Annotated in this window: 98 protein-coding genes, 3 tRNA genes and 2 pseudogenes; 72 read left to right on the top strand and 31 right to left on the bottom strand. The window is 60.8% G+C overall.

Features of this window, described 5'->3' with window-relative positions; translation table 11 throughout:
* Positions 1 to 604: PAS domain-containing protein (locus tag DVDV_RS02295; RefSeq protein ID WP_139311485.1), on the bottom strand; the 604-nt coding region annotated here is incomplete at its 3' end.
* Between the two features lie 166 nt (positions 605 to 770).
* On the opposite strand from DVDV_RS02295, the gene DVDV_RS02290 reads away from it, so the two are divergent.
* Entirely contained in the window at positions 771 to 1106 is a 336-nt protein-coding gene (locus DVDV_RS02290; RefSeq protein ID WP_075353111.1) for a hypothetical protein, read from the top strand.
* A 30-nt stretch (positions 1107 to 1136) separates the two neighbouring features.
* Here the strand turns inward: DVDV_RS02290 and DVDV_RS02285 are convergent, their stop codons facing one another.
* From DVDV_RS02285 to DVDV_RS02265, 5 genes and pseudogenes are all read right to left on the bottom strand, one after another.
* Positions 1137 to 3251: an ATP-grasp domain-containing protein gene (locus tag DVDV_RS02285; RefSeq protein ID WP_075353110.1), complete on the bottom strand. Its 2115-nt coding sequence runs from the start codon at positions 3249 to 3251 to the stop codon at positions 1137 to 1139.
* A gap of 99 nt (positions 3252 to 3350) precedes the next feature.
* The gene (locus DVDV_RS02280) at positions 3351 to 4055 is read right to left on the bottom strand and encodes a 2-oxoacid:acceptor oxidoreductase family protein (RefSeq protein ID WP_083634560.1); all 705 of its coding nucleotides are present in this window, start codon (positions 4053 to 4055) and stop codon (positions 3351 to 3353) included.
* Entirely contained in the window at positions 4052 to 4888 is an 837-nt protein-coding gene (locus DVDV_RS02275; protein ID WP_075353109.1) for a 2-oxoacid:ferredoxin oxidoreductase subunit beta, read from the bottom strand. The genes DVDV_RS02280 and DVDV_RS02275 overlap by 4 nt, the downstream gene beginning before the upstream one ends.
* A gap of 1 nt (position 4889) precedes the next feature.
* Positions 4890 to 6033 (bottom strand): annotated as a pseudogene (locus tag DVDV_RS02270) (2-oxoacid:acceptor oxidoreductase subunit alpha).
* On the bottom strand, positions 6030 to 6281 hold the full coding sequence (locus DVDV_RS02265; protein WP_075353108.1) for a 4Fe-4S binding protein: 252 nt from the start codon (positions 6279 to 6281) through the stop codon (positions 6030 to 6032). Before DVDV_RS02265 ends, DVDV_RS02270 begins: the two are co-directional and overlap by 4 nt.
* A gap of 162 nt (positions 6282 to 6443) precedes the next feature.
* On the opposite strand from DVDV_RS02265, the gene DVDV_RS02260 reads away from it, so the two are divergent.
* The 10 genes from DVDV_RS02260 to DVDV_RS22640 all read left to right on the top strand — a co-directional run bounded on the left by DVDV_RS02260 (position 6444) and on the right by DVDV_RS22640 (position 15100).
* A complete protein-coding gene (locus DVDV_RS02260) occupies positions 6444 to 7052 on the top strand; it encodes a peptidylprolyl isomerase (RefSeq protein ID WP_075353107.1) in 609 nt (202 codons plus the stop codon).
* Between the two features lie 228 nt (positions 7053 to 7280).
* A tRNA-Arg gene (locus tag DVDV_RS02255) sits at positions 7281 to 7357 on the top strand.
* A 475-nt stretch (positions 7358 to 7832) separates the two neighbouring features.
* On the top strand, positions 7833 to 9947 hold the full coding sequence (locus DVDV_RS02250; RefSeq protein WP_075353106.1) for a CHASE4 domain-containing protein: 2115 nt from the start codon (positions 7833 to 7835) through the stop codon (positions 9945 to 9947).
* Positions 9919 to 10578, top strand: a complete 660-nt coding sequence (locus tag DVDV_RS02245) for a response regulator transcription factor (protein ID WP_075353105.1) — start codon at positions 9919 to 9921, stop codon at positions 10576 to 10578. The genes DVDV_RS02250 and DVDV_RS02245 overlap by 29 nt, the downstream gene beginning before the upstream one ends.
* Positions 10579 to 10788: 210 nt before the next feature.
* Positions 10789 to 11202, top strand: coding sequence for a TadE/TadG family type IV pilus assembly protein (locus DVDV_RS02240; RefSeq protein ID WP_075353104.1), 414 nt, complete (start codon positions 10789 to 10791; stop codon positions 11200 to 11202).
* Positions 11199 to 11600: a TadE/TadG family type IV pilus assembly protein gene (locus tag DVDV_RS02235; RefSeq protein WP_075353103.1), complete on the top strand. Its 402-nt coding sequence runs from the start codon at positions 11199 to 11201 to the stop codon at positions 11598 to 11600. Before DVDV_RS02240 ends, DVDV_RS02235 begins: the two co-directional genes overlap by 4 nt.
* A gap of 11 nt (positions 11601 to 11611) precedes the next feature.
* The gene (locus tag DVDV_RS02230) at positions 11612 to 12787 is read left to right on the top strand and encodes a pilus assembly protein TadG-related protein (RefSeq protein WP_075353102.1); all 1176 of its coding nucleotides are present in this window, start codon (positions 11612 to 11614) and stop codon (positions 12785 to 12787) included.
* Between the two features lie 36 nt (positions 12788 to 12823).
* On the top strand, positions 12824 to 13258 hold the full coding sequence (locus DVDV_RS02225; protein ID WP_075353101.1) for a PilZ domain-containing protein: 435 nt from the start codon (positions 12824 to 12826) through the stop codon (positions 13256 to 13258).
* A 795-nt stretch (positions 13259 to 14053) separates the two neighbouring features.
* Positions 14054 to 14902 carry a GGDEF domain-containing protein gene (locus DVDV_RS02220; protein WP_075353100.1) on the top strand — a complete coding sequence of 283 codons (849 nt, stop codon included), beginning with the start codon at positions 14054 to 14056 and terminating at the stop codon, positions 14900 to 14902.
* Positions 14903 to 14929: 27 nt separating this feature from the next.
* Positions 14930 to 15100, top strand: coding sequence for a hypothetical protein (locus DVDV_RS22640; RefSeq protein WP_175577049.1), 171 nt, complete (start codon positions 14930 to 14932; stop codon positions 15098 to 15100).
* Between the two features lie 150 nt (positions 15101 to 15250).
* Here the strand turns inward: DVDV_RS22640 and DVDV_RS02215 are convergent, their stop codons facing one another.
* The 3 genes from DVDV_RS02215 to DVDV_RS02200 all read right to left on the bottom strand — a co-directional run bounded on the left by DVDV_RS02215 (position 15251) and on the right by DVDV_RS02200 (position 18854).
* Positions 15251 to 15391 carry a hypothetical protein gene (locus DVDV_RS02215; RefSeq protein WP_254845195.1) on the bottom strand — a complete coding sequence of 47 codons (141 nt, stop codon included), beginning with the start codon at positions 15389 to 15391 and terminating at the stop codon, positions 15251 to 15253.
* A gap of 69 nt (positions 15392 to 15460) precedes the next feature.
* Positions 15461 to 16792 carry a hypothetical protein gene (locus tag DVDV_RS02210; RefSeq protein ID WP_075353099.1) on the bottom strand — a complete coding sequence of 444 codons (1332 nt, stop codon included), beginning with the start codon at positions 16790 to 16792 and terminating at the stop codon, positions 15461 to 15463.
* Between the two features lie 823 nt (positions 16793 to 17615).
* A complete protein-coding gene (locus DVDV_RS02200; protein WP_075353097.1) occupies positions 17616 to 18854 on the bottom strand; it encodes an O-antigen ligase family protein in 1239 nt (412 codons plus the stop codon).
* Between the two features lie 1274 nt (positions 18855 to 20128).
* Here DVDV_RS02200 and kdpA point away from each other — a divergent pair.
* From kdpA to DVDV_RS02165, 5 genes are read left to right on the top strand one after another with little or no spacing between them, the layout of a single operon-like run.
* The gene (kdpA, locus tag DVDV_RS02185) at positions 20129 to 21883 is read left to right on the top strand and encodes a potassium-transporting ATPase subunit KdpA (RefSeq protein WP_075353094.1); all 1755 of its coding nucleotides are present in this window, start codon (positions 20129 to 20131) and stop codon (positions 21881 to 21883) included.
* 12 nt (positions 21884 to 21895) lie between these two features.
* On the top strand, positions 21896 to 23968 hold the full coding sequence (gene kdpB / locus DVDV_RS02180) for a potassium-transporting ATPase subunit KdpB (RefSeq protein WP_075353093.1): 2073 nt from the start codon (positions 21896 to 21898) through the stop codon (positions 23966 to 23968).
* A 14-nt stretch (positions 23969 to 23982) separates the two neighbouring features.
* Positions 23983 to 24570 (top strand): potassium-transporting ATPase subunit KdpC, encoded by a 588-nt coding sequence (gene kdpC / locus DVDV_RS02175; RefSeq protein ID WP_075353092.1) that lies wholly within the window; start codon positions 23983 to 23985, stop codon positions 24568 to 24570.
* Positions 24571 to 24580: 10 nt separating this feature from the next.
* Positions 24581 to 27271, top strand: a complete 2691-nt coding sequence (locus tag DVDV_RS02170; protein ID WP_075353091.1) for a sensor histidine kinase KdpD — start codon at positions 24581 to 24583, stop codon at positions 27269 to 27271.
* Positions 27237 to 27929, top strand: a complete 693-nt coding sequence (locus DVDV_RS02165; protein ID WP_075353090.1) for a response regulator — start codon at positions 27237 to 27239, stop codon at positions 27927 to 27929. Before DVDV_RS02170 ends, DVDV_RS02165 begins: the two co-directional genes overlap by 35 nt.
* Before the next feature lie 191 nt (positions 27930 to 28120).
* Here the strand turns inward: DVDV_RS02165 and DVDV_RS02160 are convergent, their stop codons facing one another.
* The 3 genes from DVDV_RS02160 to DVDV_RS22010 form a co-directional block, all read right to left on the bottom strand.
* A complete protein-coding gene (locus DVDV_RS02160; protein WP_075353089.1) occupies positions 28121 to 28708 on the bottom strand; it encodes a hypothetical protein in 588 nt (195 codons plus the stop codon).
* A gap of 169 nt (positions 28709 to 28877) precedes the next feature.
* Positions 28878 to 29303: a hypothetical protein gene (locus DVDV_RS02155; protein WP_075353088.1), complete on the bottom strand. Its 426-nt coding sequence runs from the start codon at positions 29301 to 29303 to the stop codon at positions 28878 to 28880.
* A gap of 141 nt (positions 29304 to 29444) precedes the next feature.
* Positions 29445 to 29741 carry a DUF883 family protein gene (locus DVDV_RS22010; protein WP_075353087.1) on the bottom strand — a complete coding sequence of 99 codons (297 nt, stop codon included), beginning with the start codon at positions 29739 to 29741 and terminating at the stop codon, positions 29445 to 29447.
* Positions 29742 to 30513: 772 nt separating this feature from the next.
* On the opposite strand from DVDV_RS22010, the gene DVDV_RS22925 reads away from it, so the two are divergent.
* From DVDV_RS22925 to DVDV_RS02100, 12 genes are all read left to right on the top strand, one after another.
* Positions 30514 to 31155: a PAS domain-containing protein gene (locus DVDV_RS22925; RefSeq protein ID WP_217694113.1), complete on the top strand. Its 642-nt coding sequence runs from the start codon at positions 30514 to 30516 to the stop codon at positions 31153 to 31155.
* Positions 31082 to 32128 carry a sigma-54-dependent Fis family transcriptional regulator gene (locus DVDV_RS02145; RefSeq protein ID WP_217694112.1) on the top strand — a complete coding sequence of 349 codons (1047 nt, stop codon included), beginning with the start codon at positions 31082 to 31084 and terminating at the stop codon, positions 32126 to 32128. Before DVDV_RS22925 ends, DVDV_RS02145 begins: the two co-directional genes overlap by 74 nt.
* Positions 32129 to 32302, top strand: coding sequence for a hypothetical protein (locus DVDV_RS22635; RefSeq protein ID WP_175577048.1), 174 nt, complete (start codon positions 32129 to 32131; stop codon positions 32300 to 32302).
* 88 nt (positions 32303 to 32390) lie between these two features.
* Positions 32391 to 35411: a chemotaxis protein CheB gene (locus tag DVDV_RS02140; RefSeq protein ID WP_075353086.1), complete on the top strand. Its 3021-nt coding sequence runs from the start codon at positions 32391 to 32393 to the stop codon at positions 35409 to 35411.
* Entirely contained in the window at positions 35408 to 36625 is a 1218-nt protein-coding gene (locus tag DVDV_RS02135) for an ATP-binding protein (RefSeq protein WP_075353085.1), read from the top strand. Before DVDV_RS02140 ends, DVDV_RS02135 begins: the two co-directional genes overlap by 4 nt.
* A gap of 572 nt (positions 36626 to 37197) precedes the next feature.
* The gene (locus DVDV_RS02130) at positions 37198 to 38034 is read left to right on the top strand and encodes a BON domain-containing protein (RefSeq protein WP_075353084.1); all 837 of its coding nucleotides are present in this window, start codon (positions 37198 to 37200) and stop codon (positions 38032 to 38034) included.
* A gap of 267 nt (positions 38035 to 38301) precedes the next feature.
* Positions 38302 to 38454 carry a DUF3309 family protein gene (locus DVDV_RS02125; protein ID WP_368482903.1) on the top strand — a complete coding sequence of 51 codons (153 nt, stop codon included), beginning with the start codon at positions 38302 to 38304 and terminating at the stop codon, positions 38452 to 38454.
* A gap of 116 nt (positions 38455 to 38570) precedes the next feature.
* A complete protein-coding gene (locus DVDV_RS02120; RefSeq protein ID WP_075353082.1) occupies positions 38571 to 38750 on the top strand; it encodes a CsbD family protein in 180 nt (59 codons plus the stop codon).
* A 116-nt stretch (positions 38751 to 38866) separates the two neighbouring features.
* On the top strand, positions 38867 to 39787 hold the full coding sequence (locus DVDV_RS02115) for a glycoside hydrolase family 75 protein (protein ID WP_083634555.1): 921 nt from the start codon (positions 38867 to 38869) through the stop codon (positions 39785 to 39787).
* A 107-nt stretch (positions 39788 to 39894) separates the two neighbouring features.
* Positions 39895 to 40278: a hypothetical protein gene (locus DVDV_RS02110; RefSeq protein ID WP_075353080.1), complete on the top strand. Its 384-nt coding sequence runs from the start codon at positions 39895 to 39897 to the stop codon at positions 40276 to 40278.
* A 10-nt stretch (positions 40279 to 40288) separates the two neighbouring features.
* Entirely contained in the window at positions 40289 to 40534 is a 246-nt protein-coding gene (locus DVDV_RS02105) for a glycine zipper domain-containing protein (protein ID WP_075353079.1), read from the top strand.
* A 294-nt stretch (positions 40535 to 40828) separates the two neighbouring features.
* Positions 40829 to 41110 (top strand): hypothetical protein, encoded by a 282-nt coding sequence (locus tag DVDV_RS02100; protein WP_075353078.1) that lies wholly within the window; start codon positions 40829 to 40831, stop codon positions 41108 to 41110.
* A gap of 234 nt (positions 41111 to 41344) precedes the next feature.
* Here DVDV_RS02100 and DVDV_RS02095 read toward each other — a convergent pair whose 3' ends face one another.
* The gene (locus DVDV_RS02095; RefSeq protein ID WP_075353077.1) at positions 41345 to 43774 is read right to left on the bottom strand and encodes a DUF3536 domain-containing protein; all 2430 of its coding nucleotides are present in this window, start codon (positions 43772 to 43774) and stop codon (positions 41345 to 41347) included.
* Between the two features lie 61 nt (positions 43775 to 43835).
* Positions 43836 to 46652, bottom strand: coding sequence for a malto-oligosyltrehalose synthase (gene treY, locus DVDV_RS02090; protein WP_075353076.1), 2817 nt, complete (start codon positions 46650 to 46652; stop codon positions 43836 to 43838).
* 196 nt (positions 46653 to 46848) lie between these two features.
* On the opposite strand from treY, the gene treS reads away from it, so the two are divergent.
* Positions 46849 to 50136 carry a maltose alpha-D-glucosyltransferase gene (gene treS, locus DVDV_RS02085; RefSeq protein ID WP_075353075.1) on the top strand — a complete coding sequence of 1096 codons (3288 nt, stop codon included), beginning with the start codon at positions 46849 to 46851 and terminating at the stop codon, positions 50134 to 50136.
* Positions 50137 to 50257: 121 nt separating this feature from the next.
* Here treS and DVDV_RS02080 read toward each other — a convergent pair whose 3' ends face one another.
* On the bottom strand, positions 50258 to 52318 hold the full coding sequence (locus tag DVDV_RS02080) for an amylo-alpha-1,6-glucosidase (protein ID WP_075353074.1): 2061 nt from the start codon (positions 52316 to 52318) through the stop codon (positions 50258 to 50260).
* Between the two features lie 113 nt (positions 52319 to 52431).
* On the bottom strand, positions 52432 to 54198 hold the full coding sequence (gene treZ / locus DVDV_RS02075; protein WP_254845196.1) for a malto-oligosyltrehalose trehalohydrolase: 1767 nt from the start codon (positions 54196 to 54198) through the stop codon (positions 52432 to 52434).
* 603 nt (positions 54199 to 54801) lie between these two features.
* Here treZ and DVDV_RS02070 point away from each other — a divergent pair.
* From DVDV_RS02070 to DVDV_RS02060, 3 genes are all read left to right on the top strand, one after another.
* Positions 54802 to 55203: a PRC-barrel domain-containing protein gene (locus DVDV_RS02070; protein WP_075353073.1), complete on the top strand. Its 402-nt coding sequence runs from the start codon at positions 54802 to 54804 to the stop codon at positions 55201 to 55203.
* A 285-nt stretch (positions 55204 to 55488) separates the two neighbouring features.
* Complete coding sequence (locus DVDV_RS02065; RefSeq protein ID WP_075353072.1) at positions 55489 to 55977, top strand: collagen-like protein; 489 nt, start codon at positions 55489 to 55491, stop codon at positions 55975 to 55977.
* 144 nt (positions 55978 to 56121) lie between these two features.
* Positions 56122 to 56685, top strand: coding sequence for a hypothetical protein (locus tag DVDV_RS02060; RefSeq protein ID WP_139311483.1), 564 nt, complete (start codon positions 56122 to 56124; stop codon positions 56683 to 56685).
* Between the two features lie 160 nt (positions 56686 to 56845).
* Here DVDV_RS02060 and DVDV_RS02055 read toward each other — a convergent pair whose 3' ends face one another.
* Positions 56846 to 57343 (bottom strand): hypothetical protein, encoded by a 498-nt coding sequence (locus DVDV_RS02055; RefSeq protein ID WP_175577047.1) that lies wholly within the window; start codon positions 57341 to 57343, stop codon positions 56846 to 56848.
* A 190-nt stretch (positions 57344 to 57533) separates the two neighbouring features.
* Between DVDV_RS02055 and DVDV_RS02050 the strand changes: the two genes are divergently transcribed.
* The 10 genes from DVDV_RS02050 to DVDV_RS02005 all read left to right on the top strand — a co-directional run bounded on the left by DVDV_RS02050 (position 57534) and on the right by DVDV_RS02005 (position 64852).
* Positions 57534 to 57881: a helix-turn-helix transcriptional regulator gene (locus DVDV_RS02050; protein ID WP_075353070.1), complete on the top strand. Its 348-nt coding sequence runs from the start codon at positions 57534 to 57536 to the stop codon at positions 57879 to 57881.
* Positions 57882 to 57902: 21 nt separating this feature from the next.
* Complete coding sequence (gene arsB, locus DVDV_RS02045) at positions 57903 to 59000, top strand: ACR3 family arsenite efflux transporter (protein WP_075353069.1); 1098 nt, start codon at positions 57903 to 57905, stop codon at positions 58998 to 59000.
* A gap of 142 nt (positions 59001 to 59142) precedes the next feature.
* Positions 59143 to 59442: a nitrile hydratase subunit alpha gene (locus DVDV_RS02040; RefSeq protein ID WP_075353113.1), complete on the top strand. Its 300-nt coding sequence runs from the start codon at positions 59143 to 59145 to the stop codon at positions 59440 to 59442.
* Positions 59443 to 59526: 84 nt separating this feature from the next.
* Complete coding sequence (locus DVDV_RS02035; RefSeq protein ID WP_075353068.1) at positions 59527 to 60936, top strand: radical SAM/SPASM family putative metalloenzyme maturase; 1410 nt, start codon at positions 59527 to 59529, stop codon at positions 60934 to 60936.
* A gap of 185 nt (positions 60937 to 61121) precedes the next feature.
* A complete protein-coding gene (locus DVDV_RS02030) occupies positions 61122 to 61436 on the top strand; it encodes a metalloregulator ArsR/SmtB family transcription factor (protein WP_075353067.1) in 315 nt (104 codons plus the stop codon).
* Positions 61437 to 61511: 75 nt separating this feature from the next.
* A complete protein-coding gene (locus tag DVDV_RS02025; RefSeq protein ID WP_075353066.1) occupies positions 61512 to 61919 on the top strand; it encodes a putative zinc-binding protein in 408 nt (135 codons plus the stop codon).
* An 85-nt stretch (positions 61920 to 62004) separates the two neighbouring features.
* Entirely contained in the window at positions 62005 to 63093 is a 1089-nt protein-coding gene (locus DVDV_RS02020) for a permease (RefSeq protein WP_075353065.1), read from the top strand.
* 37 nt (positions 63094 to 63130) lie between these two features.
* Positions 63131 to 63361, top strand: coding sequence for a thioredoxin family protein (locus tag DVDV_RS02015; RefSeq protein WP_075353064.1), 231 nt, complete (start codon positions 63131 to 63133; stop codon positions 63359 to 63361).
* Positions 63362 to 63763: 402 nt separating this feature from the next.
* On the top strand, positions 63764 to 64132 hold the full coding sequence (locus DVDV_RS02010; RefSeq protein WP_075353063.1) for a co-chaperone YbbN: 369 nt from the start codon (positions 63764 to 63766) through the stop codon (positions 64130 to 64132).
* Between the two features lie 12 nt (positions 64133 to 64144).
* Positions 64145 to 64852, top strand: a complete 708-nt coding sequence (locus DVDV_RS02005; protein ID WP_075353062.1) for a cytochrome c biogenesis CcdA family protein — start codon at positions 64145 to 64147, stop codon at positions 64850 to 64852.
* Between the two features lie 278 nt (positions 64853 to 65130).
* Here the strand turns inward: DVDV_RS02005 and epsC are convergent, their stop codons facing one another.
* From epsC to hydE, 8 genes are all read right to left on the bottom strand, one after another.
* Positions 65131 to 66069: a serine O-acetyltransferase EpsC gene (gene epsC, locus DVDV_RS02000; RefSeq protein WP_075353061.1), complete on the bottom strand. Its 939-nt coding sequence runs from the start codon at positions 66067 to 66069 to the stop codon at positions 65131 to 65133.
* 84 nt (positions 66070 to 66153) lie between these two features.
* Positions 66154 to 67206 carry an XdhC family protein gene (locus tag DVDV_RS01995; protein WP_075353060.1) on the bottom strand — a complete coding sequence of 351 codons (1053 nt, stop codon included), beginning with the start codon at positions 67204 to 67206 and terminating at the stop codon, positions 66154 to 66156.
* A gap of 20 nt (positions 67207 to 67226) precedes the next feature.
* Positions 67227 to 68390 (bottom strand): cysteine desulfurase family protein, encoded by a 1164-nt coding sequence (locus tag DVDV_RS01990; RefSeq protein WP_075353059.1) that lies wholly within the window; start codon positions 68388 to 68390, stop codon positions 67227 to 67229.
* A 14-nt stretch (positions 68391 to 68404) separates the two neighbouring features.
* Positions 68405 to 69490 carry a quinolinate synthase NadA gene (gene nadA, locus DVDV_RS01985; protein ID WP_075353058.1) on the bottom strand — a complete coding sequence of 362 codons (1086 nt, stop codon included), beginning with the start codon at positions 69488 to 69490 and terminating at the stop codon, positions 68405 to 68407.
* A gap of 132 nt (positions 69491 to 69622) precedes the next feature.
* Positions 69623 to 69847 carry a sulfurtransferase TusA family protein gene (locus tag DVDV_RS01980; RefSeq protein WP_075353057.1) on the bottom strand — a complete coding sequence of 75 codons (225 nt, stop codon included), beginning with the start codon at positions 69845 to 69847 and terminating at the stop codon, positions 69623 to 69625.
* A gap of 84 nt (positions 69848 to 69931) precedes the next feature.
* Positions 69932 to 70789 carry a HesA/MoeB/ThiF family protein gene (locus tag DVDV_RS01975; protein ID WP_083634553.1) on the bottom strand — a complete coding sequence of 286 codons (858 nt, stop codon included), beginning with the start codon at positions 70787 to 70789 and terminating at the stop codon, positions 69932 to 69934.
* Between the two features lie 81 nt (positions 70790 to 70870).
* The gene (gene cysK / locus DVDV_RS01970; RefSeq protein WP_075353055.1) at positions 70871 to 71833 is read right to left on the bottom strand and encodes a cysteine synthase A; all 963 of its coding nucleotides are present in this window, start codon (positions 71831 to 71833) and stop codon (positions 70871 to 70873) included.
* Positions 71834 to 72045: 212 nt separating this feature from the next.
* Positions 72046 to 73152 carry a [FeFe] hydrogenase H-cluster radical SAM maturase HydE gene (gene hydE / locus DVDV_RS01965; protein WP_075353054.1) on the bottom strand — a complete coding sequence of 369 codons (1107 nt, stop codon included), beginning with the start codon at positions 73150 to 73152 and terminating at the stop codon, positions 72046 to 72048.
* Between the two features lie 344 nt (positions 73153 to 73496).
* On the opposite strand from hydE, the gene DVDV_RS01960 reads away from it, so the two are divergent.
* The 20 genes from DVDV_RS01960 (at position 73497) to DVDV_RS01880 (ending at position 88862) form a co-directional block, all read left to right on the top strand.
* Complete coding sequence (locus DVDV_RS01960) at positions 73497 to 74291, top strand: ABC transporter ATP-binding protein (RefSeq protein ID WP_175577046.1); 795 nt, start codon at positions 73497 to 73499, stop codon at positions 74289 to 74291.
* A gap of 16 nt (positions 74292 to 74307) precedes the next feature.
* Complete coding sequence (locus DVDV_RS01955) at positions 74308 to 75438, top strand: PLP-dependent aspartate aminotransferase family protein (protein WP_075353052.1); 1131 nt, start codon at positions 74308 to 74310, stop codon at positions 75436 to 75438.
* 37 nt (positions 75439 to 75475) lie between these two features.
* Positions 75476 to 76636: a PLP-dependent aspartate aminotransferase family protein gene (locus tag DVDV_RS01950; RefSeq protein WP_075353051.1), complete on the top strand. Its 1161-nt coding sequence runs from the start codon at positions 75476 to 75478 to the stop codon at positions 76634 to 76636.
* 148 nt (positions 76637 to 76784) lie between these two features.
* The gene (locus tag DVDV_RS01945) at positions 76785 to 77216 is read left to right on the top strand and encodes an MOSC domain-containing protein (RefSeq protein WP_075353050.1); all 432 of its coding nucleotides are present in this window, start codon (positions 76785 to 76787) and stop codon (positions 77214 to 77216) included.
* A gap of 174 nt (positions 77217 to 77390) precedes the next feature.
* On the top strand, positions 77391 to 77840 hold the full coding sequence (locus DVDV_RS01940) for an Rrf2 family transcriptional regulator (RefSeq protein WP_075353049.1): 450 nt from the start codon (positions 77391 to 77393) through the stop codon (positions 77838 to 77840).
* 183 nt (positions 77841 to 78023) lie between these two features.
* The gene (locus tag DVDV_RS22630; protein ID WP_175577045.1) at positions 78024 to 78164 is read left to right on the top strand and encodes a hypothetical protein; all 141 of its coding nucleotides are present in this window, start codon (positions 78024 to 78026) and stop codon (positions 78162 to 78164) included.
* 451 nt (positions 78165 to 78615) lie between these two features.
* The gene (locus DVDV_RS01935; RefSeq protein WP_075353048.1) at positions 78616 to 79839 is read left to right on the top strand and encodes a site-specific integrase; all 1224 of its coding nucleotides are present in this window, start codon (positions 78616 to 78618) and stop codon (positions 79837 to 79839) included.
* 79 nt (positions 79840 to 79918) lie between these two features.
* Complete coding sequence (locus DVDV_RS01930) at positions 79919 to 80116, top strand: type II toxin-antitoxin system HicA family toxin (protein ID WP_075353047.1); 198 nt, start codon at positions 79919 to 79921, stop codon at positions 80114 to 80116.
* Between the two features lies 1 nt (position 80117).
* Positions 80118 to 80594 carry a type II toxin-antitoxin system HicB family antitoxin gene (locus tag DVDV_RS01925; protein ID WP_075353046.1) on the top strand — a complete coding sequence of 159 codons (477 nt, stop codon included), beginning with the start codon at positions 80118 to 80120 and terminating at the stop codon, positions 80592 to 80594.
* 395 nt (positions 80595 to 80989) lie between these two features.
* A complete protein-coding gene (locus tag DVDV_RS01915) occupies positions 80990 to 81199 on the top strand; it encodes a hypothetical protein (protein ID WP_075353044.1) in 210 nt (69 codons plus the stop codon).
* An 18-nt stretch (positions 81200 to 81217) separates the two neighbouring features.
* Complete coding sequence (locus tag DVDV_RS22625; protein ID WP_175577044.1) at positions 81218 to 81358, top strand: hypothetical protein; 141 nt, start codon at positions 81218 to 81220, stop codon at positions 81356 to 81358.
* Positions 81359 to 81468: 110 nt separating this feature from the next.
* Positions 81469 to 81864, top strand: coding sequence for a hypothetical protein (locus tag DVDV_RS22005; protein ID WP_139311480.1), 396 nt, complete (start codon positions 81469 to 81471; stop codon positions 81862 to 81864).
* A gap of 112 nt (positions 81865 to 81976) precedes the next feature.
* Entirely contained in the window at positions 81977 to 82321 is a 345-nt protein-coding gene (locus DVDV_RS22000; RefSeq protein WP_139311479.1) for a hypothetical protein, read from the top strand.
* A gap of 180 nt (positions 82322 to 82501) precedes the next feature.
* Entirely contained in the window at positions 82502 to 82732 is a 231-nt protein-coding gene (locus DVDV_RS01910) for a hypothetical protein (protein WP_075353043.1), read from the top strand.
* A 260-nt stretch (positions 82733 to 82992) separates the two neighbouring features.
* The gene (locus tag DVDV_RS01900; protein WP_075353041.1) at positions 82993 to 83361 is read left to right on the top strand and encodes a hypothetical protein; all 369 of its coding nucleotides are present in this window, start codon (positions 82993 to 82995) and stop codon (positions 83359 to 83361) included.
* The gene (locus tag DVDV_RS01895) at positions 83346 to 86114 is read left to right on the top strand and encodes a hypothetical protein (RefSeq protein ID WP_075353040.1); all 2769 of its coding nucleotides are present in this window, start codon (positions 83346 to 83348) and stop codon (positions 86112 to 86114) included. The genes DVDV_RS01900 and DVDV_RS01895 overlap by 16 nt, the downstream gene beginning before the upstream one ends.
* 273 nt (positions 86115 to 86387) lie before the next feature.
* Complete coding sequence (locus DVDV_RS01890; protein ID WP_254845193.1) at positions 86388 to 87041, top strand: ERCC4 domain-containing protein; 654 nt, start codon at positions 86388 to 86390, stop codon at positions 87039 to 87041.
* 27 nt (positions 87042 to 87068) lie between these two features.
* Positions 87069 to 87881, top strand: coding sequence for a terminase small subunit (locus DVDV_RS01885; protein ID WP_075353039.1), 813 nt, complete (start codon positions 87069 to 87071; stop codon positions 87879 to 87881).
* A gap of 57 nt (positions 87882 to 87938) precedes the next feature.
* Entirely contained in the window at positions 87939 to 88355 is a 417-nt protein-coding gene (locus DVDV_RS21995; RefSeq protein ID WP_139311478.1) for a hypothetical protein, read from the top strand.
* Positions 88356 to 88364: 9 nt separating this feature from the next.
* Complete coding sequence (locus tag DVDV_RS01880; protein WP_075353038.1) at positions 88365 to 88862, top strand: hypothetical protein; 498 nt, start codon at positions 88365 to 88367, stop codon at positions 88860 to 88862.
* 383 nt (positions 88863 to 89245) lie between these two features.
* Here the strand turns inward: DVDV_RS01880 and DVDV_RS01875 are convergent.
* Both DVDV_RS01875 and DVDV_RS22620 read right to left on the bottom strand, forming a co-directional pair.
* Positions 89246 to 89617: pseudogene (locus tag DVDV_RS01875) on the bottom strand (Bro-N domain-containing protein); the annotation flags it as partial.
* Between the two features lie 482 nt (positions 89618 to 90099).
* Positions 90100 to 90270, bottom strand: a complete 171-nt coding sequence (locus DVDV_RS22620) for a hypothetical protein (RefSeq protein WP_175577043.1) — start codon at positions 90268 to 90270, stop codon at positions 90100 to 90102.
* Between the two features lie 42 nt (positions 90271 to 90312).
* Here DVDV_RS22620 and DVDV_RS01870 point away from each other — a divergent pair, with 42 nt between their 5' ends.
* Both DVDV_RS01870 and DVDV_RS01865 read left to right on the top strand, forming a co-directional pair.
* Positions 90313 to 90627, top strand: a complete 315-nt coding sequence (locus tag DVDV_RS01870; RefSeq protein WP_075353036.1) for a hypothetical protein — start codon at positions 90313 to 90315, stop codon at positions 90625 to 90627.
* Positions 90624 to 91100 (top strand): hypothetical protein, encoded by a 477-nt coding sequence (locus DVDV_RS01865; protein WP_075353035.1) that lies wholly within the window; start codon positions 90624 to 90626, stop codon positions 91098 to 91100. The genes DVDV_RS01870 and DVDV_RS01865 overlap by 4 nt, the downstream gene beginning before the upstream one ends.
* A 74-nt stretch (positions 91101 to 91174) precedes the next feature.
* Here DVDV_RS01865 and DVDV_RS21990 read toward each other — a convergent pair whose 3' ends face one another.
* The 4 genes from DVDV_RS21990 to DVDV_RS01850 all read right to left on the bottom strand — a co-directional run bounded on the left by DVDV_RS21990 (position 91175) and on the right by DVDV_RS01850 (position 98426).
* On the bottom strand, positions 91175 to 92263 hold the full coding sequence (locus tag DVDV_RS21990) for a DUF6236 family protein (RefSeq protein WP_139311477.1): 1089 nt from the start codon (positions 92261 to 92263) through the stop codon (positions 91175 to 91177).
* Positions 92264 to 92318: 55 nt separating this feature from the next.
* Positions 92319 to 94946 (bottom strand): site-specific DNA-methyltransferase, encoded by a 2628-nt coding sequence (locus DVDV_RS01860; protein ID WP_075353034.1) that lies wholly within the window; start codon positions 94944 to 94946, stop codon positions 92319 to 92321.
* Position 94947: 1 nt separating this feature from the next.
* The gene (locus DVDV_RS01855) at positions 94948 to 97941 is read right to left on the bottom strand and encodes a BPTD_3080 family restriction endonuclease (RefSeq protein ID WP_075353033.1); all 2994 of its coding nucleotides are present in this window, start codon (positions 97939 to 97941) and stop codon (positions 94948 to 94950) included.
* 408 nt (positions 97942 to 98349) lie between these two features.
* Positions 98350 to 98426: transfer RNA gene (locus DVDV_RS01850), tRNA-Arg, on the bottom strand.
* A 404-nt stretch (positions 98427 to 98830) separates the two neighbouring features.
* On the opposite strand from DVDV_RS01850, the gene DVDV_RS01845 reads away from it, so the two are divergent.
* The 8 genes from DVDV_RS01845 (at position 98831) to rho (ending at position 106028) form a co-directional block, all read left to right on the top strand.
* The gene (locus DVDV_RS01845) at positions 98831 to 100291 is read left to right on the top strand and encodes a DegQ family serine endoprotease (RefSeq protein ID WP_075353032.1); all 1461 of its coding nucleotides are present in this window, start codon (positions 98831 to 98833) and stop codon (positions 100289 to 100291) included.
* Positions 100292 to 100351: 60 nt separating this feature from the next.
* Positions 100352 to 101242, top strand: a complete 891-nt coding sequence (ispE, locus tag DVDV_RS01840) for a 4-(cytidine 5'-diphospho)-2-C-methyl-D-erythritol kinase (RefSeq protein ID WP_075353031.1) — start codon at positions 100352 to 100354, stop codon at positions 101240 to 101242.
* 40 nt (positions 101243 to 101282) lie between these two features.
* A tRNA-Gln gene (locus tag DVDV_RS01835) sits at positions 101283 to 101358 on the top strand.
* Positions 101359 to 101420: 62 nt separating this feature from the next.
* Positions 101421 to 102365: a ribose-phosphate pyrophosphokinase gene (locus DVDV_RS01830; protein ID WP_075353030.1), complete on the top strand. Its 945-nt coding sequence runs from the start codon at positions 101421 to 101423 to the stop codon at positions 102363 to 102365.
* A gap of 66 nt (positions 102366 to 102431) precedes the next feature.
* Positions 102432 to 103022, top strand: a complete 591-nt coding sequence (locus tag DVDV_RS01825) for a 50S ribosomal protein L25/general stress protein Ctc (protein WP_075353029.1) — start codon at positions 102432 to 102434, stop codon at positions 103020 to 103022.
* Between the two features lie 101 nt (positions 103023 to 103123).
* Positions 103124 to 103747: an aminoacyl-tRNA hydrolase gene (pth, locus tag DVDV_RS01820; protein WP_075353028.1), complete on the top strand. Its 624-nt coding sequence runs from the start codon at positions 103124 to 103126 to the stop codon at positions 103745 to 103747.
* Positions 103748 to 103908: 161 nt separating this feature from the next.
* Positions 103909 to 104421 carry a CarD family transcriptional regulator gene (locus DVDV_RS01815; RefSeq protein WP_075353027.1) on the top strand — a complete coding sequence of 171 codons (513 nt, stop codon included), beginning with the start codon at positions 103909 to 103911 and terminating at the stop codon, positions 104419 to 104421.
* Positions 104422 to 104780: 359 nt separating this feature from the next.
* Positions 104781 to 106028, top strand: coding sequence for a transcription termination factor Rho (rho, locus tag DVDV_RS01810; RefSeq protein ID WP_075353026.1), 1248 nt, complete (start codon positions 104781 to 104783; stop codon positions 106026 to 106028).
* Positions 106029 to 106162 lie beyond the last annotated feature (134 nt).

The raw sequence follows: 106162 nt of genomic DNA, 5'->3' as shown, positions 1-106162 counted from the left end.
ATTGGTCCCGTCGGACGACCCGGTCAGTGACAAAGGCGATGCCAATGGGGCTGTTTTCGAAAATGCAGTTGAGGCTGCGATGGGATTCCTCCAGGGCCTTCTCGGCCTTGAGGCGTTCTTCCGCCTCGTGGCGCAATTCCTGGTTGGTCCGGCGCAGGTCTTCGGCCCGTTGCGCAACGTCGCGTTCAAGTTCGGCCAGGGTGTGGCGATTACGGTCATCGACCGATTTTCGGGCCGTGATGTTGCGGGCAACGCAAAAAATCCCGATTCCCTGGCCTGCGTTGTCCAGGACCGGCGTTTTGAGCACCTGCAGCCAGACGGAACGGTCCGGGCGTTCGACCAGATATTCAAAGAGCTGGGACCGGCCCGAGGCCAGGACCGTCTGGTCAGCCTGGCGATGGCGGCTGGCGCTGGCTCCAGGGAAGATTTCGAAATCGTTGCACCCGACAACCGTCTGGGCCGGCAGGTCGAAAAGGTCGCAAAACGCCCGGTTGACGTACCGATAGAGGAAGCTGGCATCCTTGAAAAAAAAGAGGTCGGATGAAGCGTCCAGCATGGTCCAGCACAAGGTCGGGTCGAGAAGAGGGGTACAGGCGTCAGGCATGGGAGCAACCTTAGCCCAGACCGCTTTGCTGCGGCAACGGATTTCCACTGGCCGCAAGCTGCGGGCAAACCCCTCGGCAGGCCGTCCCCGCCATTGCCGGGCCGGGGAAATTATGGTTAGGTCAGGCCCACATAACGCGGCCCTCGTCGGCTGCATGGGAGCATTCATGCGCAAATCTGCTTTGCCGGTTCTGTTGGCCACCAGCCTGCTTGTCGCCTCTTCCACGGTTTGTGCCGGCCAGGACCCCCAGGCGACCGCCCCGCCTGCGCAGCCGGCGGCACAACAGCCGGCGGCCCAGCCAGCCAAGGCCGGGGGAGCCTCCACGCCCCGCTCGGATGCGGCCGAAGCCCGCTACCGCGACTGGGTGGAAAAAGAGCACGCCAAGGATGCCGTGGAATTCGCCAAGGAAAAATCCAAGATCGAGGACAAATACAAGGGCTACGTGCGCCCCAAGCGGGAGAAAAAGGACGGTAAGGCCGAGTCCGCCCCGGCTAAACCCTAGCACCTTCTTGTTCGCCGGCTCTCGGCCGCCTCACCCACGACACAATGCCTCGGCCATGACGCCGGCCACCTCGCCAAGCTCACCGCAGACCGTAATCCCGGCTCGCTTCAAGCAGGCCAGTTTCTCAGCCACGCCGCCCGGCCGCTCCAAAAGCGCCCCGGCGTGGCCGAGCGTGCGCCCGGGCGGTGCGGTCAGGCCGGCCACAAAGCCCAGCACCGGCTTGGGATAGGCCGTCGCCGCCACGTATGCAGCCAGTTCCTCTTCGGCCGTGCCCCCCACTTCGCCGATGACCATGACCGCCTTCACCCGGCTATCGTCGCGCACCATCTCGCACAGTTCGACAAACCCCGCCCCGCCAAACGGATCACCACCAATCCCGGCGGCCAGGGCCTGGCCGATGCCGGCTGCCGTCAGCCTGGAGGCGACTTCGTAGGTCAGGGTGCCACTGCGCGAAAAAATCGCCACCGGTCCCGGCGAAAACGGTTCCACCGGCATGATGCCGGCCAGGAATTGCTGTCCCGGCACGATCAACCCCGGCGAGTTGGGCCCGATGAGCAGCGTTCCCCGACCGGCCAACGCGCTTTGCACCACCAGCATGTCGCGCTGGGGGATGCCGTCGGTGATGCAGACAATGCGCACGACACCCGCAGCCGCCGCCTCCAGCACGGCATCGGCCGCACCGGAGGCCGGCACGAAGATGACGGACAAGTCAATGTCGTGCCCGGCCATGGCCTGGGCCACGGTGTCGTATACAGGCACCCCGTCCACCTCGTCCCCACCCCGAAACGGGGTGACACCGGCCACGACAGGCACGCCGTAAGCCCGCATCCGTCGGGCATGGGCCCGGCCGGCCCGACCGGTCAGCCCCTGGACCAGCACCCCGGAGTCCGCCCCCAGATCGAGCAAACCCGGCAGCGCCGGCCGGGCCGGACCACACCCAGCCCAGTGGATCACGGCTCGGTCCGGCGGCGGCGGACAGGCCACCACCCCGGCCACAGCCAAGGCCAGCCCGAGGGCAGTCGGCACCACTTCAGACAGCATGGCCACGGCCTGGTCCATGTCCTCGGCCACCTGCACCCGCCCCCCGGACATGGCCCGCAACCGGGCCATGCCATCCTTGGCCGCATTGCCGGCAAAACGCACCACCACCGGCCGCCCCGGCTCGTCGCCAAGGGCCGTGGCCAGGGCCTCGGCCACATCGGCGCAGGACAGAATGCCGCCATACATGTTGACGCAGCACGCCTCCACGGCCGGATCGGCAAACAGCAGGTCAAAGGCCGCCCGCAACCGGGCCGCATCGGCCGTGCCGCCGAAATCGAGGAAATTGGCTGCCGGCAATCCAGCCGCGCCCAGGGCGTCCATGGTGGCCATGGCCAGCCCCGCGCCGTTGGCCACCAACGCCACCCGGCCAGGCAGACTTACAAACGACAGCCGATGGCCGGCGGCCTGGCGTTCGGACGGCGTGGCAAACCGGTCGTCGGCAAACCGGGCCAGTTCCGGTCGCAGGGCCGCGACGTTGTCATCAATGATGCACTTGGCATCCAGGGCCACGAAACGGCCCTCGGCCGTGACTGCCAGGGGATTGATCTCGGCCAGGAGCAGTCCATAGTTGGCCACGGCTCCAAAGAGCCGGCCAAGGAGGCTCTCGAAGGCGGCCCAGGTCTCCGGCTCAAGGCCAAGGTGGAAAAATGCGGCCCGGGCCAGCCAGGCTGGACACAGAAGCGACGGCGGCACATTGAGGACCAGCAATTCCGGCGTGCCGGCCAGCGTTTCGACGTCCACCCCGCCCTGGCGGCCAAGGGTCAGGCAAAACCCCTTGCGCTGCCGGGAGACGCCAAGCGAGAGGTAAAAGGCGCGCTCATGGGCGACGGCCGCCTCCAGACGCAAAAAAGGCGGCACCATGCCGCCAAATCGCTGGGCAAAAAGCGCGTCTGCAGCCGGGGCGAGGTCGGCGGCGGCAGCCACGCGGACCACGCCCCCGGCCTTGCCGCGACCACCGCCAAGGGTCTGGGCCTTGAGATAATAGGGTCCGGCAAACGGCGGCGTCAGGCCGGCAGCCGCACCGGGTTCAAGGACAAGGCCCGGCGGTGTCGGGAGGCCGGCTTCGGCCAAAAGCGTCTTGCCGGCGTGTTCGGTCAACAACATGGCCACGCTCCTTGCGGGTTGGCGGAGGCTGGGTCCGGGAGTTGTCCCGTCATGCCCGCCTTTGCGGGAAAAAGCCACCGGCTCGGGCCAAAATCAGGTTCAATCCTCGGCCATGATGTCGGTGAGGTCCATGCGCGTCCCGTTGCTCTCCCCCTCCCCGGCCGGGTCCGGCAGGGTGATGGGCTGGCCGAGACGCTTTTTGGCCTCCTGGTAGCCGAGATTGAGGGCCTTGAGGTTGGCGTCGCGGATCTTCTCGGGCAGGGCCGCCTTGAGGCTTTTGCGCATGGCCTCGATGCGGGCAAAGGGAAGCAGGTAGGCCACCGCGCCCAGGGCCACGACGTTGGTGGCCTGGACCACGCCCACCTTCTCCCGCGCCAGCCGGGTGAAGGGCAGGCCCAGAAAGACGTTGGTCGGGCTTTGGCGCACCAGCTCGGAATCAACCAGCAGGGTGCCCCGGGGTTTGAGATAGGAATAGTAGCTGGCCGCCGCCTCCTGGGACAGGGCCACCAGCAGGTCGAGGTATTCGGTCTTGGGGTAGCTGATGGGCGCGCTGCTGACGACCAGATCCGACCGGCTGGCCCCGCCCCGGGCCTCGGGGCCGTAGCTCTGGGTATGGGTGACGTAGTAGCCGTGTTCCAGGGCCAGGGCCTGGCCGAGGAGCTTGCCCATGGTCAGGATGCCCTGGCCACCAAGGCCGGAAAGCCGTATTTCGTAGCGCGCCAGCACCTGCCCGGCTCCGTTGCCATTGCCATTGCCGTTGCCGTTGGGTGCGCCGTTGCCCTTGCTCTCGCCCGCCCCGCTCATGCCGCACCTCCCTTTTTCGCCCGCAGTCCCTGGCGCATGGCGGCGTAGCGCGTCTCCAATCCGGGGACGTCGCGGCGCACGAAGCTGCCAATGGGAATCTTGCCGTGCGGATCCTCGAGCTTCTCATACCGCTCCAGCGGCAGGCAGGAGGATTTGAGCCACTTAAACATATCCACCGCGCTTTTAAAGCCGTTGCCGCGGCCGTACTGGGTGAAGCACGGGGTCAGCGCCTCGACCAGATTGAATCCCGGCCGGGTCAAGGCGTCGGCAATGAGCGCGTCGAGTTCCTTGACGTGGTACACCGTGCCTCGGGACACCCCGGCCGCCCCGGCCGCCCGGGTCAGCTCCACAATGTCGAAGGCGCTTTCCAGCTGGCCCATGGGGCTGGTGTGGGAATAGGCCCCTTCGGGGGTGGTGGAGGAGCACTGGCCGCCGGTCATGCCGTAGATGAAGTTGTTGAGCACCAGGGCGGTGACGCCGATATTTCGCCGGGCCGCGTGGATGAGATGGTTGCCGCCAATGGAAAAGGCGTCGCCGTCGCCCATGACCGCAATGACGGTCAATTTCGGATTTGCCATCTTGATGCCGGTGGCCACGGTGAGCGCCCGGCCGTGGGTGGTGTGCACGGTGTTGAAGTCCACATAGGCGGCGATGCGGCCGGAACAGCCGATGCCGGCCACGATGACCACGTCGTCCTTGTCAAGACTCAGGGCGTGGACGCTGCGCACCAGCGACCCCAGCACGATGCCGTGGCCGCAGCCCGGACAGAAGACCAGGGGAAACTTCTTGTTATGACGCAGATAGTGATGGATCAGCTGGGTGATTTCAGCCATGTCACGCGATCTCCTTGAGTATCTGGGAGGGCGTTATGATCAGTCCGTCGATGCGGTTGATGGTGCGCACGGTGGTGTAGCCTTCATTGACCCGTTTGACCTCGCGCGAGAGCTGGCCCATGTTGAGCTCCGGCACCACCGCCAGCCGGCACGACCGCAAGAGCGGCTCCACATGGCGGCGCGGGAAGGGGTACAGGGTCTTGAGTACAAGGAGTCCGGCCCGCACCCCGGCCTCCCGGGCCTGGCGCACGGCCAGACGGGCCGAACGGGCCACGCAGCCGTAGGCGATGACCACCACCTCGGCGTCAGCCGTCTCGACATGCTCAACCAGCTGGATATCCTCGAAAAACCGGTCGATTTTGCGAAACTGCCGTTCTGTCAGCGCGCGCACTTCCTCGGGTCGGCTGGTGGGGAAGCCCTGGGCGTCGTGGGCCAGCCCGGTGACGTGGAAACGGTAGCCCGAGCCGATGGGCGGCATGGGCGGCACGCCGCGCATGGTTTCTTCAAAGGGCTTGTACCATTCCGGCGGCATGGTCGGGGTCAGGCGGGAGACGATCTCGAAATCGCCGGGCTCGGGCAGGCTGATTTTTTCCCGGGTGTGGGCCGTTATTTCATCGAGGAGCAAAATGACCGGGGTGCGGTATTTTTCGGCGAAATTGAAGGCCGTCGCCGCCATCTCCACGCACTCGGGCACGTCGGCGGCCGACAGGACGATGATGGGGTGGTCGCCGTGGGTTCCCCAGCGGGCCTGTTGCACGTCGCCCTGGCCGGGGCTGGTCGGCAAGCCGGTGCTGGCCCCGCCGCGCATGACATTGACCAGGACCAGCGGCGTCTCGGTCATGGCGGCGTAGCCGATCTGCTCCTGCATGAGGGAAAATCCGGGGCCGGAGGTGGCGCTCATGGCCTTTCGCCCGGCCAGCGACGCGCCGATGATGGCACCCATGGAGGCGATTTCGTCTTCCATCTGGAGAAAGACCCCGTCTGGCACATGGGGCAGGCGCTTGGCCATGCATTGCCATGATTTCCGTGGACGGGGTGATGGGATAGCCGGCAAAAAAGGTGCAGCCGGCGGCGAGTGCCCCTTCGACCACGGCCTCGTTGCCAAGCAGAAAGGCTTCTCGGCGTTTTCTTCGAGGGGAGCTCACGGATTCTCCTCCTTGCAGTCGGTTCCGGGCGTTTGCGGGGGAACGACCACACCGTTTTCCGGAATCACCATGATGGCGAAATCCGGGCAATGCGGTTCGCAAAAACCGCAATTGACGCAGGCCTCCTCGTTAACGACGTGGGCTTTGCCGTCGAGGCCGACGGCAAGCACCTTTTTGGGGCAAAAGGCGGCACAGATGCCGCAGCCCTTGCACCAATCCGGATAGACAACGACACGATTGCATCCCATGTTTGACTCGCTTTTGCCATCTCCGTGGAGAAAGGATAGAAATTGCAGCGATCATTGACGCGAACCGGGAAAATTGGCAACGGTCAAAGCCGGTTATTTTTTTGCTCGACGAAATTGAAAAATTCTCATAGGGCGGTAAAACTTTTTCCGGAGGTTGACGTTATGGTTTCAAAAGGCCGGATGAACTGGTTGCGGGCGACTCTCGCACTGTGCTGCGTTCTGGCCGTAACCCTGGGCGGCATGTCCGTCGCCTGGGCCAAGGGAGGCAATCCGATGGTCAAATTGACGACCAACAAAGGCGATATCGTTATTGAGCTGGACAAGGAAAAGGCTCCGGCCACCACGGCCAATTTCCTGAACTACGTGAAAAAGGGCCACTACGACGGCCTGATCTTCCACCGGGTCATTCCCGGCTTCATGGTCCAGGGCGGCGGCATGGACAAGGCCATGAAGGAAAAGAGCACCGATGCTCCGATCCAGAACGAGGCCGACAATGGCCTGAAAAACAAGGCCTACACCGTGGCCATGGCCCGCACCGGCGATCCGCATTCGGCCACGGCCCAGTTTTTCATCAACGTGGCCGACAACGGTTTCCTGGACCACACCGGCAAGAACCCGCAGGGCTGGGGTTATGCCGTGTTCGGCAAGGTTGTCTCGGGCCAGGAAGTGGTGGACGCCATCAAGGCCGTGCCGACCATGACCAAGGGTTTTCACGAGAACGTGCCGGTTGCCCCGGTGGTGATCGAGAAGGCCGAGGTGGTCAGCGAGTAGCCGACCGTCTGTTTTCTTCGGAGAAAAGACCGCCCTGGAGCTCCGGGGCGGTCTTCTTTTTTGGGGCTGGCCCTGGACGGCAACGCTCACTCTCTAAAATCCCCTGATCGTGAACGGCTCCAGGTCAGGTATTTTGCCTCCTGGCAGGGGTATTTCAAAAAAAATGGACCGTCCTGCAATTTCTTGTTGACGGTCCCGGGGTCTTTCCGTAGATACCTCCTTCTCGGCGCGCCCGTAGCTCAGCTGGATAGAGCGCCGGACTACGAATCCGTAGGTCAGAGGTTCGAATCCTCTCGGGCGCACCAGATCTTTCAAGGGGTTAGGCAGAAATGCTTAACCCCTTCTTCGTTTGAGGGCGGTTTTGTCCATCCGCTGTCCATCCTTTTATCGTGACAGAGGGTGAAACACTGTGAAAACTGACCCTGTGCTGGACGCCTGCCGCGACCGCTCCAACTCTGTCCACCCTTTTGTCCATCCCCCTGCCCGCCCGCGTTCCATCCTGCCGTGCCCATCCACCACCACCGCTTGAACCCTCCCGGCAGGGAATGATATTTGCCCCCCTGCTCAAGAACTTGAAGCGGGAAAAGCCGTGGGCAGTCCTCAAGACCAATCCGGTGGGTGACAGACATGTCAGCGTTTGCCTCTTAAGCGAGAATGGCTCTCTCCCAACTTCCTTGCTTTTTGCCCATCCCCGGGCTACCCAACCAAGCTACGAGCACAGGCAGTTTCCGTACGTCTGACGCGTTCGGGCGAAATTGCCCTGCCGCATTGGTTGCCACCATGAGCCTTCGCAAAACCGCCGTCGTCATCGTCTGCACCACGTTTTTCGGCTTGCTGCTGCTGCTCTACGCCATGTTCCGGGGTAACATCCAAAGCGGCTTCGACCGACTGGAGCGGCAGGCCGTGACAGAAAACCTGCGTCGCGTTCAGAACGCCCTGGCCCGCGACCTCAAGAACCTGGAAGGCATGGCCGCCGACTGGGGGCTGTGGGATGATACCTACCACTATCTCAAGTCGCCAAATGACGCCTACGTCGAAGCCAATCTGACGGCCCAAAGCTTGGGCGAACTGCATCTCGACGTGCTGGCCCTGTTTGACACCACAGGCCAATTGCAGGCAGCCAGACGGTATGACGCGGCCGAAGGCGTCCTTCTTGACGCCTCGCAGCCTTTTGCCGACATGGTGGCGGCCATGCCGGCGCTGCTGCGCCTGGGTGCCTGGGAAGGACGCAAATCCGGCATCGCCTTTTTCGAGGGGCAACCCTGTCTGGTCGTGGCCCAGACCGTGCTGACCAGCTCCAGGGAAGGCCCACCGGCCGGAACCCTGCTCATGGGCCAAATCCTCGACGCGGCCAAAGTGCAGGCCATTTCCGAACTGACCCTCCTTGACGTGGGCCTACTGCTCCCCGCCAGCCGCGAACTGCCCCCGGGACTGGCCGGCAAACTCACCGCCGGCCACGGCACCGGCCACGAAATCAGGGTTCTTACCGACGAGACGGTCGGTGGCTTTGCCCTGCTGCGCGACATCTCCGGCAACCCGGCCCTGGTCCTGGCGGTGGGCATGTCCCGCAGCATCCACCACCAGGGACGCCTGCTCGAACGGGCCGTAGTCGGCAGCCTCATGGCTATTGGCATCATGTTCGGGCTGGCCATGCTCTATTTCGTCGAGCGCTTTATCCTGTCGCGGGTGACGGGGCTTGGCGCGGAGATTGCCCAACTGGGTCAGGGTGCCCGGAGGCGGGTCACGGAGTTTGCCGGCAGCGACGAGGTCTCGGCCCTCTCCCGGACCGTCAACCTCATGCTGGACGAACTGGACGCTGCCAGGAACAACTACGTCATGGCCACGCGGGCGGCCAAGGTCGGCGTGTGGGAACTGTTGCCCGACGAAGGATTGGCCTATGTCGATCCGGTCATCGCCGGCTTGCTCGGCTACGACAGCCCGGGACTGCCGGAACCGCTGGCCCTGTGGCTGGGCAGACTGCACCCCGAAGACCGCGACCGCCTGCGTCGCGAACCCCGGGACAAGTTGGACGCTCCGACGCTGGAGCGAGAGTTGCGCCTGCAGGCGGTCGGCGGCGAGACGCTGTGGTTTCTGTGCCGGGGGCGGGCCATGACCGGGCTTGGCGGCGGGTCGCGCCGACTGGTGGGGACGGCCGTGGACATCACCGAACTCAAGCAGGCCGCCGAGAGCATCCGGGCGCTCTCGGGCCGGCTCATGCAGGCGCAGGAATCCGAACGGGCCAACATCGCCCGGGATCTCCACGACAACGTAGCCCAGGATCTCTCTTCGCTTAAAATCGCCTACGAGACCATCCTTGACGGCCTGCCCGATGTCGACGCCCAGCTGCGCCAACGCCTGGACGCCTCCGCCGGGGTGCTGGCCCGCACCATTGCCTCGGTGCGCGAACTGGCCTACGGACTGCGGCCGCCCAACCTGGAGCACCTGGGGCTTGATTTGGCTCTGCGCCGACTGTGCCAGGAGATGGAGCAGGCCTCGGGCCTCGGCGTCTCCTACCTCGGCGTGGGCCTGGAGGGCCTGGACGTCGATGCCGATGTGGCGATAAACATCTACCGTATCGCCCAGGAAGGGCTGGCCAATGCCCGCAAACATGCCGGAGCCAGCCGCATCGACCTGCGCTTGATCGAGTCCTACCCCAAGCTGATCCTGCGCATTGGCGACGACGGCTGCGGCTTCGACCCCGACCGGGATGACCGCGACTGTCCTGTCAACGGCAGGCGACCATGCATGGGGCTGGTCAACATGCGCGAGCGAGCCGGGCTTCTCGGCGGCCGCCTGCGAATCGTCTCATCCCCGGGCCACGGGACCACGGTGGTGGCGGAAATACCGTATGCCGGAGCACTGACCCATGCCGATCAAACGCCTGCTCATCGTTGACGACCACCCACTGTTTCGTGAAGGCCTCAAGGCCATCCTGCGCCGCGACCCCTCCTTTGAAGTGGCGGGTGAAGCCGGCAGCTATGCCGAAGGCCTGCGCGTGGCCAAGGCCTGCCGCCCCGATCTGGCCGTGCTGGACATCTCCCTGCCCGACCGTTCCGGCATCCAGCTGGCCCGGGAACTGCGCCAGATGCTGCCCGAAGTGGCCATCCTCATGGTGAGTATGCACGCCAAGGTGGATTACGTGGCCGAGGCCCTGAAAGCCGGGGCGCTGGGCTATCTGACCAAGGACGCCGCCACCGTCAGTCTGCTGTCGGGCCTGCGCTCCGTGGCCGCCGGCCTGCCCTACCTCGATCCGACGTTGTCCGTGGAAATCTCCCGGGCGCTGTTGTTGACCAGGACTCCCCGGCGCGAGGAAGAGTCGCATTCGGCCTACGACTCCCTCACCCCCCGCGAACGCGAGGTGATGCGGCTGGTGGTGGAGGGCCTTTCCAACAAGGAGGTGGCCGGGGCCTTGGAGATCAGCCTCAAAACCGCCGAGCATCACCGGGGCAACCTCATGCGCAAGCTTGGTCTGCAAAATTCCGTGGAATTGGTGCGCTATGCCACCAAAATGGGCCTGATCGATTAGCCTGCCCAGTCCGGGCTGCACCCCGGCCCACGGCCGGCCCTCCCCGGGGCGGCCACCAGCACCTGGCCCGCCTGTCGACCACCCCCAACGCTAGGGGTTTTCCCCCATACCCTGCGGAATCAATCCCATCGACGCCCTTCCCCCCCGGCGTTACCTGTTATTTGGGCAGATGGCTGGAGTCCACCAGCCGCCCGAACCCCAGGAACGCCCATGCACGCCACCCCCACGGCAACAAACCAAACCGGAGCCAGCGCCGTGGAAATGGCGCTCATCCTGCCCCTGCTGCTGACCCTGGTCTTCGCCATTATCGACTACAGCCGTTTTTTTTTCGTGCGCTTCACAGTCACGGCTGCAGTGGCTGATGCGGCCCGCATCGCGGTCCTGCCCGGGACAACGGACGCCATGATCGCCACGGCGGTATACGGTGCCCTCCTTGACCCCATCAGCCAGGCTTCAAGCCAAACACCCAGCGTCACCGTGACCCCGAATCAACGCACCGCCGGGATGCCAGTAACCGTGACGGCCAGCTTGGCCTTCAGTCCGCTCATTTTGCCCCAATACCTGGGGATAACGCTGTTTCCGCAAAGCATCAGCGCTTCAGCGACAATGGTGGTGGAGCCATGAACGCAACCCAAGCCGGAGTCCAGACCGACAGGCAACGCGGCTCGATAAGCGTGGAATTCGCCTTGATGCTCAGCTTTTTCTTCATGCCCCTGCTGATCGGCATCATTGATTTCGGCCAGATCCTGCACGCCCAAAGCATAGTGACCAGGGCCGCCCGGGAAGGCGTGATGGCTGCGGCCAGAAACCAGGATATTCCCTCCGCCGTGGACGCCTACATCCAAAATGCCGGGTATGATCGCAGTCTGGTCCAGATTGCCACGGCAGGTTCGCGGGTTGCCGGGGAGGCGGTCATAGTCACGGTTCGCTACAACACCTCAGCCATGGTCATCATTCCCTGGCACAATCTAAGTCCGACCATGAGTCAGGTTGCGGCCACAGCCACGGCCCAACAATTCTAGAGGGATCTGCCATGCCTACCAACCAAAGCCCTGCCGACCGTTCCAGCGAAACAGGCTCTGTCGTGGTCTTTTCCGCCCTGATCATGGTCATCCTGGCTGCCATGGCCACCCTGGCCGTGGACTACGGTTTCCTGCAGTACAAGCGCAGCCAATTACAAACGGCGGCCGATGCCGCTGCCCTGGCCGGGGCGGCAGAACTGCTGCGCCAGGGCGACAAGTACGACGAGGTCCGGAGTACGGCCGTCGAGTTCGGCCAGAGCAACCTCGGCGACCAGGACACCGTCGCCAGCGCCGTGACCACCCAAGACGTGGAGTTGCTCAAGGGCGCAAATCCGGCCGAAGGCGCAACCCCGGACACTGTCCGGGTGACCACCGGCCGCACGGGGCAGCGCGGGAATCCCGTGGACATGTTTCTTGGCCCCATCCTCGGGTGGGATACCCAGGACCTCACGGCCAAGGCCAGCGCCTCACTGTTTTGTTCGGACCAGACCAAGTGCCTCAAGCCCTTCTCGCCCCCGGCCAAGTTCACCTGGAACGACAGTTGCGACAGCGACAAGAAGTACAAGAACAACGGAGCGTTTGATCCGGCCAGCAGTTGTGAGTTAGCCTCGGTCACCGTCCTTGGCTACAACGCCGGCGACCTCGGCACACAAATCGTACTCAAGCTCAGCGACAGCCATGACACCGTGGTCCCCGGCCACTTCCAGGCCGTTGACTATCCGCCGGCCAACACCGGCAACCCCGATTCCGGAGCCGCGACCTACCGCCTCAACATTGCCGGCTGCACCGCCTCAAACAACACCGTGGTCAGGGACGGCGACGAACTTGCCATCGAACCCGGCAACATGGTTGGCCCCACCAACCAGGGGCTGGCCGAACTGATGGCCACCGACCCCGGGGCATCCTGGGACAGCGCCACCAATTCTGTGGTCGGCAGCGCCTATGCCGACCCCATGAAGAGTCCGCGGGTAGCGCTTATCCCCTTCTACGATCCGTCGCGACCGCAAAACGCCGGTCGCAATTCCGTTTACGTCTACCAGCTCGGAGCGGTTTTCATCGAAAACACCAATGCCAAGGGCGAAGTGAACGGACGCTTCATGCGCGGCATGGCCGTGGACCCCAAGCGCACAACCGGTGCCTGTGACACGGCTTCCGTGTCCCTCTACGGCATCGGTCTGGTCAGGTAGGCACCCCGGACATGCCCCAAATCAAGGAACTGCGCCATGCCCCTGGTCGAATTAAAGAAGTGCAATGAATGCGGCACGACAGGCTGGCATGAATTGGTCGACAACGGTCCGCCGGCACCGTGTTATTGGCGCTGCCGGGCATGCGGGGAGCGCCGCAAAGCCAAGCGCATTCAGTTAAGCGAGGAGTACGCCCTCCACCGTGGCCATGTACAAAAGCCGACGAGTGCCGCCCGGGTGCAAATCATTGACCTCAGTGTCCTTGGGGCACGGCTGCGCTTGACCGGGGAAGAAGACTTCATCGTGCAGAAAAAGGACAGGCTGCTGTTTAATGCCGGGCTTCAACCGGTGGGACCGCTGGGTGTCTTTCACATGGCCACGGTCCGATGGGTGGAAGACGACGAATTCGGCATCGTCTTTCAACAGCCCCTGTTCGCCAGTGCCGCCGATCTTACCTGCATCATCAACAGCTGAAGCAATGAGCCAGAAATCCATAGTGCGTGCGAGTCCCCCCAGATACGACTCTATGACGCGGGCTGGTGCCGATTGACGCCGTTGTGTAAAGGTTTTTGAATTTGATCTCATGGCAAGTGGGAAGGTATCAAAGGTCATCCAGGAGGCGAGAACGCAGCAAGCGGTAAGCCACAGCACCAGCTTGGAAGCGTGGCCGGTTCGGGCTTTGGTTCACCCATTTTGGCGGATCAATCCTGACCGACTCCGCAAAATTGCGGCGTCACCATAGGAGGGTCAGCACCAAATTGTGCCGTCGTCCTGCCGGGCGGTCTCCACAAAACCGTGGGCGTCGAGGCCCGGGCCAACCGGCTCAAATTCTAGCCCGTTGAAAGCTGCGATTTCAAATCGCATCATCCCATCCCCACCGAAGCCGAGTTTTCAAAACTCGCCTTGCCGGCCGGGCAAAGGGCAGGATCATGCCCGCCGGTCAATCTTACGAAAACGCAACATTGAACCGGCCCCGGTAAATGGGGTTCCCGCCCCCTATTCCAAAGTTGACGATTATCGACTTTGCCACCTGCCCCACAGCCCCATGTCTTCGCCAGAATCGACGCCAGACCCCGCCCATGGCGCTTTCCCGTGCCGGCTGTCATGACCGCAGTGTGCAGGCGCTACAGGCCTCGGCAGCACGGCAGGATGACAAGTCCTAAAGCACTTGCTATCAGTTCGATATAAAATGGGGATCTTCACCACAGCCTTGCCGAAGGCACATTTGCCCTGACAGCGGCTAACCGGATTCTTTACCCAAGTACCGCCATGCATGACAAGTTCCTATGGAAACCCAGCCCGGCCTCGCGACTGCTGTTGACTTTCGGGCTCATCGCCTTGATCGACCTCATCGCCTATCTACATTTCATCACAGGCTTTGCTTACGAATTTAATGTGTTCTATGCGCTCCCTGTGCTGGCAGCCTCCTGGCTGCTGGGGGATATTGCTTGTGTCATTGTTGCCATCATATGTCTGGCGGATTGGGCCTTTAACGACATTAAACTCGCTGGTGCGCAGTCTGGACTAAAGGCGATTATTTTTAACACAGCAACTAGGGCGTTCACCATATTCTTTGTCATCGTACTCATGAAAAAACTGCGCCGCGCCTTGCAACACGAGTGGGATGCTTCTCGGAAGGACCAGCTAACCGGTTTATACAACCGGCGATATTTCTACGAAATTGGCCTCGAAGTCCTGGAAATTATCCGTAGACAGTCGTTGCCGGTTTCTATCGCATTCATGGATTTGGACCATTTCAAGGAAGTGAATGACTCCCTGGGTCATTCTGCGGGCGATGCACTGCTGCAAGCTGTCAGCAAAATCATGCAGGCCCATTTTCGCGCCGAAGACGTGTTAGCTCGCCTTGGTGGCGACGAGTTCGCGGTCATTATGCCAGGTATCAAGGCTGAAGACGCCATGGCCCGCTTAGAGACCCTGCGCGGCAGCATCTTGGCAACCATGCGAGAGCGCCACTGGCCCGTCACCGTCAGCATCGGCGCGGCAGCGTTTGTTACGGCCAAGAACAGCCTCGACCCTATGCTCGCCGTCGCGGACGAAGCAATGTATGAGGCCAAGCGCGCTGGGCGGGACACTGTTGTCCTACGTAGTTCCCTATAATAGCATAACTACTTAGCTGACCGACCCATGGAATGGATCATCACCATAGCCCTGGCCGTGGACGTCCTTGTCCTGGCCGCAGTCTTCGTCTTGAGGATCAAGCACCAGCCCGGCAGCGTCCACGGGGACTTCCGCTTCGACCGCTGCAAGACCGGCGAGTTGTCCAAGCGCGGGTTGTTCGACAAGACCAAGTGGTGACACCGACCAATCCAACAGTAGCGATTCGTTACCTTTGAACGATTCCAGCCAGTTGCCATCCTGCCGGGGGACAGACGGGGGACAGCACGGCAAAAGGAAAGCGGCCCATCTCCGAAGAGACAGGCCGCCCATTGTTCAGGATCCTGAAGATTAGGCCATGCCCTCGGTCGGTGCCTTGCCCAAGATAGCCTTGAGCGCTTCCGCCACTTCCCCGGCAAGCTCGGGATGCTGGTAAATGACGCGCATTCCGTCGCTCCATACCTGGGAGGTGGCGTTCTGTTTCTCTCGCACAGCACTTTCCTCTGCCGTGGGCTTCGGACTTCTGGCCGAGCCTTCTTCGTCCATATATTCGCCCAGGTCCTATGGCTCCGTATCGGGCCGGGGATCGGCCCAGGCCAAGATTACGGCGCGTCCGCCGGGTCCTGTGAAACGGTAGGCGAACACGCCCAGTCCCAGTGACAGGCGCGTTGGCGGCACGTCCAAACCGGCCAGTTTGGCGCACAGCAGCCGGTAGGTGGCGTAGGCCGCTTTCGGCCGTCCCTCCGGGACGTTTGGCGTCACCCGGGCGTCTGTGGTCAGGCCGACGTGGTCGAAGATGTTGTTTTGATGATGAAAGCCCTCGCGCACCATGGCCCAGAAGACTTTCCGGATGCCAAGCCCCAGGGCGTAGACGGCTCGTCGGGCCAATTCCGCTGCCTGCTCGTCCTCGGATTGGGGGGGGAGTCCCGGCGGCGAGGCCGGCGCTCCGGTGTAGGTGGCTGTCTCGGTCATCCAGATCGGGATTCGGGAAAACCCTGCGGCGTCGAGCGCCCGACGGGTTTGCGCGTACATGGCGGCAAGTTCCCGGTAGTCCCCGGCCCGGCCGAAAAAGTGGATGTCAAAGACGTCAAAGCCCTTGCCGGCCAGCAAGCGCAGCACCGGTTGGTAGTACGCCTCGAAATTTCTGGAAAAATCCTCGCCCGAGACCCCGCCGATCAGCACCGTCGCTTTCGGATCGACAGCCTTTATCTGGGCGTACGTCCGGGCCTGCAGCGAGGCGTAGCCGGGAGCGTCCGAGCGGGCCCTGGACAGGTCTAGCTCGTTTTCGAATTGCCAGCAGGAGACCCGGGAAACCCCGGCCGGCGGGTATTTGCCATAGCGGGTGACCAGGGCTTTGATAAAGGCGTCGTAGGCGGCCGGGGACGGCCCAAGCGCCCACTCGCCGTCGGCTTTGACCACCAACGGCCCGGCGACCCCGGGCGCGCCGCCGGGCTGGTCCTGGCGCAAGCGGGCTGGCAGCATGATGGTGAGCATGACCTGCATTCCCGGGGGAAGGCCGGAAAGCTGGGCGTCCAGGCGGGAGAAGTCGAACCGGCCGGCCGGCAAGTCCGCATCGGACTGGATGTCCACCCACCAGGCCGCGGCCCGGTGCCAGCCGATGCCGAGATCGGCGGCCAGGGCAAAGGGCGGGGTCTCGCCGCGATAGGTGGCCGGATGCGCCCCGAAGGCCGAAGCCTGCCGCTGGGCCGGGGTTGGCGGCGTTGTTTTGGGTGCGCTTTCTTCTATAAAGACGGGGACATCGGTTAGGGTAATCCGGGCCGTTCGGCCCAAGGCGGCCACCGTGGTCACCCGGAAGTCCGGCTGTTGCCCGGAAGCGCCCACAGCCACGGCTGGGGTGACGTACAGCTTGTCGGCCGTGGTCGGCAGCTCCACGCTGACGGCGACCGGCTTCCTGGCTGCCGGGAGCGCCGTCGAGCCGGTCGACGGTACTCCCGGCTGACCCGGCTGGAATCTTGGTGGAGGGAAGGAACCGGGCTGCATTCGGCCGGCCATCGGCGGCGATGGCGGTATGGGCGGATAGGACGGTCCTTGGGGCTGGCCGATGGCCGGGGCCGGGCCGGGGGTCGATCCTGCCGGCGAGGGGGGGGATGGTGGTCAACGCCAGCAGGCAGGGGGAGAGCAACTTTGCCGTGGCCTCGGAATGCCCGGTACTTTCCGCCTGCATCATGGCGGCCAGGGATTGCGGCGGGCAGACCCGCTCCAGGTCGGTAAACGCTCCGGAAAACCGCATGGCGCCAAAAAGGGCCTGCAACTCGCGCAGACGGTGCGAGGCGTTGGCCGCCGTGGTCGGGTCAGTGCGTTCCCGCGCGGCCATGTCCCGGGCCTGTTTGACCAACATTGGCGGCGCAGGCTGGGCCAGACAGGACTGGGGTGTTGCCGTCCAAACCGGGAGCAGCAGGCCAAGGGTCAGGATAACGGACCGGCAAAGATGCATGGGTGTTCTCCATGGGTGCGGCAAGGGTGAGTTCCGATCCTTTTCGCACAACCTGCAGGGCGGCGGCAACAATGGCCAGATACAGCCAGGGAAACCGCGAGACCGGCGAGGTCAGGTCGTGGTCGATCAGACTGTGGATGCCAAGTTCCGCTAGGCCGCCGACCACGGCCGCGACAAAGAGCGTCCGGGCCGGGCCGGGCGGCGTGCGCTTGAGGGCCTGGGCCAGGGCAACCGACAGGGTGGCCAGTCCCAGGATGCCGGTCAGGCCGCCAAGAGCCCCAGATCAAAGAAAAAGGCCAGCCAGAGGCTGTGCACTTCCGGTTCGCGGGTATGCCAGATGAAGCCGCCCGGCCCAAGGCCCAGCAGCATGAGCTCCGGCTGGTCGGCCATGACCGAAAGGGCGTCCTTCCACATGCGAAACCGCGCCCCGGAGCCGCTGACATTGGCCGCGCTGTCGCTTTTTTTCTTGTCGGTAAAGATGAGCGGCCCGGAATAGCCGAACCCGACCAGCATCCGGTCGATAAACGACGGCTTGCCGGCCAGGATGGCGCCGGCCAACACGAGGACGAGCAGGGCGCTGCGACTGAGGAGCAGGCGGCGCGTTGCGGGGTGAAAGAGCATGAACGCGCCGGCTGCCCCGCAAAAGCCCAGGATCGCCCCGCGCGATCCCGAAACTACCACGAAGGTGAGGAACAGCATGGGCAGAAGGCTCAGCCCGACCCGCCGCCAGCGCCTGTAGACTCGGGACAGGCCGATGGCCTGAAAGGTGGCCAGCACCAGGAAGCCTCCGGCTTGATTGGCTGAACACAGCCCGCCGATGCGTCCCCAGCGTTCCTCGGAGAATAGCTCGAAGTTCAGCTCCACTCCCCTGGCCAGATGCAGCGTCCCGGCCCAGTCGTAATATCCGCCGCAAAACATGGCCGCGCAGACCAGCACCCCCGACAGGACCGTGGCCCAGGCTAGCGCCTGCAGTCGGCCAGGGTTGGACACCGCAGCCACTACGGCGAAAAAAAGGAGCGCGTCAAAGCCCAGGGTGACCAACTGGCCCACGGCGAAAAGCGTATGCGGAGCCCAGACCAGACCGAGCAGGTGAAGTGCGACGACGGCGGCAATAAACGGGGTCAGCGGCGTAAGGGACGGGGGACGCCAGACGGCTGGACGCGAGGCGACTGCGCCGTGGCCCAGAAAACCGAGAAGCACCGGCGGCAACAGAAGCATGGCCGGGAACAGATGGGTGACCACGCCCCGGGCATGGCTGATTTTCAGCGATGGCGTGCCGATGAACACGACAGCCACGACCAGCATGAGGCCAAAAAAGGGGAACCAAGTCAGGATGGCAACGGCAAAAAGGCCGCCGAACACAGCCGCCACCCGCCAATCCCGACAAAGGATCACGCCAGCCACGGCCAGCCCCCCCAGGGCGAGGGCCACAGCCAATTCGCGGGTAAGGGCGTAAGAGCGCATCATGGCCGAGGAGGCGGTGCTTTGGCCATGATGCACGGGCCGCTCGTGTGGAAGGTAACCATTGGCTTGAGCATGGCACGCTTTGCCGATTTGTCCAGCGCGAATGATGACACAGGCCGATGTCGAATCCTCTTTAAGGGGAGGCCGGCAGACCCGACGCTACGTGACACCCACATTTTTGATTTTAACAACGTCCACCCGCCTTCGATTACGCATAGGATGGGTGTAATGACCTCATATCTACTGCATACGCCAAAGGGCGTAGACGCAAGACGTCTTCCAAAAAGGCGACCTTTGATTCGTGATTATAGTGTGTTACCCAAACATCGGAAAAAGGACCGAAGATGGACGCCTACACCTCTGCCCGCCATGCTTGGCCGGATGATCCCGAAGCAGCGAAGGCCAAAGCCGAAGGCCCTGGCCCAAATAAACGCCACCGGAAAGCCCTTGCTGGCGTTGACCAAACCCATCTTCACGATCCAACCCGGCCAATTCCCCGACATGTATGGCCCCTCACCGGTCTTCGCGGCCTCCTTGAGCTTCGCCATCTCCAGGAAGGCTTTCTGTTCGCTCCAACCCTCACTAGCCTATCCTAGGGCCTCCTCGCAGCGCTTTCCGCCCACCTGAAATCGGATCATGAAATACCCGTCGGGCCGGACCCCATGCCGCCGGACATGGTGCTCCCGATATCTAACTCCCCAGTATTTTTCTGACGTGATCCACTCACCCTTTTCACTACCCATGGACGCCTCCTCGCTATTCTGGTCCCATTTTGGTCCATTTTTCATGAAGTACAAGAGGATTATCCGGGAAGCTATGGGAAACACATCTCTCTTATATGCTTATTTTATTGACTAAAATTCAAATCCGGGAATCCCTGGGAAGGCAAATTTTGGAACTACGAATCCGTAGGTCAGAGGTTCGAATCCTCTCGGGCGCACCAGATCTTTCAAGGGGTTACCAGAAATGGTGGCCCCTTCTTTTTTTCCCATCAAAATTCCGACCGCTCCACAGAACACTCCCGGTCAAGCCCGGGATGTTTACGTTTTATTTACACCCTCCCGCCGTATTTATACGCCGCGTTTACATCCTCCCGGCTACACCCGTTCCATCGACAGCCATTGCATGGAGGGTTTCGATGGACATCCTGTTTATCATCTGCACCCTGGCGCTGGTCATCGGAATGCTGGGCCTGATAGAATACTTCGAAGGACCCCAAAGGAAGTAACCATGGACATAGTTGTGTTGGCGGTCGCGGCCGCTTTGTTCGTCTACCTGCTGGCGGCTTTGTGCAAACCGGAGTGGTTCCAATGATGACAACCGATTGGCTGCAATGGATTTTTTTCCTGACCGTGCTCCTGGCCGCCTCCTGGCCCCTTGGGCTGTACATGGCCCGGGTCTACCAGGGCCGCCCCTGCGGCCTGGACGTGCTGGCCGGCCCCCTGGAACGCCTGCTCTACCGCCTCTCCGGGGTCGATGCCGGGCGTGAAATGGACTGGAAGACCTATTCCCTGGCCCTCATGGGGGTCAATCTGGTCGGGCTGCTGGCGGTGTACGCCATGGAACTGCTCCAGGGCGTCTTGCCGCTTAACCCCTTGCACCTTCCCGGCGTGGACCCGCTTGTGGCCCTCAACACCGCCATCAGCTTTGCCACCAACACCAACTGGCAGGCCTACAGCGGCGAGGCCACCATGAGCATCCTCACCCAGATGCTGGCCCTTGCCGTCCAGAACTTCCTCTCGGCCGCAACCGGCATGGCGGTAGCCGCAGCCCTGATCCGGGGTCTGGCCCGGCGCGAGACCACGCATCTCGGCAATTTCTGGCAGGATCTCACCCGCTCGGTGCTCTACGTGCTCCTGCCCCTGTCCCTGGTTCTGTCCCTGGCGCTGATCTGGCAGGGCGTGCCGCAAACCTTTGACGCCGCCGTCGAGGCCAGGCTCCTCGACCAATCCGGCCAGGCCACGCCGTCCCCGGCCCCGGACGGGCAAGCGGCTGCCCCAACCGTTGGCCGGCAAAGTCTCGTCCTTGGCCCCGTGGCCTCCCAGGTGGCCATCAAGCAGCTCGGCACCAACGGCGGCGGCTACTACAACGCCAACTCGGCCCATCCCTTTGAAAACCCCACGCCGCTGACCAATCTCCTGGAAATGCTGGCCATACTGCTCATCCCGGCGGCCTTTTGCCACACCTTCGGGGTGATGGTCGGCGACCGTCGCCAGGGACTGGCCGTACTGGCGGCCATGTTCATCCTTTTTGCCGGCTTCTCGTACATGACTCTGGCCGCCGAGTCCGTTCCCAACCCGGCCCTGGCCGGTGTCGGCGTGGAAGCGGCCCCGAGCCTGGAAGGCAAGGAAGTGCGCTTTGGCACGGCCGGTTCAGCCCTGTGGGCTGCGGCCACCACGGCCGCCTCCAACGGCTCGGTCAACGCCATGCACGACAGCTTCATGCCCCTGGGCGGACTGTATCCCATGCTGCTCATGCAGCTTGGCGAAGTGGTCTTCGGCGGTGTGGGCTCGGGGCTCTACGGCATGTTGGTCTTTGCCATGGTGGCGGTCTTCGTGGCCGGGCTCATGGTCGGGCGCACACCGGAATATTGCGGCAAGAAAATCGAACCCTTTGAGACCAAGATGGCCGCCCTGGTCATCCTCATCCCGCCCTTTCTGTGCCTCATGGGCACGGCCCTGGCGGCCGTTATCGGACCGGCCGACGCCGTGTCCAATCCCGGTCCGCACGGATTTAGCCAGATGCTCTACGGCTTCTCGTCCATGGGCAACAACAACGGCAGCGCCTTTGCCGGCCTGACCGCCACCTCGCCGTTTTGGACTCTGGCCGGCGGCGTGGCCATGTTCGTGTCGCGCTACTGGCTCATCATTCCGGTGCTGGCCCTGGCCGGCTCCCTGGCCGGGAAAAAACGGCTGCTCCAAGGCCCCGGCACCCTGCCGACCCATGGGCCGATCTTTGTGTCGCTTTTGATTATTGTGGTGCTGGTGGTCGGCGCGCTGACCTTCGTGCCGGCCCTGGCCCTTGGCCCGGTAGCCGAACATCTGGCCCTGTTCCGGGCAAACTAACGAGGGTTTCCCATGTCCAAAGAGAGCAAAAAACGCCCCCTGTTCGATCCGGCCATTATGCGCCAGGCCGGCATCGACTGTCTCAAAAAGCTGGCCCCGGCCCGGCAGGCCCGAAACCCGGTCATGTTTACGGTCTATATCGGCAGCATCCTGACCACGGTCCTGGCCGTCCAGGCCGCCACCGGCCACGGCGAAGCGCCCTTTGGCTTCGTGGCCGCCATTGCCGCCTGGCTGTGGGCCACGGTCCTTTTCGCCAATTTCGCCGAGGCCATGGCCGAGGGGCGCGGCAAGGCCCAGGCAGCCGCCCTACGCGGGCTTCGCCAGGACGTGTCTGCCAAGAAGCTGTCCGCCCCCCGCCGGGACGCGGCCTGGACGGCAGTGGCCGGCAATACGCTGGTGCGCGGCGACGTGGTGCTGGTGGCCGCCGGCGACACCATCCCCTCTGACGGCGAGATCCTCGAAGGCGTGGCCTCGGTGGATGAATCCGCCATCACCGGCGAGTCCGCCCCGGTCATCCGCGAGGCCGGCGGCGACCGCAGCGCCGTCACCGGCGGCACACGCCTGCTGTCGGACTGGCTGGTGGTGCGGGTGGCGGCCGATGCCGGCGAAACCTTTCTCGACCGCATGATTTCCCTGGTGGAAGGAGCCAAGCGGCGCAAAACCCCCAACGAAATCGCGCTCAATATCCTGCTGGCCTCGCTGACCCTGATCTTTCTGGTGGTGTGCGTCACCCTTCGCCCCCTGTCCGCCTATGCCGTGTCCCTGGCCGGCCAGGGGCAGGCCGTGACCATAACCGCCCTGGTCGCCCTATTCGTCTGTCTGGCCCCGACCACCATCGGAGGCCTGCTCTCGGCCATCGGCATTGCCGGCATGGACCGGCTCATCCAGGCCGGGGTCATCGCCACCTCGGGCCGGGCCGTGGAGGCGGCCGGCGATGTGGACGTGCTGCTTTTGGACAAGACCGGCACCATCACCCTGGGCAACCGGCAGGCCACGGCCTTTTTGCCGGCGGCCGGGGTGGACGAGCAGCGTCTGGCCGAAGTGGCCCAACTGGCCTCCCTGGCCGACGAGACCCCGGAAGGCCGCTCCATCGTGGTCCTGGCCAAGGAACGCTTTGGCCTTCGCGGCCGCGATCTGGCCGGCCTGGGGGCCAGCTTCGTGCCCTTTACCGCCCAGACCCGGCTTTCCGGCGTCGATCTGCCGGGCCGCAGCATCCGCAAGGGCGCAGCCGACGCCGTCACGGCCCTGGCCGCAGCAGCCGGCATTCCCATGCCGGCGGACATCGATCGCTTTATCCGCGAGGTGGCCAAATCCGGCGGCACGCCGCTGGTTGTGGCCGAAAACAACCGGCCCCTGGGCGTGGTCTGGCTCAAGGACATCGTCAAGGGCGGCATCCGCGAGCGCTTTGCCGAGCTTCGGGCCATGGGCATCAAGACCATCATGGTCACCGGCGACAATCCGCTGACCGCAGCCGCCATCGCTGCCGAGGCCGGCGTGGACGACTTCCTGGCCGAGGCCACGCCCGAGGCCAAGCTGGCCCGCATCCGGCAATACCAGAGCGCCGGCAAGATGGTGGCCATGACCGGCGACGGCACCAACGACGCCCCGGCCCTGGCCCAGGCCGACGTCGGGGTGGCCATGAATTCCGGCACCCAGGCCGCCAAGGAAGCCGGCAACATGGTGGACCTCGACTCCAACCCCACAAAACTCCTGGAAGTCGTGGCCATCGGCAAGCAGTTGCTCATGACCCGGGGATCATTGACCACGTTTTCCATCTCAAACGACATCGCCAAGTATTTCGCCATCATCCCGGCCGTGTTCGTCGGCATCTACCCCCAACTGGCCGTGCTTGACGTCATGGGGCTGGCCACGCCCAAATCCGCCGTGCTCTCGGCCGTGATCTTTAATGCGCTCATCATCGTCTTTCTCATTCCCCTGGCGCTTAAGGGCGTCAAGTACATCCCGGTGCCGGCAGCCGTGGCCCTGCGGCGAAACCTGCTCGTCTACGGACTGGGCGGCTTTCTCGTGCCCTTTGCCGGCATCAAAGGCATCGACCTGATCATTGCCGCCCTGGGTTGGGCGTAGACAAGGAGCCAGCTATGTTCGCCAGATTTTTCGAGCAGTTAAAACCCGCCTGTAGCCTGTTTTTGTGGTTAAGCCTCTTAACCGGGCTGGTTTATCCGGCGCTGGTGACGATCCTCGGCACTGGCCTTTGGCCGCAACAGGCCAGGGGGAGCCTCATCAAACAGGGCGAGACCGTTATCGGCTCGGCCTTGATCGGCCAGTCCTTTGCCGCGCCGGGCTATTTTACCGGGCGGCCCTCGGCCACAAGCCCCGACCCGTACAACGCCGCAGCCTCGGCCGGCTCGAACCTGGCTGCGTCCAACCCGGCCCTGCGGGAACTCGTGGAAGCCCGGGCCGCAGCCCTTTCCGACACGCAGGCCCCCCGGCCCGTGCCCATGGATCTGGCCACGGCCTCGGGCAGCGGCCTGGACCCGCACCTGAGCCCGGCGGCAGCGGCCTGGCAGGTGGCCCGGGTGGCCAAGGCCCGGGGCCTGCCTGCCCAGACGGTGGCCGATCTGGTGGCCCGGCACACCGAGGAGCAGCTTTGGGGATTTTGGGGAGAGCGGCGCATCAATGTCCTTGCCCTCAATTTGGCACTGGATGCGGCCGGCAGCCGGCAGTAAGGTGGTTGGTATGCGCGATGCGGACAAACGCCCGGACCCCGATGCCCTGCTCGACATGGTGCGGCGCGAGGAAGAACAGAAGCACCGGGGCCAGCTGCGGATTTTCCTCGGCATGGCCCCGGGCGTGGGCAAGACCTACGCCATGCTGGAAGCGGCGCGCCTTAAGATGGCCGAGGGGGAGAAGCTCCTGGCCGGCATCGTGGAGACCCACGGCCGCCAGGATACCGAAGCCCTGCTCTACGACATGCCGGTGCAGCCCCGCCAGCGCATCGAATACAAGGGCCATGTCCTTGAGGAATTCGACATCAACGCGGTGTTGCAGGCGCGCCCGTCCCTGGTCCTGGTCGATGAACTGGCCCACACCAACGCCCCGGGCTCCCGCCACCCCAAACGCTGGCAGGACGTGGAAGAGCTGCTCGAACACGGCCTGGACGTCTGGACCACGCTCAATGTCCAGCATCTGGAGAGCTTAAACGACATCGTGGCCCAGATCACCGGGGTGCGGGTGCGCGAGACCGTGCCCGATGCGGTCCTGGAGCGGGCGCATTCCGTCATCCTGGTCGATCTGCCCCCCGAAGACCTGCGCCAGCGCCTGCAGGAGGGCAAGGTCTACCTGCCCCGGCAGGCCGAATGGGCCGGCGAGAACTTTTTCCGCCAGGGGAACCTGAGCGCCCTGCGCGAACTGGCCCTGCGCCAGACCGCCAGCCGGGTCAACACCGAGGTGCTCATCTACCGCCGGGGCCATGCCATCGAAACCACCTGGCCGACCGCCGAGCGCATCCTGGTCTGCGTCGGCCCCTCGCCTTCTTCGGCCACCCTCGTTCGGGCCGCCAAGCGTCTGGCCGACGGGTTGCAGGCCTCCTGGCAGGCCCTGTACATCCAGCAACACCCCGAAGGCGCGCCCACGGCCAGGGCCCTGGCCAATCTGCATCTGGCCCAGGAACTGGGCGCCCAGACCCATGTCCTGACCGGGCCGGACGTGGCCCGGCTCATTGTCGAATTCGCCCGGCAGCACAACGTCACCCGCATCGTCATCGGCAAGCCGCTTGGCCGCAGCCTCCTGGACATTTTCCGGGGCAGTCCGGTGGACCGGCTGGTGCGCGAAAGCGGCGAGATCGACGTCCATGTCATAAAGGGCCAGGACCCCGGCAAAACCCCGCACCATCCGCCAAGACGCCCTCCCCGCAGGTTCCCGTGGCGCGAATACGCCGCCGCCGCCGGCATCGTCGCCGGAGCCACCGCAATCTGTTTCGCCATGTACCCCTATTTCGAGCTGGCCAACCTGATCATGGTCTATCTGGTCGGCGTCATGGCCGCTTCGGTCTGGTTGCCCAGGCGGCCGTCGATCGCGGCCTCGGCCGCAAGCGTCCTGGCCTTTGATTTCTGCTTCGTGCCGCCGCGGTTTAGCGCAGCGGTTTCCGATGTGGCCTATCTGGTCACCTTTGTGGTCATGCTGCTGGTGGCCCTGGTTCTCAGCACCATGGCCTCGCGCATCAAGGCCCAGGCCGACAGCGCGGCCAAGCTCGAGCAGCAGGCCTCGGATTTAAGCGACCTGTCCCGCGATCTGGCCACCACGCGCGGCGAAGGCAACCTCGTCGCCGTGGCCCGCCGGCACATCGCCCGGGTGTTTGGCTGCGCAGTCTTCGTGCTTCTGCCAAACGCAGCCGGCAAGCTCGAAAACGCCTTCCTGGCCGACGATGAGGAAGCCCTGGCCGACAAGGATGTGGGCGTGGCCCAGTGGGTCTTTGCCAACGGCAAGCCGGCCGGGCTGACCACCCAGACCCTGGCCGAGTCCGACGCCCTCTACCTGCCCCTGCCGGGAACCGAGGCCATTCTCGGGGTCGTGGGCCTGACCCCCGAGGACGAGGACGCCCTGGACGCCCTGGAACTGCCGGACCGCCGCCGCCTGCTCGACGCCGTGGTGCACCAGACCGCCCTGGCCCTGGACGTGGACCGGCTGGAAGAAAAAGCCAAGGCCACCCTCCTGGCGGCCGAGCGGGACAAGCTGCGGGCCGCCCTGCTCTCCACCGTCACCCACGATTTCAAGACGCCGCTGGCCGCCATTGCCGGCTCGGCCGAAAGCCTGCTGGCCCTGGGCGAAACCGCCGGGAGCGCCGTTCGCCGGTCGCTGGCCGATAACATCGTGCAGGAGGCCTCCAGGCTGGAACGACTGGTGGACAATCTCCTGCGCATCGCCGCCCTGGAATCCGGTTCCGTGGTCCCCGACATCAAACCCGTCCCCATCGAAGAGGTGGTGGGCAGCGTCCTGGCCCGCCTGGAGCCGCTCCTGGCCGATCATGCGGTGCGCCTGGAGATCCCGGCGGATCTGCCGCCGATTCCCATGGACGAAGTGCTCATGGAACAGGTACTGCTCAATCTTCTCGAGAACGCGGCCAAACACACGCCGCCCGGGACGGAGATCGTGCTGAGCGCCGTCGTAAACGACCAGACAGCCGTCATCGAGGTCCGCGACAACGGTCCGGGCCTGGCCCCGGGCGATCCGGAAAAACTCTTCGAGCGCTTCCAGCGCGGCGACACGGCCAACACTGCCGGCTATGGCCTGGGATTGGCCATCTGCCGGGCCGTGGTCAAGGCCCATGGCGGTGCCATTACCGCCCGACAAACCGGCCCGGTGGGAGCCTCGTTCACCATCACCCTGCCCCTTTATGCCGACAACGCAACACACCATCCTCGTCGTTGACGACGAACCGGCCATCCGCCGGTTTCTGACCCCCTTTCTGGAGGCCGAAGGCTACGCCGTCAGGGAGGCGTCAAACGGCCGCGAGGCCCTGGCCGCGTGCCAGGACGCCGACGTCATCCTCCTTGACCTCGGGCTGCCGGACCTGGACGGCGAAGCCGTGCTGCAGGCCCTGCCGCCGTGGAACCGGGCCAGGGTCATCGTGCTCTCCGTGCGCGGCCGGGAGCAGGACAAGGTGCGGGCCCTGGATCTGGGGGCCAGCGACTACCTGACCAAGCCCTTTGGCCTGGCCGAACTGGCGGCCCGCATCCGGGCGCTGTTGCGCCGGGAAGGGGCTCTTGGGCAGGAACCGCCATCGCAGTATGTTTTCGGGGAGCTGGTGATCGACCTGGACGGCCATGTGGTGCGCCGGGGCGGCGCAGACGTGCATCTGACGCCCACGGAATTTAAATTGCTGGCCTTTCTCGTGCGCCACGGCGACAAGGTGGTCACCCACGGCCAGCTGCTCAAGGAAGTCTGGGGCAAACACAGCCAGGGCCAGGAGCACTACGTGCGCATCCACGTCCACAAACTGCGCCAGAAAATAGAAAAGGACCCGGCCCGGCCCCGGCATCTCCATACGGAAGCCGGCGTCGGCTACCGGTTTGTCACCACCGCCTAGTTCCCTCTTGCCGCGGACAGGCGGCATCGCTTCTGCGTTGCTTCAGGCAACGGAGAGCTGGTCTCCGTTGCCTGGCAACCGGGAAAACGGGCTGGGATTGGGCGCTGCCTGCGGCTGGCAAGGCCGGCAGGCCGAAACTTTCATGGCCGCTGCCAACCGGCGGGCGGCCCTGCTGCGCCCCCAGGCCCTGGTCAATACGGCTTCAGGCATTGCTCGCGCTGGTAGTCGCAATTCTCAAGACAGCTTCGCTTGTTTCCAAGCCCTGACGGATCATAACAGCGCGTGGTGCAGGTTCGCCACTGGTTGTTGCAATACTCCAGGCTGCGCTGGTGTTCGATCCGGGGATACACACCGCCACGCAAGATGGGCAACGGGTCGATGACCTTGCCGGCCCCGGCCTCTTCGATAAAGATGTCTCGGCCGGAAGTATCCCTGTAATACAGCCTTCCGCTTTCATTGGTGTAATAGGTGACATTGTCGTCATCGAGAATGTAATACATCCCCGCCGTTCCGCGCTCGACCCGCATATTCCGCTCGACGACAATCGGATTGCCTGACTGGTCGACGTAATAGATCTTGCCGCTGTCATCGCGGTAGTACAGCCGTTGTCCTTCGTCGCCCCGATGGACGATCATGGCCCGTTCGCCCTGGTAAACAGTCACGCTGCTGGCGGCCTCCGGCGGCGGCATGGTCCGCCGGACACAGCCGCTGGCGGCAAACAGGACCAGGACCGCAAGTGCTCCCAAAAGATAGGCTGATCGTGAAGTGTTCGTTTGCATGGGTTGCCTCTCCTTAAAAAATTGCCGCACTGCCCAGACCCCGGGTGTTTGCCATGCCCTGCCGGCCGCTGCCCTGCCCGAGTGGGTTTACACTGTCGTTCGCAGGCCGGCAGGCTTGCAGGGCATGGACTGCACCGCGCGGCGTAGAGCCGCTCCAGGGACTGCCCGACTATCTTCTGCCGCAACCGGAATAGACGCTCTTGCAACTGGACACGCAGGCGTTCATGTTGAAATTCGACCGATTGTTGGGGTCTGAGCGGCAGTCGCTTGTGCACCGGCGCAGCTGCTGCTTGCAAAATTGCGAGGTTTCAGCGCGCGGAGCAGCGGGTTGATTGGCCTGGTCCGGCCCGGCTGTTTCAGGGTTGACCATGAACGTATTGCCGTCCCGGACCACATGTTGCCGGGCCACGCAGGTGAGGTTGCAATCCGGACAGTTGCGGTTGCAGATGGTGCTCGGATCGCCGGAAGGGGCATTGACCGTACACACGACCGAGCCGTCAGGGCGGACGCATTGGAAGGAGTCGGGGCCGGCGGCATTGGCTCCGGCAGCACTGAGACAGACAAGCGTCAGGGCAACAAACAAGATACGATTCATGGCTTCAAACCTCCGCAGTGGTAAAGCTGCCCGGGGCAGCGTGGCGTATTTCCAACAGATGCACTCTCTCCGGCGTTCCGGCTGACCGGCTGCCGACTGCCCGCGCCAGCACGCGGCCCACAGCGGCAACGGCCTGACCGGCTATTTTCTGGCCAGCAGCCAGCCAAGGAGCAGGCCGCCGAGCCAGGCCCCGGCTATGGCGTAATAGGGTTTTTCGTGGATGCCCGCGTCTGCGGCCTGGATCTTGTCCATAAACCGGTCTTCAACCCGGCCAAACGCGGTCTTGGCCGACTCCAGACTGCCTCCCAGGGCATCGCGGGCGGCCTTGACCCGGCCGGCCTGCTCCCCGGCGGTCGCGTCCACCAGGGCCTGGGCCTGATCCATGAGATGCTGGATTTCCAGGCGCATCGCCCTGGAAGTATCACGTATATATGCCATATAACACACTCTCCCTGCATACGTTTGCAAATATTCACCCCAAAACAAAACTGCGAAATTGAGGCAGATACCAACCAATAGCACTTCTAAATCGATTCTGTCGAGGGCAATCATCTTTTTTATTTCTCCTCCATAAATATTTAAGCCAACACACTGTCCTTATTTGCCAAGTCATAAACAGGACTTGCCTTCCCATTTTTGAAATCAATAGGATTGAATCGAATACAATACAGGCGAACAGATGCAACAGCTTGGAGTTTCTGGAGATAGGCACAGTGCGCGAAGCGTCCGGCCAGGCAGGCGCTTTGGGGAGGTGGGCCAAACAGCGCGGCGGCGTCCGCTTGTTGCCGGCGACACGGCCGGGGGCTTGGCGCCGGATTGGACCGCAGACTCGAAACCCGGCCCCGGCCTTGGAGGGGGAACCGGGGCATCGCCGCACCGGCCTACGGCAGCGTGGAGACGCAGTCCGGCCCGTGGGGCCCTTTGCCCGCGGCCGGACGAGCATGGCTTCGTGGGCATGAAACGGCCCGGACCGCACCAGCCCTTGCGCCGTTTGCCGGACAGCCGGACGAATCCTCTGCTGTGCGCCGGAACGAAACTGCGACCAGGGCCGCACCGGCCCTCTGGCGAACCGGCGGGCGGTCTGACTCTTCCCGCTCTCCGGGACCGGGCAGCCGCCCTGAACCGGTTCGGAGGGAGGCCCAGGCAACCGCCCCGAATATTTTATTGCCTGGAAGTGGCATTTCTACTGGCAAAATCTCAAAAAGGCGCTATGATGGTTTTGTATGGCCTTTTTTTTTCCATACACAAGCGCAAAACCACCATGTTTTCTGCTGTGTCATTACCAACCTTGCAGGAAACATACACTACCGCCATGAAGAACACTCCTGAAAATACTCCAGAGAAACTGAAGACCGTCATAGAGGCTGTTGGCAGTATCATTAACTCGATCTCCGGTCCTCTAGCTGTCCTCGGTTCGGACCTTGTCGTCTTGAAAGCCAACGATGCGTTTTATGATATTTTTGATATCAAGCCAGAAGAGACTGAAGGAACTTCAATATTTGATCTTGTCAACAAACAATTGGAAGCAAGCCACCTTCAGGAATTATTCAATCGTGTCCTGACAAATAAGTCAAAATTCCACTCCCTCGATATTGCCTACAAAACAGAATCGTCTGAGCCAGTAACCATGCGTCTGAGTGCCCGTGTTGTTCAAAAAACCGACATTCATTCGCAGCTTATTGTTGTCTCGGCCGAGGATATGACGCACATTGAACGCAACAAGGCAAACGATCGGATTATCACCAGGGAAAGGGCTCTGGATCTTGTGGCCGCCCGAGATGTTGCCGAAAAAAAAGCAGCTCATATCCGACGCTGCCTTTGCGGAAATCAAGATACTCAAGGACCAGCTTGAGGCTGAACGAGCCTATCTGCAAGACGAGATCAAGCTTGAATACAATCATGAAGACATCATTGGCAAAAGCGAGGCCATAAAAAACGTCTTTTATAAGGTCGAGCAGATTGCCGCCACAGACACCAACGTCCTGGTCCTTGGTGAAACCGGAACCGGCAAAGAACTGGTGGCCCGGGCCATTCACAGCCTGAGCCTGCGCAAGGATCGGGCGCTGGTCAAAATGAACTGCGCCGCGCTGCCGGCCAACCTGATCGAAAGCGAACTCTTCGGCCATGAAAAAGGCGCCTTCACCGGCGCGCATTCCAGACGGCTGGGACGTTTCGAAGTGGCCAACGGCGCCACCTTGTTCCTGGACGAGATCGGCGAACTGCCTCTGGAACTCCAGGCCAAGCTGCTCCATGTGATCCAAAACGGTGAATTCGAACGGTTGGGCAGCTCCACGACCATCAAGGTGGATGTGCGGATCATTGCCGCCACCAATCGCAACCTCGAAGAGGAAGTCAGCAAGGGGCATTTCCGCGACGATCTCTGGTATCGGCTCAACATTTTCCCCATCACCGTGCCGCCGCTGCGTGACCGGGACGACGACATTCCGCTCCTGGTCAATTACTACGTCCAAAAAATTGCCAAGCGTCTGGGGAAAACCATTGAATTCATACCGCTCAACGTCATGCACGCCCTGCAGCACTACCACTGGCCCGGCAACATCCGCGAATTGGAAAATGTCCTGGAGCGAGGCGTCATCAACTCTTCCGGGCCCAAGCTGCGCCTGATCGATGAACTCAAGAAACCGTTTCGATCCCTGACCAGCAGCCAGCAGACCCTGGAAGCGGTCGAGCGGGAGTATATTCTCCAGGTTCTGGCCCAGACCCACTGGAAAGTCGGTGGCAAAAACAGTGCGGCTGAAATCCTCGGGCTCGACCGCAGCACCCTGCGCGCCCGAATGCGCAAACTCACGATCCAGAAGCCGTGAATGTCCTGGCGTCGCCTCGTGCCGCTCCTGGCTCCGGCCGGGCCAACCGCCCGGACCAACTGGCCGGGCCGGGAACACAACGACCACTCCCGACAGGACACAGCCGTCTTCCCTGGTCTGGCGGTGCGGGTAACGCGGGCCGGAACCGTTTGCCTTCTCTCGTCCGAAGTGTGATGAAAGAAGTGGAGATACCCAACAACAAAACAGCGCTCTGCTTTTTTGGGGGACGCCCCTCTGGCCAGAGAGCACCGGGAGTTGCACCTTGTCTCATAAAAAGTCCCGGTCCGACACGACAACTCCGGCCCAGCCCCCTGAAGAACTTGCCGCGCCGGCCCCATACGGCCCGGAAGCCATCTTCCCCATTGTGGGCCTTGGCGCTTCGGCCGGCGGTCTGGCGGCGTTTGAAGCCTTTTTTGCCGGGATGCCCGCCGACACCGAGCCGAACATGGCCTTTGTGCTGGTGCAGCACCTCGCCCCGGACCACAAGAGCCTCTTGACCGAACTCATCCGGCGCTCCACCCGGATGCAGGTGTTCGAGGTCACGGACGGGATGGCGGTCGAACCCAACTGCGCCTACATCATCCCGCCCAACCATGACATGGCCTTTCTGGGCGGCCGCCTGCAACTGCTGGAACCGGCCGCACCCCGGGGCCTGCGTCTGCCCATCGACTTTTTCTTTCGCTCCCTGGCCAGCGACCAGCACGAACGGGCCATTGCCATCGTGCTTTCGGGCACCGGCAGCGACGGGGCCGCCGGGGTGCGGGCCATCAAGGGTGAAGGCGGCATGGTCATGGTCCAGACGCCGGCCTCCACCGAGTACGACGGCATGCCGCGAAGCGCCCTGGCCACCGGGCTCGTGGACTTTGAACTGCCGCCAGGCGAGATGCCTGCCCGGCTCATGGCGTATGCCGCCCAGGCCTACGGCCGGCCTCCCCGGACCACGGCCGCGGCCACGCCGGCGGCAGACAATTCCATGCGCAAGATCTTCGTGCTGCTGCGCGCCCAGACCGGACACGATTTTTCCCAGTACAAGCCAAGCACCATCGATCGCCGCATCGGGCGGCGCATGGCCGTGCACCAGATCGCGACCAAGGCGGAATACATCCGGTTCCTGCAGCAGACCCCGGCCGAGGTGGAGGCGCTTTTCCGGGATCTGCTCATCGGTGTGACCAGCTTTTTCCGTGACCCGGACACCTTTGCGGCGCTGGCGCAGCAGGTCGTCCCGACACTGTTTGCCGGCAAACCGGCAGGATCGAGTATCCGGGTCTGGTCGCCGGGCTGCTCCACCGGCGAGGAGGCCTACTCCCTGGCCATTGTGCTGCAGGAACACCTGGACACGCTGCCGGTTCCCTACCAGGTGCAGGTCTTTGCCACCGACATCGACAGCCAGGCCATTGCCACAGCCCGGGCCGGCCTCTATCCGGCCAGCATCGCTGCCGATGTCTCGCCGGAACGTCTGGCCCGGTATTTCACGGCCGAAGCCGACGGCAGCGCTTTGCGCATTCATAAAAGCATCCGCGATCTTCTGGTCTTTTCCGAGCAGGACGTGATCAAAGACCCGCCATTCTCCAGACTCGATCTGATCAGTTGCCGCAATCTCCTCATCTATCTGGACGGCGATCTGCAAAAAAAGCTCATCCCGCTCTTCCATTACGCCCTGATCCAGGGAGGCTTTTTGTTTCTGGGCACTTCGGAAACCGTGGGCGATTGCAGCGATCTTTTTACCGTTCTTGACCGCAAGCAGAAGCTGTATCAACGACGGGACGATGCCTACAGCCTCCAGCGCCCGCCCCCGGGCCGCTTTCTGCTGCCCAGGCCGTCCAGGGACGCCAGCCTGGCCCAGACAGGCGGCAAACGCCAGGAGGCCCGGAAACTGCCGCTTCGCGAACTGACCGAGCAGACACTGTTGCAACACCTGGCCCCGGCCGGCATCCTCATCACCACCCAGGGAGACATCCTCTACCTGCACGGCCGCACCGGCATGTACCTGGAACCGGCCCCGGGCGAGGCCGGGGTCAGCAACATTCTCAAGATGGCCCGGGAAGGCCTGCGCCAGGAACTGAGCACAACCCTGCACAAGGTCCGCACCAGCAACACGACGGTTTACAGCCCCGGCCTTCGCGTGAAGACCAACGGCGATTTCACCAACGTCGATCTGGCCGTCTGCCCGGTGGCGGCCGACCTGGCCGGAAGCCTCGATACGCCCCTGTATATGGTCATCCTGCAGCCCTCGCCGTCTTGCACCTGCGCTCAGCAACCAGGCCCCGTGCCGCTGCCCCCGGGGCAGGAGAGCGACAGCGACCCGGGCATCACCGCGCTCAGGCAGGAATTGCAGGCCAAGGAAGAATATCTCCAGACGACCATCGAGGAACTGGAAACATCCAACGAAGAGCTCAAATCATCCAACGAGGAAATGCAGTCCATAAATGAAGAACTGCAATCAACCAACGAAGAGATGGAGACTTCCAAGGAAGAGCTGCAATCCGTCAATGAGGAATTATCGACGGTCAATGCCGAACTGCAAAACAAGCTGGCCGACCTGTCACAGGCCAACAACGACATGAGCAACCTGCTGGCCGGCACCGGCATCGCCACCGTTTTTGTGGACCACCGCCTGCGCATTCTGCGTTTTACCCCGGCCGCCACCCACATCATCAACCTGATCCAGGGCGATGTCGGGCGGCCTGTGGGCCACATTGTCTCCAATCTGGTGGGCTACGACCGGCTGGTCCAAGACGTGCAGACCGTCCTGGACACCTTGATCCCCCAGGAGACGGATGTGCAGATTGCCGACGGCAAATGGTACACGATGCGCATTCTGCCGTATCGCACCATGGACAACGTCATCGAGGGCGTGGTCATCACCTTTGTGGACATCACCGAGATGAAAGAGTCCCATGCCTTGCTGCAAAAGGCCAATGCCCAGATCCAACTGGCCGTTGTCGTGCGCGACTCCCATGACGCCATCCTGGTGCAGGATCTGGACGGACGCCTCACGGCCTGGAACCTTGCAGCCGAGCGGCTGTTCGGCTGGAACGAAGCCGAGGCGCTGACCATGCATATCCAGGACATGATTCCAAGCGATCTGCTGCGGCAAGAGTTGGAAAAAATCAACCAGCTCGCCAGCGGAGGAATGCTGCTGCCCTACACGACGCGACGCCTGACCAAGGATGGCCAGACCCTGGAGGTCGGGCTGACCGCCAGCGCCCTGATCGACGCAGCCGGCCGCATCTATGCCATCGCCACCACCCAACGACGGAGCCAGGAGGCGCCTGCGCCATGATGGACGAACTACGCAAACGGGCAGAGGCCTTGGCCAGAGCCAACCACCCCGACGACACCCCGATGTTGTCCCCTGAGTCGATGCGGCAGGCACTGCACGAACTGCGGGTGCACCAGATCGAACTGGAGATGCAAAACGAGGAATTGCGCCGGGCCCAGACGGAACTGGACGCTTCCCGGGCGCGCTATTTCGACCTCTACGACCTGGCTCCGGTGGGCTATTGCACCGTCAGCGAACGGGGGCTGATCCTGGAGGCCAACCTCACCGCCGCCAAACTGCTTGGCGTGCCCCGGGGAGAATTGGCCAGACAGCCATGGACCCGCTTTATCCACAACGAAGACCAGGACAGCTACTACATCTATCGCAAGCAACTCTTTGCCACAGGCCTCCCGGCAACCCTGGAGTTGCGCCTGATCCGAAGAGACGGAACGGATTTCTGGGCGAACCTCTCAACCACCACAGTGCAGACGACCGAAGGCGACAACGTCTGCCGCATTATCATCATCAACATCAGCGAACGGAAAAAGGACGAACAATTTCGTGAGAATGTGGAGCGCATCGTCCGCCATGACATCAAAGGCCCCCTGATCAATCTTTTCAGTCTGGTGCAATTGTCAATGGTTGGAAATATTGACGCCGCAGCCAAAGAATCATTTCCAATTATCATGCAAGGCATACGGCATATCATTTTGCTTATCGATGCAGCCGAGCCGTTGCTGCAGATGGAAAAAGGGACATACACGCCACGAAGAAAAATGATTTGTCTCCACCAAATGCTCTGGGGCATCAAAAGCTCTCTTTCCGTCCTCTCCCAACAATTCAATTCAGAAATAAATATACAAAACAACATCACCACACCTCCACAATGCGAAACAATGCTGTTCGTCGAGGAATTCCTCATCGAGGACATGCTGATGAACCTGATAAAAAACGCTGTGGAAGCGTCTCCCGCAGGGGAAAGTGTCACCGTGGCCTACTATGAGGAAAAAACCGGGCTGCGCATCACAATCCACAACCAGGGAACAGTGCCCGAGTCCATCCGGGACCGTTTTTTCGAGAAGGATGCGACTGCCGGCAAGATGTATGGCACGGGCCTGGGGACGTACAGCGCCCAGCTTATCGCCAAGGCCCACGGCGGCCATATCACCTTCACCACATCCGACACCGAAGGAACCACCGTTACCGTCCTGCTCCCCAGTTCCCCCACAAGCTGACGTCGGTCTGCCCTGAAGCGGCCGAAAACCGATTCCGGCCAATGGCCGCAAACGCCGCCTCAGCCCCCCCCTCCGGACCTGCCCGCCGTATCTGGCGTTTCGCCCCTGTCGCTTCCCAGGAGAGGTTGGCTGCGCGCTGTCTTGGACCAACCCCCGAGCGTGCACGCTCTTGGTGGCACGCCTTGGGCTGCAGCCCCCCGTTTGGTCGAGCCCCGGCGGACACCGACGCACCCCGCCGCCACCCGGGCCGGGACGACTCGGGCAAAAGCCTGCCGGCAGCGCCCAAGCGACAGCCTTTTCCAGCAAAACCAGAACAATCCCCAGAGTTGCAGCCTCCCTGACCAGAGGAGGCGAAGACGGTCATATATGACCTTTGGTTAAATATGGCCACTTTTTAACGATGTTCGACGCCAGCACAGAGCCAGCTCACCCCCCGAATATCCATGCAAAACAGCGTCATGCGTACGAACAAAGCCAGAACAGAGCCTTGGTACGCAACTTGTATTAGGTAGCGATAGTACAGGAACCAACAAAAAAACGCTCAACCAGAGGGCGAACAAGGATACCAACGCATGAAATACAAACGTTACAGCCTGGCTCTCATCATCGCAGTGGCCGCGCTCATCCTGTCTGACGGCAAACTGTTTGCATCCGACACCGATGCCCGCATCATTGCTGCTGCCGAACAGTCGTATGTTTTTAAAACGTACCTCAAAAATGACAACATTATAGTCACTGCCAAAAATGGCGCAGTCACTCTGACCGGGTCTGTTGTCGACGAATCCAACAAGATGCTGGCCAAGGAAACGGTAGCCAGCCTCCCCGGAGTCACAAGCGTCGACAACCAACTGACCTTGCGCGGAGGACTTTCCGCCTCGAATTCGGACACATGGCTCATGGCCAGGGTGAAGTCCACCCTGCTCTTTCACCGCAACGTCGATGGCATGGCAACCAATGTGTCCGTTGAAAACGGGATCGTGACCCTGCGCGGCGAGGCCAACAGCACGGCGCAAAAGGACCTGACAACAGAATACGCCAGGGACGTGGATGGCGTCAAAGGCATCAACAATGAGATGACCTTGAAAAACACCGTCATAACGCCGGAAAAACAGGCACAAGACGGCAAGAAGATCGGTGAATCAACCCTGGGGCAGAAGCTCGATGGCATGAACGAAGCGATTGACGACGCTTCCACCAGCGCCCTGGTCAAGACAACATTGCTGCTGCACCGCTCGACCAGCGCCCTCAACACAACGGTCGACACCGAAGATGGGGTTGTCACCCTGGGCGGCAAGACCGGCAATGCGGCGGAAAAGGACCTGACTGGCAAATTGGTGAGCGATGTCTACGGCGTCAAGCGGGTTGTGAACAACATGGTCGCGGCAACAGACGGCAAGACAGCCCCCTAGGCATGGGCCGGCAAATCCCAGGGCGACACGGGCAGCACTGCAACAAAAGCAGCCAATCAGGATCGCCCGGATGCACCAAGCGCACCAGAGCTAAGATGGGCCGTCAAGGGCGTCGGTGACGCAGTGGCGATATCGATTCGGACACAACTTCTGACAGGATTTCGGCAATGTCGACTGCGATAAGGGACTCCATCACCATCACGAACGATTTGACGGCAAGGTAACCCTGCACCACCATCGCACAAAAAAAGGAGAATACACATGTCAATCGGAACAATATTACTCATCCTCCTGATTCTTTTGCTTCTTGGCGTCATACCAACTTGGTCGCACAGCCGATCCTGGGGATATGGCCCGAGCGGAATCATCGGGACAATTGTTGTCGTTCTTTTAATTCTTGTCTTGCTCGGCAAGCTCTAAAGAACAGCCAGGAAGACACAAGCCCTTGCGGCCAGGGATCGACGACAACAAACATCCGGGCCGCTGTCCACAACGAAGAACAGAAAACAAATCGTAACACAGCCAGGAGGCTTCTCATGAAATCCAGCACCAAAGACATCGCTGAAGGCAAATTGCATCAGGCCAAAGGCAAGATCAAGGAAGTTGTCGGAGTCGTCGTCAACAACCCTGAACTGGAGATCGAAGGCAAGGGCGAAAAGCTCACTGGCCATATCCAGGAAAAGGTCGGCCACATCGAGAAGGTGCTGGAAAAATAACCGCACATCCCCTGAGAACGATTGCAGCCTCTTGGGCAAGGCCTGAAAAACAACCAAGAGGACGCAGTATCCGTCTGGGGCGGGGAAACACCCTGCCCCAGACGCAGGATTCAGGTATGGGAGGGTGCCGCCTGAGAACGGACCGCCCGAATCCAGGATTGCAACCATGCCGCAGTGACCGCAGCACGCAATTGGTCAACGCCATGAAAAACGCTCATGCAATACAGACTTTTCTGCTTGGGACCTTGCTCTTCGCGCACCCCTTCTCGAGCCTTGCCCAGAAAACACCAACAGGTACCGAAACAACAAACCGGACGACAACCCGAGAGCTTGTCCAAAAAATCGGGAATACAGACATTTACCATCTCAAGGAGTCCAAAGGCGTCTATTTTTTTGAAACAACGATGCAGATCAATGCGGATGGCGCCCCGACTGCCTATCACAAGAATCTTGATCTTGGCTTGGATTACCTCGCCAACGCAGGAAGCAAAGGCAACTGGTGGGGCCTTGTCACCGACACCGGGGATTCGCATGGCAAACCCATAACCCAGGATGCAGGCGATCCGGCCCCGGGTTTCTATGTTTCCGGCACAACGTTGCAGGACAGCACAAAAGAGCATGGCGACCAAAATCGTTATGTCGATTCTGAAACGATCCCCTTCTACGTACTCCCAAAAAAAATCAACATTCCCATGCAGATTGGCGACTTTGGCTTCGTCATCAACAGAAAAAACAACACCAGTTCAGGATGTATTTTTGCCGACGTCGGCCCTGAGGACAGCATTGGTGAAGGATCCATCGCCCTGGCCCATGCAATCGGCACCCAAAGCGACCCAAGAGAAGAAGGTTCTGAAGATAAATTTATTTACGTTATCTTCGCAAACAGCGCCATGGGCTGGCCCCTTACCGTTGACTTCATAAATGAACACGCCAAACAGCTCTTTGAAGCGTGGGGAGGCCACAGACGACTTCAAGAGGCACTCCCCAGCCGTAGTCCAAACCCTCAAAATGCCGCAACAGCCAATGCCTCCCAATGAACCGCAACATCCAAAGCACACCCCTGGCCCCAACGACATCCAACAGCACCATAATTTCCAGACACAACAAACAACCCCCTCAAACCACATACCAATACGAGGCCGCCATGAAAAATCGTCACTTTGCCCTCACCGTCTTGCTGGCTGCATTTCTCTGCGCCGGACCCATCTCCGGCTATGCCCAGAAAACAACGGCCCATCCAGCTCCGGATGTCGACGGCGAGGTCTGGATGAAATCTTCCGACCTGGAGAAAAAGGCCTTCTTGTTTGGAGCCGGAAGCGCTCTCGTTCTGGAATACCATGTACGGGAAAAGCGCTCGCAAGAACCTTCGAAACTCGTCGTTGGCTGGGTGGACGGTTTGAAAGACATCAGTTGGTCAGACCTGTCCAACACGATTGACACCTACTACCGGACCAACCCCGACAAGATGCAGCGCGATGTGTTTGATGTCATTTGGCATGAAATCATCGCGCCCCAAAAGAAGAAATAAGGACACCATCATGCGAACCATACTTGCTTCAATGCTCATCCTTGCCTTTCTCAGCCTTTCAGCCTGTACGCGCATGTCCCCCACGCAGCAGGGAGCGCTCTCCGGCGCAGCCCTCGGCGCGGGTGCGGGCCTTGGCATCAGCGCCCTGGCCGGCGGCAACCTCGGCGTCGGAGCCTTGGTCGGCGGCGCATTGGGCGGCGTGGCCGGAGGAATCTACGGCAACGAGCAGGAACGTCGCCAATACTACGGGAATTAATGCAATTTCCGCAGTCGGCAAAGAGCATGCCCCGCCTGCACAAAGCTGCAGGCAATCTCAGGCCGGCCACTGACGAATCCTGCCAGACGCAAATCTGAAACGCGTGCAACAAACAAGGCTTACAGTTTGACTCTTACCATGCGGCGGGGTACATACTTGTGCAAGGACCAGAACTTCACACCCCGCCGCATTCTTCCAATTTTATGGTCCGGAAACAAGACTCTGCAAGCACAATCCGAACCCGTAACTCCTCACCATGGACTTATGCATAAACATTTCACCCGAGGAGTTGTTATGAAACGCCAATATAAATGGATCGTTGGGATGGTTCTGGGCATCGCCGCCAGCGGGATGTTCAGCGCCGCCTCTGCCGCTCCGATCACCGGGACAGTGTTGGCCGGCTTTACCGGCCTGCCCCTTCGCAACTGCCAGGGCACCTATTGCGGCGAGCTGGCGAAGCTGCCCTTCAGGCAGCCGCTCAATATCCTTGTCAATGATCGCGAGGGTTGGGCCTATGTCGACGTCGCCGGAACCGGACAGCGCGGCTGGGTCTGCCTGGACAACACCACCCAGTAAGGCCGGGCCTGTCTGGCTCCATCCCCTGAGCCCCGGGTGCGCCTGTTCACACGAACAGGCTGCACCCGGGGCTCTTGCGCCGCAACGCCGCTTGAACCAGAAGCCCCCCGCGAGAGTATCCTGCGGGGGGCTTCTGGTTGGTGGCTGACGCTTCCCAGGCAGTGTTTGCCGGGCCTTTGCCACGGCTGGCCGAGGACGGTTCCGCCCGGACCTGTGCCTGCCGCCGGCTTGGGCCTAGGGCAGTTGCACCGAGAAATTCTCAGCCAGCACTGTGGCGCTTCGAATCCACTGCCTGGCGTCGGCGTCGCCCTGGACGGCCTTGCGCTTGTGCTCCGGCCAGTAGGCGTGGATGATCTTGAAGCACAGGGTCTGGGGCCGCCACAAATTGACGTCAAAGGGTACGGACCGGGCCAAGACCGCGGCGTTGTTGAGTTGCTCCATACAGGAGCAATCGTCGGGGTTGTTGAAAAGCTGTTCGGCCATGCGCTCGATGGTGGTCTTGAGCAGAAAGCCCAGCCTGGTCCCATCCAGCGTGATGCCGGCCAGACGGGCCTCTTCCAGCAGGGGCTTGACCAGCGCCATATCGGGTTCTTCGCCGGTCACGGCCTTGCTGAGCTTGGCGTTGAGACACAGTTCCGCCGCAACAGACAGGGCTTTGGGCTGTGGTGTGCCGACCTCTTTCAAGAAACGGATCAGCGGTGCGTGGTGTTCGTAAATCGCCTCATAAGTGGCCTGGGCCTCGCGCAGGATCGGGTCCATGACCATACCCAGGATCTTGCGCCGTTCATCGACAAACAGCGAGGCCAGGGCATAGGTCGACGTCTGAAAGTACTCCTCCAAAATATGCAGGGTTCGCAGCAGATCACCGCTGGAAAAGGCTTCGGAAAGCGTCTTCACCAGGTCTTCGTATTTCCTTGGCTCCAGATATTCACTGATGCCGTAGGTGATGTTGTGATCTCCAAGATGCAGGACGCCAAACCACAGGGTGATATATTCGTAGGTCACCTCGGACGTGACCTTCACCCGGCCGACGGCCAGTTTCGTCTTGCCGGACTGAAAGCGCCGATAGTTCTCCGTATCCACAGAATAGGAATAGATAAAATCGCGTTCACTGTATTCGGCAAACAGCGAACTCATGGCAAAGTGCGCCCCGACGTCTTTAAGGGTCAGCATGGTCGGCTTGACGAACCGATTATAGATGACCTTCCCGTTCACATGATCGGGGATGGCGCTTTTGGCCTGCTCCAGGCGATCGAGAAATTCCGGTTCATAGGCAACGCCAAAAAGCGCTTGGGCCAACTGGACGACTCTTCCGGCGTACTGGATGACTTGAATGGTTTCTATGCCGGAAATCTCGTCGAAGAACCAGCCGCAGCTCGTGTACATGAGCATGGCATGGCGCTGCAGTTCCATGAGCGTCAGGACGGTTGTCTCTTCCTCCTGGCTGAGGGCCCGGCTGGCCTGGCTGCTTAAGAATCGGCCGACCCGGTCGGCCGAACGGTCCACGACCACATCGATGTAGGCATCCCGGGCAGCCCACGGGTCCTTGAGGAGTCCTTTGGCCACCTGCTCGAATTGCGGCATGATGCTGTCCCGCAGCCAGTCCATGGCCTGGCGCAGGGGTCCCCGCCAGGACTGGTTCCACTCCGGGTGGCCGCCGCTGTTGCAGCCGCAATCCGCCCGCCAGCGCTCAATCCCGTGGATGCAGCTCCAGGAACTGTTCTCAACGATCTCCACGACATGGTCGGCCGGATGCTCTTCCAGGTACTGGCCATAATTCGTCAGTCGGGCAAGGTTGTTGGACTCGATGTAATCCAGGGCCCGGGTCAGGGCCATTTCGCCGCCACGGTGGTGGTGGCCGTAGCTTTCCCCGTCTGTGGCGATGTGCATGAGGCGCGGGCCGGCATCGTTTTCCGGAAAGCCGGACAAGAGCCGGTTGGCAAAGTCCTCGCCGTTGTTGAGCAGGCCCTCGAAGGCCACGGCCCTGGATATGGGGCCGTCGTAGAAAAACGCGTGGATGGTCTTGCCCGAAGGCAGGGAAAGGACATAGGCCCGGCCAGGATCGATGTCGTTTTCGCCGGACTGCTGCCACTCGCCGTCAGGCAGCGATCGTACGCGCTGGGCCTGGCGCGGAGCCAGGATGACGAAAACAATGCCAAGCCCGGCCATCATCTCAAGGGATTCGAGGTCGACAGCCGCTTCCGGCAGCCACATGCCTTCGGGCTTACGCTTGAAGCGATACTCGAAGTCTTTGATTCCCCAGAGAATCTGCGTGTGTTTGTCGCGCCCGTTGGCCAAAGGCAAAATCATGTGGTTGTAGGCCTGGGCCAGGGCCGAGCCATGGCCGGAGAAGGTCTCCGTGCTTTGCTTGTCGGCCTCCAGGATGGCCTCGTAGGCGTCCGGCGCATGGGCCTGCATCCAGGGCAGCAGCGTCGGCCCGAAGTTGAAACTGATCCGGGCGTAATTGTTGACCAACCTGGCGATGCGCCCTTGCTGGTCCAAGGCTCTGGAAATGGCGTTGGCAGCATAGCATTCGGCGGTAATGCGTTCGTTCCAGTCATGGTAGGGATAGGCCGAATCCTGGACCTCGATGTCCTCAAGCCACGGGTTATCCCGGGGCGGCTGGTAAAAATGGCCATGAATACAGATATAGCGGTCCGACATGTCACCCTCCTGGGGTACCTTCATCGTGCGTCACATTCCCGGCCATACGCCACCAAAACGATCAGGCCGGCCCGGCTGGCGGCGGCCGCGAGACCAGCAGGGCAAAGGGCAGGTCCCGAAAAACGTCCTGCAAAGGAACCTGCCCCGCCGCCGCAAACACCCGTCCGGTGAAGGCGTCCACAAAGGGATGGGCTCCGGCCAGGGACACGCCGGCATCCTCCCAGAACGGTCCCAGGGGAAACCGGGCCTCCTCCCCCGCTGCCCTGGCGAAAAACCGGGGGATCAGGGTCACGGCCGTGGCCTCGCCCAGGGTTCGGGCAAAGCCGAAGGCCATGCCCTGGCGGCCGCCGGCAAATTCCAGGGGACGGTAGTCCCCTTTGCGGTGGAGTTCGGCCAGTTCCCGCCGCACGGCCAGCCCTTTCCAGATGAGAAAGAGCTTGATGCGCCCGTCCTCGGCCTTGGCAACGAGTTCCTGCAGCAGGGCCGGCCGGTCTGCGGCGTCAGCCCGGGCCAGCTTGGCAAGTGCCTTGTGGCGCAGGGTGTAATCAACCGGTTGGCGGTTGTCCGGATCGACCATGGAAAAATCCCAGAACTCCGTGCCCTGGTAAAAATCCGGCAGCCCCGGGGCCGTGATCTTTATAAGCGTCTGGGACAGGGAATTGACCAGTCCGACCCGGGCGACCCGCTGCCACAGCGCCCAAAACGCCGCGGGAAAGGCCACGGCAGGGTCCGGGTCCAGCAGGTTGGCGGCATAGGCCAGATAGGCCTGCTCTGCCTGTTCGTCGGGGCTTTGCCAGTTGGAGTGTTCCTTGGCCTCACGCAGGGCCTTGACCAGATAGCCCCCCAGGCGATCGCCGAAAGCCGCCGTATCCGCAGCGGCAAAGGGCCGATGGGCCAGCAGGGCCTGATAGAGGAAATAGGCTTCGTTGCGATCCGGCGTCAGCCGGGAACCGATGCGCTGCCGTCTGCCCCGGGCGGAACTGGCCAAGGCTTTGAGGGCATCGGCAAAGGGCTGGGCCAGCTCGGACAGGGCGGCCAGACGCATCCGGGCATCCTCCCCGCGCTTGGCATCGTGGGTGGCGGTGGCATTGAGGGCCGCAGGCCACGATTCCATGCGTTGTTGCATGGCCCTGCTCCAGTCCGCAGCCAGGATGCCAAACCGCCCGGGGTCGCCGCCCACCTCATTGAGGCACAGCAGGCGATTGAAAACATAAAAGGCGGAATCCTCCATGGCCTTGGCCAGAAGCGGCCCGGTCACCTGCTGAAAGCGCATGACGAAATGCGTCCACTCCCGTTTTCCCGATGCCTCCATGTTTTCGCCGAATTCCAGCAGCAGGAAGCGCTCCAGAAAGGCCAGCTCGAATTGCAGTTCCGGGTTGGCCCGGCGGGTGGCCCGGATGGCATCCCGGATATAGGCCAGATCGGCCGGCCGGAAGGCTTCCGGACTGATGTAGGTCCGGTAGACCGGAAATTGGACGAGCACTTCGGTGATGGCCTGCTTAAGGGCCGGCATGGTGATGTCCGTGCCCTGTCTGTCCTTGCTGGAGACGGTCTTGACCAGCCGGACCAGATTGTCCACGTCGCCGGCCATGTCGCGCTGGATCATGTTGCGTTTCTTGTCGGCCAGGATGGCGGCCAGGGACTTCTTCATGCCGGTAAAGGAGACGTAGAGGCGCTGAAAGGCCGCCTCGGCCTGGGACTCGACAAACAGGCCGCAGGTCAGGTTCATGAAATCATAGCCCGTGGTTCCCTGGATGGGCCAGAAGGCCGGCAGGGGCTCGTCCCAGACAAGGATCTTCTCCACCATCAGGTAGGCATCCGGCGTGTGGCCCCGCAGCCGCTGCAGATAGGAGGTGGGGTCATACAGGCCGTCGATGTGGTCGATGCGAAGGCCGGAGAAGGACTGGTTGGCGATGTATTTGAGGGTGAGCTTGTGGGTATGGTCAAAGACCGCCTCGTCCTCCACACGCAGGGAGATCAGGTCGTTTATGCTGAAAAAACGCCGGTAATTGATTTCCTCGCCGGCAACTTTCCAGAAAGCCAACCGAAACAGCTGGTCGCCCAGCAGATCATCGAGCAGGCCGAAACGGTCTCCCGGCACGGACGCGTCTTGCCCATTAAAAAGCCGCAGGTTGTTGTCGAGAAAACCGCGCAAGGCGTTGCTCGATTGATACAGTTCAAAGAGCAGGTGCTTTATGAAATAGAGCTGGTGGTAGCGTTCCGACTCACGGCTTTCTCCGGTCAGGCCTTTGATGTTGTACAGTATCCCGAGCATCTTCAGGTAGTCCGGATTGTCCGGGCCGATGGCGTCGCGAAAGGCGTCTATGCCATGGGTGAGGAGCTTGACGTAGGAGTCGATGCGCAAGGGAAATTTGATGTCATAGTAATTGACGCTGAATCCGGCCGCGTCAAACTTGAGCTGGATCTGCCCGCTCTCCAGGGCCTGGCTGTAATAGCTGCCCAGAAACGGGGCCAGCATCCGGCCGGCCATGCTCTTGTAGGGGTGGTCCCATTCGATATCAAAATATCTTATATACTTTGAGAATTCTCCATTTTCCAACACGTCGACCAACATGCCGTTGTCGCCGGAAACCGCCATGTGGTTGGGAACGATGTCCTGAATCCAGCCCAGGCCGAGTTCCTTGCACCGGGCCATGAGCGCCTCGAACTCCTCAGGCGAGCCCAATTCCGGGTTGAGGGTCTGGTGGTCGCACACGTCGTAGCCGTGCTGCGACCCGGGCCTGGCCTTGAAGATGGGCGAGGCATAGATATGGGAGATGCCAAGCATCGCCAGATAGGGCAGCGCCTCCCGGCACTGGGTGAAGCCAAAATCCGGGCAGAGCTGGATTCTGTACGTGGCCAAGGGAATCTCAAGCATCAATGGCCTCCTCGAAGCTGTACCGGCCTGGACCATCCGCCACGGCTCGCTCCCAGTCGCAGCCTCTCCGGACGGGGAGGGTTGGCAAAGGGAGGATTTATTCTTTGATAGACATTTTTTTTCAAATGGGGTCAATAAAGGAGTTGGAAAAGACCCGCCGTATTTCGGCGGATCGTCGAACAATGGAGGTGGTGCAATGCTGGCTGCCGATCCCCTATGGTACAAAAAGACCATTTTCTACGAACTGCACGTGCGCTCTTTCGCCGACGGCAACGGCGACGGCATTGGCGACTTCAAGGGGCTCTTAAAGCACCTGGACTATCTCGAACGCCTGGGCATCGGGACCTTGTGGCTGTTGCCCTTTTATCCCTCGCCGCTGCGCGACGACGGCTACGACATTGCCGACTACCGGGGCATCCACCCCGACTACGGCACCCTGGCCGACTTCAAGCTCTTTTTGCGCGAGGCCCATGCCCGGGGTATGCGCGTGGTCACCGAACTGGTGCTCAACCACACCTCCGACCAGCATCCCTGGTTCCAGAAGGCCCGCAAGGCCAAGCCCGGCTCGGCGGCCCGCGACTTCTACGTCTGGAGCGACACGCCGGAAAAATTCCGCAAAGCCCGGATCATCTTCAAGGATTTCGAGCATTCCAACTGGGCCTGGGACCCGGTGGCCAAGGCCTATTACTGGCACCGCTTCTATGCCCACCAGCCGGACCTCAACTTTGACAATCCCATGGTGCGCCGGGAGATGCTCAAGGTGGTGGACCATTGGCTGGGCCTTGGCGTTGACGGCCTGCGCCTGGACGCCGTGCCCTACCTCTACGAACGCGCCGGGACCAATTGCGAGAATCTTCCCGAGACCCATGCCTTTTTAAAGCAACTGCGGGCCCATGTGGACGAGAAATTCCCCGGGCGGATGCTTCTGGCCGAGGCCAACCAGTGGCCCGAAGACGCGGTCAACTACTTCGGCCAGGGTGACGAGTGCCACATGGCCTTTGATTTTCCGGTCATGCCGCGCATTTTCATGGCCCTGTGGATGGAGGATCGCTACCCCATCATCGACATCGTCGGCCAGACTCCGGCCATCCCCGAAGGCTGCCAGTGGGCGGTTTTCTTGCGCAACCACGACGAACTGACCCTGGAAATGGTCAGCGACGAGGAACGCGACTACATGTACCGGGCCTATGCCCGGGATTCAAAAGCCCGCATCAATCTGGGCATCCGCCGCCGGCTGGCCCCGCTCATGCAAAACAACCGCCGCAAGATGGAGCTTATAAACTTCCTGCTCTTTTCCTTTCCCGGCTCGCCCATCCTCTATTACGGCGACGAATTGGGCATGGGCGACAACTACCATCTCGGCGACCGCCATGGCGTGCGCACGCCCATGCAATGGAGCCCGGACCGCAATGCCGGGTTTTCCCAGGCCAATCCCCAATCGCTGTTTCTTCCGGTGGTCATTGATCCCGAGTACCACTATGAAGTGGTCAACGCCGAAACCGCCGAACGCAACCAATCCTCCTTCCTCTGGTGGATGCGCCGGCTGATTGCCGTGTACAAGACCCTGCCGGCCCTGGGTGCAGGCACCCTGACCTTCATCCATACCGGCAACACCAAGGTCCTCGGCTTTCTGCGGACCCATGGGGAGGCCCGGCTGCTGGTGGTGGCCAACCTGTCCCGCCACGCCCAGGTGGCCCACCTCGATCTGGGCGAACTGGCCGGCTTTACGCCGGTGGAAGTGTTCGGCCGCACCCGGTTTCCAGGCATCCGCCAGGAAGCCTACGTCCTGACGCTTGGCCCCCACGACCATTTCTGGTTTGCGCTGGAAAACGGTCCGGCCCTGCCCGCAGCCTCGGGCCTGCAAATCAGCCTGCCCCTGGCCGTGGACCCGGACAACGGACTCAATCATTCGGAAAATACGACGGTGCTGGAGTCCTCGCTCCTGCCCGCCGCCCTGGCCCGGACCACGCCGGGCACCGCCCCGGCAGCGGCCTTTCGCCAACTGCGCATCCTGGACGGTCTGCCGCTTAAAACGCACGAACCCGGAGCCACCCTGTTTCTCGTCGAAGACGTCCAGGACCAGAGTCCGCTGCGCACGCACCAGTTGCTCGTATCCGTGGTGGGGGAAAAACTGTCCGAAGCGTTCGTCACCCACAGCCCGGGCGCGGTGCTGGCCCGGCTCGGCGGCCGGGAAAGCCGGCAGATCCTGGTGGACGGCTTTGATGATCCGGAGGCGGTGGCGGGCCTGGCCGCCCTTCTGGGCTCAAACCGCAAACACCACGGGCAGGCCTCCCGCTTTCTGGTCCGGACCCACGCCCCCAAGGGCCTGCGCAGCCGGCTCAGCCATCCGCCAAGCCAGATCCACCGTATCCGGGCCACGCCGCATACCATTTCCTATTCCCTGGGGAACACGGTGTTTCTGAAGGTTTTCCGCCATCCCGAGGAGGGCAAGCACCCCGAGCCGGAGCTCTTGACCCTGTTAAACGCGGCCGGCTTCCCGGGTGTGCCGCACCTGTTGGCCAGTCTGGCCTATCAGCCCCCGCGCGGGGAGAGCATGACCCTGGCGGTGGCCATGGACTACGTCCAAAACGCCGAGAAAGGCACGGCCTTTGTCCTGGACGGGGTGGCGCGCTACTTCGAGCAGGTTCTGGCCTCAGGAGCGGCACCGCTTCCCCCGCTGCCCGCCGATCACTTCACCCCGCCGCCCCTGTCGCCGGTCCAGCGCGAACTGATCGGGGAGTACACCCTGGAATTCTTCCGCCGCCTGGGCCAGCGCACGGCTGAATTCCACAAGATTCTTGCCCGGATAGAACTTCCGTCCTTCCTGCCGGAACCGGAAACCAAAAGCTCGCTGCGCTCCCTGTATCAGTCCATGCGCAACCTGACCCACCGCACCGCCCAGGCCCTGGATCTGGCCACGCGGGGGACCGGCCCGGACACGGACCAGCCGCCGCGCACCCTGCCGGTGGGCTTGCTGCTGAAGCACTTTGCCAAGCTGCTCATCATGGAACCGCTGGGACAGCGCATTCGCCTGCACGGCGATTTCCAGCTTGATAATCTCCTCCACCTCGGCAAGGACTTCATGCTCGTGGATTTCGACGGCGACGTGCGCGCCCCGGTTGGCGAGCGGTCCATCAAGCGCTCGGCCCTGCGGGACGTGGCCAGCATGATCGCCTCCATCGGGCTTACTGCCGAGCAGGCCCTGCGCCGGCATCTGGAGCGCAATCCGGCCGACCGGGAGGGCCTGTCCCCGTGGCTTTCCCTGTGGCGTCGCACCACCCTGCTCACCTACCTGACCGCCTATCTGCAAGACGTGGCCGGCGAGGCCTTCCTGCCCGGCGACAATGCCGTGGTGCGCCAACAGCTGCTGGTGTTTCTGCTGGAGCACAGCCTGCAATCCCTCATCCGGGCTCTGGATGAAAAACCCGACGACATCCCCATCCTGCTCGACACCATGGACTTTATCCTGGAACGCTTTTCCTGAGCGGACTGCGGCAGGCCCGAAACGGTGGCCGGACCAGGCCGGGGCAGCCAGCCCGGCCAACCGGGAGAGGGGCACACAGTTCCCCCTCTCCCGCCCGGCAAGGCCCCTAGCCGGCCTTGCCTCAGGCCCCGTCCTCCCCGACCGCCGCAGCCTCGGTCATCACCCAGCAGCGCAGCGTCTCGGCCACGCTCCAGGCCTGGGCAATGCAGCCCCGGGCCAGATAGGGCTGCTCGGCATCGAACACCTCGCTGAGGGACCCGACACAGGCCGCGTCCAGAGTGTCGATGAGTCCGGCCAACAATTCCCGGGCCTCGGCCTGCCGGCCCGGGTGGAGCTTGAGCCAGGCCTCGACGTAGGGGCCGATGAGCCAGGCCCAGACCGTGCCCTGGTGGTAGGCGGCGTCCCTGGACCGCAGGTCGCCGTAATACCTGGCCTTGTAATCCGGATGCCCAGGCGCCAGGGAGCGCAGTCCCACAGGGGTGAGCAGCTCGCGGGCCACCACCGCCATGACCGACGGCCAACGGGATTCGTCCAAAACGGGATGATCCAGGGAAATGGCCAGCACCTGATTGGGCCGGCAGGCCGCATCGTCGCAACCGTTTTCGCCGTCCACCACGTCGTAGAGGTAGCCGCCCGTGGCCAGCCAGAAACGCTTGTTAAACGAGTCCCGGACCTGATCGGCCCGCTGGCCGATGGCATCAGCGGCCGCACTCTCGCCGGATTGCGCCAGCCACCCCTCAAGCAGACGCAGGGCGTTGTACCATAGGGCGTTAATTTCCACGGCCTTGCCGCGCCTGGGTGTGACCACCCAGTCATCCACCTTGGCGTCCATCCAGGTCAGCTGGTAGCCCGGCGCTCCCTGGCGCAGCAGCCCGTCGGCCGGGTCCATGCCGATGCCGAAATCCGTGCCCCGCAGGTGGTGTTCGATGATGTCGCGGAACTTGGGGAGCAGCAGCCGCAAGGTGGTCTGGTCGTTGGTGGCGCGCAGGTAGCGGTGGAAGGCGTGGAAAAACCACAAGGTCGCGTCGGCGGTATGATAGAGCCCCTCCTTCTCCCCTTCGGGAAACATGTTGGGGATAAGGCCGTTTCGGATGTACTCGGCAAAGGTCCGCAAGATCCAGCCGGCCTCGTTGATGCGCCCGGTCAGCAGGGTCAGCCCTTCCAGGCTGATCATGGTGTCGCGGCCCCAGTCGGTGAACCAATGGTACCCGGCGATGATGGTGCGGATGTCGTCGCCGGCGGCCTTGGCCCGCACCGCGTCCTGGACGCGTCCGACCGGGGTGATCAGAAACTGGTCCGCCGCCAGGACCAACTGGGCGGCAGGACCGCTTTGCAGGGCCGGCGCGGCCAGACGCAGCAGGATGTCGCAGCGTTCGGACTCGGATCGGTAGGCCGCTTCCGGGGACTGGGCCAGGATGACCTCCCAGCCTTCTGTCGAGGCCACCAGGGTGGTCTCCTGGCCTTGCATCAGATCAGTGCGAAAATAGCCGGGGCTCCACAGCGACCCCTTCCAGGCGTAACCCCGGTCGCGTTCGGTACGGTAGGGGATGGCCGCCGTCACCTTGCCGTCGCAGGTAAAGGCGGTGGCCGGGCCGTGGAGCTGCAGACGCAGGATAGGATAGTGCGGCTCCCCGGTGATCTCGAACCGGTCTTCGGCGACCATAAGCCGGTAAGAAGCGGCCCCAAACGGACCGACCAGGGCGTCGTGGGAACGAAACTGCATGGCCGGGCGGAGGTTTAACCGCAACATGCCCTCCCCGCCAAGCAGCCGGTAGGTCACGTGGACGGTATTTTGCTGATAGGGCATGAGCAGACGCTTTTCCAGGATGAAACCGTCGATTTCATAGCGCCAGACCGGCAGGCCATGGTCCAGGCGAAAGGAGGTCAGGGGATGGACGCATTCCGGGGTCACGCCGGCCAATTCTTCCGCGCCGGTATAGACCACGCGCCGGCTGGGTAGGCGCAGACGCTCTGACAAGCCGTTGAGCATCATCACCCGGCCAAGGGGGTTTGGCAGGGCCGCCACCAACAGGCCGTGGTAACGCCGGGTGATGGTGCCGGTCACAGTGCCCGAGGCGTAGCCGCCAAGGCCGTTGGTGACCAGCCATTCCCGCAGCAGATGGGGGTCCGGGCCGAGGTCGCATTCCTCCAGGCCGGGGGTGGGCGTGTTGGCGTCAGACATGCTTTGGCTTCTCCTTTGGGACCGGACGCAGGGCCACGGCGGCATGGCCGGGGATGCGCCAGCCGTCCTTGGCCTCGAGCGGGGGTGTCCCGGCCCCGCCGTAGCGCGGGTGTTCACTCGACCACAACAGCTGCCACAAATGCCCGGCCGGCGGGGCGAGCAGCGGTTCCGGGACAAAAGGCAGGTGCAGATCCCGGCCGAGATTGACCAGTAGCAGCCGGTCGTCGTCGCCGTCGCCAAAAAAAGCGCAGGAGCAGGCATTCCTCGGCCAGGGCCGAGCCGTCCAGGCCGCCGGGGGTCTGGGAGCCGAAGACCGCATCCTCGCGGCGAAGGCGCAGCAGGTCCTTGTGTAGATCGTAGATCGGACGGTGGCGCTCGCGCTCGCTCAAATCAAGCTTGCAGCTGGCAAAGACCGCCGGATCGCCGGGGTCCGGGAAGGAGGCCCGCATCTCCCGGGTGGCCAGACTGGGAAACTGCTGCAGGGACTTGGCCCGCCCTTTGCGCACCAGTCCGGCCAGGCCCGGTTCGTGGTCGGAAAAGAAATGAAACGGGGCCGAGGCGCCGAATTCCTGGCCCTGGAAAAGCATGGGGGTGCCCGGGGCCAGGAGCAATAGCGCCGTCACGGCCCGCAGCCGGCCGGGACTGGTCAGGAATTGCATCCGCTCGCTGCGCCCGGAATTGGCCACTTGGTCGTGATTCTGGAGATACAGGACAAAGCGGGACGGCGGCAGATCCAGGGACGGCGTGCCCCGCCTCTGGTTTTGCCAGGCAGAGCGTTGGCCCTGGTAGAGGTAGCCGTATTTGAGCATGGACAAAAATTCCTGGGCCTTGCCCGTATAGTCCGAATAATAGGCTTCGCTGCGCCCGGCCAGAGCGACCATGGCGGCGTGATGAAAGTCGTCGTTCCACAGGCCGTCCAGGCCGCTGCCGCCGGCTGCGGCCGGACGCGCCAGATTGGCGTCCTGGGCTTCGTTTTCAGCCACAACAAAGGTTTTGCGGCCACCGGCCGCCTGCCGCACCTGTCTGGCAATGGCGGTCACGATATACTCCGGCGAGTCGTCGAACATCTGCTGGGTGGCGTCCAGGCGCAGGCCGTCGATGTGGTATTCCGCAACCCAATAGGCGGCGTTGGCCTGGAACAATTCCCGCACCGGCCCGGAATGTTCGCCGTCAAAATTGATGGCCTGGCCCCATTCGTTTGCATATTTGCTGGTGAAATAGTCGGCCGAGAACTGCCCGAGATAATTCCCGCTTGGCCCCAGATGGTTGTAGACCACATCGAGGATCACCCCCAGGCCGCAGGAATGGGCCTCGTCCACGAAACGGCGCATATCGTCCGGCTCGCCGTAGATCCCCACCGGCGCAAACAGGCCGACCCCGTCGTAGCCCCAGCCAAAGCGGCCGGGGAAATCCGCCACCGGCATGAGCTCGATGACGGTGACGCCGCAGGCCGCCAGTTCGGCCAGTTCCCGCCCGGCCGCTGCCCAGGTGCCCTCCTGGGTGAAGGTCCCGATGTGCATTTCATAGATGACCTGGCCCTCGATGCCGACGCCGGGCCATTGGCCGTCGCGCCAGACAAAAGCTGCGGGGTCCACCACCTGGGATGGTCCGTGGGGACCGTCCGGCTGGAAACGCGAGGCCGGATCGGGAAAGGCGTCCCGGCCGCCCAGGCGATACCGGTAGCGGACGCCGGCTGCGGCCTGGGGAACCAGCCCGGCGTGGTATCCGTCGTCCTGGGGAGTCATGGGAATTTCCATCGGCGCGCCCGGCCCGGACTCGAGAACAACGGCAACCGACTGATGCCGGGGAGCCCAGAGACGAAAATGGGTGCCGCGGCCGGGCAGAATCTCGGCTCCGATGGGAAAGCGCCGTGGTGGCATTACGTTCATATACAAACTCGCTGGCTGGTTATACATCCCGGAAAACGACGGCATTCCAGACCGTCTCTTTGGATTTACGCCAGTATTACAGGCCAGGGTTGCAAAGAGTCAATGCGGATTTCGGAAGGACCAGGGACTTCGACTGCCCGGCCTGCCGCCGATTCCGGCCATGGACGGCCCAAACCGTTCAGTCTACGCCAATATTCCCGCGCAGTACAATACAAATGTGACCAGAGCGCATCGGTCACAACCCCTTGAAACCGGTGGCAGACGGTTAAATATGACCATCGGTGACATATGACCGCAAACTGGTCCCGCCTGTCGGCTGCCGCAACGGGTAGCGTCTGGGAGTTTATAAATCATATCAGGCTCATACGAACCGTGGTGCCGCCCAATCCGGCGTGGCATGAAACATGTACTGTGGAGGCTGTGTTCCACGAAATCCAATCGTGTTCACCGGGCATCCCAGTTCTTCCGGCTCGCTTCCGAGCAAGGGGTTCAAGCCCCCGGGACAGGAGCGCCGGCCACAGGCAATGCGATTGTTCCTGCAGTGCCTTTCAGTGAAATGTCTATTGGATACAAACTGTAACAAAGGAGTTTTCCATGCATGTCTCATCAAAAACTTTGATCTTTGCCCTGACGCTGTCTTTTACGCTGATTGCCGGTGCTGCCCTGGCCCAAACTCCGCCAGTTGTCGGCACCATCGGTATCACCACCGATGAAATCAAGTTGCTTGCCAAGGGCTGGAGCATCAAGAAGGACATCCTGGGCAAGGACGTCTACAACGATGCCAATGAGAAGGTCGGCGTTATCGAAGACATCGTTGTGACGCCCGAAAAGGCCATGTCCTACGCCATCGTCAGCACCGGAGGCTTTCTGGGCATGGCCAAGCACGACGTGGTCGTCCCGGTCAACCAGTTAAAGATCAAGGCCGCACGCGTTACCTTGCCCGGCGCCACCAAGGAATCCGTCAAGGCAATGCCCGAATTCAAGTACGCTGACTAATTGCGCCACAGAGCGCCCCCGGCCTGGAATTCTCCGGGGGCGCTCGACCAGGTGACGGCAAGACCGTAAGAATCAGGATCAGAGAGACTTTACCGGAACAACTGCAAACGACATCGGGCATCATGTTGCACAGTTCCCAGGAATTCACTTGATCCGCATAAATTTGAGAAAAGCCCGGCTTCGACACCAGCACCCGGATGGCCGCACAGAGCGGTTGAAATCTGCTTCAAAAAAACAAACTCCACGGGTTCAGGTCAACATTGTAGCTTTCTCGAGGAGTGCAGCATGAACGTCACTTTGCATACGCTTACCAAAACAGTCGCTCTGTCCCTTTCCCTGGCCGGGGCGCTCATCTTCACCGCCTGCACCGGCCCGGCCGGTCCCCAGGGAGCCCCAGGCAATCAAGGCAACACCGGCTATACCGGTGCCACCGGGGCCACAGGCAATAAGGGCAGCGTCGGTCGCCAAGGCAACACCGGCGATACCGGTTATACCGGTGCCACCGGAGCAACAGGCAACAAGGGCAACGCCGGTCGCCAAGGCAATACCGGCGACACGGGCTACACCGGGGCAACCGGGGCTGCCGGGGCTGCCGGCGACACCGGCGCCACCGGAGCCTCCGGCGGCACAGGCGCTACCGGAGCCGCTGGCGGCACCGGGGCAACCGGAGCCACCGGCAACAAGGGCAACACCGGACGCCAAGGCAACACCGGCAACACCGGTGCGCGCGGGACCACTGGTGATGAAAAGCCCACGACCATTATCGTGCAATAACGCACCAGGGCAGAGGGGGCTGGCTGACGCTCGCCCCCCGAACCTGCAAGCTACCTCTTTTGCCCCTGATCCGGGGCAAAAGAGGTGCAAGGACCGGCAGGGGCCAGAGGCGAACGCACCCACTACCAGCCCAGGAGAATTGTTATGACCACAAGACTAACCAATATGACCGCAGCCATGCTGTTCATCGCTTCGCTGCTGGTCCCTGGCACGACCGCCTCAGCCCAGAGCAGACGGTATGAACCCTCTGCCCGCCAGCCGGCGTATGTACAGGAATCCACTACTGTCAGACGTTTTGTCCATACCGATTCGCAACAAGACTACTACGTCGACAGCAGAGGCGGCATGCATCTGGTCACCCGGCAGGTGACACAGCCAGCCGGCTTGAGCGGAATCCTCTACTACATCGAAGACGACGACCGCCCCTACTCTCTTGACGAAGGCCAAAGGCTCTATACCCGTGACCAATCCGGCCAGATCTTTTATATCGAAGACGTTCGTCCGGGACGTGTCATCGAATCACGGGTCCTTGTCCAGGAGAGCGTGCCCTACAGAGGCATGACGCCGGCCTATTCACAGGAATCGTGTGCCAATCAATATGAAAAGTGCATGGCCGGCTGCCAGGGCCTGTCCCGCCGGGAAGCCTACACGCGCCCGACCTGCATCAACAATTGCGAAATCATCAGAAGCGGCTGCAGCGGACGCTAGGTCCTGCCAACAAGAGAAAACAGCGTACCGCAGCCACCTGGCATCTCCCTGGCTGCGGTCAAGTCCCGCGTTTTGGGGGCGAGGCTGCAAATACGCCGCATGATCGAGGATTGTTGCCAGCTGGCGTTGGACGGCCAGGGGAGCATCACGGACTTTGTCGTCAAACCGGGTGGCTGTCCCCGGTGGAGAGTCGCCAGAACCAAACGCTGATGCGCCAAGTCTCGCATCCTTCTGCGGTTGGACACAACGCCGATACAGACTCCACCCCGCCTACGCATGCAGATCTCTGTCTCAAAAGCAGCTGCCCCGAAGAGAACTTCGGGGCAGCCGGCTTGGAGGCCGAGACGATCTTGACCGCGTCGCCGGCCTGGAAGCCCAAGCGGGCCGCATCGGCTGCCGAGAATTCCACAAAGTTCCCCGGATACGGGGCCTTGCGCCAGTCGTCGCCTGAGGTGCGTTTTTTGGTCTGGGTCACGGCCTTGTAGGTGATCATGGTCAGGGCGTAGCCGGCGGCCAGGTCATCAAGGGGCTTGCCCGTGCTGTCCGGGGGCGAGGGCAGATAGCCGCCGTAGGGCAGGTAGGCCTTGCCGGTCATGGAGTCCTTGGCCTTGACCATGTTCTCGAAGTCCAGACCCGCCCTTTTTCCGTACTTATTCACGAACTGCCCATCCATGTAGGCCTTGCCACAGGCCTGCAACCGCCCGCACCGGGTGCCCTGCTCTTCCTTGAGCCGACCCCATGCATTCCCGAACAGAGGATGCGGGGTCGTTGGCGTCGCCAAAGACCGTGGCCCGGCCGGGCTGATTTCGCCTCTTGACAAATTCGCCTAAGCGAATACATGGTGAAGCATGAACGAACTTGCTGCAGGATTCAAGGCCCTGGCAGATCCGACCCGGCTGCGGTTGCTCAACCTGTTGCGCCACGGCGAGTTGTGCGTCTGCGATTTGATGGGAGCACTCGATGTGCCACAGCCCAAAGTTTCAAGACATTTGAGTTTCTTGAAAAAAGAGCAGTGGGTGAGCGGTCGGCGCGCCGGCAAGTGGATGCACTACAAATTGTCCATCCCGCATCATGCCGTCCTCATCAACGTGATGGATGTCCTGCAGGAGCACCTCGGCGACTCTGAAACGGCACGGCGGGATGAGGCCCGCCTGCGGCAGCACCTCAAAACGAAATTGCACGGGCACTGCGGCTGAGTATGGCCCAGGAGGATCGTCATGAGTGAGAGCGTTGTAAAAAAACTGTCATTTCTTGATCGCTTCCTGACGGTGTGGATTTTTACCGCCATGTTTGTCGGTGTCGGGGTGGGGTATTTATATCCTGGAACGAAAGACATCATCAATGCCTTTCAGGTGGGGACAACCAACATCCCCATAGCTCTTGGTCTCATTTTGATGATGTACCCACCGCTGGCCAAGGTGAAGTACGAGCAGTTGGGGCAGGTGTTTCGCAACGGAAAAGTGCTTGCCCTTTCACTGGTGCAGAACTGGATCATCGGTCCAGTGCTGATGTTCTTTCTAGCGATTGCTTTTCTCTCAGGCTATCACGAATACATGGTCGGCCTCATCCTCATAGGACTGGCCCGCTGCATCGCCATGGTCATCGTCTGGAACGATCTGGCCCAGGGCGACCGGGAATACTGCGCCGGGCTGGTGGCTTTCAACTCCATTTTTCAGGTACTTTTCTTTTCCGTCTACGCCTATTTCTTTATCACGGTGCTGCCCAAAGTGTTCGGCCTTGAGGGTGTTGTGGTCGACATCTCCATGGGACAGATCGCCGAAAGCGTCTTCATTTATCTTGGCATACCGTTTCTTGCCGGCATGATCACGCGGTTTGTCGGACTCAAAATGAAGGGCGAACACTGGTATGAAACCGTCTTCGTTCCGAAAATCAGCCCGCTGACCCTCGTTTTTCTGCTCTTTACCATCCTGGTGATGTTTTCGCTCAAGGGCGAATACATCGTGCAGTTGCCGTTCGACGTTGTGCGCATCGCCATTCCCCTGGGCATCTATTTCTTGCTCATGTTTCTGGCGTCGTTTTATCTCTCGGCCAAAGCTGGAGCGACTTACGAACAGGCGACTACGCTCAGCTTTACCGCCGCATCCAACAATTTTGAGCTGGCCATTGCCGTAGCCATTGCCGTTTTCGGCATCAATTCCGGCGAGGCCTTCGCCGCAGTGATCGGTCCCCTTGTGGAGGTTCCGGTACTGATCGCGCTCGTGAATGTCGCTCTGTTTTTCCGGAGCAAGTATTTTCCGTATGCGGTGGAAACGCCGACCGGCGTCTGTCATGTGGCCTGTCCGTCCGAGCGGTAACATTTTGACGTGTGCATCTTTCGACTGTTTACGCCACGAATTCTGTCTCATAGGGTTATTCCGATGAAGGTAAAGCGCTCACTGGGGTCTTGTTGTTGACCGCCATGTCGGTTGAATGAACTCCATTACACTGGAGGACAAGGTGAAAACCGACAATTGGAACTCTATTGTAGAAAAAACTTTTTCCAACCCACAGTATAAAAATAGGTTACTCACTAAACCAAACCAAGTTTTGGCTGAAGAAGGCGTAATTGTCCAAGAAGGCGTCACAGTTCATGTTGTAGAATCAACCACAACAGAGGTGTGGCTCGTTTTGCCAAATCACAAAGAGGGCGTCAAATTCTTAAGCCCATATGTGGCAGTGTGCGAAGTTGACGGGGTCGAAGTCCAAGGGTGTGATCCAAAAAAATGCAAAAACCCTGCGGCCGGATGTGCCAAGTAACAGGCGATCAAGCACTGTCGTTCTCCGTACTTGCAATCGCCAGACAGGGGACTTTATGAATGTGCTATCCACGCGAGGCGCTTAATGACAAGTGTTGACAACACGCACGACGACCTGTCGCAACGGCATCATCCTTCCCGGCTCTTTGTGGAGGTGACGTCCAGATGCAATCTTCGTTGCGCCATATGTGTAAAGCAATCCGGGGCTGCCAAGTCAATTGACGGCGACATGCTTCCAGAAACGTTCAATGCGTTAGCACCAGAGTTGAAGCACCTTCAAGCCCTGGTCCTCAACGGCATAGGCGAACCGCTGCTGCATCCGCTGCTCGAAGAATTCATTCGAACGGGCAAACGCTCCATGCCTGCCCGAAGCTGGGTAGGTTTTCAAACAAACGGGCATCTCCTCGACACGGCTCGCAGTTCTTCACTCATTGCGGCCGGGCTGGACAGGATCTTTCTTTCCGTGGACTCGACGTCTCCGGAGCTTTTCAAGGCCGTCCGTGGTGGAGGCAGTCTGGGACATATTGAACGTGCCCTGACGGCTTTGGCTCAAGCGAAAAAGGAACACCCGGGGAACACGTTGGAGGTCGGCGCGGAGTTTGTTGTCATGCGCGACAACATTGCTGAACTTCCATCTATCATTGCGTGGCTGGCCAAACGTGGCGTAAGCAGGCTTGTCGTGTCCCATGTTTTGCCTTTTAGTTCTGCATTGGCGGACCAGACTGTCTTTGGCATCAATACAAATTCGGCCAAGTATTTTTACGAGGCTTGGTCTGACCAGGCGCGCCAAGAGGGAATAGATATTACACAATACTTCAATGTGCTGTGGAAGTATCACAAGACGCCGCACGACCTGCGGTTGGTGAGCTTTGTCCAGCGGATGGTGTCCCAGGCACTTGAAACCGATATCTCGCTCCATGTTGCGAATCTGACCGATGGCGATGATGTTGGTCCGGTGGAGGCCGTCTTCCGCAAGGCAGAGGCCGTTGCCGGTGCTGTTGGCCTTCGGCTTCTTCTGCCGCCTGTAAGGCCAGTCAGCGGGCACGCCTGTTTGGGAGTCAAACAGGGCGGTGCGTTTATTGCCTGGGATGGCAAGGTGTCTCCGTGCCATTTTCTCTGGCGAAGCTTTAACTGCTATTTCTATGGGAGAGAGAAGCAAGTCGCTCATAAATTATTTGGAGACTTATCCCATGATTCGCTAACTGAAATATGGAATAGCTCGAATTATAAAGCATTTCGCTCTGATGTCATGCAGAAGAGATACCCGCATTGCCCTGGCTGCAATGTGTTCCCCTGTGAAGACATCAATAGTATTGATTTCGAATATGACTGTTACGGCGAAACAGTTCCTTGTGGCGACTGCCTATGGAGCATGGGACTTCTCCAATGCATGGGCCAAGAAGATGAATCTGGAGAGTTCCACGATTGCTGCGATGATATCCATGGTGTTGACAAATTCAAACATACTGATTTTGGTGTGCCTGCACAGGTATAATACTCACAACATGGGCAGCCGGTTGCCAATTGGTAGATAGCAGCCTTTTGTTTGAAGCAAAGTTGTCAGGAGTGCGTTTTGGGTTAAATGACAACCAAATCCGCTCCCGCTCTGACAAGAATCTTGACAAGGGTCGGCTTTTGGCTATTTTGCCAAATAGAAAATGACTGAAAAATGGAGAGTCGATGCCGACGCTACAATTTTCGTCACACATCCAGACATTCAAGGCATCAGGCCATGAAACCCGCCTGCTTATTGTTGACGAACTTTCGCGCGTCCAACGAAACGTCTGCGAATTGACGAAGCTGGTCGGCGCGGATATCTCCATAATTTCCAATCATTTAATCCAGCTTCGCGAAGCAGGGATCAGCGCTTCGGATAAAAGGCGCATGCAGGTCTACTATAGCCTGCCACCCTCCTGCGTTTTGCAACTTTTCTCATGTGTTAAAGTGGTTTACTCGTACTCGCCCTACGAGTCTTCAGAGTCGAATCCCGGGTAATTTTTTTGCGTTGATATTTTGCTATTTGGCAAAACATACAAACACCGTCAAGATTACCGCTCTCAGGAAGTCGTCTTGGCAAAACACTGGAGACAAACCCATGTCCGAGAAAAAAGCTCCTGCTGTTCCGCCGCCCCCAAACTGGTATTCGCCTGCTCCGGCGGAGCCGACGTCGGGGCCTTGGCTGATCAAGTTGCCAGGAAACTCACAGCGGACGGTGTGGCCAAGATGTTCTGTCTGGCCGGTATCGGCGGTCGCGTCAGCGGCATCCTCAAGACCACGGAAGCAGCGTCGAAGATCGTGGCCATCGATGGCTGTCCCCTCAACTGCGCCCGCAAGTCGCTGGAAGAGGCCGGATTCACCGACTTCGGCCATGTGCAGTTGGCCGATCTGGGTTATAAAAAAGGGGAAAGTCCCGTGACCGAGGAGCGTGTGCTGACGGCTGCCATGGCTACGGTCCCGCATTTCGCCAATCTGTCCTGACCCCTTTTCCAGGAAAAGCCTGCGCGAGTCTGGTGGGCTGCTCCGTCGTCCCGGCCGCGCAAGCGGCAATTGAGGAGATGTTTGTATGGAACCACTTGGAAAAATGAGCTGCTGTACCAAGGAAGCCGTGGCCGAAAGCGCACACCCGCACAACGGAAAGCTTGTCGGCTATCTTTTGCTGCTTGCGCCGGCCCTGGTCGTCTGGTGGGTGGTGTACGGAATGCTGCCCGGGTTTTCCCGTCTGCTGACCTATGATGTCCTGGGGATCGCCCAGGGAAGTCCTCTTGGCGACTCCGTCGAATTCCTGCTCTATGACACGCCCAAGGTGCTCATGTTGCTGACCCTGGTGGTCTTTGGCGTGGGCGTCATCCGCACCTTTTTCACGCCGGAGCGTACTCGCCGCGTGCTGGCCGGAAAACGCGAATCGGCTGGCAACGTGCTGGCCGCCTTGCTCGGCATCGTCACCCCCTTTTGCTCCTGCTCGGCAGTTCCGCTCTTTATTGGCTTCGTTACGGCAGGCGTCCCCATGGGCGTGACCTTTTCCTTTCTGATATCGGCTCCCATGGTCAATGAGATCGCCTTGGTGCTGCTTTACGGCCTGCTCGGCTGGAAGGTGGCCGCCCTTTATCTCGGCACCGGTTTGGCCATTGCTATCGTTGCGGGCTGGGTGCTCGGCAAGCTCAATCTGGAGCCCTACGTCGAGGATTGGGTCATGAAAATCCGCACCGACCCATCTGTCTTGCCCCCCGATGAACAGACCTGGACGGATCGGATTGAAGCAGGCTTTCATGCCGTCAAGGATATCGTCGGCAAGGTCTGGATTTACGTTGTGATCGGTATTGCCGTGGGCGCAGGCATCCATGGCTACGTGCCTGAAGGCTTCATGGCCTCCATCATGGGCAAGGACGCTTGGTGGTCCGTACCGGCGGCCGTCCTGATCGGCATACCCATGTATTCGAACGCGGCGGGCATCGTCCCGGTCGTTGAGGCGCTCCTGGGGAAAGGTGCTGCGCTCGGCACCGTTCTGGCGTTCATGATGGCAGTGATTGCTTTGTCATTGCCTGAAATGATCATCTTGAGGAAAGTACTCAAGCCACGACTTATCATGGTTTTTGCTGGAGTTGTTGGGTTGGGAATTGCTTTTGTGGGATACCTTTTCAATTATCTCTACTAACAATTTGTAACGCGAAATCAGTCATTGGAGGAAAGCCATGGAAATCAAGGTTCTTGGTCCCGGATGCGCCAAATGCAAAGAAGCAGAAAAAATCGTCTTGGAGGCTGTCAAGGAATCCGGAGTTGCCGCCACGGTGGAAAAGATTGCGGATTTTCAGCAGATCGCCAGCTTTGGCGTATTTTCTACGCCTGCAGTCGTCATTGATGGCGAGGTCAAAGTGGTGGGCAAAGTGCCATCCAAAGGGGACGTTCTTTCCTGGCTGCAGTAAGCGGCAGGTCTTCGAAACCCACAAATGGAGAGGACCATCTCTTCTTGGTTGGTTTGGCCCTCTTGCCGCCTGCGGCTGACGCCCTGGAGCAGCCTTGTCCCCGGGAACACGCGGATGCGCACACATTTCAATATTCGGTCGGGTAGCCGCGTAGGTACGGCAGAAAAGCACCATGCACGACCAAATTCAAGTGTTGTGATAAATATAGATCTATAGCATGCAAGTATGATATAGCCATATAATGTGTCTATTGCTTAGACACACAGACTGTTTCGTGTGTATATTAATTTTTCATATGCTACACGTCAAAGGAGGAAAATTCAACAAGACACTGAAAATTCACGGCAAAATTATGGCACACTTCCTGCTTCTCATACAAACTACTTTCAAGAGAGGAACTCTATGAAACATATTACTCTGTTTTTTGCTCTCGCCATCGTGCTGAGCGCTGGGGTTTGCTTCGCTGCCGCGCCCGTCCCTGAGGTTCCGGCCAAGGGCATGGTAACCATGGTGGATATCGGAGCAAAAGCCTGTATCCCGTGCAAAATGATGGCTCCCATCCTGGAAGAATTGGAAAAAGAATACCAAGGGAAAGCGGCGGTCCTTTTTATCGATGTCTGGGAGAACAGAGAACAGGGCGCTAAATTTGGGCTGAAGCTTATTCCGACGCAAATTTTTTACGATAAGAATGGAAAAGAAACGTATCGCCACGAAGGCTTTCTGGACAAGGCTGCGATCAGCGAAAAGTTGGACAAATTGCTGGCCCAGTAAGGAGAGCATCACGTGCTGGACCACCTGTTTTTGACCATCAATACCTGGATGACCGGCAGCCTCATCGTTGCGGCGCTCGGCTGTTTCCTCTGGGGTCTGGTAAGTGTTCTTTTCAGCCCCTGCCACTTGGCTTCCATCCCCTTGATCGTTGGCTATGTCGCCGGGCAAGGCAGAATCATCCATGGCCGGGAGGCGGCGCGCTATGCCGTCGCCTTTACCTCCGGCCTGTTTCTGACCATAGCAACCATCGGGATTCTCTGTACGCTCCTTGGGCGGATGCTTGGGGATATCGGCCCATATTGGACTATCCTGGTCGGTGCCGTGCTGATTTGGGTGTCCCTGGACATGATGGGGGTGGCCAAGTGCTCGGTCTCCGGCGGCATGATGAGCAAGCTCAAGGTCAAGGGCGTTGGCGGAGCGTTTCTCCTCGGCTTGGCCTACGGCGTTCTGTCCGGTTCGTGCACCTTCGGTTTTATCGCGCCCATCCTGGCCATCATCACCATTCAGGAAAAGATCCTCACCGGCGTGGTACTCATTGTGCTGTTCGCAGTTGGGCACTGTCTTCCCATCGTGGTGGCCGGCAGTTCAACGGCCCTGGTCCAACGTTGGCTGGAAAATGGGGCCATGCGCCACGGGGGAACTTGGTTCCGAAAAACCGCCGGGGCAATGATTGCGCTTCTTGGAATCTACTTCATGGCCATGCCGTTTCTGTCTGTTTGAGTTTACCGGCTGTTTCGACATGGGTTTAAGGAAGGGACAGGCATAAAGGTGACGCATTGGTGCACCGGGAAGACTCCGAGCCCAAGTCCCTGGTCAATCCACATTTTTTTTAGAGGAACCGGCACGTTGTCATCTTTTTGCTAATAGTCCTTATTTAATATAAGATAGTCCCTATCCTGCCATCCCCGGGCTTGGCAAAGGACCGGCCATGACGACAATGCGATTTTCCCTCTTTATTGAACGCTTCCTTTCGGGGCCGGGGAGACACTGCCCAGGAGTCAAATCCCACCACCGTCCACAAGCGGCACGCCCAGGGGCCGCTGCTGCGAGATGCGCGCCCCTGGCGGCAGGTCGGTTGTCACCCAGACATTGCCGCCAATGACCGCCCCCTGGCCGATGGTGATGCGCCCGAGCACGGTCGCCCCGGAATAGATCACCACGTCGTCCTCCACCACCGGATGTCGCGCACCTCCCTTGACGAGCATGCCTTGCTCGTCCTTGGGAAAGCTCTTGGCCCCAAGGGTCACGCCCTGGTAGAGCCGCACATTGTCGCCGATGATGCAGGTTTCGCCGATGACCGTGCCGGTGCCATGGTCAATGAAAAACCGCCGGCCGATCACTGCGCCGGGATGGATGTCGATGCCTGTCCTGGCGTGGGCCATTTCGGTCAGAATGCGCGGGATGAGGTCCACGCCAAGGGCGTGCAGCGCATGAGCCACCCGGTAATGGGTCAGGGCGGCGAGGCTTGGGTAGCAGAAAATGGTTTCGCCCGGACTGCGCGACGAGGGGTCGCCTTCGTAGGCGGCCTGGGCATCCTCGGCCAACAGCTCCCGCAGCCGGGGCAACAGGCCCAGAAACTCTCCAGTCAGCCGTCTGGCCCGGGCGTCGCAGTCCTGGCATTCCCCGCCCCGCTCCAGTTCGCAAAAAAAGCAGTAGCCGCGGCGGACCTGATCGGTCAGCAGGCGGTCGACCTCGAACAGGTTGGCCCCGATATGGTAGCGCATGCTTTCCGGGCTGACATTGGAATTGCCGAAATAGCCCGGGAAAAGGACCGCCCGAAGCCTGTCCATCAGTTCGGACAGGGCCGCAACCGACGGCATGGGCTCGTCATGCAGGGGCCGGTGGTAGACCTTCTCGTAGGAGGCCGGATCGCACAATTGTTCGGTCGTCAACTCAAGGACGCTGTCGATTCTGGCCTGGCGTCGAAAATCGGACATGGCGCACCTCCGGGAGCGGCAGGCGAAACAGACAAGAGCACCCCGACCGGCTGGCCTGCCCCCAGCCGGTGCAAGGCCCGGCCGTCACCCGGCGCTACGCGCACGCCGCCCGGTGCGGACCTTGATCAGTTCGGCCACGATGGACACGGCGATTTCCGCCGGCGTATCGCCGCCTATGGGCAGGCCGATGGGGGCGTGGGTTCTGGCCAGGCTTTGCCGGGAAAACCCCTCCCCGACCAGTTCTTCCAGCACCGCCGCCACCTTGCGGCTCGATCCGATCATGCCGATGTAGCCCGCGTCCGTCCCAAGGGCCTGGATCAGGATTTTTCGGTCCTGCTTGTGGCAGCGTGAGACAATGACCACCGAACTGGCGGCGTCGAGGCTGCGGCCGGCGAAACAGGCGTCAAACGAGGGCAGCACCGCCACCTCATTGGCCCACGGAAAGCGGTCGGGACTGGCGAACTCGGCCCGGTCGTCCAGCACAATGGTCTTGAAATCGGCCAGGGCCGCAATCTGGCAGGTCGGCCGGGCAATATGCCCCGCGCCGCAGATATAGACGGGATCGGCCGCCGGCAACGGCTCCAGAAAGTACTGGGCCGCGTCCAGGACAACCAGGGACGGGGAGAAGCGGTTTTGGCCCAATCGGCCAGCCTCCCGCACCACCGTCTCCGGCAAGGCCCCGGCCAACAGCCGGCCGTCGCCGGAAAAAAGGCCTCGTCCGCCGCCGCCTGCTGCCCGGCCAGCCAGGGACGAGACGAGCAGGCAGGTCTGGTTGGCCCCTTGCATCGCGGCCATCTTTTGGAAGAGCGTCACGTTCTCCGGGGTCGGGTCGATGCGCTCCAGAAACACCTGGACGACGCCGCCGCAGATGGCGTCGGCCCCGTCGCCGATCTCTCCCGACAGATCCATTTCAAGGACTTGCGCCTGGCCGGAAGCCATGGTCTCAACCGCGGCCTGGATGGTCCGGCCTTCCAGCGGGCCGCCGCCCACCGTGCCGGCGATGTCCGCGTTTTCAAAAAGCAGCATCCTGGCTCCGGCCGGACCCGGGGCCGAACCGTCCTTGGAGACGACGGCGGCGGCCACCACGCTTTCCCCACGGCCGAGATAGTCGTTTAAGCTGTCTATAAGACCTCGCATGGACGGCTCCTTGTTGGCGTTCAGGTCGAGGCGGCTCGGCCCAGCCTCCGGGCCTCGGCCGCCACCGTGGGGAAGACGGTCAAGAACGCCTCGACCTCTTCCAGGGTGTTCATCCGGGACAGGGACAGGCGAAGGGTGCTGCGAAGATACTGCTCGGGCAGGCCCATGGCCGAAAGGACATGGGAGGGGGCGGCAGACGTGGACTGGCAGGCCGAGGTGGTCGAGACCGCGAAATCCCGGTCGTCAAGTTCCGCCAGCAGGATTTCCTGCGGCGCGCCGCCAAGGCCCAGGCTTATGGTGTTGGCGATGCGAGGCCCGGCCCGGCCATGAATCACGGCGTTGTCGACGGCGGCCAGGATGCCCTCCTCCAGGTGGTCGCGCAGTTGGGCAAGATGCCCCTGGCCGCCGACGGCCAGGAAGGATCGGGCCAGTTCGGCTGCCTGGCCGCAGCCCACGATGCCGGCCACGTTGTGGGTGCCGGCCCGGCGGCCGGACTCCTGCATTCCGCCCAGGAGAAGCGGCGTCAGCGGCGCTCCCCGGCCGACAAAAAGCGCCCCGACCCCCTTGGGGCCATGAAACTTGTGGGCCGAGAGAGTCAGGTAGTCCACAGGCAGGTTTTTGAGCGACAACGGCTCCTTGCCGACCACCTGGACCGCATCGCAGTGGAAAAGGGCCCCCCGGGACCGCACAAGCCGGGCGATTTCCGCTATCGGCCAGAGCACCCCGGTCTCGTTGTTGGCCCCCATGAGGCTGACCAGGGCCGTGTCCGCCGTGACCGCCTCGGCCAGGGCCGTCAAATCGAGCTGCCCCTGCCCGTCCACGGGGAGAAAGACCACTTCCACGCCTTGGTGATCGCGCAGATACTCCAGCCGGCGCAGCACGCAATGGTGCTCCACAGCCGAAGTGACCACCCTTTTCCTGGCCGGATCAGCCAGCACGGCCGAGAGGATGGCCGTGTTGTTGCCCTCGGTGCCGCAACTGGTGAACACCAGCCGGTCGGCCGGACAGTCGAGCAAGGCCGCGACCTGCTCCCTGGCCGTCTCGACGGCCACTTTGGCCCGGTGGCCGAACTGGTGGGGGCTTGACGGATTGCCGTAGCATTCGCGCAGATAGGGCAACATGGCTTCGAAAACCTGGGGATCAAGGGGAGTGGTGGCGTTGTTGTCGAAGTAGACGGCTGCCATGGCATACCTCCCGGTCAGGACAGGGTGAGCATACGGTCCAGGGCCAGTCGGGCCTCTCCGGCCACGGACACAGGCACCCGGACCACCGGCGGCGGCTCCCCCGCCGCCACCCCCTCCAGCACGCGCAAGACGGACAGCGGGCGCGTCCGGTACATGTTGGCGCAAATGGCCTGATGCGGCGACAGGGAGACCACCAGCTTGTCGGGGTTGCGGTCGGCCAGCCGGGCCACGAGATTTATCTCCGTGCCAACGGCCCACTTGCTCCCGGCCGGCGCGGCATCGATGGTGCGCGCGATCATTTCCGTGGAGCCGTAGGCGTCGGCCTCCCGGATGACCTCGATGGGGCACTCGGGATGGACAATGACCCGGATGCCCGGCTCCTTTTGCCGCCAGGCGGCCGCGTCCTCGGGGAAAAACATCTGGTGCACCACGCAAAAGCCGTTCCAGAGATAGACCCGGGCCGCGCGCACGGCCTCGGGGTCCAGGCCGCCAAGGGGCAGCCCTCGGTCCCAGACCAGCATGTCCGGCAGCGGCACGCCGAGGTCATGGGCGGTAATCCGGCCGAGGTGCTCGTCGGGAAAGAAAAAGACCTTGGCCTCCTGGGACAAGGCCCAGATCAGGATATTTCGGGCATTTGACGAGGTGCAGACCGCGCCGCCATGGCGACCGACGAAAGCCTTTAAGCTGGCAGCGGAGTTGACGTAGGTGATGGGTATGACCGGGCCCGCCTCGGCGCGAGTCAGGCTTTCCCAGGCCCACTCCAGGGCCTCGGGAGTGGCCATATCGGCCATGGAGCAGCCGGCCCGCTGTTCGGGCAGATAGACGGCCTGATCCGGGCCGGTCAGGATGTCGGCCGTCTCGGCCATGAAGTGCACGCCGCAAAAAACGATGTGCCGGGCCGAGGTCGCAGCCGCCGCCTGGGCCAGCTTCAGGGAGTCGCCCACGGCGTCGGCCACGGCGACCACGGCGTCGCGTTGGTAGTGATGGGCCAGGATCAGGACATCGCGGCCGAGGCGGTTTTTCAGTTGGCGGATGCGCGCCGCCACCGCGTCATCGGTCCAGTCCCGGGGATCGGACGCTGCCTGCGCCTTGGGTTCCATAGAGACCCCCCTGCTCCGGGTCGGGCAACCGCCCGCCCAATCGCCAACATCACAAACTTGATCAGGTTGATAACTTCGCAGGCCTCAGACGTCAACAATTTCATAGCTCAAACATATGAAATACGCTGCCGCCTATTTCCGGATGCGCAGGCAATATGTGTTGCCGGCCACATGCTGCGTGCCAAGGACAACATGGCCGTCTCGGGTCACGGCGGCCGGGACATTTTCGAGCGGTTCGCCGCCCGTCAAAAGCACTTCGAGCACGTCGCCCTTTTTCAATTCGTACAGCTGCACTTTGACCTTCACAAAGGTGATGGGACAATTATAGCGCGTGATGTCGAGCTGCCGGGTTGCCATGGTGCTTCCTCCTCCATCCCTTTGCAGCGGGCAAGCCGCAAAATGCCGCATTGCCCGCCCCAGGCTCTTGTGCGCCGTATCATTTCAGTCCTGAGCGGACCGGTTCGCTCCGGCTGCGCGCCGACAGGCCCGGTCCCCTCCCGGAACGCACGAACGCGTGTTGTCGCCGGCCAGCGCAGTGATGTCGGGCTGTTCGCCGCAAACGCGGCAACGCGGATTTCTTTGCACCGGGCTTTTCATGAAATCCATGGCCTTGGCGTCAAAGCACAGCAGGGAATCATAGAGCGGCCGGCCTGCGCCGGTGATGTATTTGAGGGCCTCGGCCGCCTGGATGGACCCGAGCATCCCGGCAATGGCCCCGAAAACCCCGGCGCTGGAGCAGGTGGGAACCGTGCCGGTTGGCGGCTCCCCCATGACGCAGCGGTAGCAGGCCGTGTCCCCGGGCTTGACGGTCATGGTCATACCGACGAACTGGAGAATGCCGCCCTGGGAGAAGGGGACGCCAGCCAGCACGCAGGCGTCGTTTATGAGAAACTTGGATGGGAAGTTGTCGACCCCTTCGATGACGAAATCATAGTCCGCCACAATGGGGCCGATAGTTGCGGCGTCCAGGTACTGCCGGTAGGCCACGACTTCGACGTCAGGATTTATGGCCCGGATTTTGGCCGCCGCCGAAAGGACCTTGGCCGAGCCGACGTCGGCCGTTGCATGCAGAATCTGGCGTTGCAGGTTGGACAGGTCCACATCGTCGGCGTCGGCCAGACCGAGAACGCCGACACCCGCCGCCGCCAGGTAGTACGCTGCCGGCGACCCCAGTCCGCCGGCCCCGATAATGAGCACCCGGGCCCGGCTGATCTTGAGTTGCCCGTCCACGCCGATTTCCGGCAGCAGGATATTGCGGCTGTAGCGCTCCCAATAGGCATCCTCGCGTTCCACTTCCATACACCCTCCGGCCAATGCGTCCCGGCCGTCCGCCATGACAACGGACAGCCGGGACGCGTCGTGGCAACAGACCTCCCGGCCCTAAGCCTCACCGACACCCTCGAAAAGAATGGTGGACAGATACCGCTCGGCCGCGTCGGGCAGGACCACCACGATGGTCTTGCCGGCGTAGGTCTCCCGGCCGGCCAGCCGTACGGCCGCAGCCACGGCCGCGCCCGAGGAAATGCCGGCCAGAATGCCCTCTTCCCGGGCCAGCCGCCGGGAGGCGGCCACGGCCTCGTCGTTTTCCACCAACTCCACCCGGTCGATGACGGACAAGTCCAGCGTTTCCGGGATAAAACCGGCCCCGATGCCCTGGATCTTGTGCGGCCCGGGAACAAGCGGCGCCCCCTCCAGGGCCTGGGTGATGATCGGGCTTGCCGCCGGCTCCACAGCCACGCTCTCGATGTTTTTTCCCCGGTTCTTTTTGATGTACCGGGAGATGCCGGTGATGGTGCCGCCTGTGCCCACGCCGCAAACGACCACGTCCACGGCCCCGTCCGTGGCGCTCCAGATTTCGGGACCGGTGGTCTGTTCGTGGATGGCCGGATTGGCCGGATTTTTAAACTGCTGGGGCAGATAATAGCGGCCGGTGTCCGAAGCGGCGATGGCCTCGGCCCGGCGCACGGCCCCGGCCATGCCTTCAGCCCCCGGAGTCAGCACCAGCTTCGCCCCCAAAAAGGCCAACACCCGGCGGCGTTCCAGGCTCATGGTCTCGGGCATGGTCAGGGAAATGGCATACCCCTTGGCCGCCGCCACAAACGCCAGGGCAATGCCGGTGTTGCCGCTGGTCGGCTCGATGATTTCCATGCCCGGCCCCAGGACCCCGCGCCGTTCGGCGTCCTCGATCATGGCCGCGCCGATGCGGTCCTTGACCGAAGAGGCCGGATTACGCCCCTCGATCTTGACCAGGACCGTGGCCCCGGTTCCGGCGGCCAGACGATTAAGGCGCACCAGCGGCGTGCCGCCAACCGACACCGAAGCATCCGTGAATACCTGCGACATAGCCTTACCCTCCCTGTTTCGCCGTTGCCGGCGGCAGCCACAGCCCGACTCCCGGACGGGGCTCCCCGGCGACTGGTCGTGGAACATTCATTTTAATCACTATCTTGATCATGTTAATGATGTAATAAAATGCCGTTTTCCGTTTGTCGAGTCTTTTTCGCCGGCCCGCACCGCAAAAACCGTGTTGCGCCCCGGGAAGGCAAAACCGGCTTTTACGTTGCCGGCAACGGGGTGCGGCCGCAGCTTTCGGGACACAGTGTTGCCGGCTGCTCCGGCCATCGCCGACCCGGACGGCGCGCATGGCCGGGTCCCTGTCCGACGGTCCGCCCCAGGGCCGATAGCCGGCGAAGAACGCACCGGGCGCAGGCCTCGCCGGTTTCGTCCAGACAGGGCTTGCCCGGATAGAGCAGATAGTCCCCGCGCCGGGCCACCGGGGTGGCGCTGGGCATAAAGACATTGGCCCCGCGCGTCAGGGCCAGATTGCGGCCGGTGCCCGGGAACAAGGCGTCAAAGGCCGTGGTGGCCGGAATATGGGCATCGGGATTGACCAGACGGGTCGCGGCCAGGGCCACGAAATGCCGGTCCGGGTCCAGGGCGTAGGCGTTTTGCGACCGGCCAAGGGGCGTGTCGGGATGGGGCAGAAACGGCCCAAGCCCGATCATGTCCAGATCGAGGTCGCGGCACAGCAGGATGTTGTCGGCGAGAATCTCCAGGGTTTCCCCGGGCAGGCCGATCATGAATCCGCCGCCGGTCTGCAGGCCAAGGGAGCGCAGGTCGCGCAGACAGCGCAGGCGTTCGGACAGATCGCAATCCGGGTGCAGACTGGCGAAAAGCTTGGCATCACTCGTTTCAAAGCGCAGCAGATACCGGTCCAGGCCGCAGTCCCGCCACAGGGCGTAGACGTCGCGGGGGCGATTGCCCACGGACAGGGTGACGGCCAGACCCGTCCCGGCCTTGATGCGGGCAATCAACCGGCCCAGGGCCGCGTCGCCTTCCCGGCTTGGGGCTTCGCCCGATTGCAGCACGATGGTCGTCTGGCCCACACTCTCCATGCGCCGGGCAAGGTCCAGAATTTCGGCGTCGTCCAGGCGGTAGCGGGCCACCCGGTCGTTTCCGGCCCGGATGCCGCAGTAGAGGCAATCGTTGGCGCAAATGTTGGAAAATTCCACGATCCCGCGCAAATAGACCGCATCGCCCATCCGTTCCCGGCGCACGGCGTCGGCCCGGTCAAACAGGGCCTGTTTCTCCCGGGTCGCCCTGACCCCAAGCAGTTCCAGAACGGCTTTCCTGTCCCATCGGTTCTGTGCCTGCATGACCATCCCTTCCCCTTGGTTTCTATACAAATTGAGTATGGAATTGTCCCCTGTTGCGGCTCCATCCGCCGGAACGGACGCAAGAAGCCTTCTGCAAAACAAGCCTACACCCATTTCTTCATCAATTCGATAAAAAAAATAATTCAAGCTAACACGCTGGAATTTTTATTTTTAGCACCAAAGCACGACCTTGCCCTCTTGACCAGGGAAGATGCAAATTCTATCACCAAATCGACCAAGTTGATGATATTTGAAACACATCCAAGCCACCCACCGCAACCGCCAGATCCGAGGAGCCTGCCATGACCACCGCCGCCAGACCTCCCGCCGCCGGGAATGCAGGATTTGCCGTGGACAACCTCCGCTTCGCCCGGCAAGGACGCACCGTGCTTGCAGACCTGCACCTTCGGGTGGCACCGGGGGAATTCGTCTGCCTGTACGGGCCGGCCGGCTGCGGCAAGTCTGTCCTGCTGCGCCTCCTGGCCGGATTGGAGATTCCCTCGTTTGGCAGCGTCTCCTTCGCCGGCCGGCCGGTGGCCGGCCAGGACATCGAGCGCGGCCTCATTGTGCACGACAGCGGGCTTTTCCCGTGGCTGAGCCTCACGGACAATCTGGTCATGGCCATCGACGCGGCCCATCCCGATCTGCCGGCGGCCCATTCCCGTAAGCGCGCAACAGACTATCTGGCCCTGGCCGGACTCCACGCGGTCGGGGACAAACATCCCCTGGAACTCTCCCAGGACCTGCGGTTTCGGGGAACCCTGGCCCGGGCCCTGGCCCTGGATTCGCCGGTCCTGCTGCTGGATGACCCGTTGTGCGTTTTCGAAGCGTCCGAGCGGAGCGAACTTCAGGAGCTGCTGGCAACGCTTCTTGATGCCGTCCAGCCCCGAAGGACCATCATCCTGGCCACCCAGGATATTGACGAGGCCTTGGCCCTGGCTGACCGCATCATCGGACTGGGTCCGGCTGCCGGGCCGGCTCTTGTCGATGTGGGCGTTCCCGTTCCCCGGCCCAGAGAACGAAACGCCCTGTATGACGCGCCCCAGTTCCAGGCCCTTCGCCGCCACATCAACGACAGCTACCGCCAGGAGCGGCGACAGCGCCTGGCCGCCCGGGAATTTTTCGGCTTTGGCGAAGGGATTTAGCAAGGAGAAAGAGGCCATGCACCCCGAAAGCTACCTGGCCCAATGCGGTTCCCGGTGGGACAGCCGGACCGGGGCCGTGTCCATGCCGATCTATCAAACCGCCACCTTCAAACACCCGGGCCTGGGCCAGTCCACCGGATATGACTACTCCCGCAGCGGCAACCCCACCCGGGCCGTACTGGAGGAAACCATGGCCTGGCTCGACGGCGGCTGCCGGGGATTGGCCTTCGCTTCGGGCATGGCCGCCCTGGACTGTCTGGCCCGGCTGTTTGCCCCGGGGGACCGCATCGTCGTCACCGAGGACCTCTACGGCGGCACGTACCGGCTTTTCGAGCGCTTCTACCGGCCACTTGGCATCGAGCCCATCTATGTCGACACGTCCGATACCGGGGCGGTGGCCGCAGCCCTGGCCCCGGGAGCCAAGGCCCTGCTGGTCGAGAGCCCGACCAACCCCCTGCTCAAAATCGCCGACTTGCGAGCGCTTGGGCGCTTGGCCCGGGAGCATGGGGCGCTGTTTGTCGTGGACAACACCTTCATGACGCCCTTGCTCCAGCGGCCGCTGGATTTTGGGGCCGATGTGGTCGCCTACAGCGCCACGAAATACCTGGGCGGCCACGATGACGTGGTGGCCGGCCTGCTCGTGGCCCGGGAGCCGGGGGTGGCCGAGCGGCTGGCTTTTTTCCAGAACGCCGCCGGAGCAGTGCTCGGGCCGCAAGACTCCTGGCTGGTCTTGCGAGGCCTTAAAACCCTTGCCGTGCGTCTGGCCCGCCAGCAGGCCAACGCCCAGACCGTGGCCGCCTTCCTGGCCGGCCATCCGGCCGTGGCCCGCGTCCATTATCCGGGCCTGCCGGACCATCCCGGTCATGCCCGGCAGCGCGGGCAGGCCGCCGGCTTCGGGGCCATGATTTCCTTTGCGCTGGCCGACCCGGCCAAAGCGCCCGACATCCTGGCCGGGGTGGAGCTGTTTCTCTTCGCCGAGAGCCTTGGCGGCGTGGAGTCGCTCATCACCCTGCCGGCGGTGCAGACCCATGCCGACATCGAACCGGACAAACGCGCCCGGCTTGGCGTGACCGACGGCCTGCTGCGCCTGTCCATCGGCCTGGAAGACCCGGCCGACCTCGTGGCCGACCTGGCGCGTGTCCTGTAACGCTCCCCAGGCGCAACTAACAAGAAAGGCGGTTGCCATGGACCTGACCACCCTGCTCATGCATCCCGGCCCTTCCGGAACGGACCGCCAAGACGGCTTCGGCGATCTGGCCCCGCCCATCCACCAGACCTCGACCTTTGCCCAGGCCGACCCGCACTGCCTGGGTCCCTTTGATTATTCCCGCAGCGGCAACCCGACGCGCCAGGCCGTGGAAGCGGCCATTGCCCGTCTTGAAGGCGGAGAACGTGGCCTGGCCTTTGCCTCGGGCATGGCCGCCATCTCCAGTGTGCTGCTGCTTTTTTCCCCGGGCGACCACATCGTCGCCAGCCGCGACCTTTACGGCGGGGCCTACCGGGCGCTGACCACCCTGTTCTCTCGATGGGGCCTGGATACCACGTTCGTTGACGCAACCGACGTTGTCGCGCTGTCCCGGGCTGTGACCCCCCGCACCCGGGCCATCTACGTGGAAAGCCCTTCCAATCCACTGCTCACCGTGACGGATCTGGCCGCTGTGGCCGCCCTGGCCAAGGAACACGGCCTCGTGGCCATCATCGACAACACGTTCATGACGCCTTTTCTGCAACGCCCCATTGCCCTGGGCTTTGACATTGTGGTGCACAGCGCCACCAAGTTCCTCGGCGGGCACAGCGACGTGGTGGCCGGCCTGGCCGTCACTGCCGACGCGGCCACCGGCCAACGCCTGCAAGCCATCCAAAACACCTTTGGGGCCGTGCTCGGCCCCCAGGACAGCTGGCTGACCCTGCGCGGCATGCGCACCCTGGCCGTGCGTCTGGCCGCCGAGCAGGCGACCGCCCAGACCCTGGCCCCGTGGCTGGCCGGCCGGCCGGAAGTGGCGCGCGTCCATTACCCGGGCCTGCCCGGCCATCCAGGCTACGCCGTCCACCGACGCCAGGCCGATGGCCCCGGGGCGGTGGTCAGTTTCGAACTTCAGGATGCGGCGGCAGCCGACATCTTCATGCGGGCCCTCACCCTGCCCAGGCTGGCGGTCAGCCTGGGCGGGGTCGAGTCCATCCTGTCCTACCCGGCCACCATGTCCCACGCCGCCATGCCGCCGGCCGTCCGCGCCGAGCGTGGCATATCCGACGCCCTGATGCGCTTGTCCGTGGGCCTGGAATCGGTTCCCGACCTTATGGAGGACCTCGGCCAGGCCCTGGTCAAGGCCGCGGCCGGGATCTGAGGCCCGGCCGCGGCGACTTGACACTCGCGGACCGGAACACTAATCATCACCATGTTGATCGTTTTTATTAATACCGTAAGGGCTGCCGCCGACGTCTCCCGACGTTGCCTGTTTCCCGGAGCTTCAGGCGGACCCGCAGGAGAAAGCCATGGCAACTGTTCATTCCGTGTGCATCAGTGAGCGCAAGGGCGAAAAGAAACATCCGGTCGACGCCGTGACCCTGTGCGTGGATTTCGGCATCGAAAACGATGCCCATGCCGGCTCAGGTCGGCAGGTGAGTCTGCTGGCTCTGGAAGGCGTGGAGCGGATGCGCGAAAAGCTCGCCACCATCGTTCCCGGCGATTTCGCCGAGAACCTGACCGTGGCCGGCTTGAACGAACTGGGCCTTTTGCCGGGCAGCCGGGTGCGGGTGGGGGATGCCGTGTTGCTTGAAGTCACCCAGATCGGCAAGGAATGCCACGGCCATGGCTGTGCCATCATGCGGGCTGTGGGCACCTGCGTCATGCCCAAAGAGGGCATATTTGCCCGGGTGCTGACCGGCGGCATCGTGCGGCCGGGCGACACCGTTGCCATGGCCTGAGGCTTGCCGCCCAGGAGGCCGGAAGAGGGCCGCCGGCGCTTCACGGCGCAAACAACCGCAGTGTGTTGACGCGAGCCTGCGGCAACCAGTATGATATGGTTTTCTTCAGGACTCAAAACAGGCCCTGGCGGGTCCATTCCCGCCAAGCCAAGGGTAAAGGGAGCATCAACCTGGATGTGGGTCACGCAAAAATGCCAGTATGCCTTGCGCGCGCTTTTTGAACTGGCCAAACGCCAGGGCGAGGGGCCTGTCCGGTCCATCGATATCGCCACGAACCAGGCCATTCCCAAACGCTTCCTGGAAGTCATCCTCCACCAGTTGCGACAAGGTGGTTTCGTGGATTCCCAGCGGGGCAAGGAAGGGGGCTTTTACCTGAGCCGCCCGGCCCAAAGCATTACTGTAGGCGAAATCATCCGCTTCATTGACGGCCCGCTCACCCCCGTGGACTGCCAGCTGGACAAACCCCATTTCACCTGCACTCTCAAGGGTAATTGCGCGTTCATGGGGCTTTGGGAGGAAGCGCGCGAAGCTCTGGAGCGAGTCTATGACACCAAGAGTCTCAAGGAACTGGTCGACCGGGAAGAAGCCCGGCTGGGCGCACAAATTCCGCAGTACAGCATTTAGATCCGGCCCCAAAGCTTCGCGAAGTGGCATCCTGGCCAGCCCCAGCCATAGTGAACTTGGCCCGGACTTTGCCCGGGTGTCCACCTCCGACATCAAAGCCCCCACCCACCTGTTCGGAGCGAAGAACGGTCAGTATGGCAGCGCCCGACGCGGCCGTCCCATTCCGCCACCAGCGTGGCGGGCATGCGCAACGCGACCCATTCCCTGATAAAGCACGCCACGGCTGCGTCCTGGCAGCTCGACGCCGTCATTGCCGCCGCACGTATCATCCGGGCCAACGCCTGGGAAACGTACCGTGCATCGCCTGACGAACACGCCCCCTGACCGCCAAGGACCAGGGGCCACAAGCCGTAGCAGCAGATTGGACCGCGGTGCCGTGCTACGTGCCCGGCCAAGGGCTTTCCGCGCGCGTCGCCTGGATCGACCACGCGCTCACCAACTATCCGTCCCTGAACGGCATGGCTGCCGTGGCTGTGACAGACAACAATTGAGAACACGAAAAAGCGGACCCAAATCACCCCCAGCGCAAAAAGGGGTCGGACCTCTTCAGTCCAACCCCTTGAAAAGGGTGCTCCCGGCGCGATTCGAACGCACGGCCTATCGCTTAGGAGGCGATTTTTGGGACTTTCACCAGACTTCACAGAGACGCATAAAAGCATTGCTATTCAATGTGTTAATGTCTATTCTTCCTTCACTGGCCATCACCCAAAGCACCCCACCTTCATCAAAAAAAGCGGGGCCAGAGCGGGGCCAGATTTGGGGAGGGGGGCAAGACATGGCACGGCACTACATCAAGACGGCCTTTGTTGGTGTGCGCTATCGGGAGCACGAGACTCGGAAGCACGGCGTCCGCCCTGACCGCTATTTTTTTGTCCGATACAAGCTGAACGGCAAGGACAAGGAAGAAGGTGTCGGCTGGGGGTCAGAGGGCATGACCGCACAAAAGGCCGCCGAGAAACTGGCGAAGCTCAAGGAAGCGCAACGCACTGGCGAAGGAGCCATAACGCTTGCCGAAAAGCGCCAACAAGCTACCGCTGTCCGCCAAGCCGAAGCTGAGGCCCGGGCCGTCGAGGAACGCGAGAACACAACCCTTGCCCAGGCCTGGGAAAAGTATCTGCCCGTAGCCCAGGCCAACAAGGCCGCCCATACCGCCTATGCTGAGGAAGCCGCCTATCGCCTCTGGCTTTCCCCTACCCTGGCCGGAAAGCCCTTGCGCGACATCAAGCCGATCCACCTGGAGCGCATCAAAAAGACCATGGCTGAGGCCGGCCGATCCGCCCAAACGATTCGGCACGTCCTGGCCGCCTTGCGGCAAGTTTTCAACTTCGCCAAGCGCCACGGTCTTTATGCCGGCGACAATCCGGTTTCCCTGGTCAAAAAGCCCTCTGCCGATGCCCGCCGATTGCGCTTCCTGACCCATGACGAAGCCGACCGCCTGCTTGCCGCCCTAGCCGAACGGGAATCCAACGTCCATGACATGGCCCTACTCGCTTTGCACTGCGGCCTGCGGGCCGGCGAAATCTTTTCCCTCACCTGGGGCGACGTGGACATGGAGCGCGGCGTCCTCATCCTGCGCGACACCAAAAGCGGCAAGACCCGGGCGGCCTACATGACCGAGGCCGTGACGGCGATGCTCGGGGCCATGGAACGCCGAGGGCACAACGATCTTGTTTTCCTGTCTGCCAATGGCGGGCGCATCGTCCAGATTACCGAGACATTCAACCGCGTGGTCGCGGCTCTCGGCTTTAACAACGGCGTCACCGATCCGCGTCAGAAAGTCGTTTTCCATACACTGCGCCACACCTTCGCGTCCTGGCTGGTAGAGCAAAGCGTGGACCTGTATTCGGTCAAGGAACTCATGGGCCATGGCACGCTGGCGATGACTGAGCGTTATAGCCACCTTTCCCCGGACAAGCTGCGCCGGGCGGTCAAGACCTTGGAAGCCGGCATGGACGCGGCCAAGGCCCGGGGCAAGGTCGTTAAGATCGGTGAGAAATAGGCAACATGATCCTGCCGGAACGGCGAAAGGAATAGCTCATGTCATTGACCATCGGGCATTTCTGCCCTACCTGTTTGCCATGAAGGGGCGCGAACTGTCGCGGCGGCTGGTCGCCCTCGGCGTGGTGGTCGAACCGGCCAGAGGTAAGGGCGGCCATTGCCTGCTTCGCCATGGCGGCAACAAGGCCCCGCTGCCTGTCCACGGTGACGCGGACATTAGCCCCGTCTTCATCAAGATGCTGTGCAAGCAGTTGGGCATTGACCCCAAGGAGCTTTAATATGCTGCGCTTCCCCGTGGTGCTGACCCCGGATGAGAACGGAACCATCATTGCCGAAGTGCCCGACATTCCCGGGACCATCACTTTCGGGCAGGACGAAGCCGAGGCCATGGACATGGCGCTTGACGCAGCCCTGACCATGCTTTCCGCCATGATGGACGACGGCGAGGACATCCCCAGCCCGAGCGAACCCACGGCAGGACAAAGCTGGATCGAACTACCGCCCATGGCCGTGGTCAAGCTGGCCGTCTACCAGGGCATGAAAGATCAAGGCGTCTCACAACTCAAGATGGCCGCCCGGCTGCACACCGACGCCAAGTCCGTGCGCCGTTTGCTGGACCTCTACCACCGCAGCAAGTGGGACCATCTGGAAATGGCGCTTGAAGCCCTCGGCTACCGCGTCCAGGTGCGCGTCGAGCCATCCCCGACCTACCCCGGCTTCTTTGGCGGCAGGGGCAAGGAACGTGTTTGGGGATGAATGTGGCCCCAAAGCCTTCAACGAGGGCCTTATGGACTCCAAGCTAAAACACGACCTCATGCGGGAAGCCTGTGAAACAGATAGCCCCGACACCCGCAAGGTTCGCCGTGATCGTCACGAAACGGCTTGCAAGGACAAACGGCGAGACAAGGGCTGCTGTGGCATCTGCGGCTCGGAGAATGTCATCCGCCAGAGCGTGGCCGTGTGCCGCCAATGCGGCGCGGAAGAGCCGTACTTGATGCTCGAAGCTGAATGGTTCCAAGTTTGGCTTGATGCGGCACAACACAAAGAAAGCTGGCCTCATCCCCCCTGCGGACATGAACCGGATAAGCGACAACGGTTGACCATACCGCAAGATGCCTACGTCCTGAAGTGCCCGGACTGCGGAGCCGTACATGGACCGCGTTGCCCAGCCTGCGGGAAACCTTCCTGGACAGCAGGGGACAAGGCATTTTGCAATCAATGCGGGTTTCGACGAGAAAGACGGTAGCGATATCTTCCCGACAGAAGCCATGAGTGACCCACGAACCGCAGGCCTTCTGGAGACGATACGCCGCCTTGTCGAGGCCCGGGCGACAGACAAGGGACGCTTACTGGCTGTGTAGCCCGGCAGAACCAAAACCATGGACCAATCCGACATCCTGCGCGTCGTCTATCTGGCTTTGCTTCTGGCGGTCATTATCGCCTTGCGCTGGTGGCCGGGGCTGAATCATCGGAAGTTTGATTGGCGGCTGTTTAAGAGCGGGAAGCGGAAGAAGGATTGACGGAAATTTCCCCGGATAGGCTTCGACTGATCATCGTGGCCGAAAAGGTGGCACTCCTACCACTCTGCCGGGGTTTCTTTATGGAGAGCAAGCTATGGAGGGCTTGAAAAATGAGACCGTGCTCCTCAACTATTTCGATTGGTGACTTTTCTAAACTTCTCGCAAAAGACTCGCTCTACTCAAACAGTAACTTGATTTACGAGATTTGCGATGAAAATTGGCCTGAAGGTGCTCATGTAGCGGGCAAGATGTTTTTCAATGATTTTTCTACTCAAGTTATATTAAATGTTCTGTTTATTTTAAATCCATTAATTAAATTCCATTTGCGGCGTCTGGCGTTATTATTTCCGCTTGATTATTTTGCAGTTGGCCCTGATCTTTCTGAATGGTGGTACGAAAACAAACAAGAACAGCTAAGATTCGCCAAGGAAACATCAAGGACACATCTCAATCTGCGGGAAGTAAAAAGATTTTTTTACAAGAAACAACATTCCACTGCCATGTGAATTATTCAAGAATGATCCAGTAAACACAGAAACAGTCTTTAAAGAAATAACTAAAGACTTCAATTTAGATGTTATGACAATCCACCCTACGCTTAAATTAATTCGATCTGTAATGAAAAAATTTCGCAATACGGTTTCTACGGTCACTGAGTCCCCGGCAGCGCCTGTTGCCGTGGTGCAGGACGTATTTGTGGACGAGGCAGCACCCACGCGCACCTCTTCAAACAAGGAACTCGAAGCAGACAAAAAAGAATGCCGCGAGATTGCCCAGCTCATTTGGAGTAGCGCTCCTGAGACGCCTATCAGCACGGTCGCACAGGAAATCGCCGCGGACACCCATGTCGTTGGCAAGCCTTGCGCGTGGCTGAATGGGCGGAAAAGCGCCTCCACTGTGCAGAAGTGGATAAAAAACCTTTGCCCCGCTCCTCGAACCGGACGACCACGGAAAAACCAGTAACCCGCCAGAACGAAATTTCCAGGTTTATATTTCCCGCCCCTGAAAGCCGCTCGCCTACTGCACTAGAAACCCGCCATCGCGTTGTTGGTGGGTTTCCGTGTTTTTGTAGGCTCTTTTATTTTTTCTGACCGACGCCATTGTGGCCCCAGGTGAACAAACAACGTCACCAAAAGGAGCCACATGGACACCATCGAAAGAGTCATTGAAGAGTTGCGGGCCGCGCTGCCCCCTGTGCTGGCTGGTCAATCCCTGGCCGAGTTGACCGGGAATGCAATGCATTGGCCAACGGTCCAAAATGCTCGGTCGCGGCGGGAAATCCCGGAAGAATGCTTCGTTTACGCCGGGCGCAAGGTTCTTATAGTCCGCGACCCTTTTTTAGCTTGGTGGAAGACAACCTTGCGGGCTGCGTAAGCGGGGGTGGGTATGCACTTCAACGAGAAACGCCGTCATCCTGGCCCGGGCAACGGCGTAAAAACTGGGAATGCTTGGGGCACAGACACCCCCTTCCTTACATCCTTGACCCGTTGCGTCAACCTCTCAGGCATCTATTTCCGAATCCGTTCCCTTGCCGGCTTGCTCGTCAGTGGCTTCTGGGCTGAGCGTTTGACCCTGTGGCTCCCGGCCCTGGATCAGGCGGCTCGGATGCTGCGGGCCTTGATGGAGGCGCGGATATGAACCGATATGTTCGCTGCCCCCGCTGCGGGTCCGAGTTTTGCAAGGATGAACCCTGGAAGAAAATCTGCGTTGACTGTTGGCTTGAATCGAAGGGAAAAAGCAAGTCTGGCAACCAGTCGCACGTCGCTGAACTCAAGATGGAGTTGGACGAAGCACGCGCAAAGCTCAGCTACTACATCAGTCGCTGTCGTCAATTAGAGATGGAGCTATCCGAAAAGGCCGCTTTCCCTGGCCTTGGCGAACATATCAAAGACCTTATCTTCTTGGCCCATCCCGACAAACACAACAATAGCCCCAAAGCAACGGCCGTCACTGCATGGCTCTTGGACGCAAGAAAGGAGCTTTGTCAGTGCGGGCCGAACTGATTCCCCTCCTGCGGTCCCTCTACAATGGCCGGCAGGATGTTGTGCCGCGCCGATGGGAGTTCAACGGTGGTCGGGCCGGCTATAGCCCCATGTGCAGTGTGCGCCAGACTGTCGAGTGCCCCATAACCAGGGCTAGGAAGACAGGCGGCGAGACCAGGGGCCTTTGCAAGCACTGCGGCATCAAACAATACCAGCCACTCACTGACGATCTGGTTCAAAAGCATCTGGACGGCCGGGAGGTTCTCGGCTGCTACCCGCTCCTGGCCGGTGGCATGTGCAACTTTATCGTGGGCGACTTCGATAATCACGGGGGCGACCGTGACCCAAAGAAAGACGTGCTGGCCGTCAGCGAAGTGGCCGAAGTCCAAGAGTTAGCGTTCTACATCTTTACATCAAGGTCGGGCGCGGGGTTCCACGGGGTTCTTTTTTTTGATGCGCCTGTGCCCGCCTGGAAGACCCGACCGGTGTACTTCGCTCTGCTTGAAGAGGCTCAAGTTCTGGCCGATGACGCGGAACTGGGTAGTTTCGACCGTTTAATCCCGATGCAAGATCAGTTGCGCGGCGGGGCCGACCTTGGGAACTTGGTAGCGATGCCGTACCAGGGCGCGGCCGTAAAAAGGGGTTTCACGCTTCTGTTGGACCCTTCGACCATGGAACCGTTCACGGATCAGGTGGCGGCTCTCAAGGGTATCAAGCGTCTGACCGAAGCCGATCTCGACCGGATCATTACCGAATGGAATCTGAAACGGCCTGAACCTGGAGCCAAGGGCCAGTCGGGCGCTTCATGCGGAGGCCAGCCAACCGTGGACGCCTCGCCGGGCAAGCGGAAATACGCCGAGAAAGTCTTGCAAACCTCCTGCGAGAAAATCCGCAGGAGCAAACCCGGCGACCAACACGACATGCGCCTAAAAACGGCCCGAACCGTTGGTGGGTATTTACACTACATAGATGAAGGCGCGGCCATGGCAGCATTGCGACAGGCAGTCGTTGACAGCGGTGCTCAGGACATTGCGGCGGCAATGCAGACGATTCGGGACGGGCTGGAATACGGCAAGGCCGAACCCATCACGATTGCAGACCATACCCGCAGTGACACCCCAGGCCACGCCAGCCCACTGGTGGAGCACGACGGCCGCCTGTGCCGGGTGAAGTTCACCGACAAAGGCGAGGCCGAATTCAAGCCCGTCACCAGCTTCTTGTTTCGTCCCATAGAGGCCATCAGCGTGGACGGGGAAGGCGAATACATCAGAGCCGATCTGGTTGCTGGTGCAGTTAATCGGGAAGTCATGCTCCCGCCCGACTGTTGGACCTCGACGCAAAAATTCCTGCGTGTGCTGCCCGGCCGGGAGTTCATCTTTACCGGTGCCGCCGTAGACGTACAACTCGTGCGCGGCTTCCTGGCCGGCAAGGCAATGGCCCAACGGCGCGGCGTGCGTACTGCCGGATTTCAGGACAACACCTTCGTCACCAGCGAGGGCGGCTTGACCCCGGAAGGCCCGGCCGACGATCTGGTTTACATCAACGAGATTCAGACGCCCTGCCGCCTGTTGAGCACTGAGGCCGCGTCCTCCGACGATCTGGCCGCCATCCGCGAGAACATCACCGGATTCAATGCTCCCGAAGTGGTGCTTCTCATCCTGGGATGGAGTGTCGCCTGCTTCTTTGCGCCGGTCATCCGGGCAATTCTTGACGCCTTTCCATTAATCTGCGTCGAAGGCGAGGCCGGGGCCGGTAAAACGTCCACGGTCAATGCAGTGGTGGCGGGCATTTGGGCACTTTATGGTGCAGCGAGGGCGCTTGGTGAGCAAACCCGCTTTACACTCATGCGGGCCGTGGACGGCAGCAATTCCATTCCATTGGTCTTTGAAGAGAACAAGGCTTCTCGAATGTCGGAGAAGCAGCAAAACCTTGTCTCAAACCTCATTCGTGACAGCTACAACGCCTTTGAGGGCCAGCGTGGCATGGCAGACCAGTCCATGCGCTCCTACCGCTATCAAGCCCCGGTCTGCATCCTCGGGGAGACCGGCTTCACCGAGACCGCCATTCTTGATCGGATGGTCAACGTATCAATGACTCGCCGGGCCAGTGCCCCATATCGGGCCGGGTTCCAAAAGATGCAACGCCTGCCCCTGGATCGCCTGGGTCGCACTGTCCTGGAGTTCGCGTTGCGGATGGACAAGGAAACCGTTGCGGGCCTGCTGCGTGACTGCTGGCGCGACGTTGACGCCTCGCTGGAAGACCGGCCCAGGAACAACGCCGCCGTGGTTCGTTTCGGCCTGGGTGTCCTGGGGGAGGTGCTTGGCATGACCTTCGACGCCGCTCCTGTTGACGCCGCGATTTTGGCCGGCACGTCGGACGATGGCGGTCCCAGGAAGTCAGCGGTGGACCGCATCCTGGAGGCTATGGGGCGCATGTCGGCTTTCACTGAGCGCAGCCAGGGGCGGGAGTTCGCTTTCCAGGATCATCTGGAATCTGACGTACATTACTACACTGATGGGCAGCACCTCCGGTTGCATGTGGCCGGGTCATATCCGGTCTTTGCTAAATGGGCACGAGTCCACGGCTTCGATGGCGACGTGATCCCGGAGGCGACATTCCGAAAGCAGGTACAGGGAGAAGGCTACTGCCTTGGTGTCGGGTCCATCTGGATGGGCACGCGGTCGCGGAAGGGAATCACCCTAAACGTGTCCGCGATGCTGGAAAAAGGGCTGGATGTCCCCGAAGAGTGGGCAAATCAGTCGTTAACCAACTGAAAACTATGGGCATCACCCCTCATCACCCCTACATCACCCCTTTCATCACCCTCAACATATTGTAAACTATGAACTATCACCTTTATCACCCTTTTGAAAGATACACTATACGTAAGAGACTCCCTGCCTCCCGCACTGCCCTCTCTCGCGACCCCTCTTATAGTGGGGGGGTGTCTCCCAAAACGGTGATGAAGGTGATAGTTAGTTATTTCAGCGTTTTGACGGTTATTTTAGGGTGATGAAACGGTGATGCCATCACCTTTTGAGGTAAATATGAATGATTCAAGCATGATCCGGCATGGCGCACAGGTAGCCAACCAGACCGTGGCCCTGGACACTGACGCCGAGGCCAGAAAGGAACGTGAGGCTCTTGCGTGGTGCAACAAAATATCTCGTAAGCTGGACAACAAGCGCAGCAAGACCAAGCGCCAGGGGGGGGGCGTCATGCGGATCGTGATTGATTCCCGGGAGCAAGCACCATTCCATTTTCATGGCTACGACGCGGAGGTCGCCCCGGGAACCTTGCAGGCTGGAGACTACAGCCTTTACGGCCTTGAATCCCTGGTGGCCGTGGAGCGCAAAAGCTTGTCCGACTTGGTGGCTTGCCTCGGCAGGGAACGGGAGCGCTTCGAGCGCGAACTTGAGCGTCTGCGCGGTTTCGAGTCCGCCGCCGTGGTGGTTGAATCGCCCATGGCCGACTTGGCGCTTGGACAGTACCGGTCCGCCCTCAATCCGAAGGCTGCTTACGAAAGCGTGGTGGCCTTCATGTGCCGGTATCGCCTGACCTTCTACTTTGCTCAAGATCGACGCGGGGCAGAGCGTTTCACCTACAGCTTCTTGCGCCATTTTCTGCGGACGGTCGAGCGCCGGTACGCGGCCGTCGCTCTGACGAAAGCCCACCCCCCGTCGTCTCTGGTTGTTTCGTAACCTTCACACCTAATACGGAGTCGAATTATGAGCCGCACAACAAAGAATACAATGGCTACAAAAAAGAAAGAAGAAGCGTTTGTTTTGGAATACTGCCGCGACCCAAAACAATCACCGATCGCGCTCGTTGCTAAAGCGGGCTTCAATCCCCAAAACGAGAAGGAGGCCGAGAAAATATGCAAGCGACTTCTCAACAAAACATCGGTCAAAGAAGCAATCAAAGATTACAACAACAATTGGCGCGACGAGCTAAACAGCCGAATATGGCCATTAATTTCGATGATACACGACCTTGCAACATTCGATCCCTCTGAAGTGTACAAAGTAAAAGATGGGGAAGTTGTTGTAAATGACTTAGAAACAATGTCACGTGGATCAAGAAGTATGATAAAATCTATTTCAACAATCGGCGGAAAAACGATTGTTACGTTGCACGACCGACACAACTACGCTCGACTATTGGTAGATGTCGCCGGAATATTGAACAAAAACTCTACGCTCCCCACGAAACCCCATCCGCAGCAAAGACAGGCCCTCCTCGACGTTCGCAACGGCGTCAAGTCGCCGGCCGAGGCCGCCTTAGACCTGGATGCCGAGGGGATTCCCCTCCCGGAGACGATCAAAATGCTTCTGGCGCGGCCTGAAATCGCCGTGGCCGTGAAGCAGGAAGTAGCAATCGACATTCCGACGCCCGAGGAAATTGCAGCGAGAAGACGGAAGCTCCTGGAAGAGGTGGAAGACGAAAAAGAGAGTTTCCTCCCGGCCCGGCAAGCAGAAGTCCGAGAACTGAAGTCTGACCTCGGCACGACGAACAAAGCCTTCGACGCGAACCCGGAGTGACGCAATGCCGGGCATCGAAAAATTTCGTGAATAATTAACTTTCGAATTAATTTCGACATGAACAAAAAATTTCAATTCTCCGATGACGTTGTCCGCATCTCTATTTTGGAGATCAGAAACGCCAAGAAATTAGTCGCAATACGATTTGGCGACACTGTTTTTAAAATGGCAACAACAGCACAAAGCCTCCACTTTGGAGGCTTTAGGCGTTGGTTTATTTGTCCTTTGTGCGATAAGCGAGTGGGCATTTTGTATTATCGAAACAATTTAGCCTGCAGAAAGTGCAATAACATCGTTTACCGCTCTCAATACGTTGGAAAAGAACAGAGAAAGTTCTTGAATGCTCTGAAAAAACTCTCCAAAGTAAATGAACGTGAAGCGTTTAAGCATCGAAATAAATATCATAAGCTGCAGGCCAGTACGTTGGCAGAAATTGATCTGTGTCTTGATTCCACACAAATTGCACAACGGTGAGTAAAAGAAATGCCGATAGACGACGATTTCGGCTTTCCGTTTGCTTCTGGCGGGGACCACAAGGACGTGGTTCCCGTCCTCAAACAAATCGAACGAAATACCCGCCTCCTTTCCGCCGCCAAACCAAGCCGGGGCGGCGACCAAGCCGGTGCGCTTTCCTCCCCCCCCTCCTCTACCGCAAAGGCGCACCGAGAAGCCAAAGCGACCGCAAAAAGCCGGGCGTCTGGCAACGTCGCTGCGTCGGCCAGAACGACGGCCGATGCCGTAGCGCGTGGCGTCACAAAAGGCTTCCAGGCGGCTTTAGAAAACACGGCGGCGCAGTTGTCCGAAGCGGTGCAGGGCGCGGCGAAGACCACGGCCGAGGCGCAGAAGAAAGCCAACACCGACTTGGTACGCCAGCAAAAGAAGCTGGCGACCGGCCCGAAGTCTGCCGAGGCCCTGAACCGTTACAGGGAAAAGGGCCGTTTTGCTGCGACCTCGAAGGAAAACGCGGCCCGTTTCGGGTAGGTCAAAACGCTTTTTAACCAGGCAAAGACCGTCGCCGGCAAGGGCAAGGGCGGCAGCGACATCACCGACGCGGCGGGCCAGCTTGCTGCCGGTGGGCCGGTTTGGGGCGCGTTCCGGGAGCTTTCCGAGATTGCCGAGTCGGCCAAGGAGTCCTTGGACGGCCTCCGCAAGTCTACGGATAAGTCCGAGAAGCAGGCCAAGAAACCGGCGATAGACCTCCTCTTTGCCCTGACGACTTAAGTTTAACGTAGCCCGTTCGTTCTTTGGTCGTCTTCCTCTCGCCTGTCCCCCATCTGTCCCCCGGCAGGGTAGTAACATGCTGGAATCGTTGCCGGCATCAGGATTACTGAGGTCAGGTCAGAGGCGTAACGCGCCGGCATTGCTTAATCCCGTCGATTTGACGGGTTTGCCGGGAGTCTCGTCTTGGCCTTCTTCGGCCTCGAAAATGGCCGAAATTTCGCGTCTGAGGCCGTGGCCGAGGGCACGGAGTAGGAGCCGGTCTTGCGGATAAGGGGGAGGACTTCGGACGTGACCCACTTCGTCAAGCGTTTGGCCTCGGGCTTGTTGCTGCGGAAGGTCAGCTTGTAGAGGCCAGACTCGGAGATGATATTGATATTGGGGTTGCCACAATTTCCCTCAGAAACTCTGAGGGTATTCTTCTCGTCGTCGTCCAGGGCGCGAAGGGCCTCGGTCGGGTTGGTAAGCTCCAAGACATCGCAAACGTCCTTCGCCACAAACCACGCACTACCGTCCTCGCCCGTAACGGCGCGACCGCTTTCTTTTTGCCGGCCTGTCCCCCGTGGGTACTAACCGAGTGCAGGATTTTATACCAACCTGAGGGGCTTGTACCCGCAGATGGAAAGAACATGGCGGCCATCCACGGGGAGCCGGGGCAGACGAATATTTTAGAAGAGGGCGGAAACACTCGGTCTGCGGTGCCGCTGGCAAGGTCGAAATGAAAAAGGCCTTCTGGGAGCCACCCAAAAAGCCTTTTTCGAAAATGTTCATTCAGAGGAAGGTTAATTCTATAAAGCAGAAGTCGTGCCAAAGAGAGGGCTGGCTACTGGCGACATGATTTTTAACGTAATTCTAACAAGTTACGACTATCTTGTGAGGTCATTTATACATGGTGGTCTTCCGAAGATCGTACAGATTCCTTTACCTCTCCGGGCAAGGGCGCGAAAGCGGGGTAAGAATTTGTACTCGGCCACTCGGCAGAAACGCCGCGCCAGGGGCCTCACCATTTGGTCTTGTCGAACAACCCGCGCTTGGACAACTCGCCGGTCTTATGGCTGTCAAAGCGGAAGTCGCCGCGGACACTGCCAGGGCGATGCTTGGCTTTCCAGATGGGCATGCAAAATAGGGCCAAGATGAGGAGCGCGACAATGCCGCCGATGATCCATTCCATGGGGAACCCCTGGCCAGCATCGGCTATAAAACGCGGTGCGACGTGCAACCGGCCTATATCCGGCTGCATTACACCTGGAACGCGACCGATCCCCTGGACTACCGGGTACATTTGGACCGAACCCGGCTGACCTTCGGCTGGCGGTGGTGGTTTTGCTGTCCTTGCTGCGGTCGCCGGGCCGCGAAGCTCTATCTTGTCGGCAAGCTCTTCGTCTGCCGGGAGTGCGGCGGCCTGACCTACGAGTCGCGCCAGGAAAACCGCCGGCAAACCAACCTGTTTTGCGCCCTGATCGGGGCGGAACTCGGAATGACCACCAGGGAAGTGCGGCAAACATTACGCAAGGAGCGTTTCCTATGAATGACGGCATGAGGACTGGCGGCCCCAAGACCGCCGAGGGGAAGGCAATTGTGGCCACCAACGCGGTCACGCACGGGCTGACGTCCAAGGAACTGGTGCTCCCTGGCGAGCGCAAGGCCGACCTGACCGCCTTGCGGCAATCGCTTCTAGCTGATTTAAACCCGGTCGGGAGCTTGGAAACGCTGCTGGTGGAACGGGCAGCACTTTGCCTGTGGCGGCTGCGGCGGGTGATGCGCTTCGAGGCCGGCTTTATGGGCAACGGCTTGAGCGCCGAGGCCCGCCATGATCCCTACGGCGAATTTGTTGCCCGCTTCAACGTGGCCGACAAGCTGGTGCTGCTCACCCGCTACGAAACCGCCATCGAACGCAGCCTGTACCGGACGCTCGGGGAACTTCGCGCCATGCAGCAAGCGCGCGGGAAAGCCGGGGACGGAACCATCGACGTGACGCCCAAGGGGGAGTTTGTTTCGTAAAAAGGGGAGGGAAGGTTGTTGCGTTGTGAAAAAGGATGCGCAGAAAAAAGAAAACCTATTTGTCTGCCACCACTTCAATCATTAACATATTCCTCCATGCTGTTATAAGCTGCAAAATTCACATCCCCACCCCCTCTGCGCGATGTGTAATTTGAGAAGTCCTCTTCAATATCTGCCAAGACAGAAAATGAATTGTTATGTCTTAGTAATTTTAAATCATTTTTACTTTTACTGTAGTTATACAATCCACCAACCGCAAGCGCAGTCCCAAACAAGATTGTCATCACCTCTGGTTCTAATTTTAAAACATTCGCGAGAGCAAGCGCTCCGGGGAATCCTTGGAGTAAAAAACCACAGAATCCTCCAGCCCTTATTATGTCTGCCGATTGTTTATAATCCGCATGTGCCTTCTTAACCAAGCCAACAAGTTTTTCTAATTCATCATAATAAACAACATCGTCTTCAACGCCATTCAGCGACAAACACAAGTCATTAAGAGATTTCTTGAAAGCATCAATCTCATCCCTCCTTTTATATCTAAAATTAACAATATCTTCAGCCGGAATTTCATTAATATTAATGGGACATATTTCGCTTACTGTTAAGCAAAAAAGCCCAAAAGGGTTTTCCGCGCCTTTCCCATAAGGGGCTATAAAATCATCAAGGCCACCATTCATATTAAAGTAATTAGTGGCTGTCCATGGAGCTAGTTCGTTCGTAATCAAATCAAGCCTATTCGCATACCCAATCTCGTTTGCCAGATAAAGCATATAATTAGATGCCAAATCTGTTGGGACATCGATCCACTCCTGACTTTCTCCATAACCTAACGAATCGAAAAGCATTCTAATTCTTTCATCTGTCTTGTCCCTATGTATCCTTGTTATTTTTTGCTTATCATTTTCATTATGCGATAGTGCTGCAGCATGCCAATTTGAAATTTTGTTAAGGAATTTATCAGCAGCACCATGAGAATATTGAGACGGATCAATCATGCGGCCAATAGCTCCATCTTCCAAAAGAGGTTGAAGCTCTTCATGATCTTCAGGAATAATTCCATTAGGCACTATTCTATAAATATTTTCATAGAACATCGCCATTGATTTCAGCCAAGACGCACTATTAAAAACCATGTATGGATAATAAAGCGCTGAATTGTTCATATATCTTCCTTTGTTCAGCTCTTAGAAAAAAATTACCAAATCACAAACTATATCGTTAAATCGCGTACACCTTCAACACCTCATCCCCATAATGGTTGATGACCTTCACGGCTATCTTGCCTGATTCCGGTTTTGGGAACGGGCGGCTTTCGGTCTTGTAGAGGTCGGCCCAGGCGGTTTCGTCGATTTCCGCGCGCAGCGCCTTCTTGAGCTTTTCATAGGGCTGGTCCGCGCCGGTAAAGTAGGCGTGGCGCACGAAGAAACTTTCGCCATTGTATTCGGTGTCGATGAACCAACAGGCTATGTCGTCCACAGATGACGGGCGTATGTCGCCCGTGGTCGGATCGTAGACGTCCAGGCCTTTGATGCGGACCACGATTTGCCCGTCCTTGCTCTGCTCTATGTCCAGGTCCGGTTCGCCGAAGATCATGAACAGGTTGCCCGCACCGGTCTTTTTGAGCAGTTCATCGCCCATGGCCAAATCGGGGTTCATGCGCGTGGGCAACACGGTTATGGAGCCGTAGCGTTTGGCTTCCTCGGAGACGTGGGGATCGAAGGCAAAGCCACACACGATAAGCAGGTCAAAGCCAATGCCCTGCACGGCCTCTTTGGCCGCTTCCTTGACGTGCTGCGGACTGACAGTGCCATGTTCCGGCCCGAGGGAGACTGCCACGCGGCGCACCTGCCCGTCGGCGTCGGTATATTCGCCCGCGCCTTGAATCCAGGTTCCGGCGAAGGGGTCAAGGCGGTCGAAAACGAGGCGTTCATTTTTCTTGGTGTTCTGGACGCCGGCCTTGCGGAGGTTGTCCAGGATCATGGTGGCGAAATCCTGCTGCCGCCTGCCCTCTTCCTCGGTGACTGTGCCGTCGAGGTCCGCGTCGGCCGGGGAAAGGATGCGATGCGGCGACAGGCTTTCCACGGTGAAGGGACCGGCCACGCGCACGGTCTTTTTGTCTTCGTAGGGCTGGTCATAAAGGATTTCGGTATCGGCGTGGCGGGCGATGGCTTCGTCGATGGCCTCGCGGGTCATGCCTTCGTGGATGTCCGGGTTGTTGGCTATGGATTTGAGCGTCACGTGGGGCACGCGCTTGTAGACAAACCCTTTGCGCATATCGTGTTCGGTCTGGTGGTGCGACGGCGAAAGGTTGGCGAGCTTGGCTTCCTGCTTTATGCCTTCGGGGGAATCGGCCAGCAGGTAATAGGGAAATTTGGCGGCCATCAGGCGCGTGCGGGCCAGGGCCAGGGCCACGCGACTGGTGTCGGTGGTGATCCAGCGCCGGCCCCATTGCTCGGCCACGTAGGCGGTCGTTCCGCTGCCACAAGTGGGGTCCAGGACGAGGTCGCCGGGGTCTGTGGTCATGAGGATGCAGCGCTCAACTATTTTTCTATTTGTTTGCACGACATAGATAATTTCTTGCTCGCCGTGAAAACTATCCCATAGATTTGAATAGGCGATATATGGCCAATCCTGCCAATACAGGACCCCTCCTAAAGAACTCCCTCCCCCATCAAACAACCTATCTGCAAGAGCAAGTCGTGGCATTCCAGTGTCTACATCAAATCTCCATTGAGAATTATACCCACATGAAAATTTTTTCATGTCCCACTCGAAGTCACGACTACGTTTTACATCAGGATGCTGGCTTACAATCGGATAATTTACGCGAGCCCAACGCCATCCCAATGCGACAAGGCTATCAATTTTATCCTTCGCTAAACTCTTCACCCTCTTGTGCTCGCCAGTCTTTGAAATAAGCGTATTGAATTTCGGATCATCTTCAGGATCATTTCGTGCAACAAACAACTGACGTACTTTAACTTGACTCCGACTCTTGCCAAACCATAACAGATAATCATTAACTGGATCTGTTGGAGTTGTAGCACCTTTTTTCTTTACAACAATTGTCAGAATGAAGTTTTCACTTCCAAAAACTTCATCCATCAAACACCGCACTAGATGTACATTCTCATCCCCTATCTGAACAAAAATGCTCCCCGTCTCTGTAAGCAACTCCCGCGCCGTCACAAGCCGATCCCGCATATACGCCAAATACGAATGTATCCCCAGCTTCCAGGTATCTCGAAACGCCCGAATCTGCTCCGGTTGGCGCGTGGCGTCCTCGACCTTGCCGTCTTTGACGTCGCGCTTGCGGGTACTGACCTGCCAGTTTGACCCGAACTTGATGCCGTACGGCGGATCGAAATAGATGGTCTGCACCTTGCCCTTGAGGCCTTCCTTTTCGGCAAGGCTGGTCATGACAAGCAGCGAATCGCCCAGGATCATGCGGTTCGACCAGTGCTGGTTGTGGTGGTAGAAATCCACCTTCTTCTCGAAATCGTCGCCGATGCCGTTGAAGTCGGCGAAAAGGGTACACTGTGCTCCGCCGGGCTTGTCCTTGCGCGGCATGGCGTCAATGATCGCTTGCGGATGTATCTTTTCCTGGATGTAGACAGGCACAACCGGCACAGCCAAATCTTCCCGGTCCTGCTCGTCCTTGCCCTTCCAGACAAGCTGCGGGTCAAGGGACGGATCACGCGGGTACAGCATGGTCTTGGGAGCCTTTTCCTCGTCGGCAACGAAATCGCGCAACTCTTCGGTGGGGATGTTGGTGCGGCTGTCCTTGTGGCGGATGCTGGACACGCCCACGGCCGCCTTGTCTCCGGTCTTGCTGCTCCTGGCCATCCTAATTCCCCTCCGTGGGCTGCGTCTTCGTTTCGAGATACGTCCTGATGCAATGTTCCGCATTCCACGGATCAACGATTTCAATAAATTCCCAACGGCCAAACCCGCCGTGGTTGTTCACGGCCGGAATCCACAACGTCCGCGCGGTAGCCACCTTGGCGGCCTTGTCCTTTTTCTTCTCGCCCGTCACCTCGACGATGAGGTTGAGAAGATCATCCGGTCCGAGGCCGTCTTCCAGGCAGGCGATGAAATCCGGCGTGTATTGATGCTCTTCCCCAGCCAGGGTGTAGGGGATGGTAAAACCCAGGCCGTGGTTTTTCACGTAGCGCACCACTTCCGGCATGTCCTCAAGGGTTTGGGCGACTTTCTGCTCCCAGGAACCGGTGTCGGCCACCACATGGGAGATATGACACTTGTCCGCGCGGGTGGCGTAGACCGGCCGCGTGGTGTCAAAATCAACGTACCGCGTTGACCCGAGGGAATCATACGGGCGCAACATCGGCTTGAGGGCCGGGGTTCCCTCGCTGGACTGGACAATGGCCTTATAGATGCGGTCGGCCGCGTCATGAGCGAATTCGATCAGCAGCAACAACTGCGGAAACGTCCCGTCCTTGCATGTCACGCACGTTTCCAGCCAACGCTTGGAAATGGCCAGCAATTGCGGAAACAGCCAGGGCCGGTCGTGGCCCTCGTCGTCGCGGAAATACTTTTCAAGGGTCAGCTTGGCCAAACGGAAGGCAACCTCATTTTCCCGACGGCGCTTAAGCGCATTTAACGTATGAAAGCTGGATTCGCCGACAATGGGTGCGTTCTCAACCCTGGTGGGAACATCGGCAGTAGACAACGAAAGACCGGAAGCGTCGGAGAAGGTGGCCGTGAGCTTTTCGCCGGGAAGGTCATAGCGGTAGCCAAGGAGCCGGGGAAAATGGATTTCGCTGGCTATGCGGCTATCCAGGGCGCGAACCCGGGTCGGAGGCGGGCCGGGCTTGGGGTCTTTGGGGATGCCGCTGCACGGGATGAAGGAAAAGGGGACGCCGTACACTTCGGCGTATTCCACCCCGAAAAAGCCGTTGGCATCGGCCGCGTAGCTCATGCGCCGCAGCGCCCGCCCGACGACCTGTTCGCACAAAAGCTGTGTGCCGAAAGCCCGGACGCCGAGAACATGGGTCACGGTATTGGCGTCCCAGCCTTCCGTGAGCATGGACACGCTGACCACGCACCGGACGTTCTCACCCAGTTTGCCGGCCTTGCCGACGGTATTCATGACCTCGCGCAAAAGGTCTTCATCGGTAAGGCTGTCCGCATCGCGCCCGGGAAACCGCAAACAGTATTCAGCCTTGAATTCGTCGATTTCCCTGGCGGCAATCTTTTTGAAATCCGCGCTCATGGACTCGCCGGATTCGAGCTGCTCGCTGTCCACAAGGATCGTGTTGGGCCGATGCAGCCAGCCGCCCTGCCCATCGTCGTTGCGAAAGATGGGAAGCTGCCCGGCCTGGGCAAGGACTTGCTCACCCACAGGCTTTTCCCAGCCGGCGATATAGTCGAACACCAGCTTTGAGACGTTCGTGTTGTTGCACACGACGATGAAAACCGGCGGCGTCAGCCCCTTGGCCCTGGCATCCTCGTTTTGTTCCCACTGGCGGTAATACTTCTCATAGTTGCCATACAGGCTGTGCAAAGCTCCCTGCAACTCGGCCGGAAGCTTTGGCTCGCCGGCCACGGCTTCGGTCTTGCGGCCTTTCCTGGGGAGGTTTTCCCGGATGCGAAGCCACAAATCGCGGTAGGTTGGCTGATCGCCCGTGACGGAGTTGTCGGCCACAGGCACGCGCGGCACTTTGACGACGCCGGACTCGATGGCGTCAATGAGCGAGAAATCAGAGACCACCCAGGGAAAGAGCGTTCCTTCCGAAAACCCGGACCCGCGAAGGAAAAACGGCGTGGCGGAAAGATCAAAAATAGCCTTCACGCCGATCTTGGCCTTGACGGCCTCAATGCCGGAAATCCAGATGCGGGCCTCTTCTTCCCGCTTCTGGGCTTCCTTGCGCTCATCGCCCGTGAGTTTTTCATCCTCACCGTCCGGCTTGCGGCGGTAGCAGTGGTGGGCCTCGTCGTTAAGGACGATGATGTTCCTCTTATTGCCAAGATCGCGGCAGACACGGCGGACCATCTGGTCAGGTGTTTCCAGAAAGGCCGTAGCACCATCGGGCAGAATGGACTTGGTCACCTTCCCGACAGACGCCTTTTCCCGAAGCCGAAAGGCGTGAAAATTGGTGATGATAAACTTAGCCTGCCCCAATTCCTCTATAGACTGGCTCGGGATGATGTCGCGCTGTCGGTAATAGTTCTGCGGATCATTGGGCATAAGGACGCGCAACCGGTCGCGGATGGTGATGCCCGGGGCGATGAGCAAAAAGGTGTCGGAAAAGCGGACGTCACGCGAAGCGGCGAACTTGTTCAGCGCCTGCCAAGCGATGAGCATGGCCATAACGACGGTCTTGCCCGTACCCGTGGCCATTTTAAGCGCCATGCGGGGCAAACCCGGATTGGACATGTCGTTGGCCTCGCGAAGACCGTTGCCAATCCATTGGTCGCCAAAGCGCGGGGCCACTTCGGTGATGTAAATGGCTGTTTCAAGGGCTTCAATCTGACAGAAAAAGAGCTTCTTTTCGCGCTCCGGGGCAGTCCAATAGGCAAGGAGCCGGGCCGTAACCGGCGTGACGCCGGCATAACCGCCCCTGCGCCAAAGGCCGACCTTGCGCCGGATTTCATTGACGAGCTTGTTTTCCTCGATACGGTCCTGTGTCCACTCCGTATCGGCGAGAAGCGAAAGCTGGCGGCCCTTTTTCTTGGGCTTGGGGATAGGGACGAAATAAGAGCTTATGCGCCGTTCTTCGACAATTTCGTTTGTGATGCCTTCGTCTGTGAACCGAAAATGGCGGGCAGGCTCGGTAAAGGGCGAATTGATGACGGGATTCTCGATAACGACCTGTTCCATAGCCCCCCCTGTACGATGTGCGAAAACCTGTAGCCTATAGGCCTTGAGGCATTCAAGGTTTTTCGCCGGTCGGGAATAATCCTTGCCATAGCAGGCGGGGCCGGGCTTCGGCAGCGGCAAGGGTATTCATGGCAAGGGACGTCCTTGCGTTGCCGGCCAGGGGACCCACAATTACTCAGACTTCTATCACGCCCTCACTTCGGGCTTAAGCCGCACTGGTGATCCGACGCCTTGCGGACCTCGGCAAGAAGGACTGCCCCCCATGGGCCGCTTCCCAATCTCCCGGACTCGGGCAATCTCCACTCAACTTCACTCACCATAACCTTCAAAAGCGGGGCCAGAGCGGGGCCATATCACTTTTCAACGTAAAAAGGGCTAAGCCACCCTGGCTTAACCCCTTGATTTTTATGGTGCTCCCGGCGCGATTCGAACGCACGGCCTATCGCTTAGGAGGCGATCGCTCTATCCTACTGAGCTACGGGAGCACGGTATATGCATGAAACGATGTTCATGCTTCCTTCAGTTAGCATCGGCCAATCATCGGAAGAATAAACGCAACACGCCAACTTTACACGACTTTTTTTCATGACCAAAGCTGGATTTTCCGGCTTTGTCCGCGAAAACAGGCAATTGACGCGCGCCAAACAAACTTTACTATTTCCCCCACAGCTTCTTGTCAAGAAAAGGACAAGACCAAGCCGCCGGCCTCGGTCCCTGCGCCACATCCCGGGCACAGGCGCAGTGTCCAGGCCACGGTTTACAACAGCTTCAACCGGCGTATAACAGGACGAATAATCCCGCATTCGCCGCTTCGTCGACACAAACGGATACAGCGACCAGGGGGCACCCGGCCGACACGGCTCGCGGTCCCCGAACACAGGAGTTCCTCATGGCCAAACGCTTCCTCACCCCGCTTGTAAGCGCCTTCCTCTTCCTGGCCTGGACAACCATGGCCCAGGCTCGAATCCCTTTGCCCGACATCACGGAACTCGTCGACAAGGACGGCCCTGCCGTCGTCAACATCTCCACCACCAAAACCATCAAGGCCCAGGAAGGCGGACGTGACCTTCTGGAACAGTTCCGCAAGCGCGGCGGCCCCATGGACGACTTTTTCGACCAGTTCGAAAAGCACTTCGGACCCCAGGGCCGCGGCAACGGCAAGGGCCAGAAGCAGCGCTCCATGGGTTCCGGCTTTGTCATCTCCGCCGACGGCTTCATCGTCACCAACAACCATGTGGTTGAGGGCGCCGACGAGGTCAAGGTTCAGTTCCGGCACAACGAAAAGGCCCTGGCCGCCAAGATCATTGGCCGCGACCCGGAAACCGATCTGGCCCTGCTCAAGATCGACGGCAAGTCCAACCTGCCCTTCCTGGAGTTCGGCGACTCGGGCAAGATGAAGGTCGGCGAATGGGTCCTGGCCATCGGCAACCCCTTTGGCCTGGAAAATACCGTGACGCTCGGCATTGTCAGCGCCAAGGGCCGCATCATCGGGGCCGGCCCCTTTGACAACTTCATCCAGACCGATGCCTCGATCAACCCGGGCAACTCCGGCGGGCCGCTCATTGACCTCGACGGCAAGGTCGTCGGCATCAACACCGCCATCGTGGCCTCGGGCCAGGGCATCGGGTTCGCCATTCCGTCCAACATGGCCAAGGACGTCATTGCCCAGTTGCGCGACGGCAAGAAGGTTCAGCGCGGCTGGCTTGGCGTCACCATCCAGGATATCGACGAGAACACCGCCAAGGCCCTGGGCCTGGAAAACACCAACGGCGCGCTTATAAGCTCGGTCATTGAAGGGCAGCCTGCGGCCAAGGGCGGCATCAAGACCGGCGACGTCATCACTGCCGTGGCCGGCCAGAAGATCGAGAACTCCAATGACCTGCTGCGCCGCGTCGCTGCCATCCGCCCCGGCGATTCCGTGGAACTGTCGGTCACCCGCAAGGGTTCCCCGGTCACCGTCAGCGTCACCCTGGGTGAGCGCGACGCCAAAAAGCTGGCCCAGAACGCTCCGGGACAGGGCGACGACAACGCCGACGCCGAAGGCGATCAGAGCGCTTCCGCCCTTGGCCTGTCGGTGCGCGGCCTGTCGGCCAAGGAAGCCAAGGCCCTGGGCATGGACAAGGCCCAGGGGCTGCTGATAACGGAAGTGGCTGACGGCTCTGAAGCCGAGCAGGCTGATGTCCGCCCGGGTGACGTGATCCTGGAAATCAACCAGCGCCCGGTGGCCTCTCCCGAGGACTTCAAGAAGATCGTGGGCGAGGACGGCAAGAAAAAGGGCGTGGTCATGCTACTGATCAAGCGCCAGAGCCAGACCGTTTTCCGCACCGTGCCCATTACGGATTCGAAGTAACCACGCGACAACACAGCGTTCCCCGGTCCCCCGGGACCGGGGAACGCACAGGCCCACACCATGGCGTCTCCCCCCATCCCAGCCGAGGAAACCGTTTTTCCCGTCCCCTGCAAGGTGAACATCCGCCTTGCCGTGGGGGCCAGACGGCCAAGCGGCTACCACGACATCGACACGTTTTTCCTGCCCCTGCCCGAACCCGCCGACACCATGCGGGTGCGCCGCTACGACGAGGCCGGGGACATTGATTTCACCTGCTCCGCTCCGGAACTGGAAACCGACGACAACCTGGTGGTGCGGGCCTACCGGGCCTACCGCACGGCCACGGGCTTTTCGCCGCGCCTGGAAGTCGACCTGACCAAACACATCCCCCACGGGGCCGGGCTTGGCGGCGGGTCTTCGGATGCAGCCGGACTGTTGCGCTACCTCAACGACCGGGCCGGGGAGGCCTCCCTGGGCCCTGCCGATCTGGCCGCCGTGGCCCTGACCCTGGGCGCGGACGTGCCTTTTTTTCTGCTGGGCGGCCCGGCCACGGCCACCGGCGTGGGCGAAACCCTCCTCCCGGCCGACCCCGGATTGGCCGGCTGGTGCGCCGTGGTGGTGTGCCCGTCAAGCCGCGTCAAGACGCCCTGGGCCTACGCCGCCCTGGACGCCTCCAGGACTTTGCCGCAAAAACACGGGGCAGACCTCTTGACAACTGTATTTGACGCCTCTAAAAGGGCGTTTTGCGTGACCGGTGCGCCCATGCGAAACGACTTTGAATCTGTCGTCTTCGCCGCCCATCCCGAACTGGGACGGGTCAAGGAGCGCCTGCTGGCCCTGGGGGCGGCGGGCGCGCTTCTTTCGGGAACGGGCTCGGCTGTGTTCGGGCTTTTCCGGCAACGCCAGACAGCCACCCTGGCTCTGGCGGTCCTGTCGGGAAGCGGTCCGCGCGCCTATCTTGCGCCGCTGTGAGGGCGCGGGCCGGGGCACTCGTTTTTTTTGATGTTCATGTTGGGGCGTCGCCAAGTTGGTAAGGCACGGGGTTTTGGTCCCCGCATTCGAGGGTTCGAGTCCTTCCGCCCCAGCCAGATTTTTCCGTCACAAACGGTTTGCCGCCACCGGCAGACCACCACAATACCCGAGGGTTGGCATGGCGCAAGGCGATCTGAAAATCCTGACCGGCACGTCCAATCCCGGACTGGCCGAGGCCATTTGCGACCATCTCGGCTGCACCCTGCTGCCGGCCAAGGTCGGCACGTTTAGCGACGGGGAAATCCGCATCGAGGTCGGGGCCAATGTACGCGGCTCGGACATCTTCGTGGTCCAGTCCACGTCCTATCCGGTCAACTACAATCTCATGGAACTGTGCCTGATGCTTGACGCGCTCAAACGCGCCAGCGCCCGGCGCGTCACGGCGGTGGTGCCCTACTACGGCTACGCCCGCCAGGACCGCAAGGTGGCCCCGCGCGCGCCGATCAGCGCCAAGCTCGTGGCCGACTTCCTCACCGTGGCCGGCATGAACCGCCTGCTCACCATCGACCTGCACGCCGGCCAGATCCAGGGCTTTTTCAACCTGCCCGTGGACAACCTCTTTGCCGCGCCCATCATGGCCGAGTACTTCAAGGAATTTTCCGGTCCCGACCTGTGCGTGGTGTCCCCGGACGCCGGCGGCGTGGAACGGGCCCGGGCCTTTGCCAAGCGCCTGGGAGCGAGCCTGGCCATCATCGACAAACGCCGCGACGCCCCCAACCAGGCCCAGGCCATGCACGTCATCGGCGACGTCAAGGGCAAGCTGTGCGTGGTGCTCGACGACATGATGGACACGGCCGGCACCATGTGCCAGGCCGGCGTGGTGCTCCTGGACAACGGCGCACGCGAAGTCATGGCCACGGCCACCCACCCGGTGCTGTCCGGTCCGGCCATCGAACGCCTGGAAAGTTCGCCTTTCACCCAGATCGTGACCACCAATACGATTCCCTTAAACGACAAGGCCAAGGCCTGCTCCAAGATCAAGGTCCTGTCCATCGCGGGCCTGCTGGCCAAGGCCATCCACAATATCCACACCGAATCGTCGGTGAGCGTGCTGTTTACCTGACCACGGGCGACGCACGGCCAGATTGAAAAACATGTTTCGCCCCAGGGCGCAAAGGAGATACCCGATATGAGTCAGACCCAGTCCCTCGCCGTCAAGACCCGCGCGGGCCTCGGCAAAGGCGCCTGCCGCAAGCTGCGTGCCCAAGACCTGGTTCCCGGCGTGTATTACGACACCAAGGGTGCCAACATCCCGGTCATGGTCGAGCACCTGCCCCTGCAAAAGCTTTATTCCAAGACGGCTTCCGCGCACGTCTTCGATCTGCTCATCGAGTCCGACGGCGGCCAGGAGACCAAGCCCTCGTTGGTCTGGAAGGTCGTCCACCACCCCACCAAGCCCCGGATCACCCACGTCGATTTCTACGGCGTGGACCTGACCAAGGAAATCGAGGTCTTCGTGCCCGTGGAAGTCGTGGGCAAGGCCAAGGGCCAGGTCAAGGGCGGTCTGCTCGAGATCTACCGCGAGACCATCGAGATCGTCTGCCTGCCCATGGCCATTCCCGACAAGGTCGTCATCGATATCACCGACATCGATATCAATGAAAACGTCCATATCGCCGACGTGACCCTGCCCGAAGGCGTCAAGGCCGTCTACGACAAGAACTACGCCGTGGTCGGCATCCTTACCGCCGTGGCCGAAACCCCGGTCGAAGGCGCCTAGCCGGCCCGACGAACCGTTTTCGCGTGTTGCGGGCGGAGTGCGTTTCCGGCGCACTCCGCCCATTTTTCCCGCGATAGCGCCGCCGCTGCCCCCCCACTTCCATGGCTGTTTCCGCCCTCATCGTCGGCCTGGGCAACCCCGGCCCGCGCTACGCTGCCACCCGCCACAATTTCGGTTTCATGGCCCTGGATGCGCTGATTCTGCGCGCCCGGGAGCTTGGCGGCGCGCCCAAGGCCGCCCTGACCGGACGCAAGGATCTGGAAGCCGTGGCCGTATCCCTGCCGGTGCTGCCCGGCGGGGCCTATGCCCAGTTCGCCTGCCTGCGCCCCCTGACCTTCATGAATTTGAGCGGACGGGCCGTGCGCGCCGCCCTGGATTTCTACAAGCTCGCCCCTGAAGACGTGCTGGTCATCCACGACGAACTCGATTTGCCGCTGGGGCGGATGCGGCTGAAGCGCGGCGGCGGCAACGCCGGGCACAACGGGCTTAAATCCATCACCCAGGAGCTTGGCAGCCCGGATTTCGTGCGCCTCCGCCTGGGCATCGGGCGGCCCGAGCCAGGACGCGACGTGGCCGGCTATGTGCTGGAACCGTTTCGCAGCGAGGAAACCGCCACGGTCCGCCGCGTTGTGCCGGCCGCCGTGGACGGGGTCATGACTTTTTTTGAAGACGGCCTGGAGGCGGCAAAACTCCGGGTTGGCGGCTTCGACGCAGCCACCGGCTAGCCTGCAGCCCGGTTTGAGCCCACCCCCGGAACCGGTCCCGACGTTCCCTTGCCGGCAGTTGCCGGAATACATGGACACAGCGGGACAAGTGCGCTATTTTAAATTCAAGACGGCAGGCGTGCCAAGATTTCCTGCACGCGTTATCCCAAAGGAGTCGCCCGGTGTTTTCCGAGGATCAACTAGTCGTTTATCCCGCCCAGGGCGTGGGCAGGGTCGAACGCATCGAGACCCAGGTCATCGGTGGCGCCTCGGCTGACTTTTTCATCGTGCGTATCCTCAGCAATAACGTCACCCTCATGGTGCCGGTGAAAAATGCCGCCAACGTGGGCCTTCGGGCCCTGTGCTCCGCCGATGCAGGCCAGGCCATCATCGAATCACTCAAGGACCGCTCCGATTTTACCGGGTATACCGGCCAGAACTGGAACCGGCGGTATCGCGAGTATTCCGAAAAACTCAAAAGCGGTGATCTGGGCGACGTGGCCTACGTGCTCAAGGAGCTGCTGCTTATCGGCCAGAACAAGGAACTTTCCTTTGGCGAACGGCGGCTGCTCGAACAGGCCACCAGCCTGCTGACTCTTGAACTGGCCCTGGCGCTGGGCAAAGAGCAGCAAGACATCAAAGACATCATCAACGAGATCTTTGCCGACGTTCTCCAACCCAAACCTGAAGAATAGCGTCGCGATCCCAGGCTATTGTCCCAGGAACACTCACGGCGCGCTTGACAGTCCCGTGAAAAAGTATATGGATCGTTTCAGGCCGATGCCGGTCTATCCTCCACTACCCTGGTCCCCGTAAATTAGCGAGTTACTCCCCGCTCCAAAAGAGTACGGCTGTAACGAACTCACGCAATCGGGCTTTTACACACTATCAATTCTGCGCATTTCTGCGCCGGGCTATTCTTGTGAGCAACGCACCTAAACGCCGTGGGCGTACTCCGCAGCCGACCCCTGCCCCAGTGCTTTCAGATCCCATCGAAAGCGACGACATCCTACAACCCTCGACCGTCAAGTCCAGTCTCATGGAGGGCAACTCCATGAACCTCTCCGAGCTCAAGCTGAAAAGCATGCCTGAGCTTATGGACCTGGCTGTCCAGTACAATGTCGAAAACCCCAACGGCATGCGCAAGCAGGAGCTTATCTTTGCCCTGCTGCAAAGTTGCGCCTCCCAAAACGGGGCCATCTTTGGCGAGGGGGTGCTGGAAATCCTGCCCGACGGCTTTGGATTTTTGCGCTCGCCCATGTACAGCTACATGCCCGGCCCGGACGACATCTACATCTCCCCCTCCCAGATCCGCCGCTTCGGCCTGCGCAAAGGCGACGTCATCTCCGGCCAGATCCGGCCGCCCAAGGAAGGGGAACGCTATTTCGCCCTGCTTCGGGTCGGCGAGATCGGCTTTGCCCCGCCCGAGGCCTCGCGCAATCTGGTCCTTTTCGACAACCTGACGCCGCTGTATCCCGACAAGCGTTTCGTCGTCGAAAACGGGGCCGAGAACTTCTCCTCCCGCGTCATCGACCTGCTTGCCCCCATCGGTCACGGCCAGCGCGGCATCATCGTCGCCCCGCCCCGCACCGGCAAGACCATGCTGCTCCAGACCATCGCCAACTCCATCAGCGCCAACCGCCCCGACGTCTTCCTCATCGTACTCCTTATTGACGAGCGCCCCGAAGAAGTCACGGACATGGAACGCACGGTCAATGCCGAGGTCGTTTCCTCCACCTTTGACGAACCGCCCCAGCGCCATGTCCAGGTGGCCGAGATGGTTATCGAAAAGGCCAAGCGGCTGGTCGAACGCAAGATCGACGTGGTCATCCTGCTCGACAGCATCACCCGTCTGGGACGCGCCTACAACGCCGTCACCCCGTCCTCGGGACGCGTGCTCTCCGGCGGTCTCGACGCCAACGCCCTGCAGCGGCCCAAGCGCTTTTTCGGCGCGGCCCGCAACATCGAAGGCGGCGGATCGCTCACCATCATCGCCACGGCCCTGATCGACACCGGCTCCCGCATGGACGAAGTCATCTTCGAAGAGTTCAAGGGCACCGGCAACATGGAGATCTATCTGGACCGCCATCTGTCGGAAAAGCGGATCTTCCCGGCCATCGACATCAATCGCTCCGGCACCCGCAAGGAAGAGTTGCTCCTGGATACCGACGTGCTCAACCGCGTCTGGATTCTGCGAAAACTGCTTGCCCCCATGAATCCGATCGATTCCATGGAATTCATGCTCGACAAAATGCGCGGCACCAAGAGCAACCGCGAATTCCTCGACCTCATGAATCGCTAGACCCATTCCAGGGGCCGGCCCCTGTCTGTCCCGGGAGAAATCCCTGTCCTGCCCCGGCGGCGGACGGTGTGCCGGCGGCCTTGCCGCTTGCCCCGGCCCGTTCCCGGGGCAGGGTCGTTTCCGCACAGTCGTGG

This window comes from Desulfovibrio sp. DV (genome assembly GCF_001936595.1).
Taxonomy (GTDB): Bacteria; Desulfobacterota; Desulfovibrionia; order Desulfovibrionales; family Desulfovibrionaceae; genus Solidesulfovibrio.
Note: the sequence above shows the minus strand (reverse complement) of the source record. Positions and strands in the feature narration are given on the sequence as shown.

What these genes read in the sequence shown, in the direction of transcription:
- DVDV_RS02130 (WP_075353084.1), top strand. Translation starts at nt 37,198, where the DNA reads ATGAAATACAAACGTTACAGCCTGGCTCTCATCATCGCAGTGGCCGCG.
- DVDV_RS02235 (WP_075353103.1), top strand. Translation starts at nt 11,199, where the DNA reads ATGAACGCAACCCAAGCCGGAGTCCAGACCGACAGGCAACGCGGCTCG.
- kdpC (WP_075353092.1), top strand. Translation starts at nt 23,983, where the DNA reads ATGTTCGCCAGATTTTTCGAGCAGTTAAAACCCGCCTGTAGCCTGTTT.
- DVDV_RS02070 (WP_075353073.1), top strand. Translation starts at nt 54,802, where the DNA reads ATGCATGTCTCATCAAAAACTTTGATCTTTGCCCTGACGCTGTCTTTT.
- DVDV_RS02020 (WP_075353065.1), top strand. Translation starts at nt 62,005, where the DNA reads ATGGAACCACTTGGAAAAATGAGCTGCTGTACCAAGGAAGCCGTGGCC.
- pth (WP_075353028.1), top strand. Translation starts at nt 103,124, where the DNA reads ATGGCTGTTTCCGCCCTCATCGTCGGCCTGGGCAACCCCGGCCCGCGC.
- DVDV_RS02030 (WP_075353067.1), top strand. Translation starts at nt 61,122, where the DNA reads ATGCCGACGCTACAATTTTCGTCACACATCCAGACATTCAAGGCATCA.
- DVDV_RS02220 (WP_075353100.1), top strand. Translation starts at nt 14,054, where the DNA reads ATGCATGACAAGTTCCTATGGAAACCCAGCCCGGCCTCGCGACTGCTG.
- DVDV_RS01980 (WP_075353057.1), bottom strand. Translation starts at nt 69,847, where the DNA reads ATGGCAACCCGGCAGCTCGACATCACGCGCTATAATTGTCCCATCACC.
- DVDV_RS02160 (WP_075353089.1), bottom strand. Translation starts at nt 28,708, where the DNA reads ATGCAAACGAACACTTCACGATCAGCCTATCTTTTGGGAGCACTTGCG.
- DVDV_RS01950 (WP_075353051.1), top strand. Translation starts at nt 75,476, where the DNA reads ATGGACCTGACCACCCTGCTCATGCATCCCGGCCCTTCCGGAACGGAC.
- DVDV_RS21995 (WP_139311478.1), top strand. Translation starts at nt 87,939, where the DNA reads ATGAACAAAAAATTTCAATTCTCCGATGACGTTGTCCGCATCTCTATT.
- DVDV_RS02145 (WP_217694112.1), top strand. Translation starts at nt 31,082, where the DNA reads ATGTTGCCGAAAAAAAAGCAGCTCATATCCGACGCTGCCTTTGCGGAA.
- ispE (WP_075353031.1), top strand. Translation starts at nt 100,352, where the DNA reads ATGGCGTCTCCCCCCATCCCAGCCGAGGAAACCGTTTTTCCCGTCCCC.
- DVDV_RS02245 (WP_075353105.1), top strand. Translation starts at nt 9,919, where the DNA reads ATGCCGATCAAACGCCTGCTCATCGTTGACGACCACCCACTGTTTCGT.
- DVDV_RS02035 (WP_075353068.1), top strand. Translation starts at nt 59,527, where the DNA reads ATGACAAGTGTTGACAACACGCACGACGACCTGTCGCAACGGCATCAT.
- DVDV_RS01845 (WP_075353032.1), top strand. Translation starts at nt 98,831, where the DNA reads ATGGCCAAACGCTTCCTCACCCCGCTTGTAAGCGCCTTCCTCTTCCTG.
- treZ (WP_254845196.1), bottom strand. Translation starts at nt 54,198, where the DNA reads ATGCCACCACGGCGCTTTCCCATCGGAGCCGAGATTCTGCCCGGCCGC.
- DVDV_RS22635 (WP_175577048.1), top strand. Translation starts at nt 32,129, where the DNA reads ATGTCCTGGCGTCGCCTCGTGCCGCTCCTGGCTCCGGCCGGGCCAACC.
- treY (WP_075353076.1), bottom strand. Translation starts at nt 46,652, where the DNA reads ATGCTTGAGATTCCCTTGGCCACGTACAGAATCCAGCTCTGCCCGGAT.
- DVDV_RS02250 (WP_075353106.1), top strand. Translation starts at nt 7,833, where the DNA reads ATGAGCCTTCGCAAAACCGCCGTCGTCATCGTCTGCACCACGTTTTTC.
- DVDV_RS02280 (WP_083634560.1), bottom strand. Translation starts at nt 4,055, where the DNA reads ATGAGCGGGGCGGGCGAGAGCAAGGGCAACGGCGCACCCAACGGCAAC.
- DVDV_RS02170 (WP_075353091.1), top strand. Translation starts at nt 24,581, where the DNA reads ATGCGCGATGCGGACAAACGCCCGGACCCCGATGCCCTGCTCGACATG.
- cysK (WP_075353055.1), bottom strand. Translation starts at nt 71,833, where the DNA reads ATGTCGCAGGTATTCACGGATGCTTCGGTGTCGGTTGGCGGCACGCCG.
- DVDV_RS02110 (WP_075353080.1), top strand. Translation starts at nt 39,895, where the DNA reads ATGAAAAATCGTCACTTTGCCCTCACCGTCTTGCTGGCTGCATTTCTC.
- DVDV_RS01930 (WP_075353047.1), top strand. Translation starts at nt 79,919, where the DNA reads ATGAAGGGGCGCGAACTGTCGCGGCGGCTGGTCGCCCTCGGCGTGGTG.
- DVDV_RS02155 (WP_075353088.1), bottom strand. Translation starts at nt 29,303, where the DNA reads ATGAATCGTATCTTGTTTGTTGCCCTGACGCTTGTCTGTCTCAGTGCT.
- DVDV_RS02260 (WP_075353107.1), top strand. Translation starts at nt 6,444, where the DNA reads ATGGTTTCAAAAGGCCGGATGAACTGGTTGCGGGCGACTCTCGCACTG.
- DVDV_RS22010 (WP_075353087.1), bottom strand. Translation starts at nt 29,741, where the DNA reads ATGGCATATATACGTGATACTTCCAGGGCGATGCGCCTGGAAATCCAG.
- DVDV_RS01825 (WP_075353029.1), top strand. Translation starts at nt 102,432, where the DNA reads ATGAGTCAGACCCAGTCCCTCGCCGTCAAGACCCGCGCGGGCCTCGGC.
- DVDV_RS02105 (WP_075353079.1), top strand. Translation starts at nt 40,289, where the DNA reads ATGCGAACCATACTTGCTTCAATGCTCATCCTTGCCTTTCTCAGCCTT.
- treS (WP_075353075.1), top strand. Translation starts at nt 46,849, where the DNA reads ATGCTGGCTGCCGATCCCCTATGGTACAAAAAGACCATTTTCTACGAA.
- DVDV_RS01860 (WP_075353034.1), bottom strand. Translation starts at nt 94,946, where the DNA reads ATGGCCAGGAGCAGCAAGACCGGAGACAAGGCGGCCGTGGGCGTGTCC.
- DVDV_RS01940 (WP_075353049.1), top strand. Translation starts at nt 77,391, where the DNA reads ATGTGGGTCACGCAAAAATGCCAGTATGCCTTGCGCGCGCTTTTTGAA.
- DVDV_RS01880 (WP_075353038.1), top strand. Translation starts at nt 88,365, where the DNA reads ATGCCGATAGACGACGATTTCGGCTTTCCGTTTGCTTCTGGCGGGGAC.
- nadA (WP_075353058.1), bottom strand. Translation starts at nt 69,490, where the DNA reads ATGGAACCCAAGGCGCAGGCAGCGTCCGATCCCCGGGACTGGACCGAT.
- DVDV_RS02080 (WP_075353074.1), bottom strand. Translation starts at nt 52,318, where the DNA reads ATGTCTGACGCCAACACGCCCACCCCCGGCCTGGAGGAATGCGACCTC.
- arsB (WP_075353069.1), top strand. Translation starts at nt 57,903, where the DNA reads ATGAGTGAGAGCGTTGTAAAAAAACTGTCATTTCTTGATCGCTTCCTG.
- DVDV_RS01890 (WP_254845193.1), top strand. Translation starts at nt 86,388, where the DNA reads ATGAATGATTCAAGCATGATCCGGCATGGCGCACAGGTAGCCAACCAG.
- DVDV_RS02285 (WP_075353110.1), bottom strand. Translation starts at nt 3,251, where the DNA reads ATGTTGTTGACCGAACACGCCGGCAAGACGCTTTTGGCCGAAGCCGGC.
- DVDV_RS02225 (WP_075353101.1), top strand. Translation starts at nt 12,824, where the DNA reads ATGCCCCTGGTCGAATTAAAGAAGTGCAATGAATGCGGCACGACAGGC.
- DVDV_RS02065 (WP_075353072.1), top strand. Translation starts at nt 55,489, where the DNA reads ATGAACGTCACTTTGCATACGCTTACCAAAACAGTCGCTCTGTCCCTT.
- DVDV_RS22000 (WP_139311479.1), top strand. Translation starts at nt 81,977, where the DNA reads ATGAAAAAATTTCGCAATACGGTTTCTACGGTCACTGAGTCCCCGGCA.
- DVDV_RS02230 (WP_075353102.1), top strand. Translation starts at nt 11,612, where the DNA reads ATGCCTACCAACCAAAGCCCTGCCGACCGTTCCAGCGAAACAGGCTCT.
- DVDV_RS01955 (WP_075353052.1), top strand. Translation starts at nt 74,308, where the DNA reads ATGCACCCCGAAAGCTACCTGGCCCAATGCGGTTCCCGGTGGGACAGC.
- DVDV_RS02060 (WP_139311483.1), top strand. Translation starts at nt 56,122, where the DNA reads ATGACCACAAGACTAACCAATATGACCGCAGCCATGCTGTTCATCGCT.
- DVDV_RS01945 (WP_075353050.1), top strand. Translation starts at nt 76,785, where the DNA reads ATGGCAACTGTTCATTCCGTGTGCATCAGTGAGCGCAAGGGCGAAAAG.
- DVDV_RS02015 (WP_075353064.1), top strand. Translation starts at nt 63,131, where the DNA reads ATGGAAATCAAGGTTCTTGGTCCCGGATGCGCCAAATGCAAAGAAGCA.
- DVDV_RS01975 (WP_083634553.1), bottom strand. Translation starts at nt 70,789, where the DNA reads ATGGAAGTGGAACGCGAGGATGCCTATTGGGAGCGCTACAGCCGCAAT.
- DVDV_RS02120 (WP_075353082.1), top strand. Translation starts at nt 38,571, where the DNA reads ATGAAATCCAGCACCAAAGACATCGCTGAAGGCAAATTGCATCAGGCC.
- DVDV_RS01830 (WP_075353030.1), top strand. Translation starts at nt 101,421, where the DNA reads ATGGCGCAAGGCGATCTGAAAATCCTGACCGGCACGTCCAATCCCGGA.
- DVDV_RS02290 (WP_075353111.1), top strand. Translation starts at nt 771, where the DNA reads ATGCGCAAATCTGCTTTGCCGGTTCTGTTGGCCACCAGCCTGCTTGTC.
- kdpB (WP_075353093.1), top strand. Translation starts at nt 21,896, where the DNA reads ATGTCCAAAGAGAGCAAAAAACGCCCCCTGTTCGATCCGGCCATTATG.
- DVDV_RS01865 (WP_075353035.1), top strand. Translation starts at nt 90,624, where the DNA reads ATGAATGACGGCATGAGGACTGGCGGCCCCAAGACCGCCGAGGGGAAG.
- DVDV_RS22005 (WP_139311480.1), top strand. Translation starts at nt 81,469, where the DNA reads ATGAGACCGTGCTCCTCAACTATTTCGATTGGTGACTTTTCTAAACTT.
- DVDV_RS02095 (WP_075353077.1), bottom strand. Translation starts at nt 43,774, where the DNA reads ATGTCGGACCGCTATATCTGTATTCATGGCCATTTTTACCAGCCGCCC.
- DVDV_RS02010 (WP_075353063.1), top strand. Translation starts at nt 63,764, where the DNA reads ATGAAACATATTACTCTGTTTTTTGCTCTCGCCATCGTGCTGAGCGCT.
- DVDV_RS01910 (WP_075353043.1), top strand. Translation starts at nt 82,502, where the DNA reads ATGGACACCATCGAAAGAGTCATTGAAGAGTTGCGGGCCGCGCTGCCC.
- DVDV_RS21990 (WP_139311477.1), bottom strand. Translation starts at nt 92,263, where the DNA reads ATGAACAATTCAGCGCTTTATTATCCATACATGGTTTTTAATAGTGCG.
- DVDV_RS01935 (WP_075353048.1), top strand. Translation starts at nt 78,616, where the DNA reads ATGGCACGGCACTACATCAAGACGGCCTTTGTTGGTGTGCGCTATCGG.
- DVDV_RS01855 (WP_075353033.1), bottom strand. Translation starts at nt 97,941, where the DNA reads ATGGAACAGGTCGTTATCGAGAATCCCGTCATCAATTCGCCCTTTACC.
- rho (WP_075353026.1), top strand. Translation starts at nt 104,781, where the DNA reads ATGAACCTCTCCGAGCTCAAGCTGAAAAGCATGCCTGAGCTTATGGAC.
- hydE (WP_075353054.1), bottom strand. Translation starts at nt 73,152, where the DNA reads ATGGTCATGCAGGCACAGAACCGATGGGACAGGAAAGCCGTTCTGGAA.
- DVDV_RS22640 (WP_175577049.1), top strand. Translation starts at nt 14,930, where the DNA reads ATGGAATGGATCATCACCATAGCCCTGGCCGTGGACGTCCTTGTCCTG.
- DVDV_RS01885 (WP_075353039.1), top strand. Translation starts at nt 87,069, where the DNA reads ATGAGCCGCACAACAAAGAATACAATGGCTACAAAAAAGAAAGAAGAA.
- epsC (WP_075353061.1), bottom strand. Translation starts at nt 66,069, where the DNA reads ATGTCCGATTTTCGACGCCAGGCCAGAATCGACAGCGTCCTTGAGTTG.
- DVDV_RS01925 (WP_075353046.1), top strand. Translation starts at nt 80,118, where the DNA reads ATGCTGCGCTTCCCCGTGGTGCTGACCCCGGATGAGAACGGAACCATC.
- kdpA (WP_075353094.1), top strand. Translation starts at nt 20,129, where the DNA reads ATGATGACAACCGATTGGCTGCAATGGATTTTTTTCCTGACCGTGCTC.
- DVDV_RS01990 (WP_075353059.1), bottom strand. Translation starts at nt 68,390, where the DNA reads ATGGCAGCCGTCTACTTCGACAACAACGCCACCACTCCCCTTGATCCC.
- DVDV_RS01900 (WP_075353041.1), top strand. Translation starts at nt 82,993, where the DNA reads ATGAACCGATATGTTCGCTGCCCCCGCTGCGGGTCCGAGTTTTGCAAG.
- DVDV_RS22925 (WP_217694113.1), top strand. Translation starts at nt 30,514, where the DNA reads ATGATGGTTTTGTATGGCCTTTTTTTTTCCATACACAAGCGCAAAACC.
- DVDV_RS01915 (WP_075353044.1), top strand. Translation starts at nt 80,990, where the DNA reads ATGGACCGCGTTGCCCAGCCTGCGGGAAACCTTCCTGGACAGCAGGGG.
- DVDV_RS02115 (WP_083634555.1), top strand. Translation starts at nt 38,867, where the DNA reads ATGGGAGGGTGCCGCCTGAGAACGGACCGCCCGAATCCAGGATTGCAA.
- DVDV_RS02265 (WP_075353108.1), bottom strand. Translation starts at nt 6,281, where the DNA reads ATGGGATGCAATCGTGTCGTTGTCTATCCGGATTGGTGCAAGGGCTGC.
- DVDV_RS02165 (WP_075353090.1), top strand. Translation starts at nt 27,237, where the DNA reads ATGCCGACAACGCAACACACCATCCTCGTCGTTGACGACGAACCGGCC.
- DVDV_RS02100 (WP_075353078.1), top strand. Translation starts at nt 40,829, where the DNA reads ATGAAACGCCAATATAAATGGATCGTTGGGATGGTTCTGGGCATCGCC.
- DVDV_RS01995 (WP_075353060.1), bottom strand. Translation starts at nt 67,206, where the DNA reads ATGCGAGGTCTTATAGACAGCTTAAACGACTATCTCGGCCGTGGGGAA.
- DVDV_RS02240 (WP_075353104.1), top strand. Translation starts at nt 10,789, where the DNA reads ATGCACGCCACCCCCACGGCAACAAACCAAACCGGAGCCAGCGCCGTG.
- DVDV_RS22625 (WP_175577044.1), top strand. Translation starts at nt 81,218, where the DNA reads ATGGACCAATCCGACATCCTGCGCGTCGTCTATCTGGCTTTGCTTCTG.
- DVDV_RS02275 (WP_075353109.1), bottom strand. Translation starts at nt 4,888, where the DNA reads ATGGCTGAAATCACCCAGCTGATCCATCACTATCTGCGTCATAACAAG.
- DVDV_RS02135 (WP_075353085.1), top strand. Translation starts at nt 35,408, where the DNA reads ATGATGGACGAACTACGCAAACGGGCAGAGGCCTTGGCCAGAGCCAAC.
- DVDV_RS02050 (WP_075353070.1), top strand. Translation starts at nt 57,534, where the DNA reads ATGAACGAACTTGCTGCAGGATTCAAGGCCCTGGCAGATCCGACCCGG.
- DVDV_RS22630 (WP_175577045.1), top strand. Translation starts at nt 78,024, where the DNA reads ATGCGCAACGCGACCCATTCCCTGATAAAGCACGCCACGGCTGCGTCC.
- DVDV_RS22620 (WP_175577043.1), bottom strand. Translation starts at nt 90,270, where the DNA reads ATGGAATGGATCATCGGCGGCATTGTCGCGCTCCTCATCTTGGCCCTA.